Annotated in this window: 83 protein-coding genes, 2 tRNA genes and 1 pseudogene (1 of these 86 cut by a window edge); 34 read left to right on the top strand and 52 right to left on the bottom strand. The window is 53.3% G+C overall.

Annotated elements, in window-relative coordinates:
- Nucleotides 1–408: 408 nt before the first annotated feature.
- Both FCN80_RS06625 and mobC read left to right on the top strand, forming a co-directional pair.
- Nucleotides 409–2145 carry a type IV secretory system conjugative DNA transfer family protein gene (locus tag FCN80_RS06625; protein ID WP_136989234.1) on the top strand — a complete coding sequence of 579 codons (1737 nt, stop codon included), beginning with the start codon at nucleotides 409–411 and terminating at the stop codon, nucleotides 2143–2145.
- 8 nt (nucleotides 2146–2153) lie between these two features.
- Nucleotides 2154–2906 carry a MobC family replication-relaxation protein gene (gene mobC, locus FCN80_RS06620; RefSeq protein WP_136989232.1) on the top strand — a complete coding sequence of 251 codons (753 nt, stop codon included), beginning with the start codon at nucleotides 2154–2156 and terminating at the stop codon, nucleotides 2904–2906.
- Nucleotides 2907–2939: 33 nt separating this feature from the next.
- Here the strand turns inward: mobC and FCN80_RS06615 are convergent, their stop codons facing one another.
- From FCN80_RS06615 to FCN80_RS06605, 3 genes are all read right to left on the bottom strand, one after another.
- Entirely contained in the window at nucleotides 2940–3254 is a 315-nt protein-coding gene (locus FCN80_RS06615; protein WP_136989230.1) for a CcdB family protein, read from the bottom strand.
- Nucleotides 3255–3256: 2 nt separating this feature from the next.
- On the bottom strand, nucleotides 3257–3493 hold the full coding sequence (locus FCN80_RS06610) for a type II toxin-antitoxin system CcdA family antitoxin (protein ID WP_136989228.1): 237 nt from the start codon (nucleotides 3491–3493) through the stop codon (nucleotides 3257–3259).
- 329 nt (nucleotides 3494–3822) lie between these two features.
- Nucleotides 3823–4767: an ArdC family protein gene (locus tag FCN80_RS06605; protein WP_136989226.1), complete on the bottom strand. Its 945-nt coding sequence runs from the start codon at nucleotides 4765–4767 to the stop codon at nucleotides 3823–3825.
- A 533-nt stretch (nucleotides 4768–5300) separates the two neighbouring features.
- Between FCN80_RS06605 and FCN80_RS06600 the strand changes: the two genes are divergently transcribed.
- Both FCN80_RS06600 and FCN80_RS06595 read left to right on the top strand, forming a co-directional pair.
- The gene (locus FCN80_RS06600; protein WP_230492527.1) at nucleotides 5301–6305 is read left to right on the top strand and encodes a DNA-processing protein DprA; all 1005 of its coding nucleotides are present in this window, start codon (nucleotides 5301–5303) and stop codon (nucleotides 6303–6305) included.
- Between the two features lie 10 nt (nucleotides 6306–6315).
- Nucleotides 6316–7599: a hypothetical protein gene (locus tag FCN80_RS06595; RefSeq protein WP_136989224.1), complete on the top strand. Its 1284-nt coding sequence runs from the start codon at nucleotides 6316–6318 to the stop codon at nucleotides 7597–7599.
- Nucleotides 7600–8108: 509 nt separating this feature from the next.
- Here FCN80_RS06595 and FCN80_RS06590 read toward each other — a convergent pair.
- From FCN80_RS06590 to FCN80_RS06570, 5 genes are all read right to left on the bottom strand, one after another.
- Nucleotides 8109–9131 (bottom strand): Kiwa anti-phage protein KwaB-like domain-containing protein, encoded by a 1023-nt coding sequence (locus FCN80_RS06590; protein ID WP_136989222.1) that lies wholly within the window; start codon nucleotides 9129–9131, stop codon nucleotides 8109–8111.
- A 2-nt stretch (nucleotides 9132–9133) separates the two neighbouring features.
- A complete protein-coding gene (locus FCN80_RS06585; protein ID WP_230492526.1) occupies nucleotides 9134–9754 on the bottom strand; it encodes a hypothetical protein in 621 nt (206 codons plus the stop codon).
- A gap of 574 nt (nucleotides 9755–10328) precedes the next feature.
- Nucleotides 10329–11540, bottom strand: coding sequence for an integrase domain-containing protein (locus FCN80_RS06580; protein WP_136989220.1), 1212 nt, complete (start codon nucleotides 11538–11540; stop codon nucleotides 10329–10331).
- A 265-nt stretch (nucleotides 11541–11805) separates the two neighbouring features.
- A tRNA-Lys gene (locus FCN80_RS06575) sits at nucleotides 11806–11881 on the bottom strand.
- A 173-nt stretch (nucleotides 11882–12054) separates the two neighbouring features.
- Nucleotides 12055–12768 carry a helix-turn-helix domain-containing protein gene (locus FCN80_RS06570; protein WP_136989218.1) on the bottom strand — a complete coding sequence of 238 codons (714 nt, stop codon included), beginning with the start codon at nucleotides 12766–12768 and terminating at the stop codon, nucleotides 12055–12057.
- Between the two features lie 906 nt (nucleotides 12769–13674).
- On the opposite strand from FCN80_RS06570, the gene FCN80_RS06565 reads away from it, so the two are divergent.
- Nucleotides 13675–13932: a DUF1883 domain-containing protein gene (locus tag FCN80_RS06565; protein ID WP_136989216.1), complete on the top strand. Its 258-nt coding sequence runs from the start codon at nucleotides 13675–13677 to the stop codon at nucleotides 13930–13932.
- A 253-nt stretch (nucleotides 13933–14185) separates the two neighbouring features.
- On the opposite strand, the gene FCN80_RS06560 is transcribed toward FCN80_RS06565, so the two are convergent.
- On the bottom strand, nucleotides 14186–14365 hold the full coding sequence (locus FCN80_RS06560; RefSeq protein WP_136989214.1) for a con-10 family general stress protein: 180 nt from the start codon (nucleotides 14363–14365) through the stop codon (nucleotides 14186–14188).
- 892 nt (nucleotides 14366–15257) lie between these two features.
- Between FCN80_RS06560 and wrbA the strand changes: the two genes are divergently transcribed.
- Nucleotides 15258–15857, top strand: coding sequence for an NAD(P)H:quinone oxidoreductase (gene wrbA, locus FCN80_RS06555; RefSeq protein WP_136989213.1), 600 nt, complete (start codon nucleotides 15258–15260; stop codon nucleotides 15855–15857).
- A 1306-nt stretch (nucleotides 15858–17163) separates the two neighbouring features.
- On the top strand, nucleotides 17164–17367 hold the full coding sequence (locus FCN80_RS06550) for an Hha/YmoA family nucleoid-associated regulatory protein (RefSeq protein ID WP_136989211.1): 204 nt from the start codon (nucleotides 17164–17166) through the stop codon (nucleotides 17365–17367).
- Between the two features lie 157 nt (nucleotides 17368–17524).
- Here FCN80_RS06550 and FCN80_RS06545 read toward each other — a convergent pair whose 3' ends face one another.
- The 4 genes from FCN80_RS06545 to FCN80_RS06525 form a co-directional block, all read right to left on the bottom strand.
- Complete coding sequence (locus tag FCN80_RS06545) at nucleotides 17525–17815, bottom strand: hypothetical protein (protein ID WP_136989209.1); 291 nt, start codon at nucleotides 17813–17815, stop codon at nucleotides 17525–17527.
- Nucleotides 17816–18481: 666 nt separating this feature from the next.
- Nucleotides 18482–18760: a sigma-S stabilization anti-adapter protein IraP gene (locus tag FCN80_RS06540; RefSeq protein WP_136989207.1), complete on the bottom strand. Its 279-nt coding sequence runs from the start codon at nucleotides 18758–18760 to the stop codon at nucleotides 18482–18484.
- Between the two features lie 234 nt (nucleotides 18761–18994).
- Nucleotides 18995–19918 (bottom strand): nitrogen assimilation transcriptional regulator NAC, encoded by a 924-nt coding sequence (gene nac / locus FCN80_RS06535; RefSeq protein ID WP_136989205.1) that lies wholly within the window; start codon nucleotides 19916–19918, stop codon nucleotides 18995–18997.
- 872 nt (nucleotides 19919–20790) lie between these two features.
- Nucleotides 20791–20878 (bottom strand) — tRNA-Ser (locus FCN80_RS06525).
- Between the two features lie 364 nt (nucleotides 20879–21242).
- On the opposite strand from FCN80_RS06525, the gene yccA reads away from it, so the two are divergent.
- Together yccA and tusE are read left to right on the top strand one after the other, a co-directional pair.
- Entirely contained in the window at nucleotides 21243–21902 is a 660-nt protein-coding gene (gene yccA / locus FCN80_RS06520) for an FtsH protease modulator YccA (protein WP_136989203.1), read from the top strand.
- A 307-nt stretch (nucleotides 21903–22209) separates the two neighbouring features.
- A complete protein-coding gene (tusE, locus tag FCN80_RS06515; protein WP_136989201.1) occupies nucleotides 22210–22536 on the top strand; it encodes a sulfurtransferase TusE in 327 nt (108 codons plus the stop codon).
- Nucleotides 22537–22539: 3 nt separating this feature from the next.
- Here tusE and yccX read toward each other — a convergent pair whose 3' ends face one another.
- A complete protein-coding gene (gene yccX / locus FCN80_RS06510; RefSeq protein WP_230492525.1) occupies nucleotides 22540–22815 on the bottom strand; it encodes an acylphosphatase in 276 nt (91 codons plus the stop codon).
- A gap of 93 nt (nucleotides 22816–22908) precedes the next feature.
- Here yccX and rlmI point away from each other — a divergent pair, with 93 nt between their 5' ends.
- Together rlmI and hspQ are read left to right on the top strand one after the other, a co-directional pair.
- Nucleotides 22909–24102 (top strand): 23S rRNA (cytosine(1962)-C(5))-methyltransferase RlmI, encoded by a 1194-nt coding sequence (gene rlmI / locus FCN80_RS06505; RefSeq protein ID WP_230492524.1) that lies wholly within the window; start codon nucleotides 22909–22911, stop codon nucleotides 24100–24102.
- A 75-nt stretch (nucleotides 24103–24177) separates the two neighbouring features.
- On the top strand, nucleotides 24178–24495 hold the full coding sequence (hspQ, locus tag FCN80_RS06500) for a heat shock protein HspQ (protein WP_136989197.1): 318 nt from the start codon (nucleotides 24178–24180) through the stop codon (nucleotides 24493–24495).
- A 33-nt stretch (nucleotides 24496–24528) separates the two neighbouring features.
- Here hspQ and FCN80_RS06495 read toward each other — a convergent pair whose 3' ends face one another.
- Entirely contained in the window at nucleotides 24529–24942 is a 414-nt protein-coding gene (locus FCN80_RS06495; RefSeq protein ID WP_136989195.1) for a CoA-binding protein, read from the bottom strand.
- Between the two features lie 223 nt (nucleotides 24943–25165).
- Here FCN80_RS06495 and FCN80_RS06490 point away from each other — a divergent pair, with 223 nt between their 5' ends.
- The gene (locus FCN80_RS06490; RefSeq protein ID WP_136989193.1) at nucleotides 25166–25723 is read left to right on the top strand and encodes a DUF2057 family protein; all 558 of its coding nucleotides are present in this window, start codon (nucleotides 25166–25168) and stop codon (nucleotides 25721–25723) included.
- A gap of 182 nt (nucleotides 25724–25905) precedes the next feature.
- The gene (locus FCN80_RS06485; RefSeq protein ID WP_230492530.1) at nucleotides 25906–26343 is read left to right on the top strand and encodes a methylglyoxal synthase; all 438 of its coding nucleotides are present in this window, start codon (nucleotides 25906–25908) and stop codon (nucleotides 26341–26343) included.
- Between the two features lie 38 nt (nucleotides 26344–26381).
- Here the strand turns inward: FCN80_RS06485 and helD are convergent, their stop codons facing one another.
- Nucleotides 26382–28436: a DNA helicase IV gene (gene helD, locus FCN80_RS06480; RefSeq protein WP_136989190.1), complete on the bottom strand. Its 2055-nt coding sequence runs from the start codon at nucleotides 28434–28436 to the stop codon at nucleotides 26382–26384.
- Nucleotides 28437–28581: 145 nt separating this feature from the next.
- On the opposite strand from helD, the gene FCN80_RS06475 reads away from it, so the two are divergent.
- Nucleotides 28582–29037, top strand: coding sequence for a YccF domain-containing protein (locus tag FCN80_RS06475; RefSeq protein WP_136989189.1), 456 nt, complete (start codon nucleotides 28582–28584; stop codon nucleotides 29035–29037).
- Nucleotides 29038–29071: 34 nt separating this feature from the next.
- A complete protein-coding gene (gene yccS / locus FCN80_RS06470; RefSeq protein WP_136989187.1) occupies nucleotides 29072–31204 on the top strand; it encodes a YccS family putative transporter in 2133 nt (710 codons plus the stop codon).
- A 39-nt stretch (nucleotides 31205–31243) separates the two neighbouring features.
- Here yccS and FCN80_RS06465 read toward each other — a convergent pair whose 3' ends face one another.
- Nucleotides 31244–31849, bottom strand: a complete 606-nt coding sequence (locus tag FCN80_RS06465; protein ID WP_136989185.1) for a TfoX/Sxy family DNA transformation protein — start codon at nucleotides 31847–31849, stop codon at nucleotides 31244–31246.
- A 203-nt stretch (nucleotides 31850–32052) separates the two neighbouring features.
- On the opposite strand from FCN80_RS06465, the gene sulA reads away from it, so the two are divergent.
- Together sulA and ompA are read left to right on the top strand one after the other, a co-directional pair.
- On the top strand, nucleotides 32053–32559 hold the full coding sequence (gene sulA / locus FCN80_RS06460; RefSeq protein WP_136989183.1) for an SOS-induced cell division inhibitor SulA: 507 nt from the start codon (nucleotides 32053–32055) through the stop codon (nucleotides 32557–32559).
- A 352-nt stretch (nucleotides 32560–32911) separates the two neighbouring features.
- A complete protein-coding gene (gene ompA, locus FCN80_RS06455; RefSeq protein WP_136989181.1) occupies nucleotides 32912–33994 on the top strand; it encodes a porin OmpA in 1083 nt (360 codons plus the stop codon).
- A gap of 74 nt (nucleotides 33995–34068) precedes the next feature.
- On the opposite strand, the gene matP is transcribed toward ompA, so the two are convergent.
- A complete protein-coding gene (matP, locus tag FCN80_RS06450) occupies nucleotides 34069–34524 on the bottom strand; it encodes a macrodomain Ter protein MatP (protein WP_136989179.1) in 456 nt (151 codons plus the stop codon).
- 326 nt (nucleotides 34525–34850) lie between these two features.
- On the opposite strand from matP, the gene FCN80_RS06445 reads away from it, so the two are divergent.
- Together FCN80_RS06445 and fabA are read left to right on the top strand one after the other, a co-directional pair.
- On the top strand, nucleotides 34851–36482 hold the full coding sequence (locus tag FCN80_RS06445; RefSeq protein WP_230492523.1) for a S16 family serine protease: 1632 nt from the start codon (nucleotides 34851–34853) through the stop codon (nucleotides 36480–36482).
- 76 nt (nucleotides 36483–36558) lie between these two features.
- On the top strand, nucleotides 36559–37077 hold the full coding sequence (gene fabA, locus FCN80_RS06440; RefSeq protein WP_136989176.1) for a bifunctional 3-hydroxydecanoyl-ACP dehydratase/trans-2-decenoyl-ACP isomerase: 519 nt from the start codon (nucleotides 36559–36561) through the stop codon (nucleotides 37075–37077).
- A gap of 145 nt (nucleotides 37078–37222) precedes the next feature.
- Here the strand turns inward: fabA and rmf are convergent, their stop codons facing one another.
- The 6 genes from rmf to rlmKL all read right to left on the bottom strand — a co-directional run bounded on the left by rmf (nucleotide 37223) and on the right by rlmKL (nucleotide 45260).
- A complete protein-coding gene (gene rmf / locus FCN80_RS27395) occupies nucleotides 37223–37390 on the bottom strand; it encodes a ribosome modulation factor (RefSeq protein WP_136989174.1) in 168 nt (55 codons plus the stop codon).
- A 264-nt stretch (nucleotides 37391–37654) separates the two neighbouring features.
- Entirely contained in the window at nucleotides 37655–38212 is a 558-nt protein-coding gene (gene pqiC, locus FCN80_RS06430) for a membrane integrity-associated transporter subunit PqiC (RefSeq protein WP_136989173.1), read from the bottom strand.
- Nucleotides 38209–39852, bottom strand: coding sequence for an intermembrane transport protein PqiB (gene pqiB / locus FCN80_RS06425; protein WP_136989171.1), 1644 nt, complete (start codon nucleotides 39850–39852; stop codon nucleotides 38209–38211). Before pqiB ends, pqiC begins: the two co-directional genes overlap by 4 nt.
- Nucleotides 39839–41113, bottom strand: coding sequence for a membrane integrity-associated transporter subunit PqiA (gene pqiA, locus FCN80_RS06420; protein WP_136989169.1), 1275 nt, complete (start codon nucleotides 41111–41113; stop codon nucleotides 39839–39841). The genes pqiB and pqiA overlap by 14 nt, the downstream gene beginning before the upstream one ends.
- A 95-nt stretch (nucleotides 41114–41208) precedes the next feature.
- The gene (locus FCN80_RS06415) at nucleotides 41209–43131 is read right to left on the bottom strand and encodes an ABC transporter ATP-binding protein (RefSeq protein ID WP_136989167.1); all 1923 of its coding nucleotides are present in this window, start codon (nucleotides 43129–43131) and stop codon (nucleotides 41209–41211) included.
- A 5-nt stretch (nucleotides 43132–43136) separates the two neighbouring features.
- Nucleotides 43137–45260, bottom strand: coding sequence for a bifunctional 23S rRNA (guanine(2069)-N(7))-methyltransferase RlmK/23S rRNA (guanine(2445)-N(2))-methyltransferase RlmL (gene rlmKL / locus FCN80_RS06410; RefSeq protein ID WP_136989165.1), 2124 nt, complete (start codon nucleotides 45258–45260; stop codon nucleotides 43137–43139).
- A gap of 95 nt (nucleotides 45261–45355) precedes the next feature.
- Between rlmKL and FCN80_RS06405 the strand changes: the two genes are divergently transcribed.
- Nucleotides 45356–46459, top strand: coding sequence for a YcbX family protein (locus FCN80_RS06405; protein WP_136989163.1), 1104 nt, complete (start codon nucleotides 45356–45358; stop codon nucleotides 46457–46459).
- Nucleotides 46460–46472: 13 nt separating this feature from the next.
- Here FCN80_RS06405 and FCN80_RS06400 read toward each other — a convergent pair whose 3' ends face one another.
- The 4 genes from FCN80_RS06400 to pepN form a co-directional block, all read right to left on the bottom strand.
- A complete protein-coding gene (locus FCN80_RS06400; protein ID WP_136989161.1) occupies nucleotides 46473–47021 on the bottom strand; it encodes a cell division protein ZapC in 549 nt (182 codons plus the stop codon).
- A gap of 469 nt (nucleotides 47022–47490) precedes the next feature.
- Nucleotides 47491–48504, bottom strand: coding sequence for a quinone-dependent dihydroorotate dehydrogenase (gene pyrD / locus FCN80_RS06395; RefSeq protein ID WP_136989159.1), 1014 nt, complete (start codon nucleotides 48502–48504; stop codon nucleotides 47491–47493).
- A 97-nt stretch (nucleotides 48505–48601) separates the two neighbouring features.
- The gene (locus FCN80_RS06390) at nucleotides 48602–49498 is read right to left on the bottom strand and encodes an EcsC family protein (protein WP_136989157.1); all 897 of its coding nucleotides are present in this window, start codon (nucleotides 49496–49498) and stop codon (nucleotides 48602–48604) included.
- A 288-nt stretch (nucleotides 49499–49786) separates the two neighbouring features.
- Nucleotides 49787–52405, bottom strand: coding sequence for an aminopeptidase N (gene pepN / locus FCN80_RS06385; RefSeq protein WP_136989155.1), 2619 nt, complete (start codon nucleotides 52403–52405; stop codon nucleotides 49787–49789).
- 303 nt (nucleotides 52406–52708) lie between these two features.
- Between pepN and pncB the strand changes: the two genes are divergently transcribed.
- From pncB to FCN80_RS06365, 4 genes are all read left to right on the top strand, one after another.
- On the top strand, nucleotides 52709–53914 hold the full coding sequence (pncB, locus tag FCN80_RS06380; protein WP_136989153.1) for a nicotinate phosphoribosyltransferase: 1206 nt from the start codon (nucleotides 52709–52711) through the stop codon (nucleotides 53912–53914).
- A 170-nt stretch (nucleotides 53915–54084) separates the two neighbouring features.
- A complete protein-coding gene (asnS, locus tag FCN80_RS06375) occupies nucleotides 54085–55485 on the top strand; it encodes an asparagine--tRNA ligase (RefSeq protein WP_136989152.1) in 1401 nt (466 codons plus the stop codon).
- A gap of 334 nt (nucleotides 55486–55819) precedes the next feature.
- Nucleotides 55820–56917 carry a porin OmpF gene (ompF, locus tag FCN80_RS06370; RefSeq protein WP_306767851.1) on the top strand — a complete coding sequence of 366 codons (1098 nt, stop codon included), beginning with the start codon at nucleotides 55820–55822 and terminating at the stop codon, nucleotides 56915–56917.
- Nucleotides 56918–57121: 204 nt separating this feature from the next.
- Nucleotides 57122–58312 (top strand): amino acid aminotransferase, encoded by a 1191-nt coding sequence (locus tag FCN80_RS06365; protein ID WP_136989150.1) that lies wholly within the window; start codon nucleotides 57122–57124, stop codon nucleotides 58310–58312.
- A 60-nt stretch (nucleotides 58313–58372) separates the two neighbouring features.
- On the opposite strand, the gene FCN80_RS06360 is transcribed toward FCN80_RS06365, so the two are convergent.
- From FCN80_RS06360 to cmoM, 7 genes are all read right to left on the bottom strand, one after another.
- Nucleotides 58373–58999, bottom strand: a complete 627-nt coding sequence (locus tag FCN80_RS06360) for an MBL fold metallo-hydrolase (RefSeq protein ID WP_136989148.1) — start codon at nucleotides 58997–58999, stop codon at nucleotides 58373–58375.
- Nucleotides 59000–59087: 88 nt separating this feature from the next.
- Nucleotides 59088–59636 (bottom strand): peptidoglycan L,D-endopeptidase MepK, encoded by a 549-nt coding sequence (mepK, locus tag FCN80_RS06355; protein WP_136989146.1) that lies wholly within the window; start codon nucleotides 59634–59636, stop codon nucleotides 59088–59090.
- Nucleotides 59637–59819: 183 nt separating this feature from the next.
- Nucleotides 59820–61619, bottom strand: coding sequence for a L,D-transpeptidase (gene ldtD, locus FCN80_RS06350; protein ID WP_136989144.1), 1800 nt, complete (start codon nucleotides 61617–61619; stop codon nucleotides 59820–59822).
- 485 nt (nucleotides 61620–62104) lie between these two features.
- Nucleotides 62105–66550: a chromosome partition protein MukB gene (gene mukB / locus FCN80_RS06345; protein WP_136989143.1), complete on the bottom strand. Its 4446-nt coding sequence runs from the start codon at nucleotides 66548–66550 to the stop codon at nucleotides 62105–62107.
- Entirely contained in the window at nucleotides 66547–67281 is a 735-nt protein-coding gene (gene mukE, locus FCN80_RS06340) for a chromosome partition protein MukE (protein ID WP_136989141.1), read from the bottom strand. Before mukE ends, mukB begins: the two co-directional genes overlap by 4 nt.
- The gene (gene mukF / locus FCN80_RS06335) at nucleotides 67262–68584 is read right to left on the bottom strand and encodes a chromosome partition protein MukF (RefSeq protein ID WP_136989139.1); all 1323 of its coding nucleotides are present in this window, start codon (nucleotides 68582–68584) and stop codon (nucleotides 67262–67264) included. Before mukF ends, mukE begins: the two co-directional genes overlap by 20 nt.
- Nucleotides 68581–69366 (bottom strand): tRNA uridine 5-oxyacetic acid(34) methyltransferase CmoM, encoded by a 786-nt coding sequence (gene cmoM / locus FCN80_RS06330; protein ID WP_136989137.1) that lies wholly within the window; start codon nucleotides 69364–69366, stop codon nucleotides 68581–68583. The genes mukF and cmoM overlap by 4 nt, the downstream gene beginning before the upstream one ends.
- 153 nt (nucleotides 69367–69519) lie before the next feature.
- Here cmoM and elyC point away from each other — a divergent pair, with 153 nt between their 5' ends.
- Entirely contained in the window at nucleotides 69520–70287 is a 768-nt protein-coding gene (elyC, locus tag FCN80_RS06325; RefSeq protein ID WP_136989135.1) for an envelope biogenesis factor ElyC, read from the top strand.
- 10 nt (nucleotides 70288–70297) lie between these two features.
- On the opposite strand, the gene FCN80_RS06320 is transcribed toward elyC, so the two are convergent.
- The 11 genes from FCN80_RS06320 to serC all read right to left on the bottom strand — a co-directional run bounded on the left by FCN80_RS06320 (nucleotide 70298) and on the right by serC (nucleotide 83563).
- The gene (locus FCN80_RS06320) at nucleotides 70298–71191 is read right to left on the bottom strand and encodes a YcbJ family phosphotransferase (RefSeq protein ID WP_136989133.1); all 894 of its coding nucleotides are present in this window, start codon (nucleotides 71189–71191) and stop codon (nucleotides 70298–70300) included.
- A 223-nt stretch (nucleotides 71192–71414) separates the two neighbouring features.
- Entirely contained in the window at nucleotides 71415–72164 is a 750-nt protein-coding gene (gene kdsB, locus FCN80_RS06315) for a 3-deoxy-manno-octulosonate cytidylyltransferase (RefSeq protein ID WP_136989131.1), read from the bottom strand.
- Nucleotides 72161–72343, bottom strand: coding sequence for a Trm112 family protein (locus tag FCN80_RS06310; RefSeq protein WP_132922640.1), 183 nt, complete (start codon nucleotides 72341–72343; stop codon nucleotides 72161–72163). The genes kdsB and FCN80_RS06310 overlap by 4 nt, the downstream gene beginning before the upstream one ends.
- A gap of 336 nt (nucleotides 72344–72679) precedes the next feature.
- Nucleotides 72680–73714: a tetraacyldisaccharide 4'-kinase gene (lpxK, locus tag FCN80_RS06305; RefSeq protein ID WP_230492522.1), complete on the bottom strand. Its 1035-nt coding sequence runs from the start codon at nucleotides 73712–73714 to the stop codon at nucleotides 72680–72682.
- Nucleotides 73677–75428, bottom strand: coding sequence for a lipid A ABC transporter ATP-binding protein/permease MsbA (gene msbA, locus FCN80_RS06300; RefSeq protein ID WP_136989130.1), 1752 nt, complete (start codon nucleotides 75426–75428; stop codon nucleotides 73677–73679). Before msbA ends, lpxK begins: the two co-directional genes overlap by 38 nt.
- Nucleotides 75429–75465: 37 nt before the next feature.
- Nucleotides 75466–77778, bottom strand: a complete 2313-nt coding sequence (locus tag FCN80_RS06295) for a ComEC family protein (protein WP_136989128.1) — start codon at nucleotides 77776–77778, stop codon at nucleotides 75466–75468.
- Nucleotides 77779–78022: 244 nt separating this feature from the next.
- Nucleotides 78023–78310, bottom strand: coding sequence for an integration host factor subunit beta (gene ihfB / locus FCN80_RS06290; protein ID WP_132922646.1), 288 nt, complete (start codon nucleotides 78308–78310; stop codon nucleotides 78023–78025).
- A gap of 95 nt (nucleotides 78311–78405) precedes the next feature.
- Nucleotides 78406–80082: a 30S ribosomal protein S1 gene (gene rpsA / locus FCN80_RS06285; protein ID WP_136989126.1), complete on the bottom strand. Its 1677-nt coding sequence runs from the start codon at nucleotides 80080–80082 to the stop codon at nucleotides 78406–78408.
- Between the two features lie 146 nt (nucleotides 80083–80228).
- On the bottom strand, nucleotides 80229–80918 hold the full coding sequence (gene cmk / locus FCN80_RS06280) for a (d)CMP kinase (protein ID WP_136989124.1): 690 nt from the start codon (nucleotides 80916–80918) through the stop codon (nucleotides 80229–80231).
- 178 nt (nucleotides 80919–81096) lie between these two features.
- A complete protein-coding gene (gene aroA, locus FCN80_RS06275) occupies nucleotides 81097–82383 on the bottom strand; it encodes a 3-phosphoshikimate 1-carboxyvinyltransferase (protein WP_136989123.1) in 1287 nt (428 codons plus the stop codon).
- A gap of 94 nt (nucleotides 82384–82477) precedes the next feature.
- Nucleotides 82478–83563 carry a 3-phosphoserine/phosphohydroxythreonine transaminase gene (serC, locus tag FCN80_RS06270; RefSeq protein ID WP_136989121.1) on the bottom strand — a complete coding sequence of 362 codons (1086 nt, stop codon included), beginning with the start codon at nucleotides 83561–83563 and terminating at the stop codon, nucleotides 82478–82480.
- Nucleotides 83564–84239: 676 nt separating this feature from the next.
- Here serC and focA point away from each other — a divergent pair.
- From focA to FCN80_RS06250, 4 genes are all read left to right on the top strand, one after another.
- Entirely contained in the window at nucleotides 84240–85097 is an 858-nt protein-coding gene (focA, locus tag FCN80_RS06265) for a formate transporter FocA (protein WP_136989111.1), read from the top strand.
- Between the two features lie 56 nt (nucleotides 85098–85153).
- Entirely contained in the window at nucleotides 85154–87436 is a 2283-nt protein-coding gene (gene pflB / locus FCN80_RS06260) for a formate C-acetyltransferase (RefSeq protein WP_136989109.1), read from the top strand.
- A 182-nt stretch (nucleotides 87437–87618) separates the two neighbouring features.
- Entirely contained in the window at nucleotides 87619–88359 is a 741-nt protein-coding gene (pflA, locus tag FCN80_RS06255) for a pyruvate formate lyase 1-activating protein (protein ID WP_136989107.1), read from the top strand.
- Between the two features lie 231 nt (nucleotides 88360–88590).
- Entirely contained in the window at nucleotides 88591–90333 is a 1743-nt protein-coding gene (locus FCN80_RS06250; protein WP_136989106.1) for an ABC transporter ATP-binding protein/permease, read from the top strand.
- A gap of 76 nt (nucleotides 90334–90409) precedes the next feature.
- Here the strand turns inward: FCN80_RS06250 and FCN80_RS06245 are convergent, their stop codons facing one another.
- A complete protein-coding gene (locus FCN80_RS06245; protein WP_136989104.1) occupies nucleotides 90410–91555 on the bottom strand; it encodes an MFS transporter in 1146 nt (381 codons plus the stop codon).
- 829 nt (nucleotides 91556–92384) lie between these two features.
- Here FCN80_RS06245 and FCN80_RS06240 point away from each other — a divergent pair.
- From FCN80_RS06240 to FCN80_RS06230, 3 genes are read left to right on the top strand one after another with little or no spacing between them, the layout of a single operon-like run.
- Nucleotides 92385–93875, top strand: coding sequence for a PP-loop family protein (locus FCN80_RS06240; RefSeq protein WP_136989103.1), 1491 nt, complete (start codon nucleotides 92385–92387; stop codon nucleotides 93873–93875).
- Complete coding sequence (locus FCN80_RS06235) at nucleotides 93847–94542, top strand: lasso peptide biosynthesis B2 protein (protein WP_136989101.1); 696 nt, start codon at nucleotides 93847–93849, stop codon at nucleotides 94540–94542. The genes FCN80_RS06240 and FCN80_RS06235 overlap by 29 nt, the downstream gene beginning before the upstream one ends.
- Nucleotides 94543–94564: 22 nt before the next feature.
- Nucleotides 94565–96238 (top strand): ATP-binding cassette domain-containing protein, encoded by a 1674-nt coding sequence (locus FCN80_RS06230; protein WP_136989099.1) that lies wholly within the window; start codon nucleotides 94565–94567, stop codon nucleotides 96236–96238.
- A 71-nt stretch (nucleotides 96239–96309) separates the two neighbouring features.
- Here the strand turns inward: FCN80_RS06230 and serS are convergent, their stop codons facing one another.
- The 5 genes and pseudogenes from serS to lrp all read right to left on the bottom strand — a co-directional run bounded on the left by serS (nucleotide 96310) and on the right by lrp (nucleotide 103821).
- Nucleotides 96310–97602 (bottom strand): serine--tRNA ligase, encoded by a 1293-nt coding sequence (serS, locus tag FCN80_RS06225; protein WP_136989098.1) that lies wholly within the window; start codon nucleotides 97600–97602, stop codon nucleotides 96310–96312.
- 104 nt (nucleotides 97603–97706) lie between these two features.
- Nucleotides 97707–99050 carry a replication-associated recombination protein A gene (locus tag FCN80_RS06220; protein WP_136989097.1) on the bottom strand — a complete coding sequence of 448 codons (1344 nt, stop codon included), beginning with the start codon at nucleotides 99048–99050 and terminating at the stop codon, nucleotides 97707–97709.
- A gap of 7 nt (nucleotides 99051–99057) precedes the next feature.
- Complete coding sequence (gene lolA / locus FCN80_RS06215) at nucleotides 99058–99669, bottom strand: outer membrane lipoprotein periplasmic chaperone LolA (RefSeq protein WP_136989095.1); 612 nt, start codon at nucleotides 99667–99669, stop codon at nucleotides 99058–99060.
- Between the two features lie 194 nt (nucleotides 99670–99863).
- Nucleotides 99864–103127 (bottom strand): annotated as a pseudogene (locus FCN80_RS06210) (DNA translocase FtsK 4TM domain-containing protein); the annotation flags it as partial.
- A 199-nt stretch (nucleotides 103128–103326) separates the two neighbouring features.
- The gene (lrp, locus tag FCN80_RS06205) at nucleotides 103327–103821 is read right to left on the bottom strand and encodes a leucine-responsive transcriptional regulator Lrp (RefSeq protein ID WP_005287608.1); all 495 of its coding nucleotides are present in this window, start codon (nucleotides 103819–103821) and stop codon (nucleotides 103327–103329) included.
- A 537-nt stretch (nucleotides 103822–104358) separates the two neighbouring features.
- On the opposite strand from lrp, the gene trxB reads away from it, so the two are divergent.
- Both trxB and cydD read left to right on the top strand, forming a co-directional pair.
- Entirely contained in the window at nucleotides 104359–105327 is a 969-nt protein-coding gene (gene trxB / locus FCN80_RS06200) for a thioredoxin-disulfide reductase (RefSeq protein WP_136989092.1), read from the top strand.
- A 245-nt stretch (nucleotides 105328–105572) separates the two neighbouring features.
- A protein-coding gene (gene cydD / locus FCN80_RS06195) for a heme ABC transporter permease/ATP-binding protein CydD (protein WP_136989090.1) crosses the window boundary here: on the top strand, nucleotides 105573–107031 show its 5' portion. Its footprint extends 305 nt past the window's final position; 1459 of the gene's 1764 nt are visible here — the first part of the coding sequence; its start codon is at nucleotides 105573–105575; the stop codon falls past the right edge of the window.

Genomic DNA, 107031 nt, shown 5'->3' with positions numbered 1-107031 from the left:
CAGCGTTCCCGTTTTTTCGAGCCTGCGAGAAAAAACAGGCTAAACGCGCGTCTTAAAGGGGTTGGTCGCGCGTAGCGTGCGACGGTGTGCCGCCTTTGACCCTGGGGGTTTTGACGCAGCGTTCAGCGGAGTCATTACCCCCATGTGACAGGTAGTAAGGGCGTCCAGCCCGAACGACATGGCACACGCCGTTGCCCGCCATGCGGGCGTTTCAGGGGACTGACGACCATGCGTCGGCAGTTTTCTGAAAGCACGGATAACGGGCATGAGCGCCGGAGGCGTTCAGTGCTTTTCGCACTGTGATGGGAGACAACGATGGAAGACAGACACGGGAGAGGGGTTAATCTCCCATAGCAGTCTTCCATGCGTGACTCTCGGACAACAAAATTAAAACCGGAGAATATTGCGATGGGAACTCACCTGATGCAAAGGCTGAATACTTTTGTTGACGCCTTTTCATTTTTCCTTTTATCACTGCAAAACAGTCCGGCAATATTGTCTTTGCTTGCCGGACTGACGTTGCCATTCATATTTAACCTGCCACGTGGAGAAAGAGAAAATGCGCCCTTGTGGTTGAAATCTGTAGCATGCGTATCGGTCTTCTTTTTTACCTTCGGTACAATATCCCCGCTTACGCTCGAGGGGCTGAGTTTTTTCTTTAAATCACTCGACAGAAACACATTTTTTAACATATCTCTCTGGATACTGACGGCCTCTTTTACGTTTGCCGGGTTAATTTTTCATATCGTGGTCAGCAGACTTCTTGCTGGTGAGATAGACAAATTAAAGCACCGACTTATTAAAAAAAGCAAGCTGGAAAGAAATATCAGAACTGACGTCCGGGAAGTAAAAGAAATGTTGCCTGGCAGTGTTTCCTATAATCCGCTTGATCATATTGACTTAAAAAAAGGCGTTTTTATTGGTCTGGATAAAGACGACCAACCACAATATATCACCATTGAAGAATTTCAGTCCCAGCACGCTGATCTCATCGGAACAACAGGTTCCGGTAAAGGAGTAAGCGCCTGTGCTTTACTTTACCAGGCTATTCTTTCAGGTGAAGGGGTATTTGTCGAAGATCCGAAAAATGATGAATGGGCACCACACGTTCTGAGAGATGCATGTCAGACGGCAGGCAAACAATTTGTTCTTATCAATCTGAATGTGCTAAGTTTTCAGCTTGATTTACTGGCGGATATTTCACACGAACAACTGGAAGAACTTTTTAATGCCGGGTTTAGCCTGGCTAAAAAGGGTGAAGGCGCAGACTTTTATCGTATTGCCGACCGTCGGGCAGCCAGAAACACAGCCGCCATTTATGAAAAGGGAATGACGTTACGTGACCTATTTAATACCCCCTTTGTAATATCACTTGAGAATGATGTGCCTGCTTTCTATGGCGAACTTGAGGAAATAGCTTTAGTTAACGCCATTAACGCCAGTAATGGTTTTTCTCTAAAGACAATATTTGATGAGGGCGGATGCTGTTACATTATTGGCTCCATGCGTAACCAGAAAATCATATCGGCTCAACGAATGATTTTAACTCGTCTTATCCAGATAGCAGAAACAAGAGACAGAATAAAAGAAAAACCTCGTCCTGTTGCCATTTTTCTTGATGAACTTAAATATCATCTTTCCCGCCCTGCTCTTGAAGGGTTGGGTGCAGCAAGGGATAAAAATGTACATATTATAATGGCGCACCAGTCTGTTAAAGATTTGTATGATTGCCCGGCAGATCTGGATGGCGATGCCGTTGCAGGCTCGGTTATTGAGAACTGTAAATTCATGCTTGTTTATCGTCTTCGTGATCCCGATACCGCTGACTGGGTGGCAAGAATGACAGGTTCTATTCTTGTTGATGATGAAATGAGGAAAGTTAAGACGGATACATTCCTGACAGAAAAAATAGATACAGACAGAATGATCCGCCAGGCAGAAAGATATTACATCGACAGTAACATGCTGCTTAATCTGCCTAAGTTTGTTGGCTTTGTTTTTACGCAGAATGATCTTGCTAAAGCCACGAAACTTTTCCATATCCCGGCAAAAAAGGAATATATCGAATTGCTCTCATTTGAACAAAAAATCCCTTTACAGGATGTAAATAAAGACCATGAGCATAAACCATCTATTAACGTGTGAGGCTATCAATGCTTATTCATAATGTCGCGGAAAGAAAAGCAGCCGCAAAACGCAGAATGCGGGCATTACTGACCTTTCTGAAAGAAGAAACTTACTCTGATTTCCGTACCTTAAAAAAAGTTGTCGGCTATAAAGGGAATAACAATCAGGCTATGTATAACTTACTCAATCGAGCGGTGTTTATTGGGTTTCTGGTTAAACATGAATATCCGGTACTGACGGGGAAAAAATCACTGTGGGGGATCACCATGCAAGGACTGGCGATGGTGGTTAACCCTGATGATAAAGTATTCCCCGGCTATTTTGAGCCAGGAAAACTCAAATACTGGACACTGGAGCATCGTCTGTTAAACCAGCGGGTAAGAATTGCCCTTGAAGAGAAAGGCGGCAAAGACTGGCTGAATGGCGACAGGGGCGAATTCATCGCGCGTTATCCCGGCATCCTGCATCGCCCGGATGGCATTATTACGCTGAGCAGCGGCGCGATCGTTGCCGTGGAAACTGAGCGCTCAATGAAAACCCGAGCCCGCTATATCAGCATCGTTAAAAGTCATCTGGCGGCCTGTGACGCCGGGCGCTGGCATTACGCGATGTATGTTATGCCAGACGACAAAACCAAAGCATCTCTCATCAGGCTGTTTGACAGTATCAGGACAGTGGTAAGGAACAGTGTTCCGGTTCCATTTGATGCGAAAAACCGGGAAATGTTTCTTTTCCGCACGATAGACGAACTTGAACAAGCTCCCGTCAGTCACGATTAAAGGCATACCTGTTTAACAGCACAGAAAGAAACGTCAAATTCCGTCGATGAGGAAGTCTATTGCGGCTTTTACCTGAGTACGGTACTGAGCAGCATCACAGAACACCGCCCCCAGGGCCTGGACAGGGATACTTGCCAGTTCGTGAGTCATTACAGCGTATTCTTTGCCGTCCGTCAGTCTGACTACGGGGACAAGGCGATCCGGTCGGCGGCCTGCCGGATACTTTTCAACAGGTAGCAGCGGGATCACTATCCGACGATTCAACTGTCCAATAATATCGCTCGTGACATCGAGCAACAGAGGGTAAACGACGCTTCTCCCGGTATTACCGTATACAGTGAATTGCATGGTTAAAACGTCCTGTATTCATCGCTGAAACACCCATGTTCATCATGAAAACGATTTAGTGCTTCGAGCGCCTCCACGTTCTCTTCCTGCCATTTTTTCGCTTCATGTTGGCGAAGTTCAACATCCAGAGCGGCAGTCAGAGTAGCGCTCAGATTAATGCCCGCTTCACGCGCTCTGACCAGTAAGGTACGTTCCACTGCCATTGTCACGCTCTGCGTGTTGCGTTCTTTCGCTGCCATGGTTCATCTCCTGTAATGAAATACGTGTAAATAACACGATATAATACACTTATCATAACACCAAAAGCAGGCCCGGATACCTTTGGAGTTTCTTAAATTTTAATCCCCGGCATCATACCTGTTTCGTCGTCCACAGACATGACCGGTGGATAAAATGCCGTTTGCGGGATTAGCGGGCTCTTTGCCGCCCGCACCCGCAGCCTGCGAATTTTCCGGGCATCGAATGCCCGGAAAATTCGCAGGGAAATTAATCCTCCTGAAACCTCTGCCACTCTGCCGCCCGATATAAGGTTAAAGCCGCATTCCTTTGCGGCCTCTTATTCCGCTGTTCAGACCTTATCCATCAAATAACGATGCGCTTTCGATGCCGCGCTGGCGGCTTTGAAAATATAGCGCTTGTCGTTTTTCAGTGCTTTCAGCCAGGAAGCAATATAGCTTTCGTGCTGGACCTCGCCGACAATTCCCAGATCCGCCATCAGGAACGCGCTTCCCAGCTCGGCGATCAACTCCTCAAAAGCATAATCCTCACTGCCAAATTTCCCTTTCATCTCACGGTTCAGACGGCTTTTTGCGCCGCTCCAGTGCACCAGCTCATGCAGGCCGGTGGCGTAGAAATTGGCGGCATCGGCGAAAAGACGACGCTCCGGTAACCAGACCTCATCGGTTGACGGCCGGAAAAAGGCATTTTGTCCTTTCTCAATGATGTTTGCGCCACAGTTTCGGAACAGGTTTTCAGCCTGCGGCAGCGGATCGAACGTCTCAACAGGGCTAACTGCCTCGGTAGTCAGGGGCAGACCGTCGATCTGCTCAACATTGAATACGATGAATGTTTTCAGCATTGGGATATGTTCGATTTCCCCGGCGTCGTTTTCCTTCTCCAGGGTGGAATAGAAAATAGCCGTCGTGCCGCGCTCCCCCTTGCGGACTTGGCCACCCTCAGCCTGAGCCTGTTTGTAGGTCATCCAGCGGGGATCGCTGAAACCCTGTTTTGAGGCGCTGCACCACAGCAACATGATATTCATGCCGCTATAGGCTACGCCGGTAGCGTAATTGGATGGCAGACCAGACATACCCGGTACGCGCCGCCACGGGCAGAACCACGGTTTAACACCCGCTTCAAGTGCAGCAATGATGCTGTCTGTGACAGTCTGATAAATATCAGTTCTGGTTTTAGACCATTTCGTTTTTGAGGAGCCTGACGGGTCCAGCGGGGATACGCTGGTCGCCGCTGCGGTGTTAGGGGCGCTGGTCTGGGTATGCAGGGAAATCGTCATGGTTTTTTCTCCGTCAGTGGTGTGATTTTCGTCTTCGTATCGCCTGACGGTTCGCTTTCCCGGCATCGTTCCGGCCCGCAAGGGCGCAGCATGCGTGCCATTTACCCTTGCGGGCCGGGTTGTGTTGGGAAACGATTAACCGGAAGCGAATACGGGGAACGGAAAGCACGCGGGAGAAAAATCTGACTCTGCATAGCCGGACGTAGCGCCCCTTGCTTCGCAGCGGTGAAATGGGTTTGAGGTTTGGGGGAGAAGCCACTTCATCCGTTTTTTAAAAAGACTCACAACTGGCACTGAAAAGTACAGGATACCGACACCGTCATAGCAAAAAACGAATATTAATCAGCAAAATGGTATGCCTGATATGTTCGCAAGGGATAATATAAGTATTAGTTCAAACATGACCAGACAGTGGTATTCTTTGGTAAGTCGCGATTGGGCGTGACAGTCGGTTAAGAGAGAAATATAGCGGACGTTCACTTCCGATTTAGCGATAGACCTACTACACAATTGCACAATCATATGATAGAACAATGAAAAGTCTTGTAACTTGGCGTGTAAAAATGACAGATACTGAGCAGGCTCGATGGAACACTGAAAGTGCTGCATTATTGGCTCTTTCATCCATGCGCGGCGTTAGCTACTGGTCTCTATACAAGGTAGCTCAAAATGGTATAAGGTTTCGGGATATCATAACAGCAAATACATTTCAGAAGTTCGAAACTCTTCTAGGGGTAAGACTTAAAAAAACGCTTTTTAATATTTCCGAGGTTACCTGGCCTGAATTCAGAAATAGTATGATTGATGCAGCAAAATCATTATTAATCAATTACCACAATCAAGGATTTTCAATAATTCATCATGGTTCACCATCCTACCCAGAAAAACTAAAAGAACTCAGCAACCCACCATATTGGCTTTTTACACAAGGGGATATATCCCTACTAACTAAAAAGTGTGTAGGTGTTGTAGGAACTAGAGAACCGAGTAAATTAGGAACGTTTCTCACTCAATCTGTAATATCAAACTTCATAAATTTGGACTATTCAATTGTAAGTGGCTTAGCATTTGGAATCGATCAGATTGCACACGAATCCGCTTTGATGTTTAAGTTACCAACTATTGCCGTTCTGGGAACAGGAATCTACTCAAACTATCCTAAAAATAGTGAAACCATCAGAAATGCCATTGTCAGCAATGGTGGTTTAATTGTAACAGAGTACTTACCAGATCAAAAACCTAGTAAAGAAAATTTTGTTCGTCGCAACAGAATTCAGGCTGCAATCAGCGATATATTAATCCCTGTTGAGTGGAATATCAAAAGCGGCACTGCGCACACTGTCAAACATGCAGCCGAACTCAAAAGAAAAATCCTATGTCCTGTAATTGGAGACATGAGTGAAAACGAAGAAATTAAATTCGCACAAAGAAACTATAGTGCGCTATTACTTAAAACACCGCTGACCAATGATAAGGAATTTGAAAAAATTCTAAATTCCGCCTCACCCAATACATTACAGCAATTGACATTTTTATAGGGGAGTCATTATGCTTCTTAAGGCTGTTATATTTTCTGTAAGTGATGTTGTCTTACCAACAAGATCGAACCCTCATTCAAATGAAATAAAAAGAACCATAAGCAAAGAATTCAGAAAGTTATTGGATTTTTTAGAATCCAAGAATATTCACATAATATTCCTCACAAATAACAACGGAACGGTATTTAGCGATGACGAACAGATACCATTAAATGAATTTCTTACTCAGCGCCATCCAAATGCAAAGCACTACTGTCGAGCATTAAACCCAGGTCTCCCAGCAAAACAAAGTGGTCGTGCGATTGATTTTATAATGAACGACCTTAATCTAGAAAGAAATAAAATGATCTATGTAGGCCGTTCTGATGAAGACTTGCAGGCCGCAACAAACGGAAAGGTCTTATTTCTAAATGCAACTTGGTTTAAACCAGTTAATGAATATGGATTCCTGTTTTCATCACCAAAAGAAATTGCCCGCTTTATAGATATTTTCTGTCTGCGCGAAACCGCTTGGGGATGGCAAGGCAATTTAAATAATGCACATTACTATGCGTTAGCCCCCTTCAGCACTTATCTTGCAGATTTTAGTTTTTACTCAGAGAATGCTCGTTCATTATCAAAACTATCAATAGGGACTCCAGATTTCTGGATCAGATACTTAGCTGCGAGTATATTTTTCTCTGGACTAAGTAATGGTGCAAAATACATAACAACATATGTGGGGCACAGCTCTAACAACCCTTACAAACTTGGTGGAATAATGGAGCATGATCTAAAAGGTCTCGCAGTAGCGTTCAAAGGAAAATACTTAAAAGACCTTTTTATCAGGCACACATCAGCAGATAAATCACAGAATGTTCGCAGGCAAGGTGGCGACGTATCGATAACATCTCAAATTAATACAATCCACCTAAACCCAGCCCCTATAAAAAATTTAAACACTGGAGAGCATTACGTTAATCCACCAAATTTAAGAGGAGCTAAAGTATTAGTCATTGATGATTTTTGTACGGAGGGAAATGCTCATGAAACTGCAAGGATGTATCTTAATGCCGCAGGTGCTGAAGTCGTAAGCATTTCTTGGTTAAAAACCATAAACAGAGACGTTACTGTTTTTGAACCTAATAAACGCTTGGCACCTTGGAAACCTAACACCTTTAGTGTTGAGCAAGTAACCCCGATAGGTTCAATTGGTTATCGAACAAATCTGAGCGGTAGCGAGGCACCACAGGAACTTACGACTAAAATTCAAAGATATGATGACTGGGATTGGCCTAAGCCGCTAAATAATTGAATGATTACGGTCATGAGCTATGCAAATAAGCATGGTTCACATGATATAATCTGTCTGTTACGAACTTTCAGCAGTAGTTATATCTGGGGCTCGCTGTCCATGTTTTTTTTTGCTATTAGTAATCTAGCAGATTAGAATCTTGAGAAGAGGATTGTCGGGATAACTAACGGCAATCCAATAAATAATTAGATCAATAAATTCAATCCCTACATAACCGAAATTACTCCTGGCACGCCGCCCACATGCATTGGCAAATCAGTTTAGTGTTTACAGGTTAGGGATCTTACTATCGACAACAGCCGGACGGGCATTTCTTTAAACCGGGTGGCGGTTTGTTTTTCGTGCCCCATTTCGGTCTTGTCAGTTCCAACTTTTTGTGTTTCTGGGCTAATTACCTGCTAATAAAAGAAGCTACCAAGCCGGCACAAGAACCATGAGTTATCATCGGTAAGGTTGGTGGCTGTCATAAGGGTAAAACGCCCATAAGAGAGCGTTTTATAAAATTAATATTATTTCGTGACTGGATTGACTAAGTTACCACTATCGGTGCCGTAGTATTTCTTCGTAGTCATTCCTTGTTTATAGTAGTCATTGAGAAGTCTAAGAAAATTTCGCCCCTGCCTTTCATCTTCAATGACGATTTTCCCATCTTTATTGATGGTAAACTCCTCATCTTGGAACATTTTTAGCACACCATTCATTGATTGTACTTCATTTTTATTCAACGTAGTGTGATTACCTTTCTCAGCTATATGGGCAAGCGTTTTCCTTAACGATGGCTTATGTAGAATAGCTTGTTCAATAATATCCAACCCCTCAACCAGATCAAATTCTTTTATCTTGTTTAAGGTTTTTTGTGCAGCCTCTGTGAATTCTGCCTCAAGCCCTACGATAGATTCGAAACTTTTTTTATGGAATACATAGAATTGCTCATTTATATAAATGCAGTCAATTTTATCATCAAAATTTACAGCACTGCCATCAAATGATCTTAATTCTTTATCAGATTTATCGAATAAAGCGAATATGCGTTGAACCACATCTTGAGGTTCGTTAGTTGTGACTTTACCTTTGCTGATTTTACGGAAAGAATAGGTAAGCTCTAAGCCCTTTTGAACTTTAATGCAGTAGGCCCACAAATCATCTTGAACTTCGGCTAAGGAAGTAAGAACGCTTGGTTTATCACTCTTGATATCTTCATTTATAACTTTTGAGAATGAAATGGCGTTATTCATTGCATATGCATAAATTTTATTATCAATATCGTCATCGATCACTGTATACTTTTTCATCTCAATATCATCTTTTGATGCATGAGAGATTATTTGGTTTGATAACGTACTTTTAAAAAACTTAGCGATGTCTGGAGCTATAGGCGCTTTGATAACTTTAAAATCGTATTTGTCGGTAACTTTCGCTGTTTTGCTCATTCCACTTTTAAGATGTCTAGTGACAAAGTACAAAGAAATTTTAGCTTTTTCATCATCTTTAAGTTGCTCTGCGTATTCTAATAGTTCCTCAAGCTTTAACATTTTCATTCCTTATGAGGTTCAGCGTAAAAAAGTTTTGGGCCAACGTCTTCAATATCAAGAAGATCATCTTCTTCTAAATACTTTGATTTAGTCAAGATCATTCCACTACGTTTTTTATTACTTTCTACATCCAAGTAACTTATTTGATATAACGTATATTTTATACTTATTGTCGGATTTATAAGTATCATGCTTGAATTGATATATATCAAAGCTGTTACCATCAATAAAATAGCAATAGGTACAACGTTAGATAATTTCGACAAATCTTGAAATACAAAAGGTATTAAATATGTAAAAAGATAACTTATCGACTCATTATTTTTATTCTCTATATCTAGAATTTGGACGGTTCTTCCACTTGTTTGGCATCGACGTTTTATATTTTTTAAGAAAATTTTTAAACCCACAAAACCAAACAGGGATAATAAAACTAAAACGGTTACAGCCCCAAAATATTCTAGAAAAGCAGTTACGGACTCAATGCTAATACCCGCCCAATTTAGATAACTCCTATATGTATAAAGCTGAACAAAACACATGATGAAAAAAAGAGGAAGATAGGACACGATGAATAAGGAAATTCTGGCTCCTAAATGTAATTTATTTACTCGCATCATCATCCCTCCTTAGTCAATATAATAAGTGTGTAATTTGGTGGCTAACCTTCTGTAATTTCATGTAATATCCACCTCTGGCATAAGCGGACTGTCAGCCCTTATTGGACACCTTTCCGATGCAGGGGCATGACGGTTCGGTGATAGCTCTGCCTGTTCCGAGACATCATAGTAATGATCACAGCATACAGCAAGGGCTCTCAAATTCCTTTTGTGCAACCCGATCCTATTGGTGGTCATTCTGGCAGTCTTGACAGGGCAAGCTTCTTTATGTGGCTTATTTATTAGCAAGTTACTGGCAAACTCGATCCAAGTCGGGGAAGCCAGTCTGAACAATACCATCTAATACAGAAGCCGACTCATGAAATCATTCAATCAATTGAGAGCCAGCTCTACCCTCACGACGTCAACCATGGGGAACATTACCCGTTGCAAGAGCTGCCTCCCCTTGCAACGGCGATTCCACTAAAACTACTGATGCTCTGTAATGACTTCCCCTGACTGCGATATTACCCTCTCAGGACACTTAAAAAATAGCTGATACCGTAGACGAAGGGGAAGGTGTTGGTGGTTTTCACTCTCAGATTCTTTGTGCCGCCAGAGACGAATCGCGAATTTTCTGTCCCCACCAGTCCATCAGTTCAACACGCTGAACCATATAGGTGGCGCGATTATAGGCAGCGCGGGTCGGGTTAGCATCAATATGCGCCAACGTGGCTTCTATCACATCTGGCGGGAATCCGGCCTCGTTCAGCGCGGTGCTGCCCAGCGCCCGGAATCCGTGTGATACCAGCTCACCACCATAACCCATTCGCCATAGTGCTTTGTTGACCGTTTCGCTGTGCATTGGCTGGTCGCGTTTTACCCTGCCGGGGAACACAAACGGCGAATGCTCGCTCAGGGGCTTTAGCTGTTCCAGTACGGTCAGAGCCTGCGGCGACAGCGGTACGTGATGTTCACGTTTCATCTTCATTCGCGCCGCCGGAAGTGTCCACAACCGTTTTTCCATATCAATCTCACCCCACAGGGCTCCGGCGGCCTCAGCAGGGCGTACAAGCGTCAGAAGCTGCCACAGCAACAACAGGCGCGTCATTGGGGACAGATTAGTCGTATAAACCCGTTGCATCAGTTCCGGCAGGCGTTCCGGCCGGATGGTTGGCATATGCTGCTTTTTAGGCTTCACAAATGCCTCATCAATAGTTGATGCCGGGTTGGCGTCCAGCAGGCCGGTATTAATGGCGAATTTCATCACTTCATTAATCCGCTGCGTCAGGCGATGCAGGGTTTCCAGTGCGCCACGTACCCTCACCGGCTCAAGCGCGACAATCAGCGTGTGCGCTTTCAGCGCCGTCACGGGGGTCTGACCGATAGCAGGGATGACATCACGCTCCAGTGACTTCCAGATATCATCTGCGTAGTCTGCGGAAATGGTGGTTTTTTTCACGGCAAACCACCTGGTCGCCACGTTGATAAACAGACTGTCTACCGCCAGCCGTTCCCGCTCAGCATCTTCCTGCTCCAGTTTTATCGGGTCGATACCCTGCACCAGCAGGGTAAGGTATTCGGCGTGCAGCTTCCGGGCGCTGGCAAGCGACATGGCGGGGTAATGTCCAAGGGTGATGGTGGTCCGGGAAGTCGAACCGGGACGTTTGTAGCGAAAGCGCCAGATTTTTCTACCAGTGGTTCTGATAAACAGGGTCAGCCCCTGTCCGTCGAACAATTCGTAATCTTTCTCAGCGGATTTTGCCTTCTGGACTTCCGAGGCAGACAACGGACGGGTAAGCACAGCCATAAAGTCACTCCTTGTATATCAGTAGAAAATGACAGTGATGGAGTGGTGCAATATTCTGTTTTCTGAAACGTTTTTCAGCCCGAAATTCAAAATGGGCCTACAAGATTTCCACCTGAGAAGACGTAGGCCCATTCACAGGCCCATTTGCTCCGGCTCCCCCGGTATTCGGAAGAGCACATACAGACGAAAAAAAACCGTACCCTGTTGACAGTGATACGGTTTTCTTACTTCCCCGGACGCTATAAGACGTCCCAGGAATGTATGTTGGTGGGTCGTGTAGGGCTCGAACCTACGACCAATTGATTAAGAGTCAACTGCTCTACCAACTGAGCTAACGACCCAACGCCGTGAATTATTCTCTATCTAAACCCTTCTGTCAAATGTTTCCTGGCATTAAATATCAAAAAGACGTTTTTTCAGCAAAAAGCGCTGCGCTTTGCTGATATATTGACCAAGCTTAACCTATTTTTAACATGATAGTCTATCGTTTAAGCTATTTACCGCCGCGGCGAGTTCAATTTCTTTTGGCGGCGGCACGAAATAATGACGGACAAATCTGAAAGCGGCGCCTGAATAAGGCGGTAAAATGAGCATGGTTGCTAAAACCACACTCCAGAGCAATATCCGCCACACGCATCGTGGTGGTCAACAGTAATTCCCCCCCTTTTTTTAAACGCTTTTCCATAAGCCATTGTTTTACCGGCATACCATATTTTTGATAAAAAATCACGTTCAATTTATGAGTTGATATGCCCAACTCCTTGGCATAACGTGATACTGCCCATTGGTTGATGTAATTTTGCTCAAAAAATTCCAATAGTGTATTGTTGATATTAACGCCAACGAACTGACATAGTAGGCTGGCGAAATAATATTTGTCGATACCTAAACAATAAAGATATAAAAAACAGATGGGTAGACTTTTTTCCATTGTCATTAGCTTCTCGGTACTTTCGATTACCGAATTATCCACCGGGATCGTCTTGTAAATATCCTTTTTGAATGGTTTACAGCATGACAATATGGCGGCCTGTGAAATCAAGTCCTGATGTAATGGCAAAAGATTAACGGGATAACAGGTTATGAAGACAAAATCGTCATTGTTTTTTTTGACGGGTACCGCATTCTCATCCGCCACCACAATATGATTCTGTGGGATAGTGTGAATTTTTCCATCAAGACTTAACGTGCCGCTTTTCTTAAAAAGGATAAATTGTAATATATTCATTATTATTCCTATACACCTATCTACTTGTAACGATATATTACTTATTAATACCAGATTCCTTTTCAACCGAAGCATAATCAAACTTATTTTGAAAAAACTTTTCTAAACGCTGACTATAAGCTTTCTCGACATGGCTAATTTTCATACTATGAACGCTAACACTTCCGCAAACATGATAAATGTGTCCGTGAACATTTCCCCTTCTCGTGCCATTTATTTCTGCCGTTTTTCGCGTACAGTGGGAGCTATCACTTCTCAACGCGCACGCCAGATATCGTCAGGAAGGATAGATTGCCACTGTCGGCCTTTAGACTCGCCATACTCCGCGGAGCCTCCTTGCCGGCGGCGTTCACTCATGCAAGCAGGGAATCAGCCATGTCGTCGGCCGGTTCCACGGGCTCACCGCCGCACTACGCTATGGGTGACGCCCTAACCCACCCGGCGATTTGACGCGTAGCGCGATGCTTGTAAGGTATTTTACCGAGAAATTATCACATTCGAATTTATATCCGGACTTGCTATTAACGATTTTTTTCGGTCGATGACATTACCCGCGTCGACCGCGTCGATTTCGACGTACAGTAAGACCCATGACGGTCTGGCTCGCCGTGTTTAACAGGTAGGTTTGTGGTAGTCGGGCATCTGTCTTGTCCCATCGGTCGACGGACAGAGTAATGTTATGCGTTTTCAATACATTAAGCTGAATTCAACAGTAAGTGTGCGAGATTAGAATTTTTGATAATTTCAATTATTTTTTCTAAACTCAACAAAATTTGATTGAAGTCATAAATTATTACTCTTTACAATGATTTTATAACGACACGCCTTCCTCGACGCTATCCGCATGATAAAGGCAAAAATGAAGAAGGCGGGATAATTCGTTCATTGAGATGGGGAGTCAGGTTAATGTCCGTTATTCGCACCCGGCTGAAGTTGTTCGGCGGAGATACCGTCGTCGTTCATTGCTCGGAAAAGTGTCATATTCATCTGTTGTCTGAAGATCAACTAAAAGATAATCAGACGTTACCCGGATCCGGCGATATTCTTTGCGTTGGCGAAAAGACGACTGCCTATCTGGGTGTGCCATACAGCGGATTATGGAGCGTGGTTATCGATGCGCAAGGCGAGAGTCCTGAGCATTCCGTCAGGTACTTGCCTGCCTAACGTCTCCCAATAGCATGGACAGAACGAACACCACGCCAGGCATGGGCAAAACCGCCGGGATGGCACCGGCGGTCGGGGCAGGATTGGATATCACAGAGGCAGTAAACTGCCTACCCGCCCGCATTCCGTTCTTTCATGATGAACATGGGTAAGCGAATTCATCATGTTGCCGAAGCGCTTACCTGCGAGAAAGCGTATCCCCCCGAACCTGGGCCGGGGGTTAACACCCGGTTTCCGACGCGATCCAAGTGGTTCAGGATGCGCCTTTTCGACCGCCGTTGCTACTACGACCGCCCTTCTCGCCCGCTTTGGCAGCCCTCTGGGGATCATTTTTGAAATTCCCCCCACTATGCTGACCGCCTTTTCTGCCTGCCTCTGATGCTCTTGCACGATCTTCTGCAAAGTTACCTGAACCGCCTCTATGTTCGGCCATTGTTAACCTCCGAGTGGTGTGAGATCATCATTTCGGGATATACCCACCCGATTTCGGGCGGGATCTTTGTGACACCGCATTTAGGACTGCCGCCCTTAATACGGCGCCCTCGTCATCGGTGCCTGAACGTTATACTTCAAGCCGCCTCTGCGAAGACCACGTCGCTCAACCCAGCCACATCGATTGACTGCGCCCTGGGGAAGTATGATTGACATTCCGGATCTCATACCAGGCCCCATGGGTGGTTCACCTTCATCGTTGACGAATATGTCGCGCGTTTGCCGCCGCCATTCAACTTGAATGAAATATAAGTATAAACACCCCACCCCGTCACAATTGAAATATTAACATTATGAAACAACTTCACGAGAGATAAATCCGCTATTCCCGACCGGACCCGTTAATGCAATGTTTAAATTATGAAAATTATCTATATGAATTTACTGACCGCAAGGTAATAGAAATATTTTCTTATGTTTGGCGCTTACTCTGCAAGCAAGATGGCGGGAAAAGGAAAAACGTCGGCGACCACGCCTCTTCCTGTGGCCTATTACGTATAAACAGTCACAGAAAATAATTTTATACTCGTCATACTTCAGGTTGCCTCTTTGTTGGCTGCGCTCGTACATCCCAGTCGTAGAGATAGCTATGTCTCAAGATGTTGAAACCCATCACGCTTCTCACCTGAGATCAGTCATGAGCGGTTTACTTTCATTCCCAGAGAATGTGTCGTCTGCTTGCCGCCGCGATGCAACTCGACGTATTTAAGGTATACATTATCATCGATTTATGTAACACATTATCCTGTTGGTGTTAATGACATGACATATCCCGTCTCCAGGAATTGTCCCGTAATGCTTTGATCACCCACGAAGAAGAAGGAAGCGCAATTATGGCAAAGATTCTGGTCCTCTACTATTCGATGTATGGACATATCGCGACACTGGCCGGTGCGGTCGCCGATGGCGCACGTAAAATAAGCGGTGCTGAAGTTGCCGTCAAGCGTGTACCGGAAACCATGCCGCCGGCCTTGTTCACACAGGCCGGCGGTAAAACCGACAACACCATTGCGGAGGCTAAGCCTCAGGAACTGGCGGATTATGATGCCATTATTTTCGGCACGCCTACCCGTTTTGGCAACATGAGCGGTCAAATGCGGACGTTCCTTGACCAGACCGGCGCCTTATGGGCGTCCGGCGCTCTTTATGGTAAAGTCGGCAGCGTATTCACATCCACCGGCACCGGCGGCGGACAAGAACTCACGATTACCTCCACCTGGACGACCCTCGCCCATCACGGATTTATCATCGTGCCCATCGGCTACGGCACCAAACACTTATTTGATACCACCCAAGTACGGGGGGGAACACCTTACGGCGCCTCAACGCTGGCCGGCGGGGACGGTTCGAGGCAACCGTCGGACTTGGAGCTGGATATTGCCCGGTATCAAGGGGAATACGTCGCCGGCATTACGCTGAAAATGAAAGGCTGAGGACACGGCCATCGTCGGCGACGCCGGCCATGGCCGTGTCTTGCCCCCGAACGCCCCCCAGTAGCGAGGACACGATGAAAAGGGGGCCGCCGGCCCGGTCGGCTCGTCTTGGGGCGGCGTTGGGTTTCGCCGCTACATTGTCGATGGAACGGGCGCAGCCAACATAAAAGCAACTTGTAGTATGACGAGTCTATTCCGCTGTTAACCAAGCCCATCATTACCCACCAGACAGGTTCCCGGAAAATGTATCGCTTGCTGCCCACCGCCATATGACCCTGGCTATTTGAATTTCATTATTCGTCATGCAACCGGGTGGTTTTTGATGCATGTCATTTGGAACATAAGCGCAACATTATGACAATTCATCTCCAGCAATGACCGATATCAATGCTCCGTTACACTTGTTTAGGCCATTTTTACAATGGCTAATGATAATGTGGTTATGACTTTGCAAATTCACTAAGACAGTGTGCAAGCCTGCGCCCCGGTAAAGGCCGCATTGCGAATAACGTATTTTGGATGCGGCTGTTTTGATTTTCGGCGCGCTGGCAATAATCATTATTAGCGTTATTGGTTTTTTCTTGATGATTATCAACAACATTATGCCATGACACTTTTTTTAAAAAATTTATAATAATCTTTCTAACTAGTGGTTTACGCCGTGTTTTTATAGAGAAGATCTTCAAGCAAATCATTTATCTTCCCCCACTAAATAGCCAGAGGGAATCGCCATAACAAAGTAAAATTTGCCCATATGCATCGCAAAAATGAGATTTTAGTCGCAAGCATTTTCAAACCCGTCATCAAACTGCTATGATGTCTTACCTTAGGTAACGGCCTGTCAGGTCTCACTGGCGGCTGTCATTAAACGCATGGTAGCAGTGGTTGGTCAATCCATTAGGCAGAAATCCGACATTACCGAGATGTATACTCACAATAATTCAAGCTGCATTGCGGCGGCAAGCGAGCGACACATTCGTCAGCACGAATTTGAACCGCCAGCGGCGGGTCGTGGATGAGATACTTGTTGTCTCTCATCGTTCCGGGAGCATGGCCGACGGTGTGACTGGTTATGGACCAGGTGAGCGAGCGCAGCCGACAAAGAGGCAACGTGGAGTATGACGAGTATATCTGTGAAAGTTAACCAAAGCGGGACTTAATACCTGAATGTCTCAGTGTCGTTTTTCATTTTCTCATTTTACCTGGCATAGCCGGCGTTAAATAAGAAAATTCGCTGCTGTTGTCTGCACGTCGATTGCCTATTTTCGAAGGGCTTGTATTACTAAAAGCGGATGATTGTAAGTATATGGGTAAAGTGGATTTCTTGATGAGATTAAGGCGATGCAGCTCAATTGAAACACTGGAAAAAGTGATTGAACATATGAAAGAGAGATTGCCCGCTACAGATCTGGTTGATTTTTACGGCGCAGCGGATCACCGGTTAGCTGAACTGACTATGGGCCGTTTGTACGACAAGGTACCCGCCGCCGTATGGCAATACGTTAAATAACGACGACAAGCATGAGCCGAACCATTTCGGTTCATGCTTGCCGACGAAATTGCCCATTGCTGGTCACGTTATTCGTCGTTAACCAGAAGACCCGGTATCGCTGTTGCTAAAATATCATTCACATTCAAACCAATTTGTTAAAAAAGCAACAATAACACTATCCTACTTTTTGATGTTGTTCCGCATTCCGCACACGCAGGAATTTCAGCCCTTTTTCCGTTACTCCGCCGGCCACTAGAACCCGTGAGAAAAGCAACCTGTCTGTATAATCGGCAATGCCGAATTGACAATGCTCTACCAGTCCTTCACAGTCCGCGTAGCTGATAGCCTTTGCTATTTGTTGGAATTTTTCCATCGCTTCCGGCACACTGTCTTCGGGGACAAACAGTTTTTTACCAGTGCAAATTTCTTCGAGAATTCTCTCAAGGATAACCCCTAGTGTCTTCATGATGATTAACCTACTAATAAAAAGCCACAACGGTCATTTACCCGGCATATACTCGTCATACTTCAAGAGTTGCCTCTTTGCCGACCGCGCCCGCTCGCCCCGGTCACAGCATTGGCTCGCTGACTGGGGGTCGCCCACTTGCCGTCGCGATGCAACTTGAATTATTCAAGGTATAACGACCTAAATGCAATTGTGCACAAAAATAGTATATTCATCGGAGCGGAGATTGCTCGCTGGTAAAAGCAATTAATGACATCTCACTAAAAAAAGTCTTATATGCAGTTATAAATTTTTAGCAAACCCACGTCCTCACCATCATTCAAACTGCCTGTTCGCGGTTGCGCCTAGCCCGGTCGTATAACCGGTCATGTTCCCGGCGATACCCGCCCCAGCCGCCGCAACGCATTTCGCATGAAACAAGGTTTCCTTTGTCGCCGCAAGCAGCAGACATCGCAGCGATAATGGGAGGCAAGCAAGCGCCGTCATGCGCATTGCAGCACAGCAATCCGTAAGGGGTCGTCAAGGGCCATAACATTCCGTTCGTCCTGCAAAGACAGGGGGGGCTGCCTAAGCCGCCCTAACCAGGCGTCTCCGGCAAGCCGTTGCCGACGGCATCGGTTTCCGCTCGCCATGGCCCCTACGTTAAGTCACCTAACACCGCTGGTATTATTCGTTATGCCTTTTGGCGACCCCGGTAATCCGCTCGATATTCATGCTCAACAAATCAATATCGGATTTTACCGGAGCGTCATCGCTATCCCGCTGTCGCATTTCAGCCAGAGCAGTTTCTAACCGAATGATCAGGTTTTGGGCTTTTTTACGGCTTAAGGAGGAAATCAGCAAAGCGACCACTATTTCAAGGGCTTCCACTGTGGCATGCAATTCTTTTTCAGCCGCTTCTTTTTGCGCCAGATTGATCAATAACTGTGAAAGTAAGCTGTTCATGATGGCCCCGCAAGACAGAAATCGATAATCATAGGCAGGGTCAAACGCCTTTTGACCCGTGTACTGGACATGTTAGTTGAGAACTTCAATTAACATCAAGATAAATATATTAACAAAATTAATTAATTTCATAATATTCAACTAAATACATTTACTTGCAAAAAGTGTGAATAAAAAAAAGCGTCCGCAAAAACGGACGCCATAGCTGATGCACCGATAAAAAGGCGAACCTGATTAGCTTGCCAGGAGCAAAGCGTGTTTTTCCTGCACCGGCCCTGTGCTGTTGGCCAGGGATATCAAGATGCCTTTAACCGCCGCGGCCGAGGGAGACAGCGGTAAACGAGAGGAGGTGTTCAACGCCAACGGCAACGGTAAACCCGGGCCGACGATGCGGGCCATCCAGGCATTGGCCGCGCTGACCACGGCCGAGGCGGTCGACTCCGGCAACACCGCCGCGCCCATCCCGCTGGCCACCGCGGCGGTCAATGTCGCCAGCGAATCGATTTCACCAATGATTTTGGCACTCAACCGCCGCAGCGAGAATGCTTCATCCACACGTTTACGCAGGGCGGAAAAATCGCAGGGCAGAAATAGCTGTCGGCTGGCGACATCGCTTAGTTCGATATTTTTGCCGGGATTTTCCCGTGTGCCCACCAGGTAAAGATCTTCTTTCATCAGGGTCAGACTGTTTATACCGGCATAAATGGCGGGATCATAGTGAATAGCCATATCCAATTGGCCGCTGCCGACTTTGTCATTGAGTACGGCAGCGCTGTTTTCATGAAGATAAACCGTCAACTGCGGGTACTTTTCCCTAACCGATTGTAACAACGGCATGATTAAAGGGCATGAGGACGTACCAGGCGCCAGGCCGATGGAAACCTGCCCCTCCATTGCCTGATCGATATTACATACGGCTTTTTGAGCGGCTTCGCATTGCTGCAAAATGGCGCGGGCGTGGGAATAGAGGATCTTGCCTGCTTCAGTCGGCGTGACGCCGCGTTTGGTCCGGACCAACAATTTTTGATCAAGTTCACTTTCCAGAGTGGCAACCTGCTGGCTCAATGCCGGTTGCGCAATATGCAGAACTTCCGCCGCCTGTGTCAGGCTACCGATGTCGACGATTTTCACAAAATATTTGAGTCGTCTTAAATTCATTTCTGCCTCCGTCGCAGCTTCACCATTAGCAATGATGAATAACAATGCAAAAAGCAGACCAAACCGAGTAACTTTTTATTCAAAAGTGAATAACGTAATTTTTTATAGTTAAATAAGAATAAGTTATGGAATGGCACATAGACGACGACCCAGCACCAGGCCTTGCAGGCGCTCACTTCCCCTGGGACGGGGTGCACCATAACAACGCACGCCGCAAACCCCGGGGACAGGCGCTAATTGTCCTGACCGCCAGCTACCGGCTTGGACGGCATATCGCCGGAAGTCAAGTGGGAAACCGAAGGCGACCGGCTTTACGGCCATTTCCGCCGACGGAAGCCCGCAATACAAGAGCTGGCATCCTCCCGCCCAAAAGGAGGGAGATTCCTGCCGCGTTCAGACCGAAATCTGACTCGCTCGGTGGGTTCCTGATTCGGCGGGGGCCCTGACTGCCCCGCCCACCACAGGCAAGCACAGCACGGCATGCCCTGCCGCTAAAATGTGACGAGCCCGTTTACGTCAGCGTTCGCGGCGTATCCACACATATTACAGGGTTTTCGCAGATTTCACTGGTGGTTTCATGAAGGTCGTCGCGCCGGATATTGGCAATGCGCGAGTGCACATGCTGGATTTTTCGTTCCTGTTCGTTTCTGCCGATTGGCGCTGAATTTCACTTTTCGGCTTAACTGGCGCTGAAGCCTTGTCCATTTTCTTTGGCTGGCTTTGGCGCTGTTGACAGGCCGGACCGCCGGGTCGCGCTGGGCAAAACCGCTACCCTGCCAGGAAACAATGAACTCCAACCGCCTAAACCGCGTCGGAGTTCATTATACTGTGCTACTCGATACTACATGGAAGATTGAAAGTGATATATCGCGTGGCGGAGGAGGTGAGATTCGAACTCACGAACGCTTGCGCGTCGCCGGTTTTCAAGACCGGTGCCTTCAACCGCTCGGCCACTCCTCCGCAACGAGGCGAACTATAAACAGTGTCGTCAGGCTTGTAAAGGGTGGTATGGGCTAATCGCTTGAAATTTGGCCGCGCGCCGGCGAGAGGATAGGCAAACGTTCGATACCGCGCAACCACAAGGGGCGATGCGACATTATTTCTACCCGTTCAAGCGCATACTGCCGCTTTGTCGGGGCGTTCGCTCGCCCCTGTCATCGAGTGAGCTATGCTCCTGGGGGCCAGCTCACTTGCCGCCGCGATGCAACTTGGCGTATTAAGAGTATAGAGCGTAAAGAAGGGTAAAACGTATAGGCGGCCCGGCTGTAAACCTTTATTCTGACAATCAAACAGTTAGGGTTCTTAACACCAACGAGGTGATTCTATGGATCGTTTAGTCTCGACACCGGCTCGCGAGCGTTCGTTACTGAGCACCCATAAAGTGCTGCGCAATACGTATTTCCTGCTTTCCCTTACTTTGGCCTTTTCAGCGTTGACGGCCACCGCAAGCACCGTTCTGGGTCTGCCGGCGCCGGGGTTCATCCTCATGCTGGTGGGGTTTTACGGTCTTATGTTCCTAACGTATCGACTCGCCGATCGTCCGGCCGGCATTTTGGCGACATTCGCCTTTACCGGTTTTCTGGGGTATTGCCTTGGGCCCTTGCTGAGCATGCTGCTGGCCAGCGGCGCCGGCGAAACCATTATGATGGCCCTGGGCGGCACCGCGCTGGTGTTTTTCTGTTGTTCCGCCTATGTTCTCACTACCCGCAAGGACATGTCGTTTCTCTCGGGAATGATGATGGCCGGATTCGTGGTGCTGTTGGTGGCGGTCATTGCCAACCTGTTCCTGCATATCCCGGCGCTGTCGCTGGCGATTAGCGTCATGTTCATTCTGTTTTCCACAGGCGCGATTTTGTGGGAGACCAGCAATATCATTCACGGCGGCGAAACCAATTACATCCGGGCGACAGTGAGCCTCTATGTATCCCTGTACAATATCTTCGTTAGCCTTTTGAGTATCCTGGGTTTCGCGCGCAACAACTGAGTCAGCGAGTCCCGCCCAGCCTTCTCCTTAGGGCCCTGAATAGGGCCCTATATGTTTGTGACGCCCTTCTTGAACACGCTACCCTTTCCTTAATAATTTAAGTTGCATCGCGACGGCAAGTGAGCGACATTCGTCGGCAACGGATGTGAACCGCCCATGGCAGGACTATGGGTGAGGGATAGGACGTGTCTTAGCGTTTCCAGGTCCATGGATGACGCCTGTGGCTGGGGCAAAGTAACGGGGTGAATGCGGCCGGCAAAGCGGCAACGTGAAGTCTGATGAGTTATACCAGGGTATAGGGAGAAAGATGGAGTACAACGGTCGCGAAATCGAAACCGACAGCCAGGGTTACTTGAAAAATACCGCCGACTGGCATGAAGGGCTGGCCACAGCCATTGCCCAACAGGAAAAAATTGAACTCACCGAAGCGCATTGGGAAGTCATCCGCTTCGTGCGTGAGTTTTACCTGCAATTCAATACCTCGCCAGCCATACGCCTGCTGGTGAAAGCCATGGGGCAGAAATACGGCGAAGAAAAAGGCAATAGCCGCTACCTTTACCGCCTTTTCCCCAACGGTCCGGCCAAACAGGCGACCAAAATCGCCGGCTTGCCCAAACCGGTAAAATGCATTTAATCCTCAGTAGCGAATTTGAAAACCATGCAAATCGGCAGTATCCGCCGCTCTGGGTTCGACGAGAATTTTTTCGATATGTGCGCTTCTTGGGCCACCTTGCCTCAGCCAGTCCTGCAATGCGTCCAATTGCGCCTGGGTTCCGCAGGCCACCATCTCGACGCCGCCATCATCAAGGTTGCGCACATACCCCTTCAAACCCAATTCCTTGGCACGACGCTGGGCGGTATAGCGGAATCCGACGCCCTGCACCATGCCATAGACATAGATAGCAGTACACATTTTCGACATCATTTCCCCCCGAAAGCCGGCGATGATTGCAATTGGCCGAACTTATTCGCAAAATGGCGCTCTTTCAGCTGATCAGTATACTTCATGATGACAAAACGACTCTTCCTTGCCAAGGGGCGGGAAAAATCGCTGCTGCGGCGCCACCCCTGGATCTTTTCCGGCGCTGTGCAACGGATAGAAGGGCAAGCGCACGCCGGCGAGACCATTGATATCCACGATGCCGCGGGACATTGGCTTGCCCGAGGGGCATATTCGCCGCAATCGCAAATCCGCGCTCGCGTCTGGACCTTTGAGGCCGAAGAGGCCATTGATACCGAGTTTTTCATACGCCGCTTAAATACCGCACAGCAATGGCGGGATCTGCTGGCCAAGCGGGACAACCTGGATGCCTACCGGTTGATCGCCGGCGAATCGGACGGCTTGCCGGGCGTCACGATCGATCGTTACGGACATTATCTGGTACTGCAGCTGTTATCCGCCGGGGCGGAATACCAACGCGCCAATCTGCTGGCGGCGTTGCAGCAATGCTATCCCCTCTGCGCCATCTACGATCGTTCCGACGCGGCAATCCGTAAAAAGGAAGGGTTAACTCCGACCAGCGGCGTGGTGGTTGGCGAGGCTCCCGCGCCGCTTTTGCCCATCCACGAGCATGACATGACACTACTGGTGGATATCGCGCAGGGCCATAAAACCGGATTTTACCTTGATCAACGCGACAGCCGGCACGCCGCGCGCAAGTATGCCGCGGGGCGCCGGGTACTGAACTGTTTTTCCTATACCGGCGCTTTCGGCGTCGCCGTGATCAAGGGCGAATGCCGGCAAGTGACCAATGTCGATACCTCTCAGCATGTGTTGGATATCGCCCGCAGGAATATCGAACTCAATGCGCTTGATACCGGCAAGGCGGAATTCACGCGTGAAGATGTTTTCACCTTGTTGCGGCGTTATCGCGAGCAGGGGCGACAATTCGATATGATCATCATGGACCCGCCGAAATTCGTGGAAAACAAAAACCAGTTGGCCGGGGCGTGCCGGGGCTACAAAGATATCAATATGCTGGCGATACAGTTGCTGGCCGCGGAAGGCATATTATTGACGTTTTCCTGTTCCGGACTGATGACCCGCGAACTTTTTCAAAAAATCATTGCCGATGCCGCGTTGGATGCCCACCGCTCGCTTCAGTTTATCGAAGAGTTCCGACAGGCCGCCGATCATCCGGTAATCGCCCCTTATCCTGAAGGACTTTATTTGAAAGGTTTCGCCTGTCGTGTAATTTAAGTGACGCCTTACCCTTGATATTGCCCGCTGATACCCCATATTTAGGATAAGGCATGAGTCACACGGGAGCGAACCATGATTGCCAGCAAATTTGGAATCGGACAACAGGTCCGTCATAGACTTTTGGGCTATTTAGGCGTTGTTATCGATGTCGACCCCGAATATTCTCTGGAAAAACCTTCGCTGGATGACATCGCGGCCGACGAAAATCTTCGCTCCGTGCCCTGGTACCATGTGGTAATGGAGGATGACGAAGGCAAGCCTATTCATACCTATTTGGCCGAAGTCCAACTGAATTCGGAAACAACGCCAATCCACCCCGAGCAGCCTTCGCTGGATGAACTGGCGGAATCCATTCGTCAGCAACTTCAGGCGCCCCGGTTGAGAAACTGACGGCAAGGCGGGTGTCCATCACTCGCCTTGTATTCATTTAGCCAGTCCCAGACGCTTGATTTCAATCTTCGGGCAGCGATCCATCACCACCTGCATGCCGACATTTTTGGCCAGTACCGCCGCCTGTTCATTGATTACGCCCAATTGCATCCACAGCACGCCGGCATCAATAGCAATCGCTTCCTGGGCAATATCGTAAACGGCTTCAGATCGCCGGAAAACATCCACCATATCCACTTTTACCGGAATGTCCGCCAAATCGGCGTACACTTTTTGCCCAAGGACTTCCCGACCCGCCAGCACAGGGTTAACGGGAAACACGTGATAGCCCTGTTCCAGTAGATAGGCCATGACATCATAGCTGGGACGGGCGGGTTTCTCACTGGCGCCCACCAGGGCGATGGTTTTGACCGACGACAGGATGTCGCGGATATCGGTATCCGTCATGGCGTTATCTCCGAAGGGAAATCATGGATCCATTGTATACCAGATAAAAAAAACACACGCATGAATGAGGCATCAAATAATTTCAAAACAAAAATATTTGTTAAAAAATAATACAAAGAATATTGTATAATCTTATCGTGATGTAAAACATCGTTGCCACGCAGACTATGGCAGGAATTTTGACCTGGCGGCGAATTTCACTCTTACCGAGGATGAATCAACAATGACGATAACGCGTGTCCTGCTTATCGGCTTAACCCTGCTGTTAAGCGGGCCCGCGGCGGCGACAACGCTGGAGGTGCCTGAGTCCATCGAACTGGTCACCATAGACGGCGCCACGGTCAACAGCGCCTTGCTGCGCAGCGTAGGCAGCCTTGAACTGACCAAGGGAAAGCATCAATTGACATTCATCTTGAACAACCGCGCTTTCCCGCGGGAGAAAACGCTATACCCTGCCGCACCGGTCTATGTGCTGGGGTATTTTGATACCGGCGATGCCCAACGGCTACGCTTACGTTTGCCGCAACTCGCCACTGGCGAGCAGGTCCGGCGTTTCTTGTTGCGGCCGGAGCCGATATTGCTCGACGAGCATGGCACGGTGGTTAACGCAACCTATCGCCGACTACCGGCCCAAGGCGGCGATTCGCCGCCCCAACTGAACAAACCGAATGTCGTTCACCGACTGATGCCCCTCGCGCCGGCGACGCCGCCCGGCATTCCCGACCCGTCTATCGGTCCGCTGAATAGACTTCAACGATATTTTGCAATGTTATCTGTTTAATTGTTTGCAGTGAAACGAACTTTCAGTAGTCTATATACTTCAAATAATTCGCAGCGGCCGGCGAGCGGCGCATATGTTGAAAACCCATGTGTGCCGCCAACTGCGCGGCAACATGAAGTATGGCGAGTATGTTATCGCTGATTTTTTCTGAAGGACAGGATATGGAGTCGATTACCCGCACCATTACCATGCGCAAACACATTGCCCTGGTGGCGCACGATCATTGCAAGGAATCTTTACTGAACTGGGTGGAGGTCAACAAAGGGGTGCTGAAAGAGCATGTGCTTTATGCCACCGGCACGACAGGGAATTTGGTGCAGCGCAACACCGGTTTGCCGGTACACAGCATGCTTAGCGGGCCAATGGGCGGCGATCAGCAAGTCGGCGCGCTGATTTCGGAAGGCAAAATCGACGTGCTGATTTTCTTTTGGGATCCGTTGAACGCCGTACCCCATGATCCCGATGTCAAAGCATTGCTGCGTCTGGCGACCGTCTGGAATATCCCCGTGGCCACCAATCGGTCGACGGCGGATTTGCTGATTAGCTCCGCGCTGTTTAGCGGTGAAATGGAAATTGAGATACCCGATTATCAGCGCTATTTGAACGAACGCCTGCAATAAACGGACGCCGCCCCCGAGGGCGGCGTGGTTCCCATTGATTATGGCTTGCGTGCGTGCGATACCCCCAATTGCCGTAAAACGCCGATGAAGGGAGAGGGTCGCTCCGGATCCTGTAACAACCAGACCTGGCGACGTGCCCGTGTCAGGGCGACATACATCAAACGCCGCTCCTCGGCATCCGGAAAATCTTCCGGCTGCGGCAACAGGGCCTGTTCGATAACCGTTTCCCGCGCCGGCGCAGGAAAACCGTCCTTGCCGGCCGACATGCCGATGATAATGACATAGTCCGCCTGTTGTCCCTTGCTCCCATGCATGGTTTTGAAATCAATAACCAGATTGGGCCAGCGCGTGGCCGCTTTATCCAGCAGCGCTGGTCGAAGATAATGGTAGCGGGCCAAAATCAATATGCGCTCATCCGGCAGCGCGTAGCCGCTGAGCTTATTCAGTAATGCCTCCAGTTGCGCCTGCGGCAATATGAGTACGGCTTTCTTTTCGCCTTTGACAAGACTGTTGAGAGGCTTATGCAGTTGATATGGATTTTGCAACACAAAGGCATTGGCTATTTCGCCGATCCGTTGATTGAAACGGTATGTGGTATCAAGAGCGCACTGGGCCGCGTCAGCGAAACGTTCATGAAAAGCGGTGGTCAGGGAGAGCTCAGCGCCGCTGAAACGGTATATGGCCTGCCAATCATCCCCTACGGCAAAGAGCGAAGTACGGTGGTTTTGTTGGCACAATGCCTCCAGTAATCGCACGCGCTGCGGCGAAATATCCTGATATTCATCCACCAGAATGTGCTTCCAGGGGCTGATAAACCGCCCCTTTTGCAAGACATCCACGGCCTGGTGGATAAGCCCGGCGAAATCCACCGCGCCTTCTTCCTTCATGGCCTGTTTCCAGATTTTCAGCAATGGCGTCAATAACCGGAGGCGTTTTTGAAACTCCGCTCGACACGCTTCCGGCGCTGACGCAATCATCTGCGTCTGACTGCCGCCATGCATGCGCATCAAACCGATCCAGCGATCGAGACGGGGTGCCAAGCGCTGCGCCAGAGCATCGTTTTGCCAGAAATCCCCCTCCGGCAGTTCCCAGGCCAACGCATCGGTGAGCCATTGCCGCCAGCCTTTCGCCTGCGCTTTCTTATCGGCGCATTGCAATCGCCACTGTTTTATCAATAACGCCCGCCGCGCCGCGCCGTCGTTTTCCAATTTGGTGATAACCGGCGCCTTCTTGCTGCCTTGGCGGATGATATGCAGCGCCAGGGCATGGAAAGTCCATGAAGCCACGCCGTGGGCCCCCAGCCGGTCGCGAATGCGCGCGTCCATTTCCGCCGCGGCCTCCCGGCCGAAAGCCAGCATCAATATCTGTTCGGACAAGGCTTCCTGCCGTCTGAGCAGCCAACCCACCCGCGCGACCAATACCGACGTTTTACCGCTACCGGCCCCCGCCAGCACCAGTATTTTCTGTTCGCCATTGACCACCGCCTGCATCTGCGATGTATTCAACGGACTGCTCTCCACATTGGCGAAAAAATCGCCATGCGCGGTCATCACATCGTCGGCCCAGCGCCGGTTACGCGCCTCGGCCAATGCCGGCCCGTTTTGCAGCCATTGCCGGCAAAGGCGAAACGGCTCACGACAGGTCTCAAACTCGTCCAATCGTGTTGTCGGCAGCGGCAATGCCCCAAAGGCCTCGCGAATGCTTGCTTGCAAAGATGCCAGCGAATCCGAGCGCAACCACTGATCGCTCTCGACCGTCTGCGCGATGGCCGTGGTCTGCGCCTTTAGCACCTCGGCGCAAACCAGGCTCATTTCGTGGCTCCAGTCCCGCCAGATTTTTTGCAAGTATTGATAAAACCGCTGGGTTTCCTGCCATTCCGTACCATGCAGGCGCACCACCCGCGCATCGGGCAACTCGAACTCCAATTCCCCCCAGACGATGCCGCGCTTGCAGCGAATCGCCAGGATTTCATTGAAAGGAATAACGTAATGGTGTTTTTCGCCGCTGACCTCGACGCCGGCATTCAGCAGGCGAACCCGGTTATATGGATGTTGTGCCAGATGTTTGCCAAGTGATGTCGATTTCAGTTCCATAACATTGTCGGGTTCCCGTTATCTCATTGAGACGCGTCTGCCCTCCATAGTAACTTGTTCTGCCGCGGTCTGGAAATCAGGGTAGAATACCATTTATTCTATTAGGGACTTTTACCGTACAACAGCAAAGCCGGCACAATACACTATGGCGACTCTCCGACTCCTGCTCAATATCCTTAACTTCTGCCTTGGCGGTTTTTTCACTACCCTCGCCTGGCTGCTGGCGACGTTGCTGAGTATTTTGCTCATCTTCAGTTGGCCCTTCACCCGTTCATGCTGGGAGATCACTAAATTATCCCTGTGTCCGTTCGGCAATACCGTCGTTCCCGTTGAAGAACTTGACGCAAACTCTCGCCATCCCTTACTGGCCGCGGGGGGGACGCTGCTGAATATCCTGTGGCTGGTGCTGTTCGGCTGGTGGTTATGCCTGTCGCATATCGTCATCGGTATCGGCCAATGCCTTACGATTATCGGCATCCCCTCGGGGATTGCGCATTTCAAGCTGGCGGCTATCGCCCTTTGGCCGGTCGGCCGGCGCGTGGTGCCGGTGGAGTTGGCTGAACAATTGCGTTTCAAGCCGAACCGGTATCATTCCCGTTGACGTCGTTAGCTCGGCCCTGATTAAGGATATCCCTGTGGTCAATGTGGTACCCGGGTTTCGTCGTTTGGCTTTCAATAGCCGCTGGCGATACAACATGCGTATTTTCATCGCCCTGGCCGGCGCCGCGCTGCTACCCTGGCGGCTTGGGACGCCCACACTGACCATACCGCTGACCCTCGGCGTGGTGGCCGCCGCCCTGACGGATTTGGACGATAGGCTTAGCGGCCGATTACGCAATCTGCTTATTACCCTGCTGAGTTTCTTTGTCGCCGCGGTATCCATTGAATTACTTTTTCCCTATCCCTGGATTTTCGGCATCGGACTGGCGGTTTCCACCTGCGGGTTCATTTTGTTGGGCGCGCTGGGGCAGCGTTATGCCACCATCGCATTCGGCGCCCTGCTGATAGCCATCTACACCATGCTCGGCGCACCGCTCTATCCCAATTGGTATCTCCAGCCGGCGCTGCTATTAACCGGAGCCATATGGTACAATCTGCTGACGTTGTTTGGCCATATCCTGTTCCCCATCAGGCCATTACAGGAAAATCTGGCGCTGAGTTATCAGGCGCTGGCGCGTTATCTTGACGCCAAGGCCACTCTTTTCGATCCTGATCTCGACGCAGGGGACGATAACGCCGTCATCGAAGTGGCCATGGCCAATAGCGCCCTGATGACGGCGCTCAATCAAACCAAAGCGTCACTGCTGGCCCGGCTGCGCGGTGATCGCGGCCAACGTGGCACCCGCCGGGCACTGCATTATTATTTTGCGGCGCAAGATATCCATGAGCGAGCCAGTTCCTCTCATGCGCAATACCGGCAATTGCGCGAGCATTTGCGCTTTAGCGACGTGCTGTTCCGCTTCCAGCGCCTGTTGTCCATGCAGGCCCGGGCTTGTGACACCCTTGCGCAGTCCGTGCTGCTGCACCAGAAATACCAGCACGATAGCCGGTTTGAAAACGCCTTCAATCACCTGGACGCGGCGATAACACGCATAGCCGGTCCGGAACAGAGGCAGAGTTTGCAAAGCGTGCTGAATAATCTGCGCGCCATTGACGCGCAATTGGCCACAATCGAATCGGAACAAACCATCGCCCGCGACAATCCGGAAGAAAATAACCTGGCGGATGACAAACTCACCGGGTTCAGCGACATCCGATTACGGATTAGCCGCAATCTTGGTCCCCAATCGGCGCTATTTCGTCACGCCATCCGAATGTCGGCGGTGTTATGCCTGGGCTATGCGTTTATTCAGCTAAGCGGTCTGCGGTATGGCTATTGGATCATGCTGACCAGTCTTTTCGTTTGCCAACCTAATTATCAGGCCACCCGCCGGCGCCTGACCATGCGTATCGCCGGCACCTTGGCGGGCATTCTGCTGAGTCTGCCCATATTGTATTTCGTACCGTCCACGGAAGGCCAACTGCTGCTGATAGTGATAAGCGGTACGTTGTTCTTCGCGTTTCGCCATGGTCAATATGCTCAAGCCACCATGTTTATCACCCTGCTGGTGATGCTCTGTTTCAATTTGCTGGGTGAAGGTTTCGAGGTGGCGTTGCCCAGGGTCTACGACACCCTGCTCGGTTGCGCCATCGCCTGGGCGGCAGTCAGCTTTATCTGGCCGGACTGGCGTTTTCGCCGGCTGCCGGCGACGCTCGATCAGAGTCTGACCGCCAACTGCCGCTATCTGGACGCCATACTGGTGCAATACCATCAGGGCAAGGACAATCGTCTGGATTATCGGGTGGCGAGACGGGATGCGCATAACAGGGATGCCGAGCTGGCGTCGGTGGTGTCCAACATGGCGGCGGAATCCCGCTCGCCCGGCCAAAGCATGGATCTGGCATTCCGGCTCTTATGCCTGAATCATACATTCCTTAGCTATATCTCCACGCTTGGCGCGCATCGGGAAAAACTGGCGTCGTCGACGCTGCTGGGCGTGATGGACGATGCCGTCTGCTATGTGGATGATGCACTGCAATGCCAGGATACGCTGCCGGATCGGGTAAAACGGGAGCGCGAGCGTCTCATTGCCTGTATACAGACCGAGATGCGCGATCCGCAAGCCAAAGAGCAGACCGTCTTAAGGCAGATAGGCTTGCTGCTGGAATTGCTGCCGGAGATAATCGCCTGCCGGCAGCAGATGGGCGAGCGGGTCGACACCGTATGATGCCGCCGCGAAAACGCGGCGGCGTCGGCATCCGACGGCTTAGCGGCAGGACAGACGCTCATACCACTCAAGCAGCTCGCTGCGCTGTAACGGCGGCAACGCGGCGAGATGTCGGCCTGATAGCGCGCCCTCCAGGGCGAACAGGACCTTAACGCCAAGATTTTCCTTGATCTCGCGCAGTTTAAGATAGCTGCTTTTGGCGCCGTAATATCGCAGCGCTTCGATATCCTGAATACCGGCTTTCCACAGCAAGCGCTCAATCCCTTGCCCAATATTGGGCAAATCCTTAAGCCGGGGACAGGACGCCCGCGTCCGACGGTCATGCCGGGATTCGTCCAAAGCATGCCGCGCCAGGGCCAACAACGTATTGCCCCGCGCCCATAAGCGCTCGTCCACATGGTAGTAATTCAGCGATACCGGCACGCCCCGCTTGGTATAGATCAATCTTCGCATGCCTTCGGCGACGAAAATGTGTTCACTTTGGCGGGTACCGCGCAGATAGAGCTCGCCGTCCAGGATAAGCCCGAACATAACTTTGTCGGCGGCGATGCTGTAGCCGCCGAACTGCGAACGGGTCGTTATTTCCCCCAGCGGAGTAAAGAAAAAGGCGGCCTGTGAAATACGCTGCTTATATGAAACTTCCATCCATTTCTCCTTGTTATTGTGTTGGGGACCCTTATTCCATTCAGCCCAACCTATTAAAAATACTGTATTTTCCATGCGGTTTTCAACTTAATCTCCCGCACGACCGGGTTTGTCGGAATTTTTGCGAAGCGGCTTATAAATCGATTGATTTTTGCACGCGCTCAAGATACTGTATTTATATACAGTTAACATGGAGCGCCATTATGCACAGCCAATCACAGGCCCGATTCCCCTCTTGCAGACCAAACCGGACGGAAAGCACGCCAACGCGCCCCCGGGAACCTTCGGTTTCCGGTTTTGTCAGCGAAGTGGTTTATTTCGAGGATCAGTCGATTGTCGCACATATTCTCCTGCCGCTCTTACGCCAGCTGGGATTGCAGGCGCGCTGGCTGCTCTGGCTGACATCCGGGCGCAAATTGAACCGTTCATGGCTTAAGCAAGCCGGATTGCCGCTCGAAAAAATGATGCAGCTACATCGTCCTTCCGGCGACGAAGGGGTCGCCGCCATGGAGAAAGCCTTGCTGACGGGAAATTACAGTGTGATTTTGGGATGGTTTCCGAAGGAACTGACGGCGGAAGACAAGCGCCGTTTATATGAGGCCGCGGCGTTGGGCGAATCTTACGGGTTTATCATCTACCCGCAAAATGGAGCGAGTCGGAGTTCTGGACAGTTTTCGGGGATAAAGATTCATTCTGGCTGGTATCATTGACTCACTTTAAGATTTTTCTCAATGCGGGTTCCGGCACGGAAGTCGGAAAACCCTTTTATTTACCGCAATCCAGTATATATGCGGGTTTCCGCCCGAGTTACCCCACAATCCGCCTACTACTTTGTCATGTTTTTGTTCAATGAAAGATACACGAAACGCTGTTTTTTATTAGCGGCTTACTACATCTTACTTGTAAGTTTCCCACTTCGTTGTAGACTTTAATTCGCCAGGGTTGCTCTATAACGCCTGTTAAACGGCGATGTACAAACTCAGGGCACTGACTCTGGCAATGGAAAATTAAATTAAGCTTTAAGAGCTCATTGCCTATTTGGATGATAACGAGGCGCAAAAAATGAAAAAGACAGCTATCGCACTTGCAGTGGCATTGGCGGGTTTCGCGACCGTAGCGCAAGCCGCTCCCCAAGATAACACCTGGTACGTAGGTGGTAAATTGGGCTGGTCACAATACCACGATACCGGTTTTTACGGTAACGGTTACAACAGCAGCATCGGTAATGGTCCGACCCGCAATGATCAACTGGGCGCTGGTGCTTTTCTCGGTTATCAGGCGAACCCGTATCTGGGGTTTGAACTGGGCTATGACTGGCTGGGCCGCATGGCTTACAAGGGCAGCGTTGACAATGGCGCCTTTAAAGCGCAGGGCATCTCCCTGGCGGCGAAAATCGGCTACCCCATCACCGACGATCTGGACATTTATACCCGTTTGGGCGGCATGGTATGGCGCGCGGACGCCAAAGCGGCCTATAACAACGGCGCCAACGGCCGTCTGAGCGACAACGACACCGGCGTTTCTCCGTTGGCCGCCATCGGCGTGGAATACGCCATCACCAAAGACTGGGCAACCCGTCTGGACTATCAATGGGTTAACAATATCGGCGATGCCGGCACCGTTGGCGCCCGTCCTGATAACGGTCTGTTGAGCGTCGGCGTTTCATACCGCTTCGGCCAGGGCGAACAAGCCGCTCCGGTCGTGGCGCCGCCGGCCCCGGCTCCGGCGCCTGTCGTGCAGACCAAGCACTTCACTCTGCGTTCCGATGTCCTGTTCAACTTCGACAAATCCACGCTGAAACCGGAAGGTCAACAAGCCCTGGATCAACTCTACAGCCAGTTGAGTTCTATGGATCCCAAAGACGGTTCCGTTGTCGTTCTTGGCTTCACTGACCGTATCGGTTCTGAACAGTATAATCTGAAGCTTTCCCAGGCTCGCGCGCAAAGCGTCGTGTCTTACCTGGTTTCCAAGGGTATCCCGTCCGACAAGATTTCCGCCCGTGGTATGGGTGAAGCCAATCCTGTCACCGGCACGACCTGCGACAACGTAAAAGGCCGCGCAGCGCTTATCACTTGCCTGGCGCCGGATCGTCGCGTAGAAATTGAAGTCAAAGGCTATAAAGAAGTCGTTACCCAGCCGCAATAATCCTAAGGTTTTACATCGTGAAAAACCCCGCACAGCGGGGTTTTTTTATACCGGGCATTCGGTCATAAACAGGTCTAAGGGTCTTCGCCCAGGATCGCTTTCAAATCCTGCTTCAACGATGTCATCTGCGAGGCATATTTTTCCTTGCGTTCAGCATCCTCCAGCAAATTGACGATAGTCTCCGACAATGTGTTGCCACGCCGCTGAGCCAACGCCGCCAGTCGTTGCCACACCAGGTACTCCAAATCGATGGATTTTTTCCGGGTATGCTGATGTTCGGCATTGAAATGGCGCTTGCGGCGGGCGCGGATCGTCTGCTTCATACGGTTTTCCAGCGCCGGGTTCATGTTGTCCCGAATCCACCGCGTGATATTCTCCGGTTGATGCTCGCATTGAACCAACTGCTCCACCGCATCTTGCGCAGCGCTGTTTTCCTCATGGCGGGTAATACGTTCACCCTCGCGATGCTTTTTGATAAGGTAGGTCCACTTCCAACCGGTTTCCAAGTTTTCAAGCTGCTGGTATTTCATTGTGCGTCACCTGTGACCGTGTAACGTTAACCAGATAATAACAGTTTCCTGCCGAAAATCCCGCGTCAAGGTCAAATTTCGTTGGTTTTTTGGACACAGCCTCGCTGATTTGTCATAAAATTCATGCAAACCACGTAGCATGAGACGTAGAGGGAGAAATTCTTGTATAATCTACGTTTCCCTGAATAGCAGCGTTACTGATTACCTTGGCCATTACACAATTAGAATGGAAGTATCTGGTTCCAGACCTTTCGCCTTATGCGGCGATATTCGCACAGTCTTATCAGCCCGGTTCGGCGTCGCCCGATATTTTGCAGGCGCGTTTAATGGACGGCCTAGCCCGTTTCTGCCATCCGCTGGCGCCCAGCCGCTTTATGCTGATCACGGCGCAGGAAGAGCAGGAATACTTTCAATTCATTGCCAAAATGGCCGCAAAGGCGCTGCCTGACGGCGCCACGCCGACAGGCGGTCAGTATACGATAACCGGCGCCAGCGTCACGTTGGCCCCTGTCAGCAGTCCCGATGATAATTTCGTCGGTCGGGCAAGGGTGGTTTATCAACCCTGGATCGAGCATGAGCAACTGTTCGGCTGTGTTCGATGCTATCGAGAGGCCATTACGTTGCAGTCCGGCAAAATCCATGAAGCCAACGGCGGGATCCTGATTATCGGCGCCCGTGCGCTAACCAGCCAACCCCTGATGTGGCTGCGTCTAAAGCAGATGATTTTACAACAGCGTTTTGATTGGCTGGCATTGGACGAAACCCGGCCGCTCCCGGTCTCAATTCCATCACTGCCGTTGAATCTGCGTCTGGTGGTGGTCGGCGATCGGGAATCGCTGGCGGAACTCAGCGATCTTGAGCCCGGCCTCACTCAGTTGGCGATGTATGGCGAATTTGAATCCGATCTCCGTCTTATGGAAATCGAGGACATGCAGAACTGGTGCAACTATGTCAACGGGCTGCTGGAAGACCAGTTTTTACCGCCCTTGCCCGCTCAGGCCTGGCCCGAACTTATCCGCCAGGCCATACGTTATAGCGGCGATCAATATCAGTTGCCCTTATGCCCGCAATGGCTGATACGCCGGATCAGAGAAGCGGCGCAATATCGCAAAAGCGATGCCATTGACGCGCAGGCGCTCTATGACAGCAATCAGATTCGTATCTGGCGGGAAAGTTACCTGGCGGAACGGATGCAGAGCGAAATCGCCGAGGGCCAGATTATGGTGGAAACCGACGGCGCCATGGTAGGTCAGGTCAATGCCCTGTCGGTACTGGATTTTCCAGGGCATCCACTGCCATTCGGCGAACCGTCCCGCATCAGTTGCGTCGTGCATCTGGGCGATGGCGAGATCAACGACGTGGAGCGCAAGGCCGAGTTAGGCGGGAATATCCACGCCAAAGGCATGATGATCATGCAGGCCTTTTTAATGTCCTCATTGGAACTGGACCAGCAACTGCCCTTTACCGCCTCCATGGTTTTTGAGCAATCCTACGGGGAAGTGGATGGCGACAGCGCGTCTTTGGCCGAGCTGAGCGCGTTGATAAGCGCCCTGGCGGGCAAGCCCATTACCCAGCGGATAGCGGTGACCGGATCGGTGGATCAGTTCGGTCGGGTCCAGCCTATCGGCGGTTTGAATGAAAAAATTGAAGGCTTTTTCGCCCTTTGTCTGAGCAGAGGGCTGGAGAGCGGGCATGGCGTTATTATTCCCGCCGCCAATGTGCGCCATTTGTGCCTGCAAGAAGAAGTGGTCGACGCGGTGAAGGAAGGCGGATTTCATATCTGGCCGGTGGAGACCATCGACGAGGCGTTGGAATTACTGACCGGGATACCCTACGATCACGAGCAGAAGCCCAATTTAATCGCCTCGATACGCGAGCGTATCGCTTATATTAATCAGCACGAACGCCTGCGTTTACCCTGGGGATTACGCTGGTTGAATTTTTTTAACCAGAATTGACCGGACAGAGTCGACCGATCAGTTACCAGGTTTCATGAGTTGACGTGCACGACCCATTGATAAGGTTTGAATCATTATGTTTGAGAAACGCGAATCCTATACCAAAGAAGACCTGCTTGCCTCGAGCCGCGGAGAACTGTTCGGCAAAGAAGGTCCGCAACTGCCGGCGCCCAACATGCTTATGATGGACCGGGTGGTTAAAATGACCGAAGATGGCGGCAACCATAATAAAGGCTATGTTGAAGCCGAACTGGATATTCATCCGGACATGTGGTTTTTCGGCTGCCACTTTATTGGCGATCCTGTCATGCCGGGTTGTCTGGGACTGGACGCCATGTGGCAATTGGTGGGTTTTTATCTTGGCTGGCTGGGCGGCGAGGGTAAGGGACGCGCATTAGGCGTAGGCGAAGTGAAATTTACCGGCCAGATACTGCCCACGGCGAAAAAAGTCACTTACCGTATCCATTTCCGTCGGGTCGTAAACCGCCGATTGGTCATGGGACTGGCGGATGGAGAGGTGTTGTGCGATGGCCATGTGATTTACACCGCCAGCGACTTGAAAGTCGGCCTGTTCAAAGATACCATGGCATTTTAACCCTTATACTCCCGTTGCTCAGATTGCATCGCGCCGGTAAGTGAGCGAACAGGGTTCATAAAGCGGTAACGCAAGGCATTAATAGTGCCTATAAATTGAAACCTCCGCGTCAAGGCGGAGGTCATTCCCTATGTTGGCAGAGTGGTCAAAAACTAACCGCTCTGTCTTCCATGGCCTTTCGCCACCCTCCCAACCAGTGAGACCGTGCATCCAGAGACTGATACGGACAGAGCTCGCTGGATCGTCCGGAAAGTCCGGCCTGATAACCACGCGAATGAGCACGTTCGAGGCGATCTCGTTTTTGTCTTTTCATGCCTGGTTTTCCTCATCTTGTCTGGTGGAAAGAAAACGGTGATCGCAAACTGGCGATCACATCTTATCTTTAGCGATTATTTCAGCGGAGATCAACGTGACAATTCACATAACTGTCATCACCAAAAGGCATAATGGCCGGTTTTCGTCATAACAAGGCATGAAGAAAGGGAATAAGTCATTAAAAAATAGGCGAGCCAGGTTGGGGAACGGCCGTTCCCCTGTTGCGGCAAAATCCGAAAGCTAACGTTAGAACAATTAATTATTACTGCGTGGCGGCCCATTGTCTGGCGATATTTTGTCCAACCTGTTGCCAGCCTTTTGCCAGTGTTCTTACCAACGCATCATAACCGTCTCCGGGCTGGCTCAGTGCCAAACTGAACGGGTAACGGCGAACCTCGCCGTTATGCGTCAGCAACCATTCCCCGCGTATAATGGCTTTGCCGTCATATCGGCCATGAAAGCCGGTGACGTTGACGTCCAGTGAATCCTGATCGCCAGGGGATTGGCCGGCGGCGACCAGCGTACCGGGCAACGCGTTACCCAGGGTGACCAGCAGGTTTTGCCGCAACTGCTGGGCCAGCGGACTGGCCCAAAGATGACTGCCGGCGGTAACATATTCCACATCGTTTGTTTGGTAAACCACACCATTGCCGGCCAAATAGTCGGCCACGTTCACCCGGGAAACCCATAAATGGCGGCCCGTCGCCGGGACGCCTTGAGCCGTATCCGCCGCCATGGGCAATTGATAGTAACGCGGCTGGGTGTTACCGCTACAGGCCATTAGCAGCACCACTAACGCCAGCAGAATGCCTTTCTTCATTTGTTGGCCCTCTTGGGGGTGGGATCACGGCCCTTGTCGGCCCCGAATACCAGCGCATTGCTCTTCGTATCGAGCGTGCGCAACACCGGTTGTAATTCCCGCAACACCTGTTCCAATCGCTGCATGTTGTCAACCAGCCGGTCATAGGCTTGGGAGCCCGGTTGTAGGCCTCGCATACTGACGTTTAATTCGCGCAGAGTGCGCTGCATATCCTGCGGTAATTGCTGCATCGACGGACTGCGAGTGATGGCGTTAACCGACTTGAGGGTGGTTTGCAGCTCGCGCAGCGTCGCCTGGCTCTGCGACAACGTACGGGTCGCTTCGGTCACCATCGGGTTAAGCGGCAAGCTGTTTATCTTGTCCAGGGTGGTCATCAGTTTTTGTTGAATCTGGGCCAGTCCTGCGCTGGTGGTGGGCAATACGGGATAGCCGTCGACCGTTTTCGGCACGGCACGTTTTTTATCCTGGGGATAAAAATCCAAATCGACATACAACGAACCGGTCAGAAGATTGGCGCTTTTCAACGCCGCCCGCAACCCACTCCCTTCCGCCTGTTGCAAGCGCGCGGCAAAGTCGAAATTGGCGCCCAGCATGCTGACGAAACGGCCCGGTTCAATACGGATCAACACCGGAATCTGGTAGTTATCGTTGATGGTCTGATCGGCGTTGGAGAGGGGAAACGGCGCCTTGGCCACCGTGCCCAGCCGGATGCCGCGAAATTCCACGGGCGCGCCGGGCTGCAAACCGCGTATCGAATCATTGAAGAACAGCAGGAAATCCTTATGGACCGTATACAGCGAGTCGGCGATCATGTTCTTGTTATCGAACAGTTGAAAAGCCTGATTTTCATGGGCCGGGGCGCCCAGTTCCCAGCCAGTCGGCACATCAAAACTGACGCCGCCGCTAAACAACGTGGTCAGCGACCCCATTTCGACCCGCATACCCTGCGCCGACATATCGAACGTAACGCCGCTGTCTTTCCAGAACCGCACATTATCGGTCACCAGCGTGTCATAGGGGGAAGTGATAAACAACTGGTATCGCATCTTGCGACTGTTGGGATCAAAGTAGCTGGTTTGAACCGTGCCCACCCGGAAACCACGAAATAATACCGGATCGCCGGGATTGAGCTGGCCGGATTGCTGACTGTCGAGCTCGATACGGATGCCTTTGGCGTCCGGCGCCGCCAGCGGAGGGTTGTCCAACAAGGTGAAATGCGTGGCTTCCGCCGGATCCCTGCCGGGTTGCAACTGAATGTAGGCGCCGGAGAGCAATGTACCAAGCCCCGTCACGCCTTCACGGCCGATTTGCGGTTTCACCACCCAGAAAGCGGAATCCTTGCGCAATAACTTTTCCATGCCGTTATTGATGCGGGCGGTAATTTCGACTTGTTGTAAATTATCGCTCAGCGCGACGCTTTCCACCGTGCCCACATCCACGCTTCGGCTTTTGATGGCGGTTTTGCCTGCTTCAATACCCTCGGCGCTGGTGGTAACCAGGGTAATTAACTTACCCTGGTGGCTGAAATGATAATAAAGAATCCAGGCGCCGATGAGCACCGTCACCAGGGGAACGATCCAGACCGGCGACCAGCGCTTAATTTTCTCGACACTGGCAACATTCGCATCATGTTCTGTCAACAGAGGACTCCTTTTGCATGCTCGTCTGCGCACGATCCCACAATAATCGGGGATCAAAAGTATGCGCGGCCACCATAGTGATGATCACCACCAAAGCAAACAACACCACGCCAGAACCCGGTCTGATACTCATCAGTTGTCCCATTCTGACCAGCCCCGACAATACCGCCATAACAAACACGTCGATCATCGACCAACGGCCCACCAACTCCACTATCCGGTAGATAAAATGCATGCGTTCGCTATCGGCCTTTCGAAGGCCCCGATCTTGGGCATCCCAGCACAGCCAGCACAATGCGATCATTTTCAATGCCGGCACCATGATGCTGGCGATAAAAATGACCAGCGCTACCGGATAGGATCCATCCTGCCAAAGCAGGATAACGCCGGCCATAATCGTGGAATCCAACCGGTGGCCCAAGGCCTCGGTAATCATCATCGGCAGGATATTGGCCGGTATATACAACATCAGCGAGGTGACGAGCAGCGCCATTGTCCATTGCAGGCTATAGGGCCTGCGCGCATGCTCGCGGGTCCGGCAACGCGGGCAGACCCGCTGCCCGGCAGGCAGGATCAAGGTACAGCAGGTACAGGCGCGTAACTGCTGGGACAAACCGCTGACGCCGGTTTTGTAATGGGTGACCGGCGAGGTCATTGGCATGATGTTGTTCCATAACCAGCGCTTATCAATGCATTGGAATGCCCGTTGCTGCAACAGGCAAAACAAGCAATACGGCAGGAAACTCAGACCGACCCCGATATCGCCGTAAGCCATCAGTTTAACAAAACTGACCAGTACGCCGGCCAGGAAAATTTCCGCCATTCCCCAATTACGCAGCGCAAACAACAGCTTGGCGAGGAACGCCTGTAATCTGAAAGACAATCCGGCACGCAGGCACAATACAATAATCGCGCACATGCAAAATGCGGGGATCAATTGGACGAACAGCAGGAACAGCACGGCCAGAAGTGAAAAATGGTCCGCCTGCATTACCGCGGGAATGGACGGTAGGGTAATTTGATTACCAAGTCCGGAGACGTGCATGTTCACGAATGGGAAGAGATCCGCTAACACCAGCATGACCAAGGCGCTTGCGGCAAAACTCACGGGTTGCAGGCGGGGATTGGTCCATCGGCTTATCAGCGTATTGCGGCAGCGTGGACACAGGGCCCGCTGCCCGTCCCGCAAGACAGGCAGCGCGACCAGCAAATCGCAATGCGGGCATAAAACTCCCGGCGCTTTTTTGTCGACAGGCGGCATAGCTCCCCTCGCTCAATGAATCAAACATCCTATCGCCGCCGCACAGGCGGCACGGCAAGCCCGTCGGAAAAATCGCCGCGATCGAAACGGATAATCTACTCTTTGCCGACTTTCAGCGCTTCCAACGCCTCCCAGCGGGCAAACGCCTGTTCCTGCGCCTGCTCCGCCGCCGCCATGGCGGTCAGCACCGCTTGCGTTTTGTCATAGGGTTGGCTGAAAAAATCCGGGCTGGCGATTTGCCCTTGCAAAGCATCGATTTCCTGTTCCAACTGTTCAATGAGCTGCGGCATCCCCTCCAACTCACGCTGAAGCGTATAGCTTAGTTTATTGGCACGCTTTGCCGGTTGATTTTTCGAGGCATTGCCGGTTTTTTTTTCATGTGCGGCGACGGCGGACGTCGGCGCGGAGCGCAATGCCATCCGGTTACCGCGTTGTTCCTGAGCGTCGAAATACCCGCCCACATAGCTGCCGATTTGGCCGTCTCCCTCGAAAATCCAGCATTCGGTGACGGAATTGTCCACGAATTGCCGATCATGGCTGACCAGCAACACCGTGCCCTGATACCCGTCAATGAGTTCTTCCAGAAGCTCCAAGGTTTCTACATCCAGATCATTGGTCGGTTCATCAAGGATTAGCAGATTGCTGGGGTTCAAAAACAGCTTGGCCAGCAAGAGTCGGTTGCGCTCCCCGCCCGAAAGGGCTTTGACCGGCGTCATCGCGCGTTTGGGATGAAAAAGGAAATCCTGCAGGTAGCCCAATACATGGCGGGGACTGCCGTTAACCATCACCTCCTGTTTCCCTTCCGCCAGATTGTCCATCACGGTACGTTCGGGATCCAACTCGGCGCGATGCTGGTCGAAATAAGCCGTTTCCAACTTGGTCCCGCGGCGTATAACACCGCTGTCCTGTGCCAGTTGGCCGAGCATCAGCTTCAACAATGTCGTTTTACCGCAGCCATTTGGGCCGATTAGGGCAATTTTATCGCCCCGCATCACCTGGGCGCTAAAATGGCTGACCAGCGTTTTGTCCGGGAGACGGTACCCGACATCCTCCAGCTCGAAGACAATCTTGCCGGAACGCGCGGCTTCCTCCACCCGCATTTTGGCGCCGCCCTGCACTTCCCGGCGCTCGCTCCGCTCTTGCCGCAGCGCTTTTAATGCCCTGACCCGCCCTTCATTGCGGGTACGCCGCGCTTTGATGCCTTGTCTGATCCAGACTTCTTCCTGGGCCAGGCGCCGATCGAACTCGGCGTTTTGCAACTCCTGAACCCGCAGTTCTTCTGCTTTGCCGGCAAGGTATTTATCATAATCACCGGGCCAGGACACCAGCTTGCCGCGATCCAGATCAACGATGCGCGTGGCCATACCGCGAATAAACGCGCGATCGTGGGAGATAAAAATGATGCTGCCCGTGAAGTTTTTGAGAAAATTTTCCAGCCAGTCGATGGTTTCAATATCCAGATGGTTGGTGGGCTCGTCCAACAGCAATATATCCGGTGAGCAAACCAACGCCCGGCCTAACGCCGCTTTGCGCAGCCAGCCGCCCGACAAGGCCGATAAATCGGTATTGGCGTCCAATCCCAGCAGGCTCACCACTTCATTGATGCGTTTTTCCAGATGCCATAGATTCTGATGATCAAGCTTTTCTTGCAATCGCCCCATTTCCGCCAGATTTTTTTCACTCGGATCCCGCTCCACCGCGTGGGAGGCGGTGTGATACGCTTTGAGAATTTCCGCCTGGGCCTGTACCCCCTCGGCGACGAAATCATAGACGCTGCCGGTCACATTGCGCGGCGGGTCTTGCTGTAAACGGGCGACGATCACATCCTGTTCGAAAACCAGTTGCCCGTCATCCAGCGGAATTTCACGATTGAGAATTTTCAGTAAAGTGGACTTGCCGGCGCCATTGCGCCCGACCAGGCAGACCCGCTCGTTGCGCTCAATATGCAGTTCGGTATTGTCCAGAAGCGGCGCATCGCTAAAGGACAGCCAGGCGCCGGAAAGACTAATCAATGACATGGCATTCAATCCTGATCGGCATGGCTTATCAGCCAGCAATTGTGTATATGGCGATTACGGGCGAAGTCCGGCGAGCGGGTGCGCTCGGTGATGGATTGGGCGGCGAGTCCCCATTTTTTCATCCCGTCGGCGTCTAGCCGGAAGCCGCGCTTATTGTTGGAAAACATGATGGAACCGCCTGGCCGCAACAACCGTTTCAGCGCTTTCATGAGCGTCAGATGATCCCGCTGCACGTCGAAACTCTCCGACATACGTTTAGAATTGGAGAAAGTCGGCGGATCAATGAAAATCACATCGAATGTTTCACGGCAACCCTCGAGCCAGGCCAGGCAATCCGCCTGGATCAAGCGGTGCGGTCTGCCGGTCAGGCCGTTGCTGCGCAGGTTTTTTTCCGCCCACTCCAGATATGTGCGGGACATGTCCACCGATGTGGTGGACCGGGCGCCGCCCAGGCCGGCGTGGACGCTGGCGGCGCCGGTATAGGCGAACAGGTTGAGAAAATCCTTGCCCCGGCTCATCCGTCCCAGCATTCTGCGGGCGATACGATGATCGAGAAACAATCCGGTATCCAGGTAATCGGTCAAATTGACCCATAACTTGGCATCATACTCGTTCATCAGCAGGAACTCGCCTTTTTGCGCCAGCTTTTCATATTGACTGTGGCCTTTTTGCCGTTCGCGGGCCTTCACCACAAGCCGGTCGGCGGGTGTGGCGGTCACCGCCAGCGTGGCGGCGATGGCATCGTATAACCGCTGCCGCGCCCGCTTGGGATCCACGGTTTTCGGCGCGACGTATTCCTGCACGACCAGCCATGAACCGTAACGGTCAACCGCCACATTGTACTCCGGCAAGTCGGCATCATAAATTCGATAACACTCCAGGCCCTCGCCGGCGGCCCATTTTTCCAGGCCGCGCAAGTTTTTCCGCAGCCGATTGGCAAAATCTTCGGCAACCGGGCGCAGCGCCTCGACGGCGACTGGCGCATCGGCCAGTTGATAATTTTTCTGTTCGCAGTCCAGCGGACCGTTTTTGGCTTTGAAAGTGCGCTCGGCGCGTAATTGCAATGCGTCGAGCAAAGCCGGCGATCCGCTAAACAGCGATAAACGCCAGCCGCCGAAGCGGGCTTTCATCACGCGTCCCAACTGGTTGTGCAAGGCAATCAGCGCCGGTTCGCTTTCCAGCCGTTCGCCATAGGGCGGATTGCTTACCACGGTTCCCACGGGGCCGTCAGGCAAGGGATTTTCCAGATTGGCGACGTCCCGCACCGCCAGTGTCACTAATGTCCCGACGCCGGCACGACGGGCGTTGGCGCGGGCTTTGTCCAGTACCCGCGCATCGTTATCCGAGCCGAAAAACAACGGCGCGCACCGCTCGGTGCCAAGCCGGGCCCGTTCGGCGGCCTCGGATGCCACCGCTTGCCAGACCGCCGGCGCGTGACCGCGCCAGGCGGCGAAACCCCACTGCCGGCGTAATAATCCCGGCGCACGATCCGTCGCCATCAAGGCCGCTTCAATGAGCAGTGTTCCTGAACCGCACAACGGGTCCATCAGTGGAGTGCCCGGCCGCCAGCCGGAACGCAGGATAATGGCGGCGGCCAGGTTTTCCTTGAGGGGCGCCTGTCCGGCGCCGTCACGATAGCCGCGCTGGTGCAACCCGCCACCGCCCAGATCGAGGGAAATCACCGCATGATCACGATGCAAAAACACCTGAATGGCAATATCGGGTTGTTGTCTGGCCACATCGGGACGCTGTCCCAGACGCTCGTTGAAACTGTCGACTATGGCGTCCTTGACTTTGAGCGTGCCATATTGGCTGTTGCGGATAACCTGGCTGGTGCCGCTAAAACGCACCACAAAGCTTTTGTCCACCGGGAATACCGCCGGCCAGTCCACCTCACGGGCCCCCTGATACAAATCCTGATCGCTCTTCACGTCGAATTCGCCAAGGGGCAAGAAAACCCTCGAGGCCAGACGACTCCATAGCAGGCTGAGGTAAAGTCCCCGGGAGTCGGTAGTATAATGCACGCCGCCCAGAGCGATTTTACACTGCCCGGCGCCGAGTGACTCCAATTCGCTTTTCAGCAGTTCTTCCAAACCTTGTGCCGTACTGGCAAAGAGTACATATGTCATGGCGCCTATCATCAGAAAAGAAATTTGTTGCGCATTATAGCCAATCCGGACTCATTGTCATAAAGTTGCCTAATTGAATCCGCCAGGCAGGCAATATGCTCAGTTTATCGAGAATTTATATCCATCCCGTCAAATCCATGCGCGGGATGCAAGTCTCGCACGCGCTGGTCAGCGATCAAGGGTTGGCGGGGGACCGATGTTGGATGCTGACTGAAACGGACGGCACCTTCATTACCGCCCGCCAATTTCCGCAGATGGTCTTGTTCACGCCAGTGGCGGTGGCCGACGGTGTGCATATCGGCGCGCCGGACGGCAGCGGCATCCTGGCCCGTTACGCCGATTTTACGGCCAGCGCGCATCCCACCGAAGTGTGGGGCAACCATTTCAACGCCCGCATCGCCGCCGATGCCGTCAATCACTGGCTGAGCGGATATTTCCATCGGCCGGTGCAATTACGCTGGACGGGGCCGCAAAGCAGCAGGCGGGTCAAACGGTATCCGGAAATCCCGCTTTCCTTCGCCGATGGTTTTCCCTACCTGCTTATCAATGAGGCGTCGTTCAACGATTTGCAGCGCCGATGTCCAAGCGGCATCAAGCTGGCCCAGTTCCGACCCAATCTGGTGATAACCGGCGCCGAACCTTATGCCGAGGATCGCTGGCGAACCCTACGGATCGGCGAGGAGATTTTCGAGGTAACCAAACCTTGCAGTCGTTGCGTGCTGACCACCGTCAATATTGAGCGGGGCTGCAAACACGCCGCCGCCGAACCTTTGCGAACCTTGCGGCGTTACCGGACCGCCGATAACGGCGATGTGGATTTTGGCTTAAATATGCTGTCACGCGGCCACGGCATCATCCGGCTTGGCGATAAGGTGGAGATTATCGACGAACATGCCCCCCGCCGCTACGGCCCCGGCCAAATCGGCGAAACCTTCGCAACGCCCGAGGGCGAACAGCAAAACGTGCAAATCGATTATAAAGGCCGGACATTCACCGGCAACAATCGGCAGGTGCTACTTGAGCAACTGGAACAGCAGGGCATCCGCGTGCCTTATTCCTGTCGGGCGGGACTGTGCGGCACCTGCCGGGTGGCATTGCAGACGGGTGAAGTCGCTCCGCTCACCGCCAGCGCGGTGGAAAAGCCGGGCAGCGTGCTCGCCTGCAGTTGCATTCCTAAAACCGATCTCCGGCTGGGCTGAGCCACGGGACGGCTCAGCCCGCGGCGGCGAAGGGAATTTCCTCGGACTGGGCATGGGGCGCCAGCCGGTCGTGCATGATTTTGATGGCATCGCCCAAGGCCATTTCCCGCGCGGCCAACGTAAGCCGGGGCTGGGCAAGTACGCATAGACTGGCGTTATCACCCGCTTCCGCCACCAGCATGCGGGCGTACCCTCCGGTTTCATGCAAACACACCGCCACCGCCTCACCCATCGCCGGGCGCCAGTCCGCTGGCGAAGGTTGTGTCTGGAAGTGCCAGCTTTTCGGCATGAGCGGCTTTAAAAAACGCTGAGCCACCATGGCATTGAACACCAATTCCGCGCATTGTTCCTCATCTAACGGCAGGGCGCGGCAGCTTTCGGCGAAGCGGTAATAGAGCGCGGCATCATCCACACAAAAAGCGGTTTCATCAAACGCATCGGGTATCAGCATTTTTGACCCGAAGCGGGAACGGAATATTAGACCGTCGGCGAGATCAAGCATCATCCGATCATGTTCGGCATCAAAAAACCAACGCCAATTATCGCCGGGTGTGAATTTCATAGGCAATCCTTTCATCACGTCGCTAACGCCTGGATAATATCCGGACCTGTGTCAATTTACGGATATTATACTCGTCATACTTCAAGTCGCCCCTTTGTTGGCGGCGTTCGCTCACTCCAGTCACATAGTCAGCTATGTTCCCGGGAGTTCACTCACTTGCCGTCACGATGCGACGTGAATTATTTAGAGTATATACTCGCCATACTTCAAGTTGCCTCTTTGTTGGCGACGATGCAACTCGAATTATTCAGGAGTATTTCCACCAAAATTGATCAACATCATGATAAAAGATAAACGAGCCTAGGGAATAAATAAACCCCAAAGGCCCTTTAAATGTCAAAAAGTCTCAAGATATACTTGTCATACTCCAATATGGCTCTTTGTTAGCCGCATTCATTCACCCCAGTCACCGCGTTGTCTGTGCGCCTGGAGGTTCATTCACTTGCCGCCGCGATGCAACTCGAAGTATTCAAGATATATGCGTCACAATGTCTTTAATCAAGCGAGGCCCGTGGTAAATAAACCCGGAATATATTTGAATCAGGGATGCGCCGGCCGCTATCTTTTCCCGCGCGGCAATCAACGAATCAATACCACCCACGCCGATAATGGGCAGCGCGCCCTTCAATTCCTGCGAGAGCCGCCGGATCACTTCGGTGCTTCGGGATTGCAGCGGCCGACCGCTTAACCCGCCGGTCTGATTGCAGTGGGGCAGCCCTTGCACCAGGTCCCGTTCAATGGTGGTATTGGTGGCGATCACGCCGTCGATATTATGGCGGACAAGACATTGCGCGACCTGCGCCAGCTCTTCATCGGTCAGATCAGGGGCGATTTTCACCGCCAGCGGGACATATTTATGATGGTAACGATGCAACTCGGCCTGCTTATTTTTGACGGCCAGCAATAAATCATCCAGCGCCTCGCCGAATTGCAAAGTTCGCAAGCCAGGGGTATTGGGCGAGGAGATGTTAATCGCAATATAACCGGCATAGGGATACACTTTTTCCATGCAGTAGAGATAATCCTCTTTCCCCCGCTCTACCGGCGTGGCTTTATTTTTGCCAATATTGATGCCAAGCACGCCGTCATAATGGGATTTTTTAACATTTTCAATAAGATAATCAACACCCCGATTATTGAACCCCATACGGTTGATCAAGCCTTCCGCCGCAACCAGTCGGAACAGACGCGGTTTATCATTGCCGGGCTGAGGACGCGGCGTCACCGTACCCACCTCGATAAAACCGAATCCCATGGCGCCAAGGGCATCAATACAGTCGCCATCCTTGTCCAGTCCGGCGGCCAACCCCAACGGATTTTTAAACACGATGCCCATGCAATTCACCGTTTTGGCGGGAAGAGACTGACGAATCAGCGGCAACAACGGCGTACCGGTGATCCGGCGCAGTTGACGGAAAGTGAATTCGTGGGCGCGTTCCGGATCAAGCTGGAACAAGGCCTGTTTGACGAGGGGGTAAAGCATGGGGGTCTCCTAATGTCCCGGTTGCAACCGGGGCGGTATTATCCGGCATCCTCTAGGGAAAAGGAATTGAACAAGGCAAAAAAATCGCCTCCTACTCCTAGTCTACCGATTCCGGCGGACCAAGGGCGGCGACAGGACCCGCCTCGTGCCGGTCTTGCGTGATACTGGTGATTCGCGCGCCGAATCGCCGCACAAGAAAACGCTCGCGATAGGTATGGTACGCCGCATCGCACACCTTCGCAGTTAACGCCAGATTATAACCGCCGCCCAACGCCGCGCCGATTAGGGGCAAAGTTTGCGCCAATTTGGCTTTGGTCAGGCGAATGCCCAGCGTTTGGGCGAGACCGCGTATCATTTTTACTGTCGCGTGTTGTTCCAATTGCCGCCAGGTTCTTTGCTTAACCGTATCTTGAATAATCCCCCTCAGTTGCGCCATGGCGAGTTGTTTTGCGGCCCCGGCCGGCGCGGTGACCAGGCATAGGATTTGCAATGCGAAAAGCCTTTCCTCATACGAAACGATATCAAAACCGTAATAGGTGGCATATTCACCGATTGCCCGCAGGTTGAGCAGGACAAGGGAAGGAATATCCAGCGCCAGGCCCGCCATACCGGTTAATCCCGCCGTTACGCCTTCAGCGAGGGCCAGACCCTTGTATTTCACGTCCAGGCGGCCGACGCAGCGATCGATGTTTTCCAGTGGTAACCGGGCAATATCCTCCAGCGATTCGATGGCGCCATATCCCTCCTGGCGAAATTCCGCGAAAATAGCTTGCGGCCGCAGACTAAGTTGCGCCATCTCATTACAAACATGATTCAACGCGCTTAGAACGCCTTGCAGCGCCGAGCCGATGACCGGTGCATCAAAAACGGCCTCGCCGGCGCGCGCCAGTGAGGCTCTCAACGGATTCGACAGACCCGTAGGCCCGCTCTCCCGCGCGGTTTTCCATGACATGATGGCAAGCATGGCCTCTGTGTCGTATTTTCCTGGGATCATGACAGTAAACCTCCCTTAAATGAAGCAGCATCGCCCGCCGCCGCTATACCGCTACGGGCTAAGGTTCTATTCCTTGAACCGGAAGGACAATCATGGAGAAAAGCCGAAAAAGACGCAAAAAGCCTATGTGATTTTCTGGAAAGGCCGCGCAAAAATCGACCCAAGGGCCATAACGGCGACCGTCTTGCTTATATTCGGTGGTTTGGGCCGGCACCGCCGGCCATCATGGTCAGTCCGGGAACAACATCCCGCCGACGCGCCGGATCGACGGGGCCGATCCGGTGGATGTCATTCGGCATCCAACGCCTTGTGGATTTTCTCGTACAAATCCCCGGAGAGATTCGGCAGGGCCTTGAGGGTCGTCAACGCCTGGCGCATCAGCGCCTGGCGCGACGGGTCATAACGCCGCAGTCGGATCAGCGGTTCGATAAGCCGCGATGCCACCTGAGGATTACGCGTATTGAGCTCGGCGAGGATCTCCGCCAGAAAATGGTAGCCGCTGCCGTCGGCGGCATGAAACGCCGCGGGATTGCCGGAAGCGAAGGCGCCGATAAGCGATCGGGTGCGGTTGGGATTATTCAGGCTGAATGCGCGGTGGGTCAATAAGGACTTCACCCGGTTCAACGCATCTCCGGACGGACTGGTAGCCTGAAGGGTAAACCATTTATCCATCACCAGACCGTCATGATGCCACTGCCCGTCGAACTCAGCCAGCAGCGTCGCCTCGCAGGGCAATTGCGCCGCCACCGCCGCGCTGATGGCCGCCAACCTGTCGGTCATGTTATCCGCCAGACGATATTGTCGGGTGATAAGCCGCACCGCCTGGTCGTGTTCGCCGAACGCCAAATAGAACAGGCAGACATTTTTCAAGGCCCGTTTACCGATATCCTGCTGCTCGACGCGATACTGCGGCGTTTGGTTGGCGTGATAGACTGCCGACAATTCGTCGGACAGCTCGCTGGCCAAACAACGAATTAACGCTTCGTGCACCGCATGTATGGCGCCCGGATCAATGACATCGAACAGCTCCGCCATTTCATTTTCCCCAGGCAACGTCAAGATCTGCGCCGTTAGAGCCGGGTCCAGGGACGGATCGAGCAATACGCCCCGGAAGGCATCCGCCACGTGCAGCGGCAATTTCAGCGGCTGCTTTTGGCTAAAACGCGCCACGCTCAGGCGAATATAAGTGGCCAGCAGGCTTTGCGCCGCGTCCCAGCGGGAAAAGTCATCAGAAGCATGGCGCATCAGAAAGGTCAACTGTTGATCGCAATAGGGGTATTCCAGCTTAACCGGCGCGGAAAAACCGCACAGCAACGCGGGGACGGGCAATGACGGCACCTCGTCAAACATAAAGGTCTGCACCGACTCGGTGACATTCAACACATTAGCAACCGCGCGGCCCTCGCGCCGTAACGGGATAACCTGGCCGACGGCGTCGTACAATTCGATTTTCAACGGAATATGCAACGGCGATTTTTCGCTTTGATCGGCGGTCGGCGGGGTCATCTGGCTGACATGCAACTGGTATTGCTGTAGTTCGGGATCATAGTCGTCGCGTACCGACAGGATTGGCGTGCCGGATTGTGCATACCAGCGACGGAACAAGGTCAGGTCAATGCCGGAAGCCTGCTCCATGGCATTGACGAAGTCATCGCATGTGGCGGCGGCACCGTCATGCCGTTGCACATAAAGCCGCATGCCCGCCTGAAATTTCTCCTCGCCGAGCAGGGTATGCAGCATCCGGATGACTTCCGCGCCCTTCTCATACACCGTCAGCGTGTAGAAATTGTTCATCTCGATGACTTTTTCCGGTCGTATCGGATGCGCCATCGGACTGGCATCCTCGGCAAATTGCGAACCGCGCAATACCCGGACATTACCGATGCGATTTACCGCCCGCGAACCGAGATCGGCGCTGAATTCTTGATCGCGAAACACCGTCAGCCCTTCCTTCAGGCTGAGCTGGAACCAATCGCGGCAAGTAATGCGGTTACCGGTCCAGTTGTGGAAATATTCATGGCCGATAACCCGCTGGATATTGAGATAATCGTTGTCTGTGGCGGTTTCGGCCCGAGCCAGAACATACTTCGAGTTGAAAACGTTCAGCCCCTTGTTTTCCATGGCGCCCATATTGAAAAAGTCGACGGCGACCACCATGTAGATATCCAGATCATATTCCAGCCCAAAGCGGGTTTCATCCCAACTCATGGCCTGTTTGAGCGAAACCATGGCCCATTCGGCCCGGTCAAGGTTACCGCGATCGACAAAAAGTTCCAATGCCACGGTACGTCCCGAGCCTGTGGTAAAGCTGTCGCGCAGCACATCGAAATCGCCGGCCACCAGGGCAAAAAGATAACAGGGTTTGGGGAAGGGGTCCCGCCAGACCACCCAATGTCGGCCATCGGCCATCTCGCCGTGGTCCACAGGATTGCCGTTGGACAATAAATGGGGATAACGGGCCTTATCGGCCACGATCCGCGTGGTGAAACGCGCCAGGACATCAGGACGGTCGAGATAATAGGTGATATGGCGAAAGCCCTCCGCCTCGCATTGCGTACAGAGCGCGCTGCCCGACGGGTACAGCCCCTCCAGGGCGGAATTGGCCGCGGGATGAATGACATTGACCACTGTCAGCGTGAACGCCGCCGGAAGTCGCTCGAGGATAAGTCCCGGCGCGGCCTGGCGGTAGTGGGGCCACTGGACGCCGTCAACGTGAACGCTGAGCAATTGAAGATCTTCGCCATTAAGCAACAAGGGCGCGTCCGGCTGCCCTTGCCGGACGCATTGGCTGACCGCCGTCACCGTGGTGGTGTCGGCGTCAAGTTCGAATTCCAGGCTGATATCGGTAATGGTATAATCCGGCGCACGATAATCATGGCGGTATTTCGCTTGCGGCTGCTGAGTCATAGTTAACCTTTTGGCATCGTCATTGATTCTCCGGGTTAAGTCTATTCCTGTTAAGGCTTTGTTGCCATTGCAAACCTGTATCGTTCGCAAAAATGCGCCGGACGCCGGCATGGGGTCTTTTTTCTTGATACCCACTCGTGCCGGACGGCGGGCTTGTTGGGGCGAAACGGCACGTTTAAGCCTCGACGATTTGACCTAATCTATGTTTTGATGAGTCTACAATGAGAATAAGTCACAGTGGAATTTTGTTGATTTGCGCATTTGCCGATTGTTTTTGCGTCTAAGAGGATGCTGTAGCGCGCCATGAATTTAGCCAATACACCGATATTAACATCGATACTTGATACCGATGCCTACAAGTTACATATGCAGCAAGCGGTATACCATCGCTATGGAGAGGTGACCGTCGCGGCGGAGTTCCGTTGTCGGGGGGATGATTTGCTGGGCGAATACGCCGGGGAGATCAGTGCGCAAATCGACATGATGCGTCGATTGGCCGTGAACGATCAGGAAATGGACTATCTGGCGCGTCTGCCGTTTTTCCGCCGGGACTACCTTGCCTGGCTGCGCGGTTTCCGCTATGACCCCGGTCAGGTCAGCGTCCGTGATCACAATGGTAAGCTGGATATACGTATCGTCGGTCCCTGGCAGGAAGTCATTTTGTGGGAAGTGCCGCTGCTGGCGGTTATCAGCGAGGTGGTCCACCGCCGCCGTTCGCCGTGTAGCGCCGGTAATATGGCGCTGGCGCAACTTCGCCAGAAACTGCGCCATTTCCGGGAAGTCAGCCAGGATGTGGATATCAGCCATTTCAAACTGATGGATTTCGGTACGCGCCGACGTTTTTCCCGTCAGGTGCAATATGATGTGGTCGCCGAATTGCAGCGGGATTTCCCTCATCTGATCGGCACCAGCAACTATGACTTGGCGCGTCGGTTGTCCCTGGCGCCCGTGGGAACGCAGGCCCATGAATGGTTCCAGGCCCACCAGCAAATCAGTCCGGTGCTGGCCAACAGCCAGCGCGCCGCTTTGCAGGCCTGGTTGGATGAATATCCCGATCAATTGGGTATCGCGCTAACCGATTGCATCACCATGGACGCATTTTTGCGTGATTTCGGCGAAGAATTCGCCCGCCGCTATCAGGGGTTGCGACATGATTCCGGCGACCCGGTGGAATGGGGCGAAAAAGCCATTCGCCATTATGAAACACTTGGTATCGATCCCCTGAGCAAAACACTGGTGTTCTCCGACAGCCTGGATTTAGACAAAGCGCTGGCCCTCTATCGGCATTTCTGGCGGCGAATCAATCTGGTCTTTGGTATCGGCACCCGACTGACCTGTGATATCCCGGGCGTTAATCCCCTTAATATCGTCATCAAGCTGGTGGAATGCAACGGGAAACCCGTCGCCAAGCTTTCCGACAGTCCCGGCAAAACCATGTGCCATGATAAGGCGTTTGTGCGGGCGCTGCGCGAAGCTTTCGCGCTGCCCCATGTCAAAAAGGCCAGTTAGTCCGCCGCCGGCTTCTTTTGCCGGCGGGGTTCCCCCTCTTGCCCCGTTGGGAAAACTGGCGCTAAAACGGTTTTTTCGCTTGTGTCCTTGCGCCCGCCAAGTAACATATTAACGCTTCCATTTCGGCGATAATGCCCAATACACATCACATTGAGTAAAGAGAGTATTTTATGAGCGTAGTGCCTGTAGTCGATGTACTGCAAGGGCGCGCACCGGTTGACAGTGACGTCACTGTACGAGGCTGGGTGCGCACCCGGAGAGATTCCAAAGCCGGCATCTCCTTCCTTACCGTCTATGACGGTTCCTGCTTCGATCCCCTACAGGCAGTCATTAATAATACCTTGCCCAATTATCAAACCGATGTGCTGCGACTGACCACCGGGTGTTCGGTGATTGTCACCGGTCCCGTGGTTCAATCGCAAGGGGGCGGCCAGCGCTTTGAAATTCAGGCGGATAGCGTCGAGGTGATCGGCTGGGTGGAAGACCCGGAGACTTACCCGATGGCGGCCAAGCGCCACAGTATCGAATACCTGCGGGAAGTCGCCCACCTGCGCCCGCGCACCAATATGATCGGCGCCGTGGCGCGCGTGCGCAACACGCTGGCGCAGGCCATTCATCGGTTTATGCATGAACAAGGCTTCCTCTGGGTTTCTACGCCGCTTATCACCGCCTCCGACGCCGAGGGCGCGGGTGAAATGTTTCGCGTATCCACGCTGGACCTGGAAAACCTGCCGCGAGACGGTCAGGGGAAAGTCGATTTTGATCAGGATTTCTTTGGTAAAGAAGCTTTCTTGACCGTTTCGGGCCAATTGAATGCCGAAACCTACGCCTGCGCGCTGTCAAAGGTGTATACTTTCGGTCCGACATTCCGTGCCGAAAACTCCAACACGACCCGGCATTTGGCGGAATTCTGGATGATGGAACCGGAAGTGGCCTTCGCCAACCTTGACGATATCGCCGGTCTGGCCGAAAACCTGCTGAAATATGTCTTTCGGGCGGTATTGGCCGAACGCGCCGACGACATGCAATTTTTCGCCGAGCGGATCGACAAAGACGCCATCAACCGGCTGGAAAATTTCATCGCCGCGGATTTTGCCAAAGTGGACTACACCGAAGCCGTCGACATCCTGTTGGCCTCCGGCCAATCTTTCGAGAATCCGGTGTCCTGGGGGATCGATCTGGCCTCGGAACACGAACGCTTTCTGGCGGAAAAACACTTTCACGCGCCGGTGGTCGTGAAGAATTATCCCAAAGATATCAAGGCATTTTATATGCGGGCCAATGATGACGGTAAAACTGTCGCCGCCATGGACGTACTGGCGCCCGGTATCGGTGAAATCATCGGCGGGTCGCAACGCGAAGAGCGGCTGGATCGGCTGGACGCGCGATTGGCCGAAATGGGATTGAACAAAGAGGATTATTGGTGGTATCGTGATTTACGCCGTTACGGTACTGTTCCCCATTCAGGTTTTGGCTTGGGATTTGAACGATTAATCGTCTATGTTACAGGAATGCAAAATATTCGTGACGTTATCCCCTTTCCCCGTAGCCCGCGGAACGCCAACTTCTAAATTCCTTCATTAAATATAAGAAAAACATATATATAAGTTACAAAGGCCAGCTATGCTGGCCTTTGACATTTCAAAGTTTGAGATCTCTCACAAAGTTCCCTGATATTTACATTTTGACATACTCGGTTTCTCACTGAAACATTATTAGGACATTTGTAGCAACTTCGCTCTAGATTAACCGGTCTGTGAATGGAACACTGCGTGCAGACACAGAAAGACACCAAACTCTCATTAATGTTTCGTAAGGATTTATTAGTTTAGTAAGAAACTATTAGTTCTACATGAAAACATTAGCGGCAGTGGCAGGTGTCAAATAAAACCAATGAGGGTAATAATGATGAAGCGCAATATACTTGCATTTGTAATTCCGGCCTTATTGGCTGCCGGTAGCGTTCATGCAGCCGAAGTCTACAACAAAGATGGCAACAAACTGGATCTGTACGGCCGTTTGGATGGCCTTCATTACTTCTCGAGCGACGACGATGGCGGCTTTGCCGGTGACGGCGACGAATCCTATGCTCGTTTTGGGTTCAAAGGCGAAACTCAAATCAACGATCAGATCACTGGTTACGGCCAGTGGGAGTACCAGATCGCGGCCAACGACACCGAAGGTGGTACTGACCATAACGATGGCACCAAAACCCGTTTGGGCTTTGCTGGTTTGAGATTTGGCGATGCCGGTTCAATCGATTATGGCCGCAACTATGGTGTGGTTTATGATGCTCTGGGTTACACCGATATGTTACCTGAGTTCGGTGGGGATACCGCTTACACCGATAACTTCATGGTCGGTCGTACCACAGGCGTGGCCACTTATCGCAACAGTAATTTCTTTGGCGCAGTTCAAGGTCTGGATTTCGCCCTGCAATATCAGGGTAAAAACGATCGTACCGATGATCCGCGTCGTTCCAACGGTGATGGCTACGGTGGTTCTATCAGCTATACTTCGCCGATCGGTGTGGGCATCGTAGGCGCATATGCCTCTTCCGACCGTACTGGCGCTCAGCAGGCTAGCGACCTCTATGGCGGCGGTGATCGCGCTGAACAGTGGGCAACATCTTTGAAGTACGATGCCAACAATATCTATCTGGCGGCTACCTACGGCGAAACTCGTAATTCGACCTGGATTTCCAATAATATTTCAGGTAAAGACGGTTTTGCAAACAAGACCCAAGACATCTTGTTAGTCGCTCAATATCAGTTTGATTTCGGCCTGCGTCCGTCCATCGCTTACGGCCAATCTAAAGCCAAAGATGTTGAAGGCATCGGTGATGTCGACTTGATCAAATACTACGAAATCGGCGCTACCTATTACTTCAACAAAAACATGTCCACTTATGTGGACTATATTATCAACCAGTTGGATAGCGACAACAAACTGGGCTACTCTGACGGCGATACAGTGGCTTTCGGTATCGTTTATCAGTTCTAATAAGTTGATTCACCGTTCCGCTGAGGCTTTACTCCGGGACTTTCAAATTGAGGCAGGGGATTTCCCTGCCTTTTTTTATCATGGCAAGACTATACCGCCACTAAACAAAATGAATTTTCAACCGAACTGTTGGCAAAGCGCGGTTCTGGCGGTAACCTGATAACATGTTGTGTTCACTCTTAAATATCCCCTGGACCCGTCATCATGTTTGAAAAAATACCCCAAGCCGCCGCTGATCCTATTCTGGGCCTGATCGAGCTTTTCCGCGCCGACCCGCGCCCCGGCAAAATCAATCTGGGCATCGGCGTTTATAAAGATGAAACCGGCAAGACACCGGTCCTCACCAGCGTAAAGAAAGCCGAGCAATACCTGCTGGAAAATGAAAGTACCAAGAATTATCTAGGCATTGACGGCCTGCCGGCCTTTGCGCAATGCACGCAAACATTGCTATTTGGCGCCGACAGCCCGATTATCGCCGATAAACGGGCCTGCACCGCCCAGACACCGGGCGGTACCGGCGGTTTGCGGGTCGCGGCGGATTTTCTGACCAGAAGTACCGATGCCAAGCGGATTTGGATCAGCTCACCCACGTGGCCCAATCACCGCAATGTTTTCGGCGCTGTTGGCTTGGAGCTGTGCGAATACCCCTATTACGATGCCGCAGCCCATGTGATGGATTTTGACGGCATGCTGGAAAACCTGCAACACGCCCAGGCGGGCGACGTCGTATTGTTCCACGGTTGCTGCCATAACCCTACCAGTATCGATCCTACCGAGGCGCAATGGCGTATTTTGGCCGATTTGTCTCAGAGCAAAGGCTGGTTGCCATTGTTCGATTTCGCTTATCAGGGATTCGCCAATGGGCTGGAGGAAGACGCGCTGGGTTTACGGATTTTCACCGAAAATCATCGGGAAATGATCATCGCCAGTTCCTACTCCAAAAACTTTGGTCTGTACAATGAGCGGGTCGGCGCCTGCACGCTGGTGGCGGCCGATCCCGAAGCCGCAGGGCGGGTCTTGAGCCAAGTGAAATCCGGTATCCGCGCCAATTATTCCAATCCGCCATCTCACGGCGCCGCCATCGTGGCGACCATATTGGGCAACGAGGCATTACGGGCGCTGTGGGAACAAGAATTGACCGAAATGCGTGAACGCATCAAGCGCATGCGCCAGCTCTTTGTCAGCACCTTGCAGGAAAAAGGCGCCCAGCAGGACTTTTCCTTTATCAATCAGCAAAACGGCATGTTTTCATTCAGCGGGTTGAATAAGGATCAAGTGCTGCGGTTGCGGGAAGAGTTCGGGATCTATGCCGTCAACTCCGGCCGTATCAATGTGGCGGGCATGACAACCGATAATATGGCCCAATTGTGCGAGGCCATTGTCGCTGTATTGTAATCCCGACTGAAACGGAGGCGGGCCGCGGGCTGCATCAAGCCCGCCTTCCCGCCGCCCTGATTACAAAAACGGATTGGTCAGACGTTCATCGCCAAGGGTGGACATGGGGCCGTGGCCGGGTATAAACGCGATTTCATCGCCCAACGGCAACAACTTGGTGCGAATGGACTGAATCAATGCCTGGTGACTGCCGCGCGGGAAATCGCTGCGCCCCACCCCGCCGCGAAACAACACATCACCCATCAAGATAAGTTTCGCTTCGCGATGGTAAAACACCACATGTCCAGGGGTATGGCCCGGGCAGTGCAAGACCTCGAAATGCGATTCCCCGACCGTCACCGTATCCCCCTCTTCCAGCCACCTGTCCGGCTCGAACGGTTGGCAATCATCCAGGCCGAACATACGGCTCTGTTCGGGTAACGCGTCCAGTAAGAAGCGATCTTCCCGCTGCGGGCCGACAATCGGCACGCCGTAATGAGCCGCCAGTTCCGCCGCCGCGCCGACGTGATCAAGATGACCGTGGGTCAGCAGGATCTGTTTGATATCGACCTGCCGGGCAGCGATGTCTTGGATCAGTTTTTGCGCTTCGCCGCCGGGATCCACCAACGCCGCCTCGCCGGTTCTTTCACACCACACTAACGTACAATTTTGGCTGAAGGCCGTCACCGGGACAATATGGTATTTCATAACGCTCCATCAATGCAGCTGTTTGCCGCCGCACCCTTGAAAGAGACACCTTCGCGGACAGCGCCGGGCGCGGACTAACCCCTACCCGCTACCAGGTTCTTACCGGACCGGTATCAATATGCACAAAATGACTGCTTGGGTAATAACCTACACCGCCCATCCGCAATTTCAAGGCCGCTTTGCGGATATTGGCGAGCTGTATGCCTTCGATATGGAAATCCATGGCGCGCCCCAGGGTATGGTAACTGTGTTTCGCCACGCCGGAGCTTCTGGCGCGCAGTTCGTTATTGGTTTCGCGAGAACGGTATCCCGATATCAATTGTACCGGCCTGCTGGTTTCAAGCAGCGTCTGCAACCGGTAAAGGTGATCAAAAAGGCGAGGATCGATTTTAATGATTTTATTGAGTCGGAAATCACGGAAAAAATGATTTAAGCGGGCCAATTCTTCCGGATTATAGCTTTTACCGTTAAAAAATTCGGCCTTCAGCGTTTCGCCCGTGTTTAGGTTATTGAGACGCAGAATGCGCGGCCGTGGCGTGGACAACATGGCATGCGACGTAGCCGGTAGCAAAGCCGCGCCCACGGCGGCACAGCTCAACGCCAGAAAATGGCGGCGGTGATGATTAATATGATCCATGAGTAATATAACCAGTTGGCGTAAGGTAACAGACGAATTGCACATAAGCGCACCGTCGGGAACCATAACCGCAAGGAATCGACCAGTCAACCCACGCGTTAACAGGCACTGCCGGGCAGTGGACAATATCCTGCCCGGCATTAACATTAAGAAGGGCCGAATATCTGCCCGGCCATCAGACGGTTATTGCAGCAGGCGTTCCGCCTCCGGCAAGCTTTTCGCGCCAATCTTGATGGTGGAATCATAATTGTAAATATCTGTTCGAAATTGCGGTTTACCGTCGTCCGCCACCCAGGCGGTCAGATAAAACAGATTAACCGGAATTTGATGACGAATCGGCACATAAATCGTATTGCCCTCTTTTAGCGTCGCGCTGACGCGCGCATCCCCCCAGCCGGCGTCCTGCAATAGCATATTGGCCAGGGTTGATGCCTTGTTGACCCGGACGCAACCGGAACTGAGCGCACGCATGTCGCTTAAAAACAGATTATGGTTGGGCGTGTCGTGCAGATAGATTGCATCCGAACTCGGCATGTTGAATTTGTAGCGACCCAGGGCGTTGTTCGCCCCTGGCGACTGACGAACCCGATAGGGGAAGTGGTTGGGGGACAGCATGCTCCAGTCGAGGGAAGCGGGATCGATGACTTCCGCATCGCTGTTCCAACCGGACAACAGCATAAAACCGTTACGTTGCAGATAACCTGGGTCGCGCATCACTTTCGGCAGAATATCCTGACGAACCAGCGATGTGGGAACATTCCACGGCGGGTTGAGCACCACGCTGCTCAGCGCGCTGCGCATCAGGGGCGTCTTGCGGCTGGGGCGTCCGACGATAACCCTTGAGGACAGGACTTCGGCGCCTTTTTGGTAAAACACCAGCGAGTAGTTGGGGATATTGACCTGGATGCCGTTTTCAATCCGGTTATGCAGCAGCCGCAGGCGTTGGATATTGAGAGCCAGCAACGCCACCCGGGTTTGCGGCGGCACGTTGAGCCAATAGCGGGTCTGACGACCGATGACCCCGTCGGGATTCAATCCCTGCCAATGCTGAAAGCGCTTGACCGCCTCAACCAGATCGGGGGTGTAGACTTTGTCTTGGGGGTCGACAGTGGCAATCACCGCCGGGTCCGATGTCGACGCGGAGGGAACGGGGGAATCGGCCGCCGGGCCGACCGCCACCGTCGGCGTGTCGCTGTTTGGCGGCGGCAGGGTGGGCGCGTCGGACGGCGCCGCGTCGGCGACGGACGCCGACGACGACTGCTCCGGCGTCATCATGCCGCTGCGCCGCAATATTTCCTTTAGCGCCGGGATATCATCGCTGATCTGTCCGGGTCGCAGGCTGTCTTTGCCATTAAGTTGCGGCCAGGCACGGTTGTCCGCCAGCATGTTTTTCAAGGCCTGGTGCATCTTGGCATATTGAGGATGCTGCGGAGCCAGGCCGGCGATAAACCGCTCAATAGTGCCGTCATCCACCGCGTGCAGCCAATGTCTTACCGTCATTTCGGGTGGCGACGCCAGACGGTAGGGGCCGGTGTTGTACAGCCATTTCTCGCCGTTGGCCTCAACGCCCGAGACGAACTGCAAATACCCAAGCATGGCATCGGAAAGCACCACATCCCGCGCCATGGCGCTGATATGGGGGTTGGTCAGCCATTGGGTCCAGGTGATGAATTGCGGCTGAATACCGGATAACGCCACTTCGGCCAGTTGCTGTTGGAATTGCTGCACGGCGTCGCGATCCTGCCAGAGCGGTTGGCCATGGCGCGCGGCATACAATTGTGCCAGCTCATTGGCATAAATGGGCTTTACCCCGGCGGGCATCAACGCCGCCAAGGCGGCGGCGCTATGACCTAAGGTCCGGGTATCCGGCATGTTCGGGCCGGCGGCCAGCTGCGCCCGGGGAGCAAATGACGGAATCAGGCCGGAAGCCAACACACAGCCCAGCAACGTACGTCGCCATGCCACAGTCTTTCTCAGTAACATCCCATGTCCCCTGTATGCGGAGTTGCTGTACTCTTGATGAGATGAACACCATTCGGTGAACGCCCGTCGGCAAACGTCATTCGGCGAACATCCGCTACGCGCCGACGCGCACCGCCCCGTGGCGGCATGCTCGACCACGCCTGTCGGAAACGCCCGCGTTCGCCACCTATTCCCTTCATACGCCACGCCGTAGGTGCGTTGGCTTTATTCCACCACCCGGGCACCGACCGACATCACGCCTGGAGCGCCGTCTCGCCGCTTCCCGCAATGCGAACCCTTCCGGGCATAAACGCCTTCGCACGTGTTGAGTACAATTATTATTGTCCCGAGTTTAATCTCGGACTTTCCCTTAGTATATAAGCAGAAAGGGAGATATGCTTTATCCCGTTGGCGGGAAACGACGAATTTTAGCGGGGCGGGAACCGGGATCATAAAAATGCCGGGAAGTCATGACGGGCCGGCCATCCGATGCCGGCCCTGATGGTTCAGGAGGCGGCTTGCTCAGGCACCGGCGTCGGCAGGTCTGCCCCAAATCCGCGCAGGCCCACAACATGAACGTGTTCCTGATTGTTGAAGACCTTGCGTACCAATTTATAGGTGGTTCCTTTTTCCGGACTGATATTTTCCGGCGCGGCGATAATCAGTTGCATCTGCAGGCGTTCGCAAAGTTCAAACAGCGTGGCGATGGATTTAGCGTCCAGCCGCGCCGCTTCATCGAGAAACAGCAACCGGCAAGGTGAAATGTCCTTGCCGCGCAAACGGCTTGATTCATCCTCCCAGCTTTGGACGACCATAACCAGAATCGACATGCCGGTACCGATAGCCTCCCCGGTGGAAAGCGCGCCGCTTTCCGCGCGCAGCCAACCATCGGCGCCGCGGTTGACCTCCACTTCCATTTCGAGATAATTGCGGTAGTCCAATAATTCTTCGCCGACGGTTTGCGGCGTCCGCTGGCCCATATCGATTTGCGGGTTCAGTCGTTGATAAAGTTTCGCCAGCGCCTCGGAAAACGACAGTCGGTTACTGCTGAACAAATCCTGATGCTGTTCCTGCTGTTCGCTGAGCACACTCAATAAAGTGGCATGCGTCTCGCGGACATTGACGTTGAGCCGCACACTCTTGACCTGGCCGAAGCTTACCGCCTGCAAGCCTTGGTTCAGCATACGGATTCGGTTCTGCTCCCGCTGAATGGTCTTACGGATGATATTGGCCACACTGCGCGAACTGATGGCCAGCTTCTGTTCCCGGGCGGTCAGTTCTTCGGTCAACCGGCTAAGTTCGATCTCCATCTGCTCGATGGCGTCCACCGGATCGTCGGTGCGGATGATATCCTGTCGAATCCGTTCACGCAGATGCTGATAAACCGCAATAAAAAACTGGATTTTGCGCTCCGGCCGTTTCGGATCTTCGGACTGTCGCAGGATATCGCGCAAATGCTCATTATCCGCCACGGCCAGACGAAGGGCCCCCAGCGCTTTGTCGGACATGGAGCGTAAATCGTCCGCCTCCATGTAAGCCAGCTCGCGCCGATGCAGCCGCCGTTCCACGCCGTTATCCTTCACCAGACGCATCACGGCGCACCACCCGGCCTTGGCCGAGACTACCTGCTCGCGCATGGCGTGGTATTCCCGCTCCAGTTTGTTCAGCTTTTTCTGCAGACCGTTCATTTCGGCCTCGCAAAACGTGATTTGTTTTTCCAGTTGATTGCGCCGATTGCGATTTTGCGCCAAAGCGGCATGCAACTGGTCGCGACGTTCGCGCGCGCGGATCTCGGACTCGGCATCCGCCTGCACGCCGATGTCCTGTAATTCCTGCGTCAATTCCCGGTGCATATCGCGCTTGGCGTCATAGGCGCTTTGCAACGACGCCAAGACCTGGTTGAGCTGCGCCAGTTGCGCCTGGTGCTGACGAAGCGCTTCGCGCGCCCGCCCGCGCTCGGCCTCGGCCTGCTCCAACCGCACGCGTAACCGATCATTGAGATCCGAACTTTCCGTCAGCATGCCGGCGGAATCGGAATAACCGAAATGCGCCCGGCGCTGCGCCACTTCCGTCAGCGCAAATGTCTGTTGTTTGGCCTGGCGCTGCGCCTGCTGCGCTTGATGGTAATCCGCCTGCAACTGCTCATGCTGTTCGGGATCATTTTGCAGCACCGAGACCAGCGGCTCCAGTTGCGCCAGGGCGGCGCCGTGTCGCTGCAAGTATTGCGCCGCATCCTGCGCCTCCTCCCATTCGGCCGTTATCGCCTCCAGCCGCTCGGCCAGGGTATCGTCGCACAGCACGTTGATTCGCGGGATCAGCCGGTTTAACAGCGTTAATCCGTCTCGTGACGACGCATGCTGCAAACGCTGCTGTTGGTGCTGGCTTTCATGATCGCTTAGCAAGCGATCGAGCTCGCCACGCCGACCGGATAAATGCCTGATGTCCACTTCGGGATCGCTGTCGAACGCCACGGCCAGATGAGCGCCGACGAAACGGCCGAAAGCCTGATGCAACCGTTGCAGTTTCTGCACATCAAAGGACAAAGTGGCATAGCGTTCGGCCAAATCGTCGCGTTCGTCATTCAGGCTTTCCAACCGCTTTTCCCGAGCGGCTCGTCCGAACAGGGGCACCGCCGGGAAACGGGAGTAACGCCACTGGCGATCGGCGACTTTCACCAGTACGGCGTGATCCAGTTCCTCGATACCAAATACGCTATCATCGAAAGATTGCGGATCGCCCTCGATCAGATAGAGATCGTCCGGGCAATCATCCAGCCCCTCCAGTTGATCGCGAATCCTCGAGAGGTCCGGCACGACGATGGCGTGCCGCGATGGGCCGTAGAGGGCGGAAAAGTATGGCGCGTCGTCAAAGGTCACGTCATCGTAGATCTCCGAGAGCAGCACGCCGCCGAAACGCTCGGCCAGGGCCGCCAACCGCAAATCCTCGCTGCCGCCGGGATGACTCAGGCGCTCTATTTCTTCTTCAATCCGACGCTTACCGGACAAAACCTCGTCCCGTTCCACCGTGGTTTCCCGTTCGCGTTCCAGTAGTTGCTGCATGTATTCAGTCACCTGGGCGGGACTTTGCAAGGTTTCGCCGCTTTGCTCCTGCAAGACCGCCAGGGCATCTTGCGCCGCCAGCCAGGCCGGCGCCCGCCGGGTTAACTCTTCCAGCCGCTGCGCGGTCTGCTCGGATTCCTGGCGCAACAGCATTCGCCGTTCTCCGGCCTCGGCCACCAGTGACGACAGGGACTCCACCTGCGCTTCCAGTTCCTGTTGCACGTCTTCCAGTTCTTCGGGCTGATACTCGCGCCCCAGTCGCTTGCTCAATTCAGCCAACAACCGCTGCGCTTCCTGCTGTTCACGCTGCCGTTGCTCCAGCTCGCCCATTTGCCCGCGCAGCGTTTGCAATCGTTCGGCCTGGTGCGAAGACGCCGACGCATCCCGCAATAGTTCCCGGGCGACTTGCCAAGCCTCACCGCGCGGCGTCTCGCCGGCGACCTGCACCACCAGCCGATAGGCTTGCTCGAACTGGCCGAGCGCCGCCTGTGCCACGCTCAGCTTTTGTTCAAACCCCAGCAGACGCTCGGTGGCTTCCCGCTCATGGATTTGAAACTGCGCCAGCGCCTGTTCGACGTTTTCAGCGGCCAGATCCGGTAGCCGGCAAATGTCCCTGGCCCGTTCCAACGCCTGCAATGCCTGTTGATACTGGATGGCGCGAGTTTGCTGGACGTCCAGGGCCTGCTGATAATCCGCCAGTTGGCTTTTCAGCTCGTCCACTTCCCGTTCGGCGGCTTCCTGGCGGGCTTCGTTGTCCTGCTGGATATCGGCGGCCTCGGCCACCACGGCTTTCTGTTCCTCGAGTCGAACCGTCAGTTCTTCCAGGTCATCCCGATAACGGTTGATTTTTTCCTGCTGGCGCATGGCGGTCTGCACCAAGTTGAGATGATCGCTGGCGGCCTGATAGTCGGTTTCCAAATCCGATTCGCCGCCGGACACCTCCGCCAGCTCGCGCGCCATATCCACATGGCGATATTGCTCGGCGGCCAGTTGTCTACGGCCGGAGAACAACTCTCGCCGCAAGGACAACGCCTCCCCAAGATGGACCCGCCGCTCGTTGGCATGCCGCATGTAATCCGCCGCCACATAGGACGTCGCTTCGGTTATCAAATGCTTAAACAGGTCGCGATCCGCCTGGGTGACCCGGATTGCCTCAAGCGTCATGCGGTTTTCCCGCAACGCGGCCTCCATATCCTGGAAAGCCTTGCGCACTCCGCTGTTTTCCGGTAACAGATAATCACGTAGCGAGCGGGTTATCGCGCTGGAAATACCACCGTACAACGAGGCCTCAATCAGCCGGTAATATTTGCTGCGATCGGCGGCGGAGCGCAAGCGGCGTGGAATAACGCCTAAATCAAACATCAGGGAATGATAATCGGTGATGGAATTAAACAGCTTGAACTGCACGCCTTCATGCTGCTCTATGCGTTCTTTCAACTCCTGTAGATTCAGCACCCGGGCCTGGCGATTGCCGACCACCTGCGTCAGCAATTCCGTGGGCTGCACGGCGACCGGCAAACCCTGGATCATGAATGGCTTGATATCCACTTTGCGATCGCGTCCGGCAATCTGCTGCAACCGAACCCCCACCAACACCCGCTGGTGGCGTGAATTGACCACGTCCAGCGCCGAATAGCAGACCCCGGCCCGCAATTTACCGTGCAGGCCTTTGTCGCGGGAGCCCGTGGTGGCGCCGGCCTCGGTGGTGTTGCGAAAATGCAGCAACGTCAGATCCGGTATCAACGCCGTTATGAAAGCGGCCATGGTGGTGGATTTGCCCGCACCGTTGCCGCCGGACAATGTGGTGACCAGCCCATCCAAATCGAAGGTCCGAGCGAAAAACCCATTCCAGTTGACCAGCGTCAGTGAGCGAAATTTACCGCGTTCAATCATGCCTGTTCATCCTCGGCGCTATCCGACACCCCGTCATTCATGTCGGTCTCGTCATTGTCATCCTGTTCGTCAGTCAGGGATAAGGCCTGCTCGACCGGAATCGCCTCCCCGTCGCGAATCATGCGCAATTGCGCTTCCCGCGGATCATCGCCGCTGCGGACATCGGCGCCGAAGCGGAATACCGCTTCGGTTATGCGGAATTTAGAGGCGTCGTTGCCCATAAACCACACCATGCCCAGCCGCCGCAGGCGATTCAGGGAGGTACGCACTTTCTCCTGCAATTTCTGCCGGTCGAAATCGGAACCGGTGGAACGCTGATTGACCAATTTAAGCAGTTTGTTCTCGTCCGCCAGAGCGAGCAGTTCGTCGTACAGTTCCTGCTGGGTAAAAATACCCTCGTGAGCCAGTCTCTCCGGGCTCAGATAGAGATAACAAAGTATCTTGCCCACCATCATATCCAGTTCGGACAGGACCGAACGGGGAATAAGCGTGGTCGATCTGGGACGCAGGTAAAAAAAGCCTTCCGGCGCCCGCACCAATTCCACATTGTAGCGGCGGTAAAACGACTCCAGCTCTTCCTGGAAATCCATTAAAAACGCATGGTTATCCAGTTCCTCAACGCCGATATGCCGTCCCGCGCGCAATTGGCTGTCCAGAGCCGGAAATAAGGTGTTGGACAGGGCTTTTGCCAGCTTGGCCGGCATGTTTTCTTCAATATTTATCGATGACATGGGCCTGTACCTTAGCACCGTAATCGTTGATCGCCTGCCATTGCGGCGGTAATCCGGAAAAATCTGATTCAGCCACGCCCAAACGCACAGCCTGATCAACCAAAGCGCGCGCCACATCGAAATGCCGCGCGCGCGGGAAACGCGCCAAATAGTCGCGCATGACTTTGCCGAGATCGAGCGGCAATTGCTGCTGCCGGTAAATGGCCAGAGATTGTTCCACCATGGCCGCCAGTTGCTCGCGCAATTCGCTGAACTCTTCGTATTCCATCTCCGGCGGCAATTCGCCGGTCACTTCTTCGGAGCGCAAGGCCAGTTCCTCGTCGCGCATGTCCAGCAGACGCTCGGCGTTGGCGAAGGTCAACGCCCAGGGGTGCTCGAAATAATGCTGCACGGATTGCCGCAGACGCTGCGCAAACACCCGGTTTTGGTCCATATCAATGGCGGTACGGATAAAACGGTGCACGTGGCGGTCATAGCCTATCCACAAATCAATGGCCTGCTGACCCCAACTGGTGATGCGATCGAGCTTGTTTTGCAGATCCATCGCCAACTTGTCCACGAACAGCAAATGCGCGTGGCCAAGAGTCGCATCCTGAATACGCAGCAAGTTGGCCTGCAATTTATCCCCCGCCGCCTCAAGGGTGTCCTGCAATTCGCGCAGCGTACCCGAGGTTTCCGACAATAACGCTTCGCAGTTGGCAATAGCGGCGCGCCAATCCTGATTAAGCAAAGCGGCAATATCTTCTTTTATTCCCTGTTGCTGCTCATCCATGATGCGCTGGGTCATATCAATGCTGTCGAAAATTTCCGCCACGGAGTATTTCAATGGCGCGAAAACATTGCGGTGCCAATGGAAATCATCACCGTCCTCTTCAGCGGCCTCGGCCGCCCGCTGCAATTCCTGGGCGACGATGGACAACTGCACCGAGAGGCGCAGTGTGGAGAATTCCCGCTGCCGGATGTAATAATCGCTGATACCGATACCAAGGGGCGTTAGGCGATAAATCGCGTTGCCCTCGGTCAGTTCGCTGACGAAGCGGTTGAGCAACCGCTGGCGTACCAGATCATTGATGGCGTTATTGGCGCGCACCGTCGCGGTTTCGTGGGTTTGCTCGAACCCTTTGCTGACATGGCGGAACGCATCCACCAGTTCTCCCTCGCTCATCTCACCGTCCATTCGTTCGCTGTTCAAGGTGGAGATGGCCAAAAGAAACGCCAACCGATCCGTGGGCAGCGTTATTGAAAAATCATTTTTACGCGCCCAGGCGACCAATTCGGGTACAGTCTGGGAAAAATCACTCATATGTCGTCCTTCAGGGGAAGTTTATGCGCCATGACATGGATGTAGCGCCCCATACCGATAAAGGGTTCCTGCCGGCAATACCGTTGCTCCATCTCCAGGAGTGCCGGGAATGCGTCCTTCTGTTGCTGCTTGTTTTGCAGATAGTCATGAAAGACCCGAACGCCGCTTTTACCACTGCAGCGCATCCCCAGTTCGGCCAGCCAGCGATAGACCTGTTCGGGATCGCATGGATGATCCGGTATCAGGGAACGCTTTTTCCGCTTGGGCATGCCCTGTTTCACAAAGCCGATATTGCCGAGAACCATATTGCGCATCACCAGCCCGTGCTTATTGTAAAACATTAACGACAGAGCGCCACCCGGAGCCAGGTAATCGTGGATCTGGCGCAATAATTTTCTGGGCTCGGCGACCCACTCCAGGACCGCATGCAACAATATCAGATCAACCGATCTTTCCAAATGGGGGGCAATCTCCTGAATAGCCCCCTGCACAAATTGCATATTGTCCATCACGCCGTCTTGCCGCGCCGCATCCTGCGCCCGGGCCAGCATGTCGGCGGATAAATCGCAGAGTAAAACACGGTGGCCAAGGGATGCCAGCCGGCGGGACATGCGACCCTCGCCGCCGCCGGCATCCAGAATGTATAACGGGCGTCCGGGCAACCGGGTCAGCAAGTCCTGTAAATCCTGCCATATCACCGCCTGGCGAATGAGTCCTTTGGTGGTGCCGTAGATATTTCGCGTGAATTTTTCGGCGATATCGTCAAAATTGCGATCCTGCATTGTAGCGCCTCCGGTAGGATATCCGGGATAGGCGTGATAACCATTAACCCGTAGTGAATCGGATATTTTGTCACAGGCGGGCGGAGAATAAATCTTTACTGGCGCCGTAGGCCTTCCGGTTGATTAGATTTCAGACAAATGGAGCGCTTTTGGATGTTTTTTACCTTAAAAAAACTGGTAGGCGGTTTACTGCTGCCACTACCTTTGCTGTTATTGCTCATGGCCGCCGGCTTATGCCTGATAGGGTTCACCCGACGGCAAAAAACTGGAAAATGTCTGTTGGTCCTGGGCTGGCTCGCGCTTTTGCTGCTAAGTCTGCAACCGGTGGCCGACCATCTGCTTGCGCCGCTGGAAACCCGCTATCCCACCTACCAGGACCGCGCAGCGCCTATCGCCTACGTCGTGGTGTTGGGCGGCGGCTACACGTTTAATCCGCAATGGGCGCCAGGCTCCAATCTGATTAATAATAGCTTGCCGCGGGTCGTGGAAGGCATCAGACAATACCGCAATCATCCCGGCGCGCGGCTGGTTTTCACTGGAGCCGCGGCAAACGGCAACCCGGTCAGCAGCGCCGCTGTGGCCGCAAGCGTGGCGGAAAGCCTTGGCGTGCCCGCCAAAGACATTATTCTACTGGATAAGCCGCGCGATACCAGGCAAGAAGCGGCAAGCGTCGCGGCGCTGGTGGGCAAGGCCCCTTTTTTGCTGGTGACATCCGCCAACCATTTGCCCCGCGCCATGGCGTTTTTTCAAGGGCAAGGTCTGGCGCCGCTTCCGGCGCCGGCCAATCAGTTGGCCATCACCAGTCCGCTGAATGTATGGGAAAGGCTTCTGCCCTCGCCGCTGTGGCTGGAGCATAGCGAGCGCGCCTGGTATGAGACGCTGGGGCGAATCTGGCAAAAGATATCCGGCCCGGGCCGTTGAATACGGCCGATTACTCCAGCCAGGGCGTCAATTCGCGGCGCGCCTGTTCGAATATGCCGCGATCCAGCGCGCCGGTATGGATATAACGCGCCGCGGCCTCCCAAATGCCATAGATCCAGCGGCGATAGAGAAAATCCTCCGCAACGGGCGCGCGTTTCAGATAATGAAATAACACGTCGTTCGCCATGCCCTCTTCGCACAGCCGGAACAATTCATATTCCCGGGGCGCCCACAGCATGGTTCCGGGATTAAGCATGGACAGCAATTGATCGGTGCGGGGATCTTTGAGCATGCTACGCAAGGTCAGGTTGCCATGTACCAGAACACAGTTTTCATCCACATCGGCAAATAGCCGAACTTGGCTCTGGCGGGTGCGGAAAAGCAGATTACGGTCCTCGTAGGTCAGTAATGGCGCGGAGACTTTCAGCAGGGTGGACCAGATCACTTCAATACGCTGTGCGTACCATCGGGTCCAGGTATTTTCCTGAGTGCTATCCACGGTGCCGACGTAACCATGACTTTCTATCCGATGCCAGGATAGCAGACTTTCTACAATCTGGTCCTTAAGCAATTTCCAGCGTTGCGGCGTGCGGGTGGGCGCCTCGACCGATACTCCCCGTAAGCGCTCCATCAATAATAACTCTTTGTAGGGGGGTTGCTGGGTAACGACCAGGCCGTAGACCGTCGGCAGCCGTACCTCGCCTTCTCTGGCGAGCATGGAAAGTTTGTAAGCCTCCTGCTGGGCGATCCCTTGGCAGACATAGCTTTTTGCCAGCAACGACATGGGATTGCCCTCATTGTCGTACATGGCATAAAGGTGGGCGTAAGGCTGTTCGCTGATACATTCAAGCCGGCTTAAGGACTCGCCCAACACAGCGCTCAGCTCCGCTTTCAATTGTTGCATGATGGCCAGGACCTTTATTCATTCGGCAGGATTTATGTTAAGAGACGCGTTTCATGATGCGGTCATACGAAACAAACTTCTTCGTTTCAGATCAATGTTTAGGGGAAAATTTCACTGGCCGGGATAACGCCCGGACCCTGATATCTGACGGGGAAAAATTAATAAGGCTAATGAAAGGCGGCCGCCGAACGCCGGTTCCGTCCGAGCGAGTCGCCCATTGCATTCACTGCCGCATCAACAGGCGAACGCGTTCCAGCTCCTGCAAAGTATCAACGCCGATGCCGGGCACCTCTTTCGCCACCGCCACATGGATTTTTTCACCGTACCAAAGCACCCGCAATTGCTCGAGCATTTCAATCTGCTCAAGCTGGCTTGGCTGCCAGCCGACATAGCGGCGGATAAAACCGGCGCGATAGGCGTAAATGCCGATATGCCGCAAGAAGGTATCGCCGATCCGCTCGCGGGATTGATTGAATCGTTCGCGATCCCAGGGGATCGGCGCGCGGGAGAAGTACAATGCATATCCACGGGCATCCATGACCACTTTGACCGCATTGGGATTGAACGCTTCCTCGGCAGTACCGATCGGCACCGCCAACGTGGCCATGCCAGCCTGGCAGCCGTCCAAGTTTTCCGCGACCTGGCGGATGATAACAGGCGGGATCATCGGCTCGTCGCCCTGGACGTTCACCACGATCTGATCGTCGGTAAAACCATATCGCTCAATGACTTCCGCCAACCGTTCGGTGCCTGAATGGTGATCGGCGCGCGTCAGGCAGACCTCGCCGCCGGCATTGCGCACCGCATCCACCACGCCGGCGTGATCGGTCGCCACGATGACCCGATCGGCGCCGGACTCCAGCGCGCGCCTCATGACATGCACCACCATCGGATCGCCGTTGATATCCGCCAGCGGCTTGCCCGGCAAACGGCTGGAAGCAAACCGCGCGGGAATGATAGCAATAAAACTCATTGATTAGTCTCATCAAGGGTCATAGCGCGCGCCTCGCTTTCCAGCAATACCGGAATGCCATCGCGCACAGGGTAGGCCAGCGCATCTGACTTACAAATAAGTTCTTGTTTTTCTTTATTAAAATACAATTTTCCGTTACAAACCGGACAAGCAACGATTTCCAGTAATCGGTGATCCATATCTCCTCCAGCGTCCGCTTTCCCGCCATAATTGTCGGACCCGAGCATAGCATAATGCGCGCCTCGCCGGGAATGACTACGGCGTTATCCACCCTGCCTATTATAATGGTCGGGCTTGCCTATCATTTTTTTTGCTTGGGATGATTGCTATCCCCCAGGGAACGGCGTAATATTTTTTCTGTGAGGTACATCACAATTTAACAATTCCAGAGACAAACCTGCCATGAGAACACTTAATAAAATTATTGCTTTGTTCGCTAACTTTAGCCACTAAGCAAAAACATCGCACTGTCGGCCCGGTCATTTGACCGGGCCGATTGTTTTCAGGATAAAGACCTATCTATCCCCTGCCTTGGAACGATAACCTGCAATGCACCGCTCGACGGAATCGAGCAGTCTTTGTGCGTCCTGGGCCGGCAACTCGGCCTCAACCGGGACATACCACCAGTTTTCCCGCGCAAATGCCCGGCATTTCACCGCGTCCTTTTCAGTCATGACCAACGCCTGGTCCGATGTCGCCAAGGCGATAAGCTGTTCAGGTCGATACGGCTGATGATCGGCGAAAGATACCTCGCGCCGCGGCGTTATCCCTGCGTCTCTGAGCGTGGCGAAAAAGCGCGGTGGGTGACCGATACCGGCCATCGCCACCACCGACGGCAGTTGCCCGAGCCCACAGCGCCGGCCATCCAGGAGATTAACCGCTTCCCCGGCGCGCAAAACCATGGGAATTTCACCCGGCCCCGTCTGGCCGCCGTTGACAATAACCGCCGCCACGCTCTTTAACCGGCCCGCTCGCTCGCGCATAGGGCCGGCCGGCAACCACCAACCATTGCCAAAACGGCGTCGGCCGTCAACGACCACCCACTCGAGATCGCGAGCCAACGCGTAATGCTGCAAGCCGTCGTCGGTGACCACCACATCCAGCGGCGCATGCCGCAGTAAAGCCGCCACGGCTTCGGCGCGGCGCGGCGAAACCGCCACCGGCGCGCCGGTACGCTGGTAAATGAGCACGGGTTCATCCCCCGCCTGCGCCGGCGTCGTCGTCTCGTCCAGACAAAGCGGATAGTGTTCGGCCCGTCCGCCATAACCCCGGGATACGACGCCCACCCGCCAGCCGCGCCGTTGCAGGCCGACCACCAGCCAAAGCACCAGCGGGGTTTTGCCATTGCCGCCCGCCGTCAGATTGCCCACCACCACGATAGGCACAGGGAAACGCGCCACCTTGCGCCATCCCAAGCGATAAGTCAGCCTGATACATTGACTGACCAGCCCGTACAGCCAGGAAAGCGGCAGCAGCAACCGATACCAGCCTGAATCGCCGGACCAGAGACGCTCAATCATTGCCGAACTGCAAACGGTGAAGTTGGGCATAAGCGCCTTTATTCGCCAGCAATACCGCATGTGAACCACGTTCCACGATGCGGCCATCCTCCACCACCAGGATTTCATCGGCTTTTTCAATGGTCGACAGGCGGTGGGCGATCACCAGGGAAGTCCGGTTTTTCTGCAACTCATCCAGCGCTTTCTGTATGGCGCGCTCCGATTCGGTGTCAAGCGCCGAGGTGGCTTCGTCGAGGATCAGGATAGGACAATCGCGCAGCAGGGCGCGAGCGATGGCGATACGCTGGCGCTGGCCGCCGGAGAGCAACACGCCGTTTTCGCCGATAACCGTATCCAGGCCGTGTTCTAATTTTTCAATGAAATCCATGGCATAAGCCATCCGGGCCGCTTGTTCGATTTCCACTCGCGAATAGCGTTCCTTGCGGGCATAAGAAATATTATTGGCGATGGTATCGTTGAACAGATGGACGTTTTGCGAAACCAGCGCCACTTGATCACGAAGCGACGACAGGGTGTATTCGCGCAGATCGTAACCGTCAAGCATCACCTGCCCTTGCTGAACATCGTAAAAACGCGCCAACAAACTGGCGATGGTGGATTTGCCGGAACCGGAACGGCCCACCAGCGCCACCGTCTTACCTGAGGGGATGGTCAGGCTGACATCCCGCAAGGCGGGATCCTCGCACCCGGGGTAGGCGAACGTGACATGGCGGAATTCGATATTGCCTTCGGCGCGTTCGATAACCCGCGTGCCGTCGTCTTTTTCCTTTTCCATATCCAAAATGGCGAACAGTGTCTGGCAGGCGGCCATACCACGCTGAAATTGCGCATTGACGTTGGTCAGGGATTTCAGCGGACGCATCAGAGCGATCATTGAGGAGAACACAACCGTGATGGTGCCCGCGGTAAGATTTTGCATCACGCTGGGGAAACTGGCGGCGTAGAGGACGAACGCCAGGGCCAGGGAAGCGATGAACTGAATCACCGGATCGGATACCGAGGAGGCCGACACCATTTTCATGCCTTGTTGACGCATGCGGTTGCTGACCTTGTTAAAACGTTCGGTCTCCACTTGCTGACCACCGAAAATAAGCACTTCTTTGTGGCCCTTCAGCATTTGCTCGGCGCTGGTGGTCACCTGCCCCATGGTATTTTGCATGTTTTTGCTGATATTGCGAAACCGCCTGGAGACCTGGCGGATAGCCACCGAAACAATGGGCGCAATCACCACCAAAATCAGCGAAAGTTGCCAGCTGTAATAAAACATCATGACAAAAAGGCCGATAATCGACGCGCTTTCTCGAATAACGGTGATTAACGCCCCAGAGGAAGATGACGCCACTTGTTCCGAATCATACGTGATACGCGACAACAGCGTGCCCGTGGATTGCTGATCGAAGAAAGCCACCGGCATCGCCATCATATGGCTGAACAGGCGTCGACGCATATGCATGACGACTTTGCCGGAAACCCAGGACACGCAATAGCTTGAGATAAAGCTCGACACGCCCCGCACAATCATCAGGCCGATAACCACCAGCGGCATCCAAATCAAAATACGGCTGTTGGTTTTGCCGAATCCATCATCTAAAAGAGGCTTGAGCAGCGATAGCATCAGAGTATCGCTGGCAGCATTGAGAATGAGTGCAATTGCCGCGGCAATCAGGCCCGTTTTGAACGGAGAGATCATCGGCCAAAGGCGACGGAAAGTATGCCATGTGGAGAGATCTTTATCATTTAGCATTTAATTAACCAACGCTTAGACTAAATAGCCGACTATTCTACCCATTATCCGAGCGGACGCCAAACCACTGGTGATACCAACGCGGCATAATTTGCTGCCGATAACCTTTTATTTCCCATCCATCGGCATAGAAGCGAACGCTGATCTGTCCGGAGCGGGCGGTATCGTGCCATTCAATGCCCATTTTGCGGTAACGTTCTTTTATGGCCGGCGCGGGCAGGCGCCATGGACTAAATCGCGCCGCCGACGTCAGGGCCGCCCGCGGCCGGACCGCTCGCAAAAAGGGCCGGGTGGAAGAGGTTTTACTGCCATGGTGGGGGACTTGCAGAATATCCGCTTGCAGCTTGCGGCCCAGGGTTTGTACCAACGCTCTTTCCGCCTGCGCCTCAATATCGCCGGTAAGCAAAACCCGATGTCGGCCATCGTCGATTTTGATGACACAGGAATGATTATTGTTGGCGCGGTGTACCCTTTTTGGCGGCCAGAGTACCTCGAAACGCAGCCCCTGCCACATCCATGTTTGTCCGCGCAGGCAAGGCCTGTGATTCGCCGCCCGATAGGAACTGGCCACCGGCGCGTGGGGATAAATCCGCTTTAGCGTTTGCAGGCCGCCGATATGATCTCTGTCGCTATGGCTAAGCCAGATACCGTCCGGCGTCAGGCCGCGCCATTTGAGATAAGGCACGATATCGGTTTTGCCGATGTCCCCTCCCGTCCAACTGATGCCCGTGTCGTAAATCAACGCCTTGCCGTCGCGCTCCACCATAACGGCCAGTCCGTGTCCCACATCCAGCATGTCCAGCCGCCAGCGCGGTCGATGCCCCTCCCGCGACAGGAATAACAGCGCGGCGATCACCAGAATATTGAGTGGGTAGCCTCGCCACCAGCCGAAACGCCAGCCCGCCACCGCCAACCAGCCGCCGACGCTCACCAGCAGCCCGGTTTCGGCCAAATCCCGCCAGCCGCGCTGAAAAAACGGTAACGGCTTGAATACCCAGGATAAAGAGCAATCGGCCAGCCACCACAGACTGTAACTTGCCATGGGAAACATGGCAAAGCACAGCGCGGCCAGAATCAATGGCGTCGTGATAAAGGAAATGAGCGGAACCGCCCAAAGATTGGCCGGTAACGATAAAAGATTGGCGCCATGGAATAAACCCCATTGCAGCGGTAGCAGCAACAACGTCATGCCGGCTTGTAGGTGCAGCCAGCGCAAGGCGCCCCAGCGCCACCCCGTCTGGCAACGTTCCGGCAATGGCGCCCATTGGAACCAGAAAATGAGCGCCGATACCGCCAGACAAGATAACCACAGGCTGGTTGATAATATGCTCAGCGGATCGCTTATCACAATCAGCGCCACGCACCAGAGCCAGATTTGCCAGGCACTGCAGTGGATCCCGCGGATGCGTAGCGCAATCCACAAGGTCAACGCGATAAGCGCCCGGACAGCCGGGAAATTGGCGCCGGAGATCCAGACATATCCCGCGGCGCTCAACCAACTTACCATGAGCGGAAATGCCGGCGTGATCCAGCGCATCGGCAGGAAAAATTGTCCCCCCCGCGCGGCCAGCCAGCCAAACAGCGCGGCCAGGGAAATATGCAGGCCGGAAATCGCCATAAGATGCGCTGTGCCGGTTTGCTGCAACTGTAAACGGTCGACCTCCGGTATCCGCCGGCCTTCGGCGAAGGCCAGCGCAAGCAGTATAGAAGGCCAGTTCAGCCGATCGAGATGGGATTGCGCGTCACTGACGATGCGTTGCCGCAGACTGCACCGGCTGTCGATAACACTGGCGTGCAGGACCCGCCCGGTTAGCGGTCGGTGATTGGCCAAGGCCCAGCGCTGGCTGTCGAAACCGCCCTCGTTAAGCCGGCCATGTTGCGCGCGAAGCGATAAGGTCATATGCCAACGCTGCCCGGCGCACCAGGGGTCCGGCATCGAAATCCCCTGTATCGCCGCATAGGCCGGTGGAAAAATCCGCCGTTGGCCGACTTGTAGAATTTTGATGACCGCCCCATGACGTGGGTTGCCATTTTGCCGCATTTTGCTTTTCGAACCGCTTGGTTCTCCGGCAGCCAGATGAATACTGACGATTTCCGCCTGAACCGAAATTTTGGCGCGGGTCAATTCGGTCGTTTGCTGCAACAGAAAGCCGGCGCTCCAGCAGCCCCAAATAAAGGCGGCCAGCGCCACACCAACCAGCAAGGCGAAATACACACGGCTTAGCGCCAGTAGTAAGGATAGGGCCAACAGAACATATAGCGTTGCAACGCCAGGCAACTGCGGCAGGACCGTTAACGGCAACAAGCCCAGGATAGCGGACAGCGCCAGGTGGTTAAGCGATAGCGGCATGGATTGGACCGGCGGAGAAATAATGGCCGAGTGTCGGCTATCAAGGGGGCCGAGCGCCAGTGTCCCGCACGCATTTACCGGTAACGATTAGAAAATTGTCCGCGCCGTTGCCTGGACAGACAAAAGTCTGCGTCGGCGCCCGCAAAACCCCGGGAGCACGCGCAAGGAGGGGGAGCAAAAAAAAGACACCCGAAGGTGTCTTTCTGGCGAGGATTCGCATGCCGACGGCCAGGCGTCGAAGACATCACGAACCATAGATATTGGCGCGATCGCGCAGTTCCTTACCGGGTTTGAAATGTGGAACATACTTGCCTTCCAGTTCCACTTTGTCGCCGGTTTTCGGATTGCGTCCGACACGCGGGGCACGGTAGTGAAGCGAAAAACTGCCGAAACCGCGGATTTCAATGCGTTCCCCACTGGCGAGGGTGGTCGCCATATGTTCAAGCATTTCTTTAACCGCATCCTCAACAACTTTAGCCGGTATATGGGCGTGCTGGCCAGCAAGTCTTTCAATAAGTTCAGACTTGGTCATAATTCCTCCAAGTTCGCGCACTATTCCGTTTCCGGTCAAACACGCGACTCACTTAGCTACCGTCCGGGAGCGGCCGTGACGCCGCTCCCCCTCAATTATTCGCCTTTAGCCGCTTTGAATGCTTCAGCCATGGCATTGGAGAAATTGCCAGTCTCTTCCTGCTTGCTATTCACGGAAGCAATGGCGTCTTTCTCGTCTGCTTCGTCCTTGGCACGTACCGATAAACTTACTACGCGGTTTTTACGATCGACGCCGGTGAATTTCGCTTCGACATCGTCGCCGACATTCAGAACCAGTGTCGCGTCTTCAACGCGGTCACGTGAGGCTTCGGAGGCACGCAGATACCCTTCCACGCCGCCCGCCAATTCAACTGTAGCACCTTTTGCGTCCACTGCGGTAACTTTACCGGTAACGATAGCGCCTTTCTTATTCAAAGACAGATAGTTATTGAACGGGTCTTCCGCCAGTTGCTTGACGCCCAGGGAAATACGCTCACGTTCGGCGTCGACCTGAAGCACCACGGCAGCGATTTCATCGCCCTTCTTGTATTCGCGCACGGCTTCTTCGCCGGCCACATTCCAGGAGATGTCGGACAGGTGCACCAGACCGTCGATACCGCCATCCAGACCGATGAAGATACCGAAGTCGGTGATGGATTTGATTTTGCCTTCGACGCGGTCGCCCTTATTATGGGTTTCGGCGAACTGCTGCCACGGATTGGGTTTGCATTGCTTGAGGCCAAGGGAGATGCGACGGCGTTCCTCGTCGATATCGAGTACCATGACTTCCACCACATCGCCCACGTTGACCACTTTGGACGGATGGATGTTCTTGTTGGTCCAATCCATTTCGGAAACATGCACCAGACCTTCGACGCCTTCTTCGATTTCAACGAAGCAGCCATAATCGGTCAAATTGGTGACACGGCCGGTCAGGCGGGTGCCTTCCGGATAACGTTTGGCGATAGCGACCCACGGATCTTCGCCGAGTTGCTTCAGGCCCAGGGAAACACGGGTGCGTTCGCGATCGAACTTCAGCACCTTGACCGTGATTTCGTCGCCGACATTGACGATTTCGCTCGGATGCTTGACGCGTTTCCAGGCCATATCGGTAATGTGCAGCAAGCCGTCGACGCCACCCAGATCAACGAAGGCGCCATAGTCGGTAAGGTTCTTGACGATACCTTTGACTTCCATGCCTTCCTGCAGGTTTTCCAGCAATTGATCGCGTTCGGCGCTGTTTTCGGATTCAATAACCGCGCGACGGGAAACCACGACGTTATTGCGTTTCTGGTCCAGCTTGATCACTTTAAACTCAAGCTCTTTGCCTTCCAGGTGCAGGGTGTCGCGTACCGGGCGCACATCGACCAGCGAGCCGGGCAGGAACGCGCGGATGCCATTCAGTTCAACCGTAAAACCGCCTTTGACCTTGCCATTGATGATGCCGGTTACGGTCGCGGCTTCTTCATAGGCTTTTTCCAGCATCAGCCAGGCTTCATGGCGTTTGGCTTTTTCACGGGACAGCAGCGTTTCGCCGAAGCCGTCTTCCACCGCGTCGAGCGCAACGTCGATTTCATCGCCGACCTGGATTTCCAGTTCGCCCTGCGCATTCCTGAATTGTTCGGCCGGAATGGCGGATTCGGATTTCAGGCCGGCATCGACCAGAACGACATCCTTATCAATGGAAACAACGGTGCCGCGCACGATTGAACCGGGGCGGGTTTCGATTTCTTTCAGGGATTCTTCAAAGAGTTGAGCAAAAGATTCGGTCATATTGAATAATCTTCAGGTGTTTTGAGTAACGTCCATCCGGCATCCTGCTTGATGGGGTTGTTTTACACGCCCCGTCGCCTGTCCATGCGACGGGGGAATTCATTCTGGTTTGTCAAACCGGCTGCCTCGGCAAGCCGCCAACCGCGCTAGGACCGGGACGGCGCCAGTATCTTCCGGGAATACGCCAGCGCGCGATCGATGACTTCATCGATGGACATGCTGGTGGAGTCCAGCACCAGGGCATCCGGCGCGGGCATCAATGGCGCGACCGTCCTCCCCCTGTCTCGGGCGTCCCGTTCTTTTATCTCAGATAAAAGGCGTTCAAAGTTAACACTAAACCCCTTTTCCTGCAACTGCCGCATGCGCCTGAGCGCCCTTTCCTCCGGCGAAGCGTCGAGGAAAATCTTCACCGGCGCGTCGGCGAATACCACGGTCCCCATGTCGCGTCCGTCGGCAATCAGCCCCGGCTCTTCGCGAAAAGCGCGCTGGCGGCGCAACAGCGCCTCGCGCACCCGGGGAAACGCGGCGATTTTCGAGGCGGTGTTGCCAACGGTTTCAGTCCGGATTTCCTGCCCAACGTCTTCACCTTCCAGGATAATTCCCAGTTCTCCATCCATTACGTTGAAATGAACGTCAAGATGAGCCGCCAGGGGCACCAGAGCGTCTTCGGCCCCGATATCCACCTGGTGGTGCAGCGCCGCCAGCGCCAGAACCCGGTATATGGCCCCCGAATCGAGCAAATGCCATTGCAGTGTTTCCGCCAACGCCTTGCACAGCGTACCTTTCCCTGCGCCGCTGGGTCCATCGATGGTAATCACCGGGACTTGTGCTGTCATTGTTGTCTTCTCCTCTTCGCGGGCTATTCCATTTCCATTATTCGACATTTCATACGCCGCATTATACGCATCATTATGGAACAAAGCTTACCCTTACGCATGGCGGCGGCGAAATTAGGATATGTCGCCGCTTCGCCCCGGGCCGGGCGCATAATGCAGCCGGCGCGGCGCCAGGGTGTTATGCCGGCGTGCTGATGGCGGCCAACTGCGAGAAATAGTCCGGGAAAGTCTTATGGGTGCATTGCGGATCGAGGATGGTGACCGGCGTGTCCGATAACGCCACCAGGGAAAAGCACATCGCTATCCGGTGATCGTTATAAGTATCGATACGGGTGTATTTCAACGCTGGCGGCGGCGTGATTTCAATACTGTCGCGTCCTTCCACCACCTCGGCGCCCACTTTGCGCAATTCGGCGGCCATGGCCGCCAGGCGGTCGGTCTCCTTCACCCGCCAATTATAGATGTTGCGCAAACGGGTGGTTCCCTCGGCGAACAGCGCGGTAGTGGCGATGGTCATGGCGGCGTCGGGTATCGCGTTCATATCCATATCCACCCCATGCAATTCGCCCCGGGTGCATTCGATAAAATCGTCGCCCCAGCGGATTTGCGCGCCCATGCGTTCCAGAACGTCGGCGAAATGAATGTCGCCTTGCACGCTGCGGCGGCCTATGCCGGTCACGCGCACCGTGCCGCCGCGAATAGCCGCCGCGGCCAGGAAATACGACGCGGAAGACGCATCGCCTTCAACCAGATAATGTCCCGGAGAGCGGTATCCGTTGTTGCCCGCGATGTAGAAGACCCGGTAATCGTCATGGGTAATGGCCACGCCAAAGGCGCTCATCAGCGCCAGGGTGATATCGATATAGGGCCGGGAAACCAGTTCGCCCTTGATGCGGATTGTCGTATCGCCGGCCGCCAGCGGCGCCATCATTAGCAATGCGGTCAGAAATTGGCTGGAAACGCTGCCGTCCACCTCGATATCGCCGCCGCGAAACCCGCCGCGCAGCCGTAGCGGCGGATAATTCTCCTGTTCCAAATAGTGTATGTCGGCCCCCCCCTGGCGCAGGGCATCCACTAAATGTCCGATGGGACGCTCCTTCATGCGCGGCTCTCCGGTCAGGACGATGTCATGGGCGGCCAGGCACAATGCGGCCGCCAACGGCCGCATCGCGGTACCGGCATTGCCGAGAAACAATTCCAGCGGCGCGTTTGCGGTCAGGGCCGCCCCCCGCCCCTCTATCTCGCATTGCCGCCGATCGTCGCTAAGACGGTATGTCACGCCCAGTGCGGTCAATGCCGCCAGCATATGCCGCACGTCATCGCTATCGAGCAAATTGGTCAGCCGGGTCGTCCCCTTGGCCATGGCGGCCAACAGCAGGGCCCGGTTGGAAACGCTTTTCGATCCGGGCAGATTCACGGTGCCATTGATATATGCCACCGGTTGTAAGGTCAGGGAATCCTGCATGTGAAACCTATTCTTTGTCATCATGAAATCAATGACCCCGGCGCGGGACGGGGTCATTGGTCGTGGAACGGGAAGCCGCCGGAGCGGATCCGGTTTAGCCGTGACGTTTGGCGAAATCGGCCATAAAGCCCACCAGCGCTTCAACGCCTGCCAGCGGCATGGCATTATAAAGGGAAGCGCGCATACCGCCTACCACACGATGCCCTTTAAGGGCATGCAGCCCCGCCGCGACCGATTCTTCCAGGAACACTTTATCCAGGGCGGCATCCGCCAGCAGGAAGGGAACATTCATGCGCGACCGATTGGCCGGCGCCACATCGTTGCGGTAAAAATCGCTATGATCGATAAAACGATACAGCAGATCGGCCTTGGCCTGATTCCGCTTATCCATCGCCTCCAGGCCGCCCTGGGCCTTGAGCCATTTGAACACCAGGCCGGACAGGTACCAGGCGAAGGTTGGCGGGGTATTGAACATGGAATCGTTTTCCGCCAGAACCTGGTAATCCAGGATTGAGGGCAACTCGCGCCGGGCCTTGCCCAGCAGGTCTTCGCGCACGATAACCAGCGTCAGGCCGGCCGGACCAATATTCTTTTGCGCCCCCGCATATATGACGCCGAACCGGCTGACATCCAGCGGCCGGGATAATAGCGTGGAAGAATAATCCGCTACCACGACGTTGTCGCCAAAATCGGGCAATTCATCTATGGCCAAACCGTCGATAGTTTCGTTGGGGCAATAATGAACATAGGCGCCGTCGCCGGACAACGGCCATTCGCTCATAGGCAGGACGGCGCGCAGACCGTCGACGCGGGTTTTGATATCGATAACCCGCGGGTCGCAATACTTACGCGCCTCGGCCACCGCGCTGTGCGCCCAATAGCCCCCGTCGATATAATCGGCGCTGGCCGCACCGCCCAGCAGGTTCAGCGGAATCGCGGCGAATTGCGCGCGAGCGCCGCCATGGCTGAATAACACTTGGTAATTATCAGGGATCATTAACAGATCGCGCAAATCCCGTTCGGACTCTTTCGCCACCCCGATGAACTCTTTGCTGCGGTGGCTGATTTCCATGACCGACGTGCCCAATCCGTGCCAGTCAAGCAATTCCTGCTGCGCCCGTTGCAGCACTTCCGTCGGGATCATCGCCGGGCCGGCGCTAAAATTATAAACCTGATTCATTTCCCCTCACCCAAATAGCCCTAAAAGGTATTTACCCGTCATACGTCAAGTTAACGCTTAACCACCGCGTCCGCGCATCCCGGCCGCATTATCAGCCATGTCCCTGGAACGCGCTGACTAGCCGTCGCGATGCCGCTTGCGGTATGTAAACTATTACAGCCTGTCCCCACGTTTTTATCACTCGCTTCCAGGTGTCGCAACGGTTATCGGTTAACTTGCGCATTTTCACCGTTTTAACGCGATTGCGCCGGATATCGCCCCGTATTTCACGCCAGAAGGATGAGGGCGCATCGTGGTTAGGATTTGGAGATGCCGGCGTTATAAGCGCCAACCCATTTCGATCGGCGGCAAACGCCGGGTGCCGGGCTTCGTCCCGCGCTTGTTGTGTTAAGGTAAAGATGTGACGGGATAACGAATCCATCTGAAACAAAATCGCCACATATCGAGCTTATCATTAACGGGAAAAGGGGGCTAAAAATGCCTTTTTCAAATCTTTGTGTAAATTTTAAAATATATTTTTATTATTTAAATCAATATATTATGCGCTAGTTTATTTGTTTTACCCCCCCGGAACGGTCCGCAGTTCCGGCCACCATGATCCATGTCAATTTTTGCTCTATACTGCTTTGTTAGAATTAACACGTGAATTATTTGCATATCTAGCGAGAGAGTTAGTGTGAAAGCTGACAACCCCTTTGATTTACTTTTACCCGCCGCCATGGCGAAAGTCGCAGAAGAAACCGGTGTGTATAAAGCGACGAAACACCCGGCGAAGACGTTTTTCCTGGCGATTACCGCGGGCATTTTCATTTCCATCGCCTTTGCTTTTTATATTACCGCCACCACCGGCACGGCCGCGATGCCTTATGGCATCTCCAAGCTGATTGGCGGCGTCTGTTTCTCCTTGGGGTTGATGCTGGTCGTGGTCTGCGGTGCCGATTTGTTCACTTCCACGGTGCTTATCGTGGTGGCCAAGGCCAGTGGACGGATTACCTGGGGGCAACTGGCACGCAACTGGGTCAACGTCTACATCGGCAACTTGTGCGGCGCGCTGGTTTTCGTCGCCCTTATCTGGTTCTCCGGAGAACATATGGTCGCCAACGGCGGCTGGGGTCTTAATGTCTTGCAAACCGCCGATCACAAGGTTCATCATACCTTTATCGAAGCGGTTTGTCTGGGGATTATGGCCAATTTGCTGGTCTGCCTGGCGGTCTGGATGAGCTATTCCGGACGCAGTCTCACCGACAAGATGTTCGCCATGATTTTTCCGGTTTCCATGTTCGTTTCCAGCGGTTTTGAGCACAGTATCGCCAATATGTTCATGATCCCCATGGGTATCGTCATTAAGAATTTCGCTGGGGCGGATTTCTGGAAGGCCATCGGGATGGCGCCCGAACAATTTTCGCATCTTACCGTGAGCCATTTCGTACTGGATAATCTGATTCCGGTTACGATCGGTAACATCATCGGCGGTGGCTTGTTGGTAGGATTGATGTATTGGGTAATTTATCTGCGCGGCGGTGAAAAACATTAAGTTAGTCCGCCGTAAAGCCGGATTTTAAAAAATCCATGTTAGAAGGTAGGTATAAAATGACCGATCTGAATGAAAAACTTGCCACAGCCTGGGAAGGTTTTACCAAAGGTGACTGGCAGAACGAAGTCAATGTCCGCGACTTTATCCAGAAGAACTATACCCCTTATGAAGGCAATGAAGCCTTCCTGGCGGGCGCCACTCCCGCCACCACGGCTCTGTGGGCCAAAGTGATGGAAGGCATCAAGATCGAAAACCGCACCCATGCGCCGGTGGATTTCGATACCGATGTCGCCTCTACCATCACCGCGCATGACGCCGGTTATATTGATAAGAAGCTGGAAAAGATCGTCGGCCTGCAAACCGATGCGCCGCTAAAACGCGCCATTATTCCGTTCGGCGGCATCAAGATGATCGAGAATTCCTTCAAGGCTTACAACCGTGAGCTGGACCCGGAAATCAAAAAGATCTTTACCGATTACCGCAAGACCCACAATCAGGGCGTGTTCGACGTTTATACTCCCGATATTCTGCGTTGCCGCAAAACCGGCGCCCTGACCGGCCTGCCCGACGCATACGGCCGTGGTCGCATTATCGGCGATTATCGCCGCATCGCGCTGTATGGCATCGACTATCTGATGAAAGATAAGTTCGCCCAGTTCACCTCGCTGCAAAGCAAGCTGGAAAGCGGCGAAGATCTGGAAGCCACCATCCGCCTGCGTGAAGAAATCGCTGAACAGCATCGCGCTCTGGCTCAAATCAAGGAAATGGCCGCCAAGTACGGCTGCGATATCTCCAGCCCGGCCACCAATGCCCGTGAAGCGGTTCAATGGACCTATTTCGGCTATCTGGCCGCCGTTAAATCTCAGAACGGCGCCGCCATGTCCTTCGGCCGTACGTCGTCTTTCCTGGATATCTTCATTGAGCGCGACCTGAAAGCCGGCAAACTCACTGAAGAAGATGCGCAGGAACTTATCGACCATCTGGTGATGAAACTGCGTATGGTGCGTTTCCTACGTACCCCGGAATACGACGAACTGTTCTCCGGCGACCCGATCTGGGCTACCGAGTCTCTGGGCGGTATGGGCGTTGATGGCCGTACCCTGGTGACCAAAAACAGCTTCCGTTTCCTAAACACCCTTTACACCATGGGACCGGCGCCGGAACCGAACATGACCATTCTGTGGTCGGAAAAACTGCCGTTGAACTGGAAGAAGTTTACCGCCAAGGTTTCCATTGATACTTCGTCCATCCAGTATGAAAACGACGATTTGATGCGGCCTGACTTCAACAATGACGACTACGCCATTGCCTGCTGCGTCAGCCCGATGGTGGTCGGCAAGCAGATGCAGTTCTTTGGCGCCCGCGCCAACCTGGCCAAGATGGTTCTGTACGCAATCAACGGCGGTATGGACGAAAAGGCCAAAATCCAGGTCGGCCCGAAAACCGAACCGATCAAGGATGCCGTACTCAATTACGATGTCGTGCTAAACCGTATGGATCATTTCATGGACTGGCTGGCCAAGCAGTATGTCACCGCCCTGAACATCATCCACTACATGCACGATAAGTACAGCTATGAAGCTTCGCTGATGGCGCTGCATGATCGCGACGTTTATCGTACCATGGCTTGCGGTATCGCCGGTCTGTCCGTTGCCGCCGACTCGCTGTCCGCCATCAAGTACGCCAAGGTTAAACCGGTTCGCGATGCCGACGGTATGGCCGTTGATTTCGAAATCGAGGGTGAATATCCGCAATTCGGCAACAACGATGCCCGCGTTGATGATATCGCCTGCGACCTGGTTGAACGTTTCATGCGGAAAATCCAGAAACTGCCGACCTATCGCAATGCCACGCCGACTCAGTCCATCCTGACCATTACCTCCAACGTGGTGTACGGCAAAAAGACCGGTAATACGCCTGACGGACGCCGTGCCGGCGCACCGTTCGGACCGGGCGCCAACCCGATGCACGGCCGCGATCAGAAAGGCGCCGTCGCCTCGCTGACCTCTGTCGCCAAACTGCCGTTCGCCTATGCGAAAGACGGTATTTCTTATACCTTCTCCATCGTGCCTAAGGCACTGGGCAAGGACGAAGACGTACGCCGGGCCAATCTGGCCGGTCTGATGGACGGTTATTTCCATCACGAATCCGGCGTTGAAGGCGGTCAGCACCTGAACGTCAATGTCATGAACCGTGAAATGCTGTTGGCGGCCATGGAACATCCGGAAGATTACCCGAACCTGACCATCCGTGTGTCCGGTTATGCGGTGCGCTTCAATTCCCTGACCAAGGAACAGCAGAAGGACGTCATTACCCGGACCTTTACCGAGTCAATGTAAGTTTCCTTCGCGGTCTGAAAAGGCGTAAAATAAAGGCTCCACGCAAGTGGGGCCTTTTTATTCTCGCCGATGCGCTACCGGCTTTATCGCGATACGCCTCCGGTCAGATTGTTTTGGTTAGCGGCACATTATAAGGCGTTAAGCCAAAATACATTTCCCGCAAAGATGGAGAAAACCCCGCAATGTCAGCTATTGGTCGCATCCATTCATTTGAATCCTGCGGAACCGTCGATGGTCCCGGTATTCGGTTTATCGTTTTTTTCCAAGGCTGCCTGATGCGCTGTCTTTACTGCCACAACCGGGATACCTGGGATACTCACATCGGTCGTGAAGTCACGGTGGAAGAAATCATGAAAGAGGTGGTTTCCTACCGGCACTTTATGAACGCCTCGGGCGGCGGCGTCACCGCGTCGGGCGGCGAGGCCATCCTGCAGGCCGAATTCGTCCGCGACTGGTTTCGCGCCTGCCATAACGAGAACATCACAACTTGCCTGGATACCAACGGTTATGTGCGGCGTTATGATCCTGTTATTGATGAGTTGCTGGACGTCACCGATTTGGTCATGCTGGACATCAAAGAGATGAACGACGACATCCATCAGAATCTGGTGGGCGTGTCCAATCACCGAACACTGGACTTCGCCCGGTATTTACAGAAGATCAACAAACGGACCTGGATTCGTTATGTGGTGGTGCCGGGTTGGTCGGATGATGACCGGTCGGTGCATATGTTGGGGGAATTTACCAAGGATATGCAAAATATCGAGAAAATCGAGCTGCTTCCCTACCATGAGTTGGGCAAGCATAAATGGATCGCCATGGGGGAAGAATACAAGCTGGAGGGCGTCAAGCCGCCCAGCACCGAGACCATGGAGCGGGTTAAAGGTATCCTGGCCGGGTATGGCCACAAGGTCATGTATTAGGCCTTCGGGCGTTCCGCTCAGGCCGTTTGCTCCCCACCGCGCCCTCTTCCGGGGCGCCGCCTTTTCGCCCTGTCAGCCATAGCGGCGTAACACGCTGTCCTCTCACATGTTTTGTCAATTAACCTTTTTTGGTTTACATGCTTTTTTACCAAAGTCGCTCATTTTTTTTCAGAGAACTGGCAAATGATCCCGTATCATGGTTGCTTTGGTAATTAATATGATCGCTGAGTTATGAAAGCAAAAGACAGTAAAGCCGCGCATTGGCGGGAAGTGTGGCAGCTTATCAAGCCTTTTTGGCGTTCCGAGGAAAAATGGCGAGCCTGGGGTCTGCTGGCGGTGATCGTCATCCTTTCGCTGACCACGGTGTACATCAGCGTATTGTTCAATCAATGGAACCGGGTTTTTTATGATGCGCTGCAAAACAAAAACTTCCCGGTATTCAAAAGCCAGCTTATCCATTTCACCTGGCTGGCGTTACTGTTTATCCTGATTTCCATTTATAAAATCTATTTAACCCAGGGACTGCAAATGTATTGGCGTCGCTGGATGACCCGGCAGTATATGGAGAAGTGGCTGCAACATCATGTGTATTATCATACCGAACAGCAGCAAACTGTCGACAACCCCGATCAGCGTATCGCCGAGGATCTCAATGCGCTGACCAGCGGTACGCTGTCGCTGGCCCTGGGCCTGTTATCCAGCGTCGTGACCTTCGTGTCTTTTATTTCCATTCTCTGGTCGGTCAGCGGTCCCATAGCCTTTATGCTGGGCGGTCACCATTTTACCGTTCCGGGTTACATGGTGTGGTTCGCCATACTTTACGCTGGATTGGGTTCATTACTTATTTGGCGGGTGGGCAAGCCGCTAGTGCGCCTGGGTTTTGAACAAGAGCGTTTTGAGGCGAATTTCCGTTTCGGTTTGATCCGTATCCGGGAAAACAACGACGCCATCGCTTTGTATCAGGGCGAGCCGCGGGAAGCAAAACAGTTGGACGGCAAATTTGAAGCCATCCGAGCCAATTGGTGGTCTATTATGCGCGTTACCCGCCGTCTTAATGTGGCCAGCAATTTTTACGGGCAGTTCGCCATCATTTTCCCGATTCTGGTGGCGGCGCCCCGTTATTTCTCCGGCGCGATTCAACTCGGCACCCTGATGCAGATCTCTTCGGCCTTCGGCGAAATACAAGGCGCCCTTTCGTGGTTTATCGATGCCTTTAATCAACTGGCCAGTTGGAAAGCTTGCATCAACCGGTTGGCGGGTTTCAACGCCGCAGTGGAACGACATTGTAGCCAGAATACCGACATTTTGCGGCACACGCCGCCCCATAGCGCCCTGGCGTTAGAGGACCTGACGCTGACCATCCCCGACGGTCGCCCGCTATTTCAGGGAGCGACCCAAGCCATTGCCCCCGGAGAACGGGTGCTGATTGTCGGTCCCTCCGGTTGCGGCAAATCCACACTTTTGCGCGCCATCGCCGGTATCTGGCCTTACGGTTCCGGCGCAATCGGTTTGCAAGCCGGCAAGAAGGTCCTGTTTTTGCCCCAACGCAGTTATATTCCCATCGGCAGCCTGCAAGCCGCCTTATGCTACCCCGAAGCGCCGGATCATTTCAGCGAAGCGCAGATGCTGGCAATGTTGGAACGTTGCCGGCTGGCGCATCTGAAGCCGATGATAAATTATGAGACGAACTGGAGCCATTGGCTGTCGCCCGGCGAACAGCAACGACTGGCTTTTGCCCGGGCGCTGCTGATCCAGCCGGATATCTTATTTTTGGACGAGGCCACCAGCGCGCTGGATGATGAGACGGAACAGTTGATGTATCGAATGCTGACGGATTATCTTCCCGAAGTGACGATAATCAGCGTCGCCCATCGCAACAGCGTCGCGCGCTATCATACCCGCTGCTGGCGCTTCAAACGCTTGGGCGACGGAGAAACCGCCATCCTGAACCGCTGCGAGTTGCCCGCCGCCTAAAAAGGATTTGCGGCCGTTTGCGCGGTTTGATGGGGTTTCCCCCCGCGGTGATGGCCTTATTCGCAGGCCGTCACCGTTACGCCGTTGTAACCGGAGTATGATGGTGATCGGGTTTACGCAACAAGGCCATCAAATAAATCACCGCCATCGCCGCGATAACCACGAACAGCCATTGATCCGAATACCGCTGCATCAGCATGGCGGTCATACTCGGCCCCAGCAGACTGCCAATGGTATAGCTGAGTAGCAGCGCCTGGTTCATCGCCACCAGTTCCGCCGGGTCGACTTTCTCGCAAGCCCAGGACATGGCCACCGGATATAGCGTGAACCCCGCGCTTCCCAGCAAGAACAGCGCCGGCGTCATGGCCGAACCGCCCCACATCGCCAGACTGCCGACAACGACCATAAACACCTGAACCCGCAACACCATCAGGCGCCCATAGCGATCCGCCAACCGTCCCACCGGCCATTGACCGAGAATGCCCGCGCTGACCAATAATGCCATCCAATAGCCCACCCGGCCATCGCTCAAGCCCTTGTGGGAAAGATAAAGCGGCAACAGGCCGTAAAGCGAGCCAAGCACCACGCCCGACATTGCGCAGCCATTTATGCCCAGGCGGGCGTTACGGCGCAGCAACATCGGCCAGACGGCGATACGCGGCGTCCCGGCATCCTGGCCTTCAATGCGGCTGAACAAAAGCGGCAGGACGGCCGCCGCCATTAACGCGACGGTCCAGGGCAGCACTGAACGGAATGTGGTGGGCATGCCGCTTAGCAGCAGTTGGCCGATGACCGTCCCCAGGTAATAGACCATCATGTAAGCGGCCAATAGCCGGCCCCGGGTTTTCAGCGTGCCGCTACGCATCAGGGCGCTTTCCACCACCACCCAGATGAGGGCGCAGGCAACGCCGGCAATAAACCGGCATATCAGCCAATTACCGAAATTCTCCGCCAGTTCCAGCCCAAGCGTCGCCAAGGCGAATACCGCGCAGCCCAAATAAAAACCCCGATTGAATCCGACGCGCCTGATGAGGATACCGGCCAGAAGGGTGCCAACCAGATTACCGGTAAAATAAGCCGATCCAATGAGACCGATTTGCCAGGTAGGCAAGGATGCGTGGGTCAGCCAAAGCGGCACCAGCGTATTCAGTACCGCAATGGAAATCGTCAACGACAACAACCCGGTCAGCAACATGACCACCGGGCGGGTATAGACGGACATAAAATGAGAAAACCGGACACGTGGAGAGAAATTGCGCGCATCATGACACTATGGCAAGAAAAGTCAATTGGTTGAATTAAACGCAGCATTTTTTGCAACGGCGTAAAAGGATCTTATCGTGGCCGGCGACAAAACCGACTTTTTCCTCCTCTGTCGTTATTAATCACCCAGGATTCGGGACAAATCCGGGTAACGGCGGCGCGGACAATGTGAAGACCCAATAATCTATTCTTAATAACTCAAGTTAAGCGCGACAGCAATCGAGCAAACCCAAGTTCACAAAGTGTGTGACTTTAATTATGCTAGGTATACATGTTATTCGCTCAGCAAATAACTTTACTCACCCCTTTCACAATGCGGCGAACTTCTGTGTGGCTTGTTTGTCGCAAACATGCAACGCAACTTTTGGAAATTTATATTTTTCAATACAATATTAATGTTTTTTCCGACAACTCTTCGGCAGAAGTTAATTCCGATATTATCTTAAACCTCCTCACAAAATACTTTTAAAAAAACTGGATCCATTATAAAAAAGTCATTATCTTATAAGAAACGTCAGGCAATCATGTACTACAAGGAGGTAAATTTTATGTTTTTTCATCTAAAAAGTATTACCAATGCAAATGACTTGGATTCAACGAGCATGCCAAAAGGAGTACTCATGCTCGATGCCAAACGCTTCACCCGAGGTAAGGCGGGTGGCCCGATCCTCGAGTTACGACGTGGTGTCTATAAATTCTATTGATTAATTTGAAGTGGTGGCTTTGCCACCGCTTTAAAAATAACTATGCGGCATCAGCTATTTCAATTATGACTGTGAGAGAAAACCATGCCATGCTCAGATGTTTGTTCGATTATCATTAATCCATTCAATAAAAATAAATTTAGATATCTCGCTTATCCTGAGATGAAAATTATAGTTAAATGGCTAGATCATGGTTTCCTTATCAAGAATAATCACGACCAGAATGAGGCAATTTTTATACATCTTAATAAAAATACGAAAAATATCACCATCAGTAATAATATATACACCCTACTGAAGACAAACGCAAGAATACTTAATTACGAGTTCCTGAAAAATTTTCTCAAATTTGGTGAGAGCTATAATGGAACAACACCATGGGAAGATATATATGAATTACTGCCAGGCTTTGATGCGAATATTTGCATTAAGGCATTGGGTGTCTATATTTCATTGAACCATTCCTTTTTTTTGATGGGAACGACACAGAAGCCTACTGATATACTTGAAAAATTTATAATCAATCATTGTCGATATGAAAAAGTCATCATTGAATTCTCCGGTGGTTTGGATTCTACTGCGTTACTATACGCAGCCATCCGCTGCAAACCCAAAAAAGATATAATTGCATTGACATGGCATCACCCAGATATAAGTTCAAAAGAGGATTTTGAGATATCGAAATCATTTTGTGAAAACCTAGGCATCAGACAAATAATTCATAGTGTACAATCACAAGATTTATTTACCTTATCAGAATTTAACAAAGACATAACCATCCCCAACTTATCCTTAATGTTTTACACTGCACAACAAAAAGGGTATTCATCGTGTCCAGTGGATATAAATAATTATTGTGTTTTAAACGGGCATGGCGGAGATCACATTTTTTGTGATCCCCCACTTCCTGAGTATATCGTCAACGCATACTACGATAAAGGATGTTCGTTTGCCTTAAGAAAATTATATGAATTCTCGTGCTTTAGTGGCATACCCATTATTCAAGTCATTGCGAAAATTTTCTTCAAAAGAAATCGACATGAAAAAGAAAGGACATATGGCGATTTTATCTTCAACCTTTTTAAGAACAAGAAAAAAGCATCGTTGATGAATATGCAACTCATGGACATAATACAAGCCATCGTAGAGAATCACAGAGGCCAATATGCCAGGATATTTACTCCCTATACTTGTCGGGAAATGATAAATTTTTCCATTGCTCAACCTGTTTATGAAACCTTCAACAAATCTCAAAAAAGACTTCCTTTTAAAAAAAATGTTTATCTTAATTATGGGAAATCCCCCATATTAAGAAATAGTAAAGGACATTTGACTGGCATCTATCAAAAGTATTTCACAAACCATATTGATGATATCCGTGAGAGCATTAATAATGATAAATGGCTTGATATTTTGAGTATTGAAAGAGATTATTATCATTGTCAACTTGATAACCATGAAAATTTTGGTCTAAAAATATCATTTGAACTCATACATTACTTATGCTTTTCAGTTTTTATGAAAAATATTGAATTAGGAGGTTATCATGAAAGGAGAGGCATGTCGATTTGCTGATCATGTCAACCATGTCGTAATTGATAATGAACTTATTTTATTTGACTCACATAAAGGCCATTACTGGATTTTTGATGCAAAAAAAAGTGAATATATTATAAAACATTTAATGGGTGACCTGCGTCATAACAATAATGAGTTAGCCAATTATCTATATAAAAGAAAATTAATCATTGCATCGAAAAACAAACAAATATTCAATTATTATAAAGGCGAGCATCTGGGTATCGATAATTATGAGTGGAGGCTAAACAGCCATCATATTGACTCTCGATATAGCCGCAGTATAATAGTATTAGCTTTTATCAAACTGTTAAAGGTCAAGATAATTCTATCTCTCTTTGGATTAGGATACATGTTGCGACACATGACCAAGCTCAAGACTCGTGCGGGGATGATTTGTACTCATGGTGGACAATGGCAGAAAATGCTTTCCATTAATACCGCTTTACGGCATGTCGCGCCTTTCTTGCCTTTCCGGGTTGCATGCCTCGAACATAGCTTGGCGCTATTCCAATTTCTAGTTAAAGTCAATAACGACACTCGTTTTTTTATTGGTGTGCAAAATTATTCATTCCTTAGCCATGCCTGGGTTCAAGTAGGAGATATTGTCATCGGAGACAGGTCCGATCTTCAGATAAAACTGGCCCTTGTATTCAAATTGTAATTACTAAAAAATTGTGTTTAGCATGAAAATACGTTATTACCTCAAGCATATTAGATCTCATTACCGAAATTGGCACAGAGATTTTCTGATCTCTTCATTGCTGATGTTTATCGTGGCAGGGGTGAATGTATTAACCCCCTATTTTTTGAGTCAATCCATTAACATCATTACCACACCTCAGGACAACGTCGCCTATTTTTACCTTTACGTTATTTTATTCTCATTATGTTGGACAACCGCCAATGTGATGGAATGGGTAAACAATACGGTGTCAGCCGGTTTTTTAGTAAAAACCGAGTCAGCCGTCCACAGTTCCATTTTTTCCAAAATCATCCATGCCCGTTATTCCCCGCTAAATGACATGACAGTGGGGCATATCATAGAGGAAATGACCCGCGGGCGGGAATCTTTCGTGTCTTTGGTACATACATTGTTTTGGGGGCTACTACCGCTTTTAATACAAATCTCATTATCCTTGGTAGTTATCCTCGCAAAAGCAGGGTTGATTTTTTCCCTCGTCTATCTCGCCTCTTTAGCCCTCTTTTTTTTGTTAAGTTATCACTTTTCACAAAAAAGCGTAAATGTTCATCATAATATGATGGAAATGCATAATCATATTACCAGTCATCTCTCCGAAAAATTGTCGTTATTGGATGATATCAAGATAAATGCAAGTTACCAGAAAGAGATGCATACATTGAGTCATCTGGTAAAACGGTATATAGGCACAATCAGTCTCGGTAACCGTAAGATAGGTCGGTTTATGATATATCAGATCCTGTTCTTGGGTGTTCTACTCACTGGTTTTACCTATTATGCCGCCATACTGACTGTTAAGGGAATTCGACCGGCAGGGGATTATATTCTCTTGGGAGGATATATTACCCAGATTGCTTTGCCCTTAATACTGGTCGGAGGTTCGCTCATTAACATCAAAAAAGACCTGTCAGCCATTAAACGACTCGATGTTTTTTTTGACCGGGAAGAAATTGCCCCATCCCTGACCAAAGCGTTCGGTCAAACATCCCCCAAAGAGATTTTCTTAGCGAAAAATCTGGCTCTTACGATTGAGAATCACATTATTGTTAAAGACCTTTCTTTCGTGATCCAACAGGGCGAACTGGTGACGATTACCGGGCCATCGGGAGTGGGTAAATCCCTATTATTGCAGATAATGTCCTGCCTGCATCCACTGGGTGAGGGTACATTGTATTTCCGAGGCCAGGACATACGCGGCCTTGGCATCAGGGATATCGCAGCACACTGCGCCATTGCCCGTCAGCAACCCAAGGTTTTCACCGGCACATTGCGGGAAAATCTTCTCTATGGCTGCGATTACCCTGTAGCGGATGCACAGCTCTATGACATTGCCCGCCTCCTTGAGCTTGATGGAATCGGCCGGGTCAACGACGCAATCGCCCTGCTCGATCGGATGATAACCCCCGAACAGCCACTCTCCGGCGGCGAAAAGCAACGGATTGCCATTGGACGCGCTCTGGCCAGGCGCAAAGAGATCATATTGCTGGACGAACCCTCCTCGGCGCTTGACGAGCGGATGGCGAGTAAGATCTTCGCCTATCTCAAGGCGATGGGTCTGACTGTCATTATGGTCACCCATAAACCCGACTTTTGTCGAAAGGCGGATAAAACGATTCGATTAGAGGCCATATCATCACGGGAACATCGGGATGCATGACATAGCGACGCGCTGTCTTCCTGAAGGCGCGTCGCGGGGAAGGACGGCGGGAATCCCCGCCGCAGCATGTGTTATCCGATGTGTGTCAGCCCTTTCATATAAGGCACCAGCACCGTTGGAATGACAATACGACCGTCAGCCAATTGATTGTTTTCCATGACGGCGACCAGTGTGCGCCCCACCGCCAGTCCAGAACCGTTGAGGGTGTGGACCAGGTGCGGTTTTTTATCGTCTTTGCCGCGATAACGCGCCTGCATGCGCCGGGCCTGGAAATCGCCGATATTTGAACAGGAAGAAATTTCACGATAGGTGTTCTGCGCCGGCAACCAGACTTCCAAATCATAGGTCTTGCAGGACGCAAATCCCATATCGCCGGTACACAACAGGATCTTGCGATAAGGCAGATTCAGCAATTGCAGCACTTTTTCAGCGTGGGCGGTCAGTTCTTCTAAGGCCTGCATGGAGTTTTCCGGTTTGACCACTTGCACCAATTCAACCTTGTCAAATTGGTGCATCCGGATCAACCCCCGGGTATCCCGGCCATAGGAACCCGCCTCCGAACGGAAACACGGGGTGTGCGCCGTCATGCGCAAAGGCAGTTGTTCCTCGTCCAGAATTTCATCGCGCACCAGATTGGTCAAGGGAACTTCCGCCGTGGGGATCAGGGCATAGGCGCTGGTTTCCGCTTCTTCGCTCAACGGCTGAGTATGGAATAAGTCCTCGGCGAATTTGGGAAGTTGGCTGGTACCATAAAGCGAGGCATGATTAACCAGATAGGGAACATAGGTTTCCTGATAACCATGCTGCTCGGTATGTAAATCCAGCATGAATTGCGTTAACGCGCGGTGCAAATGCGCGATCTGTCCCCTCATCACCACAAAACGGGCCCCGGTCAGCTTCACCGCCGAGGCGAAATCCAATCCGTTGGCCAACTCGCCGAGCGCCACATGATCCCGTACCGGGAAATCATAATGGCGGGGTTCACCCCAGCGGCTGATTTCCAGATTATCGTTTTCATCCTTGCCAACAGGCACCACATCGTCGGGAATATTCGGGATTGCGAGAGCCAGGTCGCGAATATGGTTTTGCAGACTATCAAGCTCATTTTTAGCGGAATTCAAACGCTCGCCCAATAGATTGACTTCCTGGCGCAACGGCTCGATATCCTCTCCCCGCGCCTTGGCCGTGCCGATCGTTTTAGATCGGGCATTGCGCTCCGCTTGTAGCGTTTCGGTTTCAACCTGCAACACCTTGCGACGCTCTTCGTATTTACGCAAGGTATCGACATCAAGCTTAAAACTTCTGCGAGCCAGTTTTTCGGCAACCGCGTCCAGCTCATTACGCAGTAGATTGGGATCGAGCATGCTAGTCCTGTGCTTATTGTTATCAACCAAATTGACGGCGCCGCCCAGACATACCGGGCCCGCGCGGCAAAAATATTCCCGCTAACCTTACCGCAACAGGCAGTTTATCGGTAGCGTTTTATCGGGCTATTTTGATCCTGCTCGTTAAGCCAAGCAAGCTTTTCGGCGATTTTCGCTTCCAGCCCGCGCGTGGTCGGCTGATAATAACGCGTGGCGGCCATCTCCGACGGGAAATAGTTTTCACCGGCGGCATAAGCATTGGGCTCATCATGAGCATAGCGGTATTCCGCGCCCAGCCCCATTTCCTTCATCAACCGAGTGGGCGCGTTGCGCAGATGCGCCGGCACATCAAAATCGGGCTTTTCCCGTGCATCCAGCATGGCGGCCTTGAAAGCGGTATAGACCGCGTTGCTTTTTGGCGCGCAAGCCAGGTACACGATCGCCTGGGCGATAGCCCGTTCGCCCTCCGCCGGCCCAACCCGGGTAAAGCAATCCCATGCGGCCAGCGCCACCTGCATGCCGCGAGGATCGGCATTACCGACATCCTCGGAGGCGATCGCCAATAGCCGGCGGGCGACATATAACGGATCGCCGCCGGCGGTGATGATCCGGGCATACCAATAGAGCGCCGCATCCGGCGCCGAGCCGCGCACCGATTTGTGCAACGCGGAAATCAAATCGTAATACCGATCCCCTTTATTATCGAACCTGGCGTTTCGTTCACCCGCCACTTCCTTGAACAGTGCCGTGGTGAGCACCCGCACTCCCTGGACATCCGGTTCCGCCATGTCCGCCATCATCTCCAGGCTGTTCAACGCCCGGCGCGCGTCGCCGTTGACCCATTCCGCCAGCATGCGACGGGCATCGTCGGGCAACACCAGATGCTGGCCGCCATAACCGCGCCGGGTATCCTCCATAGCCTGGGTCAGCACCTGCTCAATATCCTCGGCGGTCAGTGCTTTGAGCAGATAAACCCTGGCGCGGGAGAGCAAGGCGGAATTCAGCTCGAAGGAGGGATTTTCGGTTGTGGCGCCGATAAATGTAATGGTGCCTTCTTCCACATGGGGCAGGAAAGCATCCTGCTGGCTTTTGTTGAAACGATGAACTTCATCCACGAAAAGGATGGTCCGTCGTCCGGCATCCCGGTTGATGCGGGCGCGCTCAATAGCCTCCCGGATTTCCTTGATGCCGGATGTGACAGCCGAGACCCGCTCTACATCGGCATGGCCGTAGCGGCCAATCAGCTCGGCCAGGGTGGTTTTACCCGTGCCCGGCGGTCCCCAAAGGATCATTGAATGCAATTGTCCGTTCCTGATGGCTTTCGTCAACGGCTTGCCGGGCGCCAGCAGATGCTGCTGACCGACATATTCCTCGAGGCTTGTGGGTCGCATCCGCGCCGCGAGAGGCTGGAATTCGCTGTGAGAAAAATCAAGGGACATATTGCTCATCGAAACCTCACTGGCGCTGATCGTCCACCGTGACGCCTTTAGGAGGGGTGAAGGTGAATTTGGCGACATCCACCGGGCCGTTGTTCTGGCTTTTTAGTTTATACGCGCTGCGTTGCCCGTCTTGCTCCACCGCGGTGAACCCCTTGATCACACCGTGCGAGTCGACATCAATGGAAAACTGCTTGAGATTGCCTTTGCCGGATTTCGGGGTGAGATTGAAATGATCGCCGTGTTGTTTCACAGTATATTGGCGCCAATCTTCCGGACTGTTGCGAGTAATAAGCATAAACGGCGTATTGCCGGTGGCGTTCTTCAGCCAGGTCGCCGTAACCTGTTCCACAAAGGGGTTATAAAACCATAATGTTTTGCCGTCGGAAACCAGTACGCTTTCATCCGGCGATGTCATATGCCAATTGAATAAATTGGGACGTTTGACCCAAAGTTCGCCTTCGCCCTGCTGGACTTCGCCGCCTTCGGCATTGGTGACGGTCTGAGTAAAACTGGAATGGAAACTATTGACCTGATTCAGACGGCTTTGCAGCGTCTGAGCATCGTCGGCCAAGGCCGGCAGGGAAATCATGGCGCTAAACAGACACGCGGCGACCAAGCGTTTTTTCATTATTGCAATTCCTTAATAAAGAAGCATGGCGCGGATTACAGGGACAAAACCCGCCTCCGATGTGATTAACTTTATCGGAGAAACGCCAGGAAAGCATAGGATAATCCTCTGAAAGCGGCCTGTCTTACGCTTCTTTGCAAAAGGACCGAGAGGGTCCTGGCCGCGCCCGACCAACCTGGTGCGGGCGCGGGCGGCTATTCTACGGAAGGCGGCGCCAGGACTTCACGATTGCCGTTATGGCCCGGCGGGCTGACGATACCTTGCAGTTCCATTTGCTCGATAATCCGGGCGGCGCGATTATAACCGATGCGGAACTGGCGCTGTACGCCGGATATCGAGGCCCGCCGCTTGTCCACGACAAATTGAACCGCCTGATCGAATAACGGGTCAAGCTCATCATCGCTTTCGAAGCCGCCGGCGCCGCCTTCGCCTTCATCACCGGCGCTGGTGATACTGTCGATGTATTGCGGACGGCCGCGCGCCTTCCAGTCGCTGACCACCGCATGAACTTCCTGGTCGCGAACAAAGGCGCCGTGTACCCGTATCGGTATCGAGGAGTTGGGCGCCATGTAGAGCATATCGCCCATGCCCAGCAGGGATTCGGCGCCGGACTGGTCAAGAATGGTGCGTGAGTCGATTTTGCTGGAAACGGTGAAAGCGATACGCGTCGGAATATTGGCCTTGATAAGGCCGGTTATCACATCCACCGACGGACGCTGGGTCGCCAGGACTAAATGAATACCGGCGGCCCGCGCCTTCTGCGCCAGACGGGCTATGAGTTCTTCCACCTTTTTGCCTACCGCCATCATCAGATCGGCGAATTCATCCACCATCACTACGATATAGGGCAATTTTTCCAGCATAGGCGGTTCAGACGCCATACCGTCCCCGGGCTTCCAGAACGGATCCGGCACAGGGCGTCCCATGGCCGCCGCCTGGGCGATACGTTCGTTATAGCCGGACAGATTGCGCACGCCGAGCGCCGACATCAGGCGATAGCGCCGTTCCATCTCGCCGACACACCAACGCAGCGCATTGGCGGCGTCCTTCATGTCCGTCACCACCTCGGTGAGTAGATGAGGGATACCTTCGTACACCGACAGCTCCAGCATCTTCGGGTCGATCATGATGAAGCGGACGTCTTCAGGGGTCGATTTGTACAGCATGCTGAGGATCATGGCATTAACCCCCACCGATTTACCCGAACCGGTCGTGCCCGCCACCAGCAAGTGGGGCATTTTCGCCAGATCAGCCACCACCGGCTGCCCGGCGATATCCTTACCCAATACGATAGCCAGCGGTGATGTGGTTTCCCGGAACTTGTCGCAATCCAGCACTTCGCGCAGGTATACCGTTTGGCGGCGCTTGTTGGGCAACTCTAGTCCCACGTAGGGCTTGCCGGGGATCACTTCCACCACCCGCACGGCCACCGCCGATAAGGAACGCGCCAAATCCCGAGACAGATTGGAGATACGGGCGGCCTTGACGCCGGGAGCCAGATCCAATTCAAAGCGGGTAATCACCGGACCGGGCGAGATACCGACCACATCGGCCTTGACGCGATAGTCAGCCAGTCTCGCCTCCACCAGCCGGGCGGTCTGCTCCAGCGCGAACATATCCACCGGCTCGTCCTCGGGAGGCGGCAACGTCAGCAAATCCATGGTCGGCAACGGCGTCGTGGGCTTTTGCAACGGTTGTTCGTCACGCATCAGGAACGGGTGAATCAGGCTGTCCATGGCCGGCGCCCGATGCTCGACGGACGGGGTAGCCATATCATTCCCCCCCGCGCCGGACCCGGTATGGGCGACGGCGTCCGCCGCAACCGGGGCGGCATGGGGCGACGACGTACCTTGCGCGGCGACATTACCGGCAAAACCCGACGCATGACGGTCGCCCTCAGGGGACTGATCCGGCAATGTGAACAAGGGCTCCGCCGGCTTGTCGTCCACCAGGTCCGCCAGGGGGGAGAAACCGAAAATCGCGCCAGCGTCGATGCCGGCCTTGGGCGACAGTGGCGAAGGAGTCAACGCGACGTTTTGCGCGTCATATCGCTGGGCCTGCCGTTGTTTGAATTCTTCGGCCAAACGCCGTTGCTCCCAGGCGTCTTCCTCCGCCGGATCGGTTTGCGCCTGGCCATACCGTTGCGCCTGCTGTTGCACGAACGCCTCATGCAGCGCCAGTTCCTGGGCGGACTGCTCGTCTTCCGTCAGTGCCGTTTCCGGCTTCGCCGTCCCGCCGCCGCCATGCTGTCGCCGGGCCTGCTCGGCGGCCCGTTGCGACGGCAATTTGATCCCATACGACGCCAACTCGCGACGGGTGGGTATTCTTACCGGTTTGGGCCGCGGCAGTTCCGGGCCGATACCTTGTTTGACCTGTGGATTGTCGTCGTCCGTAGCGCTGAAAGCGGGCATGAAAGTCAACTCAGCGGCGATCGACTCGCCCGCGCCGGCGGAGAGTCGGTCGCTGGCCTGTTGCCCCACCGCGAAGTCATAGGGCGTATGCGGATTGTCGTTGTCGATTTGCCAGTTACCCAGCCGCGGGCCATCGTCGTCCAAGTCGGCGACCGGCGGCAATGGCTGCCCGCCTGGGATTTCAAAACGGTATTGCGGCGCGGTTTTTGCCGCATCAACCGGGGCCGGACGCGACGTGGCTCCAGCCTGGTCGCCGGGGTTCCCGCCGGCCGCGGGAGCGGCCTCCGGCTCGGTGGCGACAGCCAAGGCCGGCGCGGACGGCGGCTGAGCCGCGACGGCCGCTGCGCCGGACACGGGCTCGGCGCCGGACGCAAGCGCGCCACCGGACGGCTGACCAGCCACGGACGGCGCCAACAGGGGATCCTGTTCGTCGTCTTCTGCCGACGCTTCGTCAAAGCGGTCTTCGTAATATGTCTCGTCGTAATCCTCGTCGTCACGCCGGGAACGGTTCGACATAAACGTCAGACAACCCAGTACCAGACCGCCGATTTTTTCAGCGATGGTCAACCACGACCAGCCTGTGAACAAGGTCAGACCCGCCGCCCAAACGCACAATAACGCCAGTGTGGCGCCGATTCCGCTGAACCAGGGGGACATGGCGTTATCCAACAGGCTGCCGATGACGCCGCCGGAGGCGAAATAGTACAAATCATCGACATTGAAAGCGGCCAACCCGCAGGACGACAGGATGAGGGCCAGCGAACCTATCAGCCGCAGCGCCAGAGCGAAATAGTCCACATATTCCTGCGCCTCCCGCTGACGGAATGAGGCCCAGCAATATATCAGCATGATAGGCGGCAAGGCGTAGGCCAGAACGCCGAAGGTAAAGAACAGTGTGTCGGCAAACCAGGCGCCGACGCTGCCGCCCAGATTATGGATAGGTCCATGCCAGGCGGTTTGCGACCAACTGGGATCGGACGGATTGAAGCTTACCAGCGCCAACATCAAAAATAGGGCGAAAATCGCCACGACAACCAGCACCGCCTCCAGTAGCCGGCGGCCGCTGCTGAGTTTCTTCAACCGTAATTCTTTATCTTCAGTATATTCCTGGCTCAAGAAAGGCTCTCCAGGTCTCTTTCATGTTCATGCGACAATAACAACAGCGCCGAAGACATACCGGCGCTGAAGCTGTATGGATTCACAGGAGTGTAACCTCAAATGACGGACTTTGCACCTGTGTTATGACTTAACGGGTTTTGATAACCAGCCTGTTACTTTGTTTCACTTCTTCCATGACGACGTAGGTCCGGGTATCGTTCACGCCCGGCAGGCGCAACAGCGTTTCGCCGAGCAATTTACGGTAGGCCGACATATCCGGCACCCGGGTTTTCAACAAATAGTCGAAATCGCCGGAGACCAGATGGCATTCCTGGATTTCTTCCAATTTCTGCACAGCGGTATTGAATTGCTCGAATACATCCGGCGCGCCCCGGTTCAAGGTGATTTCAACAAAAACCAGTAATGACGCATCAAGATAATGCGGATTGAGCAATGCGGTATAGCCCTGAATGAACCCCTGGCGTTCCAGGCGGCGCACCCGTTCCAGACAAGGCGTTGGTGATAATCCCACCCGTTTTGAAAGCTCTACGTTCGATATCCGACCATCCTTTTGCAACTCATTGAGGATGTTACGGTCTATGCGATCGAGGTCTTTCCCCGGACGTTTTTTATTGTCTACCATTATTATTGTCTCTCTGCATGCCTTCCCTGTACTTGCCATACCCCTGCCGACTTCAATGTTTCAGGGTTTGCTATAAGACCCGTTGTCTGTTTGATTCTTAGGTCGACTATTTCGACTGCCGTGCGCGGCCTGTCCGAACCGCGGTAGCGGCAGAAGAGAATCCTGGCCGATGTCGGTTTACCGGATGATCCTGCCGGCATCCGGCGTCCCTTATCGCTCATCACCACGAGGATTGGCGGGATCGGCATCAAATGAATTATTTCCCTCTACCCATGTTTTCGCAAAAGCGCAGCGGATTGTCAAAGTAAAACAACGAAAATCAGAACAACATACCGATAAAAGCCGGCAATCGGCCGATGGCGGCGTCCCTGGCGACGTTATTTCGTCGGCGTCCGTCCGCGCTCGCCGGGGAAATCATCCCCTGATCCATAGCGTACGGCGATAAGAGAAATCGCTAATGGCTTTTTGCATCCTTTCCATGCTCTGGTAATTTTCTTACAATCTGCGATACATCAGTGCGACCTAAACGAGGAAACCATGTCAACGGTGAAGCATACGAAGTTACTTATCCTGGGGTCGGGTCCGGCGGGCTATACCGCGGCGGTATATGCCGCGCGCGCCAATCTCAGCCCGGTTCTTATCACCGGTATGGAGCAAGGCGGTCAATTGACCACCACCACTGAGGTGGAAAACTGGCCCGGCGATCCGGAGGGACTGACCGGTCCGCTGCTAATGGAACGGATGTACGCCCATGCGGCCAAATTCAACACCGAGATCGTTTTTGACCATATTACCGACGTTCAGCTCAAAGAACGGCCTTTCCGCCTGACCGGGGATAACGGCGTCTACACCTGCGACGCGCTTATCATCGCCACCGGCGCCTCCGCGCGCTACCTGGGGCTACCTTCCGAAGAAGTCTACAAAGGCAAGGGGGTTTCGGCCTGCGCCACTTGCGACGGTTTTTTCTACCGCAACCAAAAGGTCGCGGTGGTAGGCGGCGGCAATACCGCCGTGGAGGAAGCGCTTTATCTGGCGAACATCGCCGCCGAGGTCCACCTCATCCACCGGCGCGGCAGTTTCCGCGCCGAAAAAATCCTTATTGATAGGCTGAAGGATAAAGTGGAGCATGGCAACATTGTTTTGCATACCGATCGAACGCTGGAGGAAGTGCTTGGCGACGAGAGCGGCGTGACTGGCGTGCGCCTCAAGCACGCCGTGAATGGACAAGCCACTGATTTAGCGGTGGCCGGCGTTTTCATCGCCATCGGTCATAGCCCCAATACGGCCATTTTCGGCGATCAGCTGGCGTTGGAAAACGGCTATATCCGCGTGCAATCCGGCATCAGCGGCAACGCGACCCAGACCAGCATTCCGGGCGTATTCGCCGCCGGCGACGTTATGGACCACGTATACCGTCAAGCCATTACCTCCGCCGGCACGGGCTGCATGGCGGCGCTGGACGCCGAACGCTATCTGGACGGCCTGGCCGCGGCCAATATCCTCTGATGGGAGAAATCGGCCTAGCTTACCCCGGGCGGGGGCAATCGCCAGGCCCTGAAAAGTCGGGCGGCCGTTCGCGGCCGCTTTTTTTCATGGCCCTCCATGGGTTTTAATTCATTTCCAGCGATTTCCACCGCTTCATCGACAAGGTAAGATGTCGACGCGGCATAGTGACAGGACGTATAACGGGTCATCGCGCCCCGACACCGAAAGTCCGTTTTCCCAATCACGGTAACTTAAACGATTTCCTCATGAATAAAACCCGACATAACGTACTGGTCCGCTGGCTCAAATCGCAAAGCGCGCTGGTCAAACGCTGGCTGCGTCTTTCGTTGCTGCTGGGTTTGCTGAGCGCAACGATTATCGTCGCTCAGGCCTGGCTGCTTGCCGCCCTTTTACAAGGACTGATTATCGCTCACGCCCCGCGCCACACGCTTTCGATCGAATTTATCGCGCTGGCGGGGCTGTTTTTTCTGCGCGCGGCGGCAGGATTGGCGCGCGAGCGGGTAGGGTTTATCGCCGGCAGAATCCTGCGCCGCGAAATCCGCCGGCAGGTACTGGATCAATTGCGCCGGTTGGGGCCGGCCTGGATACAAGGCCGGCCCGCGGGCAGTTGGAGCACCCTGCTGTTAGAGCAGATCGAGGATATCCAAGACTATTATGCCCGCTATCTGCCGCAGATGTATCTGGCCGGCCTGGTGCCGCTGATGATACTGATCACCGTTTTTCCCGTTAACTGGGCGGCCGGCCTGATTTTATTTTGCACCGCACCGTTGATTCCGTTGTTTATGGCGCTGGTGGGCATGGGCGCCGCCGACGCCAATCGTCGGAATTTTCTGGCGTTATCCCGATTGAGCGGCTATTTTCTCGATCGTCTGCGCGGACTGGATACCCTGCGCCTCTTTCACCGGGCCGAAGCGGAGATCAACCTGATCAAACGCGCCAGCGAAGAGTTCCGTCTGCGCACGATGGAAGTCTTGCGCCTGGCCTTTCTTTCTTCCGGCGTGCTGGAATTTTTCGCGTCCATATCCATCGCCGTAGTGGCGGTGTATTTCGGATTTTCCTATTTGGGCGAGTTGCATTTCGGTAGCTACGGCGCCGGCGTCACACTGTTCGCCGGTTTCCTGACCCTGATTCTGGCGCCCGAATTTTTTCAACCGTTGCGGGATCTGGGAACTTACTATCATGCCAAAGCCCAGGCGGTCGGCGCGGCCGAATCGCTGGCCTCCTTTCTGGAAGCCGCGCCCAGCCGGCAAGGCGCGGGTACACTGATGCCCGCGCTGTGTCCTGTCGCCCTTGAAGCCGAACGACTGGTCGTCCTGGCGCCGAATGGCGTCCACCTGGCCGGCCCGCTGGATTTTACCCTGGCGGCGGGACGGCGGGCGGCGATCGTCGGCGCCAGCGGCGCCGGCAAGAGCTCGCTGATAAACGTACTGCTGGGGTTTTTGCCCTATGAAGGCTCGTTACGCCTCAATGGCTGCGAATTACGCGACATCGCGCCGGATCATTGGTACCGCCACCTAAGTTGGGTGGGACAAAATCCTTTTCTGCCGGCCGACAGCGTGCGCGAGAATATCCTGCTGGGCAAGCCGGACGCCACCGGGGAAGAACTGGATCAGGCCGTTGATCGCGCCTATGTGCGGGAGTTCCTCTCGACGCTGCCCGACGGGATGGATTGCGCGCTGGGCGAAAACGCCGCGCGGCTGTCCG

The sequence above is a fragment of the Martelella alba genome (assembly GCF_005217455.1).
Taxonomy (GTDB): Bacteria; Pseudomonadota; Gammaproteobacteria; order Enterobacterales; family Enterobacteriaceae; genus Acerihabitans.
Note: the sequence above shows the minus strand (reverse complement) of the source record. Positions and strands in the feature narration are given on the sequence as shown.

What these genes read in the sequence shown, in the direction of transcription:
- FCN80_RS06625 (WP_136989234.1), top strand. Translation starts at nt 409, where the DNA reads ATGGGAACTCACCTGATGCAAAGGCTGAATACTTTTGTTGACGCCTTT.
- mobC (WP_136989232.1), top strand. Translation starts at nt 2,154, where the DNA reads ATGCTTATTCATAATGTCGCGGAAAGAAAAGCAGCCGCAAAACGCAGA.
- FCN80_RS06615 (WP_136989230.1), bottom strand. Translation starts at nt 3,254, where the DNA reads ATGCAATTCACTGTATACGGTAATACCGGGAGAAGCGTCGTTTACCCT.
- FCN80_RS06610 (WP_136989228.1), bottom strand. Translation starts at nt 3,493, where the DNA reads ATGGCAGCGAAAGAACGCAACACGCAGAGCGTGACAATGGCAGTGGAA.
- FCN80_RS06605 (WP_136989226.1), bottom strand. Translation starts at nt 4,767, where the DNA reads ATGACGATTTCCCTGCATACCCAGACCAGCGCCCCTAACACCGCAGCG.
- FCN80_RS06600 (WP_230492527.1), top strand. Translation starts at nt 5,301, where the DNA reads ATGAAAAGTCTTGTAACTTGGCGTGTAAAAATGACAGATACTGAGCAG.
- FCN80_RS06595 (WP_136989224.1), top strand. Translation starts at nt 6,316, where the DNA reads ATGCTTCTTAAGGCTGTTATATTTTCTGTAAGTGATGTTGTCTTACCA.
- FCN80_RS06590 (WP_136989222.1), bottom strand. Translation starts at nt 9,131, where the DNA reads ATGTTAAAGCTTGAGGAACTATTAGAATACGCAGAGCAACTTAAAGAT.
- FCN80_RS06585 (WP_230492526.1), bottom strand. Translation starts at nt 9,754, where the DNA reads ATGATGATGCGAGTAAATAAATTACATTTAGGAGCCAGAATTTCCTTA.
- FCN80_RS06580 (WP_136989220.1), bottom strand. Translation starts at nt 11,540, where the DNA reads ATGGCTGTGCTTACCCGTCCGTTGTCTGCCTCGGAAGTCCAGAAGGCA.
- FCN80_RS06570 (WP_136989218.1), bottom strand. Translation starts at nt 12,768, where the DNA reads ATGAATATATTACAATTTATCCTTTTTAAGAAAAGCGGCACGTTAAGT.
- FCN80_RS06565 (WP_136989216.1), top strand. Translation starts at nt 13,675, where the DNA reads ATGTCCGTTATTCGCACCCGGCTGAAGTTGTTCGGCGGAGATACCGTC.
- FCN80_RS06560 (WP_136989214.1), bottom strand. Translation starts at nt 14,365, where the DNA reads ATGGCCGAACATAGAGGCGGTTCAGGTAACTTTGCAGAAGATCGTGCA.
- wrbA (WP_136989213.1), top strand. Translation starts at nt 15,258, where the DNA reads ATGGCAAAGATTCTGGTCCTCTACTATTCGATGTATGGACATATCGCG.
- FCN80_RS06550 (WP_136989211.1), top strand. Translation starts at nt 17,164, where the DNA reads ATGGGTAAAGTGGATTTCTTGATGAGATTAAGGCGATGCAGCTCAATT.
- FCN80_RS06545 (WP_136989209.1), bottom strand. Translation starts at nt 17,815, where the DNA reads ATGAAGACACTAGGGGTTATCCTTGAGAGAATTCTCGAAGAAATTTGC.
- FCN80_RS06540 (WP_136989207.1), bottom strand. Translation starts at nt 18,760, where the DNA reads ATGAACAGCTTACTTTCACAGTTATTGATCAATCTGGCGCAAAAAGAA.
- nac (WP_136989205.1), bottom strand. Translation starts at nt 19,918, where the DNA reads ATGAATTTAAGACGACTCAAATATTTTGTGAAAATCGTCGACATCGGT.
- yccA (WP_136989203.1), top strand. Translation starts at nt 21,243, where the DNA reads ATGGATCGTTTAGTCTCGACACCGGCTCGCGAGCGTTCGTTACTGAGC.
- tusE (WP_136989201.1), top strand. Translation starts at nt 22,210, where the DNA reads ATGGAGTACAACGGTCGCGAAATCGAAACCGACAGCCAGGGTTACTTG.
- yccX (WP_230492525.1), bottom strand. Translation starts at nt 22,815, where the DNA reads ATGTGTACTGCTATCTATGTCTATGGCATGGTGCAGGGCGTCGGATTC.
- rlmI (WP_230492524.1), top strand. Translation starts at nt 22,909, where the DNA reads ATGATGACAAAACGACTCTTCCTTGCCAAGGGGCGGGAAAAATCGCTG.
- hspQ (WP_136989197.1), top strand. Translation starts at nt 24,178, where the DNA reads ATGATTGCCAGCAAATTTGGAATCGGACAACAGGTCCGTCATAGACTT.
- FCN80_RS06495 (WP_136989195.1), bottom strand. Translation starts at nt 24,942, where the DNA reads ATGACGGATACCGATATCCGCGACATCCTGTCGTCGGTCAAAACCATC.
- FCN80_RS06490 (WP_136989193.1), top strand. Translation starts at nt 25,166, where the DNA reads ATGACGATAACGCGTGTCCTGCTTATCGGCTTAACCCTGCTGTTAAGC.
- helD (WP_136989190.1), bottom strand. Translation starts at nt 28,436, where the DNA reads ATGGAACTGAAATCGACATCACTTGGCAAACATCTGGCACAACATCCA.
- FCN80_RS06475 (WP_136989189.1), top strand. Translation starts at nt 28,582, where the DNA reads ATGGCGACTCTCCGACTCCTGCTCAATATCCTTAACTTCTGCCTTGGC.
- FCN80_RS06465 (WP_136989185.1), bottom strand. Translation starts at nt 31,849, where the DNA reads ATGGAAGTTTCATATAAGCAGCGTATTTCACAGGCCGCCTTTTTCTTT.
- sulA (WP_136989183.1), top strand. Translation starts at nt 32,053, where the DNA reads ATGCACAGCCAATCACAGGCCCGATTCCCCTCTTGCAGACCAAACCGG.
- ompA (WP_136989181.1), top strand. Translation starts at nt 32,912, where the DNA reads ATGAAAAAGACAGCTATCGCACTTGCAGTGGCATTGGCGGGTTTCGCG.
- matP (WP_136989179.1), bottom strand. Translation starts at nt 34,524, where the DNA reads ATGAAATACCAGCAGCTTGAAAACTTGGAAACCGGTTGGAAGTGGACC.
- FCN80_RS06445 (WP_230492523.1), top strand. Translation starts at nt 34,851, where the DNA reads ATGGACGGCCTAGCCCGTTTCTGCCATCCGCTGGCGCCCAGCCGCTTT.
- fabA (WP_136989176.1), top strand. Translation starts at nt 36,559, where the DNA reads ATGTTTGAGAAACGCGAATCCTATACCAAAGAAGACCTGCTTGCCTCG.
- rmf (WP_136989174.1), bottom strand. Translation starts at nt 37,390, where the DNA reads ATGAAAAGACAAAAACGAGATCGCCTCGAACGTGCTCATTCGCGTGGT.
- pqiC (WP_136989173.1), bottom strand. Translation starts at nt 38,212, where the DNA reads ATGAAGAAAGGCATTCTGCTGGCGTTAGTGGTGCTGCTAATGGCCTGT.
- pqiA (WP_136989169.1), bottom strand. Translation starts at nt 41,113, where the DNA reads ATGCCGCCTGTCGACAAAAAAGCGCCGGGAGTTTTATGCCCGCATTGC.
- FCN80_RS06415 (WP_136989167.1), bottom strand. Translation starts at nt 43,131, where the DNA reads ATGTCATTGATTAGTCTTTCCGGCGCCTGGCTGTCCTTTAGCGATGCG.
- rlmKL (WP_136989165.1), bottom strand. Translation starts at nt 45,260, where the DNA reads ATGACATATGTACTCTTTGCCAGTACGGCACAAGGTTTGGAAGAACTG.
- FCN80_RS06405 (WP_136989163.1), top strand. Translation starts at nt 45,356, where the DNA reads ATGCTCAGTTTATCGAGAATTTATATCCATCCCGTCAAATCCATGCGC.
- FCN80_RS06400 (WP_136989161.1), bottom strand. Translation starts at nt 47,021, where the DNA reads ATGAAATTCACACCCGGCGATAATTGGCGTTGGTTTTTTGATGCCGAA.
- pyrD (WP_136989159.1), bottom strand. Translation starts at nt 48,504, where the DNA reads ATGCTTTACCCCCTCGTCAAACAGGCCTTGTTCCAGCTTGATCCGGAA.
- FCN80_RS06390 (WP_136989157.1), bottom strand. Translation starts at nt 49,498, where the DNA reads ATGATCCCAGGAAAATACGACACAGAGGCCATGCTTGCCATCATGTCA.
- pepN (WP_136989155.1), bottom strand. Translation starts at nt 52,405, where the DNA reads ATGACTCAGCAGCCGCAAGCGAAATACCGCCATGATTATCGTGCGCCG.
- pncB (WP_136989153.1), top strand. Translation starts at nt 52,709, where the DNA reads ATGAATTTAGCCAATACACCGATATTAACATCGATACTTGATACCGAT.
- asnS (WP_136989152.1), top strand. Translation starts at nt 54,085, where the DNA reads ATGAGCGTAGTGCCTGTAGTCGATGTACTGCAAGGGCGCGCACCGGTT.
- ompF (WP_306767851.1), top strand. Translation starts at nt 55,820, where the DNA reads ATGATGAAGCGCAATATACTTGCATTTGTAATTCCGGCCTTATTGGCT.
- FCN80_RS06365 (WP_136989150.1), top strand. Translation starts at nt 57,122, where the DNA reads ATGTTTGAAAAAATACCCCAAGCCGCCGCTGATCCTATTCTGGGCCTG.
- FCN80_RS06360 (WP_136989148.1), bottom strand. Translation starts at nt 58,999, where the DNA reads ATGAAATACCATATTGTCCCGGTGACGGCCTTCAGCCAAAATTGTACG.
- mepK (WP_136989146.1), bottom strand. Translation starts at nt 59,636, where the DNA reads ATGGATCATATTAATCATCACCGCCGCCATTTTCTGGCGTTGAGCTGT.
- ldtD (WP_136989144.1), bottom strand. Translation starts at nt 61,619, where the DNA reads ATGTTACTGAGAAAGACTGTGGCATGGCGACGTACGTTGCTGGGCTGT.
- mukB (WP_136989143.1), bottom strand. Translation starts at nt 66,550, where the DNA reads ATGATTGAACGCGGTAAATTTCGCTCACTGACGCTGGTCAACTGGAAT.
- mukE (WP_136989141.1), bottom strand. Translation starts at nt 67,281, where the DNA reads ATGTCATCGATAAATATTGAAGAAAACATGCCGGCCAAGCTGGCAAAA.
- mukF (WP_136989139.1), bottom strand. Translation starts at nt 68,584, where the DNA reads ATGAGTGATTTTTCCCAGACTGTACCCGAATTGGTCGCCTGGGCGCGT.
- cmoM (WP_136989137.1), bottom strand. Translation starts at nt 69,366, where the DNA reads ATGCAGGATCGCAATTTTGACGATATCGCCGAAAAATTCACGCGAAAT.
- elyC (WP_136989135.1), top strand. Translation starts at nt 69,520, where the DNA reads ATGTTTTTTACCTTAAAAAAACTGGTAGGCGGTTTACTGCTGCCACTA.
- FCN80_RS06320 (WP_136989133.1), bottom strand. Translation starts at nt 71,191, where the DNA reads ATGCAACAATTGAAAGCGGAGCTGAGCGCTGTGTTGGGCGAGTCCTTA.
- kdsB (WP_136989131.1), bottom strand. Translation starts at nt 72,164, where the DNA reads ATGAGTTTTATTGCTATCATTCCCGCGCGGTTTGCTTCCAGCCGTTTG.
- FCN80_RS06310 (WP_132922640.1), bottom strand. Translation starts at nt 72,343, where the DNA reads ATGGATCACCGATTACTGGAAATCGTTGCTTGTCCGGTTTGTAACGGA.
- lpxK (WP_230492522.1), bottom strand. Translation starts at nt 73,714, where the DNA reads ATGCCCAACTTCACCGTTTGCAGTTCGGCAATGATTGAGCGTCTCTGG.
- msbA (WP_136989130.1), bottom strand. Translation starts at nt 75,428, where the DNA reads ATGCTAAATGATAAAGATCTCTCCACATGGCATACTTTCCGTCGCCTT.
- FCN80_RS06295 (WP_136989128.1), bottom strand. Translation starts at nt 77,778, where the DNA reads ATGCCGCTATCGCTTAACCACCTGGCGCTGTCCGCTATCCTGGGCTTG.
- ihfB (WP_132922646.1), bottom strand. Translation starts at nt 78,310, where the DNA reads ATGACCAAGTCTGAACTTATTGAAAGACTTGCTGGCCAGCACGCCCAT.
- rpsA (WP_136989126.1), bottom strand. Translation starts at nt 80,082, where the DNA reads ATGACCGAATCTTTTGCTCAACTCTTTGAAGAATCCCTGAAAGAAATC.
- cmk (WP_136989124.1), bottom strand. Translation starts at nt 80,918, where the DNA reads ATGACAGCACAAGTCCCGGTGATTACCATCGATGGACCCAGCGGCGCA.
- aroA (WP_136989123.1), bottom strand. Translation starts at nt 82,383, where the DNA reads ATGCAGGATTCCCTGACCTTACAACCGGTGGCATATATCAATGGCACC.
- serC (WP_136989121.1), bottom strand. Translation starts at nt 83,563, where the DNA reads ATGAATCAGGTTTATAATTTTAGCGCCGGCCCGGCGATGATCCCGACG.
- pflB (WP_136989109.1), top strand. Translation starts at nt 85,154, where the DNA reads ATGACCGATCTGAATGAAAAACTTGCCACAGCCTGGGAAGGTTTTACC.
- pflA (WP_136989107.1), top strand. Translation starts at nt 87,619, where the DNA reads ATGTCAGCTATTGGTCGCATCCATTCATTTGAATCCTGCGGAACCGTC.
- FCN80_RS06250 (WP_136989106.1), top strand. Translation starts at nt 88,591, where the DNA reads ATGAAAGCAAAAGACAGTAAAGCCGCGCATTGGCGGGAAGTGTGGCAG.
- FCN80_RS06245 (WP_136989104.1), bottom strand. Translation starts at nt 91,555, where the DNA reads ATGTCCGTCTATACCCGCCCGGTGGTCATGTTGCTGACCGGGTTGTTG.
- FCN80_RS06240 (WP_136989103.1), top strand. Translation starts at nt 92,385, where the DNA reads ATGCCATGCTCAGATGTTTGTTCGATTATCATTAATCCATTCAATAAA.
- FCN80_RS06235 (WP_136989101.1), top strand. Translation starts at nt 93,847, where the DNA reads ATGAAAGGAGAGGCATGTCGATTTGCTGATCATGTCAACCATGTCGTA.
- FCN80_RS06230 (WP_136989099.1), top strand. Translation starts at nt 94,565, where the DNA reads ATGAAAATACGTTATTACCTCAAGCATATTAGATCTCATTACCGAAAT.
- serS (WP_136989098.1), bottom strand. Translation starts at nt 97,602, where the DNA reads ATGCTCGATCCCAATCTACTGCGTAATGAGCTGGACGCGGTTGCCGAA.
- FCN80_RS06220 (WP_136989097.1), bottom strand. Translation starts at nt 99,050, where the DNA reads ATGAGCAATATGTCCCTTGATTTTTCTCACAGCGAATTCCAGCCTCTC.
- lolA (WP_136989095.1), bottom strand. Translation starts at nt 99,669, where the DNA reads ATGAAAAAACGCTTGGTCGCCGCGTGTCTGTTTAGCGCCATGATTTCC.
- lrp (WP_005287608.1), bottom strand. Translation starts at nt 103,821, where the DNA reads ATGGTAGACAATAAAAAACGTCCGGGGAAAGACCTCGATCGCATAGAC.
- trxB (WP_136989092.1), top strand. Translation starts at nt 104,359, where the DNA reads ATGTCAACGGTGAAGCATACGAAGTTACTTATCCTGGGGTCGGGTCCG.